95 protein-coding genes and 1 pseudogene (1 of these 96 running past the window's edge) are annotated in these 94,068 nt (G+C 75.8%); 35 read left to right on the top strand and 61 right to left on the bottom strand.

Translation table 11 applies throughout. The features are described from left to right. Window positions 1–182: 182 nt before the first annotated feature. From ACI8AB_RS11775 to ACI8AB_RS11760, 4 genes are all read right to left on the bottom strand, one after another. On the bottom strand, window positions 183–485 hold the full coding sequence (locus ACI8AB_RS11775) for a hypothetical protein (protein ID WP_387992366.1): 303 nt from the start codon (window positions 483–485) through the stop codon (window positions 183–185). 438 nt (window positions 486–923) lie between these two features. Continuing rightward, window positions 924–2,312 (bottom strand): metallopeptidase TldD-related protein, encoded by a 1,389-nt coding sequence (locus tag ACI8AB_RS11770; RefSeq protein WP_456950284.1) that lies wholly within the window; start codon window positions 2,310–2,312, stop codon window positions 924–926. After that, complete coding sequence (locus ACI8AB_RS11765; RefSeq protein ID WP_456950283.1) at window positions 2,309–3,820, bottom strand: TldD/PmbA family protein; 1,512 nt, start codon at window positions 3,818–3,820, stop codon at window positions 2,309–2,311. Before ACI8AB_RS11765 ends, ACI8AB_RS11770 begins: the two co-directional genes overlap by 4 nt. A 38-nt stretch (window positions 3,821–3,858) precedes the next feature. Continuing rightward, entirely contained in the window at window positions 3,859–4,197 is a 339-nt protein-coding gene (locus ACI8AB_RS11760) for a UBP-type zinc finger domain-containing protein (protein WP_456950282.1), read from the bottom strand. 208 nt (window positions 4,198–4,405) lie between these two features. Between ACI8AB_RS11760 and ACI8AB_RS11755 the strand changes: the two genes are divergently transcribed. Continuing rightward, a complete protein-coding gene (locus ACI8AB_RS11755; RefSeq protein WP_387992378.1) occupies window positions 4,406–5,251 on the top strand; it encodes an MBL fold metallo-hydrolase in 846 nt (281 codons plus the stop codon). A 92-nt stretch (window positions 5,252–5,343) separates the two neighbouring features. On the opposite strand, the gene ACI8AB_RS11750 is transcribed toward ACI8AB_RS11755, so the two are convergent. The 4 genes from ACI8AB_RS11750 to ACI8AB_RS11735 all read right to left on the bottom strand — a co-directional run bounded on the left by ACI8AB_RS11750 (window position 5,344) and on the right by ACI8AB_RS11735 (window position 7,487). After that, entirely contained in the window at window positions 5,344–5,751 is a 408-nt protein-coding gene (locus ACI8AB_RS11750; RefSeq protein WP_456950281.1) for a VOC family protein, read from the bottom strand. Beyond that, window positions 5,744–6,226 carry an SRPBCC family protein gene (locus tag ACI8AB_RS11745; protein ID WP_387992384.1) on the bottom strand — a complete coding sequence of 161 codons (483 nt, stop codon included), beginning with the start codon at window positions 6,224–6,226 and terminating at the stop codon, window positions 5,744–5,746. Before ACI8AB_RS11745 ends, ACI8AB_RS11750 begins: the two co-directional genes overlap by 8 nt. Further along, window positions 6,223–6,585: an ArsR/SmtB family transcription factor gene (locus tag ACI8AB_RS11740; protein ID WP_387992387.1), complete on the bottom strand. Its 363-nt coding sequence runs from the start codon at window positions 6,583–6,585 to the stop codon at window positions 6,223–6,225. The genes ACI8AB_RS11745 and ACI8AB_RS11740 overlap by 4 nt, the downstream gene beginning before the upstream one ends. Before the next feature lie 62 nt (window positions 6,586–6,647). After that, window positions 6,648–7,487, bottom strand: coding sequence for an endonuclease/exonuclease/phosphatase family protein (locus tag ACI8AB_RS11735; RefSeq protein WP_456950280.1), 840 nt, complete (start codon window positions 7,485–7,487; stop codon window positions 6,648–6,650). Between the two features lie 175 nt (window positions 7,488–7,662). Here ACI8AB_RS11735 and ACI8AB_RS11730 point away from each other — a divergent pair, with 175 nt between their 5' ends. Further along, window positions 7,663–8,136: a hypothetical protein gene (locus ACI8AB_RS11730; protein WP_456950279.1), complete on the top strand. Its 474-nt coding sequence runs from the start codon at window positions 7,663–7,665 to the stop codon at window positions 8,134–8,136. Here the strand turns inward: ACI8AB_RS11730 and ACI8AB_RS11725 are convergent. Then, entirely contained in the window at window positions 8,133–9,428 is a 1,296-nt protein-coding gene (locus ACI8AB_RS11725; protein WP_456950278.1) for an amidohydrolase family protein, read from the bottom strand. The two genes, ACI8AB_RS11730 and ACI8AB_RS11725, sit on opposite strands and share 4 nt — an antisense overlap. A 90-nt stretch (window positions 9,429–9,518) precedes the next feature. Here ACI8AB_RS11725 and ACI8AB_RS11720 point away from each other — a divergent pair, with 90 nt between their 5' ends. The 3 genes from ACI8AB_RS11720 to ACI8AB_RS11710 are packed head-to-tail and all read left to right on the top strand — an operon-like array spanning window position 9,519 to window position 11,499. Next, window positions 9,519–10,202, top strand: a complete 684-nt coding sequence (locus tag ACI8AB_RS11720; RefSeq protein WP_387992397.1) for a DedA family protein — start codon at window positions 9,519–9,521, stop codon at window positions 10,200–10,202. Continuing rightward, window positions 10,199–10,864, top strand: a complete 666-nt coding sequence (locus ACI8AB_RS11715; RefSeq protein WP_456950277.1) for an HAD family hydrolase — start codon at window positions 10,199–10,201, stop codon at window positions 10,862–10,864. The genes ACI8AB_RS11720 and ACI8AB_RS11715 overlap by 4 nt, the downstream gene beginning before the upstream one ends. After that, window positions 10,861–11,499, top strand: coding sequence for an alpha/beta hydrolase family protein (locus ACI8AB_RS11710; RefSeq protein ID WP_456950276.1), 639 nt, complete (start codon window positions 10,861–10,863; stop codon window positions 11,497–11,499). Before ACI8AB_RS11715 ends, ACI8AB_RS11710 begins: the two co-directional genes overlap by 4 nt. Before the next feature lie 77 nt (window positions 11,500–11,576). On the opposite strand, the gene ACI8AB_RS11705 is transcribed toward ACI8AB_RS11710, so the two are convergent. The 8 genes from ACI8AB_RS11705 to ACI8AB_RS11670 all read right to left on the bottom strand — a co-directional run bounded on the left by ACI8AB_RS11705 (window position 11,577) and on the right by ACI8AB_RS11670 (window position 21,586). Beyond that, on the bottom strand, window positions 11,577–12,665 hold the full coding sequence (locus ACI8AB_RS11705; RefSeq protein ID WP_456950275.1) for an SRPBCC domain-containing protein: 1,089 nt from the start codon (window positions 12,663–12,665) through the stop codon (window positions 11,577–11,579). Between the two features lie 145 nt (window positions 12,666–12,810). Continuing rightward, window positions 12,811–13,668, bottom strand: a complete 858-nt coding sequence (locus tag ACI8AB_RS11700; RefSeq protein WP_456950274.1) for an FAD binding domain-containing protein — start codon at window positions 13,666–13,668, stop codon at window positions 12,811–12,813. Between the two features lie 28 nt (window positions 13,669–13,696). Next, window positions 13,697–16,198 (bottom strand): xanthine dehydrogenase family protein molybdopterin-binding subunit, encoded by a 2,502-nt coding sequence (locus tag ACI8AB_RS11695; protein WP_456950273.1) that lies wholly within the window; start codon window positions 16,196–16,198, stop codon window positions 13,697–13,699. After that, window positions 16,195–16,689, bottom strand: coding sequence for a (2Fe-2S)-binding protein (locus ACI8AB_RS11690; RefSeq protein WP_456950272.1), 495 nt, complete (start codon window positions 16,687–16,689; stop codon window positions 16,195–16,197). Before ACI8AB_RS11690 ends, ACI8AB_RS11695 begins: the two co-directional genes overlap by 4 nt. 219 nt (window positions 16,690–16,908) lie before the next feature. After that, window positions 16,909–18,132, bottom strand: coding sequence for an MFS transporter (locus ACI8AB_RS11685; RefSeq protein ID WP_456950271.1), 1,224 nt, complete (start codon window positions 18,130–18,132; stop codon window positions 16,909–16,911). 81 nt (window positions 18,133–18,213) lie between these two features. Continuing rightward, window positions 18,214–19,536 (bottom strand): GAF domain-containing protein, encoded by a 1,323-nt coding sequence (locus ACI8AB_RS11680; RefSeq protein ID WP_456950270.1) that lies wholly within the window; start codon window positions 19,534–19,536, stop codon window positions 18,214–18,216. Between the two features lie 80 nt (window positions 19,537–19,616). Further along, on the bottom strand, window positions 19,617–21,050 hold the full coding sequence (gene mftF, locus ACI8AB_RS11675) for a mycofactocin biosynthesis glycosyltransferase MftF (protein ID WP_456950269.1): 1,434 nt from the start codon (window positions 21,048–21,050) through the stop codon (window positions 19,617–19,619). Then, a complete protein-coding gene (locus tag ACI8AB_RS11670; protein WP_387991624.1) occupies window positions 21,047–21,586 on the bottom strand; it encodes a cysteine hydrolase family protein in 540 nt (179 codons plus the stop codon). The genes mftF and ACI8AB_RS11670 overlap by 4 nt, the downstream gene beginning before the upstream one ends. Window positions 21,587–21,667: 81 nt before the next feature. On the opposite strand from ACI8AB_RS11670, the gene ACI8AB_RS11665 reads away from it, so the two are divergent. Continuing rightward, the gene (locus tag ACI8AB_RS11665) at window positions 21,668–22,681 is read left to right on the top strand and encodes an iron-siderophore ABC transporter substrate-binding protein (RefSeq protein ID WP_456950268.1); all 1,014 of its coding nucleotides are present in this window, start codon (window positions 21,668–21,670) and stop codon (window positions 22,679–22,681) included. Window positions 22,682–22,686: 5 nt separating this feature from the next. Here the strand turns inward: ACI8AB_RS11665 and ACI8AB_RS11660 are convergent, their stop codons facing one another. The 3 genes from ACI8AB_RS11660 to ACI8AB_RS11650 form a co-directional block, all read right to left on the bottom strand. Further along, on the bottom strand, window positions 22,687–24,189 hold the full coding sequence (locus tag ACI8AB_RS11660) for a purine-cytosine permease family protein (RefSeq protein ID WP_456950267.1): 1,503 nt from the start codon (window positions 24,187–24,189) through the stop codon (window positions 22,687–22,689). Between the two features lie 66 nt (window positions 24,190–24,255). Then, a complete protein-coding gene (mftE, locus tag ACI8AB_RS11655; protein ID WP_456950266.1) occupies window positions 24,256–24,939 on the bottom strand; it encodes a mycofactocin biosynthesis peptidyl-dipeptidase MftE in 684 nt (227 codons plus the stop codon). A 38-nt stretch (window positions 24,940–24,977) separates the two neighbouring features. Continuing rightward, the gene (locus ACI8AB_RS11650; RefSeq protein WP_456950265.1) at window positions 24,978–26,234 is read right to left on the bottom strand and encodes a multidrug effflux MFS transporter; all 1,257 of its coding nucleotides are present in this window, start codon (window positions 26,232–26,234) and stop codon (window positions 24,978–24,980) included. A 90-nt stretch (window positions 26,235–26,324) separates the two neighbouring features. Here ACI8AB_RS11650 and ACI8AB_RS11645 point away from each other — a divergent pair, with 90 nt between their 5' ends. Further along, a complete protein-coding gene (locus ACI8AB_RS11645) occupies window positions 26,325–26,816 on the top strand; it encodes a pyridoxamine 5'-phosphate oxidase family protein (protein ID WP_456950264.1) in 492 nt (163 codons plus the stop codon). Window positions 26,817–27,080: 264 nt separating this feature from the next. On the opposite strand, the gene mftC is transcribed toward ACI8AB_RS11645, so the two are convergent. Genes mftC through mftA form a run of 3 tightly spaced genes read right to left on the bottom strand, consistent with a single transcriptional unit; the run spans window position 27,081 to window position 28,757 of the window. Further along, window positions 27,081–28,316, bottom strand: a complete 1,236-nt coding sequence (gene mftC, locus ACI8AB_RS11640; protein ID WP_456950263.1) for a mycofactocin radical SAM maturase — start codon at window positions 28,314–28,316, stop codon at window positions 27,081–27,083. Then, window positions 28,313–28,606 (bottom strand): mycofactocin biosynthesis chaperone MftB, encoded by a 294-nt coding sequence (gene mftB, locus ACI8AB_RS11635; RefSeq protein WP_456950262.1) that lies wholly within the window; start codon window positions 28,604–28,606, stop codon window positions 28,313–28,315. The genes mftC and mftB overlap by 4 nt, the downstream gene beginning before the upstream one ends. Window positions 28,607–28,619: 13 nt before the next feature. Next, a complete protein-coding gene (gene mftA, locus ACI8AB_RS11630) occupies window positions 28,620–28,757 on the bottom strand; it encodes a mycofactocin precursor MftA (RefSeq protein WP_456950261.1) in 138 nt (45 codons plus the stop codon). A gap of 133 nt (window positions 28,758–28,890) precedes the next feature. On the opposite strand from mftA, the gene mftR reads away from it, so the two are divergent. Next, complete coding sequence (mftR, locus tag ACI8AB_RS11625) at window positions 28,891–29,502, top strand: mycofactocin system transcriptional regulator (protein ID WP_456950260.1); 612 nt, start codon at window positions 28,891–28,893, stop codon at window positions 29,500–29,502. A gap of 8 nt (window positions 29,503–29,510) precedes the next feature. Here mftR and ACI8AB_RS11620 read toward each other — a convergent pair whose 3' ends face one another. Together ACI8AB_RS11620 and ACI8AB_RS11615 are read right to left on the bottom strand one after the other, a co-directional pair. Further along, a complete protein-coding gene (locus ACI8AB_RS11620; protein ID WP_456950259.1) occupies window positions 29,511–30,725 on the bottom strand; it encodes a cysteine desulfurase-like protein in 1,215 nt (404 codons plus the stop codon). Window positions 30,726–30,783: 58 nt separating this feature from the next. Beyond that, a complete protein-coding gene (locus ACI8AB_RS11615; RefSeq protein WP_456950258.1) occupies window positions 30,784–31,749 on the bottom strand; it encodes an oxidoreductase in 966 nt (321 codons plus the stop codon). A gap of 195 nt (window positions 31,750–31,944) precedes the next feature. Between ACI8AB_RS11615 and ACI8AB_RS11610 the strand changes: the two genes are divergently transcribed. Next, a complete protein-coding gene (locus ACI8AB_RS11610; protein WP_456902898.1) occupies window positions 31,945–32,412 on the top strand; it encodes an SRPBCC family protein in 468 nt (155 codons plus the stop codon). A gap of 39 nt (window positions 32,413–32,451) precedes the next feature. On the opposite strand, the gene ACI8AB_RS11605 is transcribed toward ACI8AB_RS11610, so the two are convergent. The 3 genes from ACI8AB_RS11605 to ACI8AB_RS11595 all read right to left on the bottom strand — a co-directional run bounded on the left by ACI8AB_RS11605 (window position 32,452) and on the right by ACI8AB_RS11595 (window position 36,607). After that, a complete protein-coding gene (locus ACI8AB_RS11605) occupies window positions 32,452–34,614 on the bottom strand; it encodes a glycoside hydrolase family 15 protein (RefSeq protein ID WP_456950257.1) in 2,163 nt (720 codons plus the stop codon). Between the two features lie 287 nt (window positions 34,615–34,901). Further along, window positions 34,902–35,129, bottom strand: coding sequence for a hypothetical protein (locus ACI8AB_RS11600; protein WP_387991665.1), 228 nt, complete (start codon window positions 35,127–35,129; stop codon window positions 34,902–34,904). Between the two features lie 17 nt (window positions 35,130–35,146). Further along, entirely contained in the window at window positions 35,147–36,607 is a 1,461-nt protein-coding gene (locus ACI8AB_RS11595) for a bifunctional 3-(3-hydroxy-phenyl)propionate/3-hydroxycinnamic acid hydroxylase (RefSeq protein ID WP_456950256.1), read from the bottom strand. A gap of 53 nt (window positions 36,608–36,660) precedes the next feature. Here ACI8AB_RS11595 and ACI8AB_RS11590 point away from each other — a divergent pair, with 53 nt between their 5' ends. From ACI8AB_RS11590 to ACI8AB_RS11580, 3 genes are all read left to right on the top strand, one after another. Continuing rightward, window positions 36,661–37,455 carry a class E sortase gene (locus tag ACI8AB_RS11590; RefSeq protein WP_456950255.1) on the top strand — a complete coding sequence of 265 codons (795 nt, stop codon included), beginning with the start codon at window positions 36,661–36,663 and terminating at the stop codon, window positions 37,453–37,455. A gap of 11 nt (window positions 37,456–37,466) precedes the next feature. Beyond that, a complete protein-coding gene (locus ACI8AB_RS11585) occupies window positions 37,467–37,631 on the top strand; it encodes a hypothetical protein (RefSeq protein WP_456950254.1) in 165 nt (54 codons plus the stop codon). Between the two features lie 137 nt (window positions 37,632–37,768). Next, on the top strand, window positions 37,769–38,896 hold the full coding sequence (locus tag ACI8AB_RS11580; protein WP_456950253.1) for an NDMA-dependent alcohol dehydrogenase: 1,128 nt from the start codon (window positions 37,769–37,771) through the stop codon (window positions 38,894–38,896). A gap of 210 nt (window positions 38,897–39,106) precedes the next feature. On the opposite strand, the gene ACI8AB_RS11575 is transcribed toward ACI8AB_RS11580, so the two are convergent. The 8 genes from ACI8AB_RS11575 to ACI8AB_RS11540 all read right to left on the bottom strand — a co-directional run bounded on the left by ACI8AB_RS11575 (window position 39,107) and on the right by ACI8AB_RS11540 (window position 46,952). After that, the gene (locus ACI8AB_RS11575) at window positions 39,107–40,975 is read right to left on the bottom strand and encodes an AAA family ATPase (protein ID WP_456950252.1); all 1,869 of its coding nucleotides are present in this window, start codon (window positions 40,973–40,975) and stop codon (window positions 39,107–39,109) included. Window positions 40,976–41,014: 39 nt separating this feature from the next. After that, on the bottom strand, window positions 41,015–41,557 hold the full coding sequence (locus ACI8AB_RS11570) for an MOSC domain-containing protein (RefSeq protein ID WP_456950251.1): 543 nt from the start codon (window positions 41,555–41,557) through the stop codon (window positions 41,015–41,017). 47 nt (window positions 41,558–41,604) lie between these two features. Further along, on the bottom strand, window positions 41,605–42,270 hold the full coding sequence (locus ACI8AB_RS11565) for an ATP-dependent Clp protease proteolytic subunit (RefSeq protein WP_456950250.1): 666 nt from the start codon (window positions 42,268–42,270) through the stop codon (window positions 41,605–41,607). After that, the gene (locus ACI8AB_RS11560) at window positions 42,267–42,533 is read right to left on the bottom strand and encodes a helix-turn-helix domain-containing protein (RefSeq protein WP_456950249.1); all 267 of its coding nucleotides are present in this window, start codon (window positions 42,531–42,533) and stop codon (window positions 42,267–42,269) included. Before ACI8AB_RS11560 ends, ACI8AB_RS11565 begins: the two co-directional genes overlap by 4 nt. A gap of 39 nt (window positions 42,534–42,572) precedes the next feature. Further along, complete coding sequence (locus ACI8AB_RS11555; protein WP_387991691.1) at window positions 42,573–43,694, bottom strand: XdhC family protein; 1,122 nt, start codon at window positions 43,692–43,694, stop codon at window positions 42,573–42,575. Continuing rightward, window positions 43,687–44,778 carry a vWA domain-containing protein gene (locus tag ACI8AB_RS11550; protein ID WP_387991694.1) on the bottom strand — a complete coding sequence of 364 codons (1,092 nt, stop codon included), beginning with the start codon at window positions 44,776–44,778 and terminating at the stop codon, window positions 43,687–43,689. Before ACI8AB_RS11550 ends, ACI8AB_RS11555 begins: the two co-directional genes overlap by 8 nt. A gap of 76 nt (window positions 44,779–44,854) precedes the next feature. Next, window positions 44,855–45,769, bottom strand: a complete 915-nt coding sequence (locus ACI8AB_RS11545; RefSeq protein WP_456950248.1) for an AAA family ATPase — start codon at window positions 45,767–45,769, stop codon at window positions 44,855–44,857. Window positions 45,770–45,929: 160 nt separating this feature from the next. After that, complete coding sequence (locus tag ACI8AB_RS11540) at window positions 45,930–46,952, bottom strand: PRC and DUF2382 domain-containing protein (protein ID WP_456950247.1); 1,023 nt, start codon at window positions 46,950–46,952, stop codon at window positions 45,930–45,932. A gap of 323 nt (window positions 46,953–47,275) precedes the next feature. Here ACI8AB_RS11540 and ACI8AB_RS11535 point away from each other — a divergent pair, with 323 nt between their 5' ends. Beyond that, the gene (locus ACI8AB_RS11535; protein ID WP_456950246.1) at window positions 47,276–48,085 is read left to right on the top strand and encodes a DUF3097 domain-containing protein; all 810 of its coding nucleotides are present in this window, start codon (window positions 47,276–47,278) and stop codon (window positions 48,083–48,085) included. Window positions 48,086–48,170: 85 nt separating this feature from the next. On the opposite strand, the gene ACI8AB_RS11530 is transcribed toward ACI8AB_RS11535, so the two are convergent. The 3 genes from ACI8AB_RS11530 to ACI8AB_RS11520 form a co-directional block, all read right to left on the bottom strand. After that, complete coding sequence (locus tag ACI8AB_RS11530; protein ID WP_387991706.1) at window positions 48,171–49,010, bottom strand: aldo/keto reductase; 840 nt, start codon at window positions 49,008–49,010, stop codon at window positions 48,171–48,173. Between the two features lie 99 nt (window positions 49,011–49,109). After that, window positions 49,110–50,291 carry a GNAT family N-acetyltransferase gene (locus ACI8AB_RS11525; RefSeq protein ID WP_456950245.1) on the bottom strand — a complete coding sequence of 394 codons (1,182 nt, stop codon included), beginning with the start codon at window positions 50,289–50,291 and terminating at the stop codon, window positions 49,110–49,112. Then, window positions 50,288–51,511, bottom strand: a complete 1,224-nt coding sequence (locus ACI8AB_RS11520; protein WP_456950244.1) for an MFS transporter — start codon at window positions 51,509–51,511, stop codon at window positions 50,288–50,290. Before ACI8AB_RS11520 ends, ACI8AB_RS11525 begins: the two co-directional genes overlap by 4 nt. A gap of 193 nt (window positions 51,512–51,704) precedes the next feature. Between ACI8AB_RS11520 and ACI8AB_RS11515 the strand changes: the two genes are divergently transcribed. The 7 genes from ACI8AB_RS11515 (at window position 51,705) to ACI8AB_RS11485 (ending at window position 58,245) form a co-directional block, all read left to right on the top strand. Continuing rightward, a complete protein-coding gene (locus tag ACI8AB_RS11515; RefSeq protein ID WP_456950243.1) occupies window positions 51,705–52,565 on the top strand; it encodes a hypothetical protein in 861 nt (286 codons plus the stop codon). Window positions 52,566–52,712: 147 nt separating this feature from the next. Next, window positions 52,713–53,777 (top strand): GTP 3',8-cyclase MoaA, encoded by a 1,065-nt coding sequence (gene moaA / locus ACI8AB_RS11510; protein ID WP_456950242.1) that lies wholly within the window; start codon window positions 52,713–52,715, stop codon window positions 53,775–53,777. A gap of 1 nt (window position 53,778) precedes the next feature. After that, window positions 53,779–54,018, top strand: coding sequence for a MoaD/ThiS family protein (locus ACI8AB_RS11505; RefSeq protein ID WP_387991718.1), 240 nt, complete (start codon window positions 53,779–53,781; stop codon window positions 54,016–54,018). Window positions 54,019–54,087: 69 nt separating this feature from the next. Beyond that, a complete protein-coding gene (locus ACI8AB_RS11500; protein ID WP_456950241.1) occupies window positions 54,088–55,476 on the top strand; it encodes a hemolysin family protein in 1,389 nt (462 codons plus the stop codon). After that, on the top strand, window positions 55,469–56,533 hold the full coding sequence (locus ACI8AB_RS11495; RefSeq protein ID WP_456950240.1) for a hemolysin family protein: 1,065 nt from the start codon (window positions 55,469–55,471) through the stop codon (window positions 56,531–56,533). Before ACI8AB_RS11500 ends, ACI8AB_RS11495 begins: the two co-directional genes overlap by 8 nt. Next, window positions 56,530–56,742, top strand: coding sequence for a hypothetical protein (locus ACI8AB_RS11490; RefSeq protein WP_387991726.1), 213 nt, complete (start codon window positions 56,530–56,532; stop codon window positions 56,740–56,742). The genes ACI8AB_RS11495 and ACI8AB_RS11490 overlap by 4 nt, the downstream gene beginning before the upstream one ends. Before the next feature lie 108 nt (window positions 56,743–56,850). Beyond that, entirely contained in the window at window positions 56,851–58,245 is a 1,395-nt protein-coding gene (locus tag ACI8AB_RS11485; RefSeq protein WP_456950239.1) for an FAD-binding oxidoreductase, read from the top strand. 63 nt (window positions 58,246–58,308) lie between these two features. Here ACI8AB_RS11485 and ACI8AB_RS11480 read toward each other — a convergent pair whose 3' ends face one another. The 8 genes and pseudogenes from ACI8AB_RS11480 to ACI8AB_RS11445 all read right to left on the bottom strand — a co-directional run bounded on the left by ACI8AB_RS11480 (window position 58,309) and on the right by ACI8AB_RS11445 (window position 64,112). Next, complete coding sequence (locus ACI8AB_RS11480) at window positions 58,309–59,892, bottom strand: SpoIIE family protein phosphatase (RefSeq protein WP_456950238.1); 1,584 nt, start codon at window positions 59,890–59,892, stop codon at window positions 58,309–58,311. A gap of 142 nt (window positions 59,893–60,034) precedes the next feature. Next, window positions 60,035–60,445 carry a molybdenum cofactor biosynthesis protein MoaE gene (locus ACI8AB_RS11475; protein WP_387991735.1) on the bottom strand — a complete coding sequence of 137 codons (411 nt, stop codon included), beginning with the start codon at window positions 60,443–60,445 and terminating at the stop codon, window positions 60,035–60,037. Then, window positions 60,442–61,023, bottom strand: a complete 582-nt coding sequence (locus ACI8AB_RS11470; protein ID WP_456950237.1) for a nucleotidyltransferase family protein — start codon at window positions 61,021–61,023, stop codon at window positions 60,442–60,444. The genes ACI8AB_RS11475 and ACI8AB_RS11470 overlap by 4 nt, the downstream gene beginning before the upstream one ends. Before the next feature lie 27 nt (window positions 61,024–61,050). Next, window positions 61,051–61,506 (bottom strand): TOBE domain-containing protein, encoded by a 456-nt coding sequence (locus ACI8AB_RS11465; protein WP_417398479.1) that lies wholly within the window; start codon window positions 61,504–61,506, stop codon window positions 61,051–61,053. A 120-nt stretch (window positions 61,507–61,626) separates the two neighbouring features. Beyond that, window positions 61,627–62,109 (bottom strand): annotated as a pseudogene (locus tag ACI8AB_RS11460) (ATP-binding cassette domain-containing protein); the annotation flags it as partial. Then, complete coding sequence (locus ACI8AB_RS11455) at window positions 62,100–62,897, bottom strand: ABC transporter permease (RefSeq protein ID WP_387991744.1); 798 nt, start codon at window positions 62,895–62,897, stop codon at window positions 62,100–62,102. The pseudogene ACI8AB_RS11460 and the gene ACI8AB_RS11455, both read right to left, overlap by 10 nt. Continuing rightward, window positions 62,894–63,673 (bottom strand): molybdate ABC transporter substrate-binding protein, encoded by a 780-nt coding sequence (gene modA, locus ACI8AB_RS11450; RefSeq protein WP_456950236.1) that lies wholly within the window; start codon window positions 63,671–63,673, stop codon window positions 62,894–62,896. Before modA ends, ACI8AB_RS11455 begins: the two co-directional genes overlap by 4 nt. 43 nt (window positions 63,674–63,716) lie before the next feature. Beyond that, complete coding sequence (locus ACI8AB_RS11445) at window positions 63,717–64,112, bottom strand: TOBE domain-containing protein (protein WP_387991750.1); 396 nt, start codon at window positions 64,110–64,112, stop codon at window positions 63,717–63,719. Window positions 64,113–64,258: 146 nt separating this feature from the next. On the opposite strand from ACI8AB_RS11445, the gene ACI8AB_RS11440 reads away from it, so the two are divergent. From ACI8AB_RS11440 to ACI8AB_RS11425, 4 genes are all read left to right on the top strand, one after another. Then, window positions 64,259–65,977, top strand: a complete 1,719-nt coding sequence (locus ACI8AB_RS11440; protein WP_456950235.1) for a RecQ family ATP-dependent DNA helicase — start codon at window positions 64,259–64,261, stop codon at window positions 65,975–65,977. Between the two features lie 102 nt (window positions 65,978–66,079). Continuing rightward, window positions 66,080–67,726 carry a carbamoyltransferase family protein gene (locus ACI8AB_RS11435; RefSeq protein WP_456950234.1) on the top strand — a complete coding sequence of 549 codons (1,647 nt, stop codon included), beginning with the start codon at window positions 66,080–66,082 and terminating at the stop codon, window positions 67,724–67,726. Between the two features lie 250 nt (window positions 67,727–67,976). Beyond that, a complete protein-coding gene (locus ACI8AB_RS11430; protein WP_456950233.1) occupies window positions 67,977–68,423 on the top strand; it encodes a DUF4383 domain-containing protein in 447 nt (148 codons plus the stop codon). Window positions 68,424–68,569: 146 nt separating this feature from the next. Further along, the gene (locus ACI8AB_RS11425) at window positions 68,570–69,781 is read left to right on the top strand and encodes an acyl-CoA dehydrogenase family protein (RefSeq protein WP_456950232.1); all 1,212 of its coding nucleotides are present in this window, start codon (window positions 68,570–68,572) and stop codon (window positions 69,779–69,781) included. A gap of 68 nt (window positions 69,782–69,849) precedes the next feature. Here the strand turns inward: ACI8AB_RS11425 and ACI8AB_RS11420 are convergent, their stop codons facing one another. Together ACI8AB_RS11420 and ACI8AB_RS11415 are read right to left on the bottom strand one after the other, a co-directional pair. Further along, window positions 69,850–70,050: a hypothetical protein gene (locus tag ACI8AB_RS11420; protein WP_387991763.1), complete on the bottom strand. Its 201-nt coding sequence runs from the start codon at window positions 70,048–70,050 to the stop codon at window positions 69,850–69,852. Between the two features lie 68 nt (window positions 70,051–70,118). After that, entirely contained in the window at window positions 70,119–70,340 is a 222-nt protein-coding gene (locus ACI8AB_RS11415; protein ID WP_387991766.1) for a hypothetical protein, read from the bottom strand. A gap of 101 nt (window positions 70,341–70,441) precedes the next feature. Between ACI8AB_RS11415 and ACI8AB_RS11410 the strand changes: the two genes are divergently transcribed. Further along, on the top strand, window positions 70,442–70,738 hold the full coding sequence (locus ACI8AB_RS11410; RefSeq protein WP_456902916.1) for an ArsR/SmtB family transcription factor: 297 nt from the start codon (window positions 70,442–70,444) through the stop codon (window positions 70,736–70,738). Continuing rightward, complete coding sequence (locus tag ACI8AB_RS11405) at window positions 70,723–71,115, top strand: VOC family protein (RefSeq protein WP_456950231.1); 393 nt, start codon at window positions 70,723–70,725, stop codon at window positions 71,113–71,115. The genes ACI8AB_RS11410 and ACI8AB_RS11405 overlap by 16 nt, the downstream gene beginning before the upstream one ends. 64 nt (window positions 71,116–71,179) lie before the next feature. Here ACI8AB_RS11405 and ACI8AB_RS11400 read toward each other — a convergent pair whose 3' ends face one another. Then, window positions 71,180–72,766 carry an LCP family protein gene (locus ACI8AB_RS11400; protein ID WP_456950230.1) on the bottom strand — a complete coding sequence of 529 codons (1,587 nt, stop codon included), beginning with the start codon at window positions 72,764–72,766 and terminating at the stop codon, window positions 71,180–71,182. A gap of 215 nt (window positions 72,767–72,981) precedes the next feature. On the opposite strand from ACI8AB_RS11400, the gene ACI8AB_RS11395 reads away from it, so the two are divergent. Further along, window positions 72,982–73,785 carry an exodeoxyribonuclease III gene (locus ACI8AB_RS11395; RefSeq protein ID WP_456950229.1) on the top strand — a complete coding sequence of 268 codons (804 nt, stop codon included), beginning with the start codon at window positions 72,982–72,984 and terminating at the stop codon, window positions 73,783–73,785. Between the two features lie 21 nt (window positions 73,786–73,806). Here ACI8AB_RS11395 and ACI8AB_RS11390 read toward each other — a convergent pair whose 3' ends face one another. From ACI8AB_RS11390 to ACI8AB_RS11375, 4 genes are all read right to left on the bottom strand, one after another. Further along, complete coding sequence (locus tag ACI8AB_RS11390) at window positions 73,807–74,742, bottom strand: ABC transporter permease (protein ID WP_456950228.1); 936 nt, start codon at window positions 74,740–74,742, stop codon at window positions 73,807–73,809. Next, window positions 74,739–75,947, bottom strand: coding sequence for a quaternary amine ABC transporter ATP-binding protein (locus ACI8AB_RS11385; protein WP_456950227.1), 1,209 nt, complete (start codon window positions 75,945–75,947; stop codon window positions 74,739–74,741). The genes ACI8AB_RS11390 and ACI8AB_RS11385 overlap by 4 nt, the downstream gene beginning before the upstream one ends. A 1-nt stretch (window position 75,948) precedes the next feature. Further along, window positions 75,949–76,926 carry a glycine betaine ABC transporter substrate-binding protein gene (locus tag ACI8AB_RS11380; RefSeq protein ID WP_456950226.1) on the bottom strand — a complete coding sequence of 326 codons (978 nt, stop codon included), beginning with the start codon at window positions 76,924–76,926 and terminating at the stop codon, window positions 75,949–75,951. A 127-nt stretch (window positions 76,927–77,053) separates the two neighbouring features. Further along, the gene (locus tag ACI8AB_RS11375; protein WP_456950225.1) at window positions 77,054–77,947 is read right to left on the bottom strand and encodes a TauD/TfdA dioxygenase family protein; all 894 of its coding nucleotides are present in this window, start codon (window positions 77,945–77,947) and stop codon (window positions 77,054–77,056) included. 200 nt (window positions 77,948–78,147) lie between these two features. Here ACI8AB_RS11375 and ACI8AB_RS11370 point away from each other — a divergent pair, with 200 nt between their 5' ends. Then, on the top strand, window positions 78,148–79,617 hold the full coding sequence (locus ACI8AB_RS11370) for an aldehyde dehydrogenase family protein (RefSeq protein ID WP_456950224.1): 1,470 nt from the start codon (window positions 78,148–78,150) through the stop codon (window positions 79,615–79,617). Between the two features lie 24 nt (window positions 79,618–79,641). On the opposite strand, the gene ACI8AB_RS11365 is transcribed toward ACI8AB_RS11370, so the two are convergent. Both ACI8AB_RS11365 and arsM read right to left on the bottom strand, forming a co-directional pair. Continuing rightward, window positions 79,642–80,049 carry an arsenate reductase ArsC gene (locus ACI8AB_RS11365; protein ID WP_387991796.1) on the bottom strand — a complete coding sequence of 136 codons (408 nt, stop codon included), beginning with the start codon at window positions 80,047–80,049 and terminating at the stop codon, window positions 79,642–79,644. Then, window positions 80,046–80,798: an arsenite methyltransferase gene (gene arsM, locus ACI8AB_RS11360; RefSeq protein ID WP_456950223.1), complete on the bottom strand. Its 753-nt coding sequence runs from the start codon at window positions 80,796–80,798 to the stop codon at window positions 80,046–80,048. The genes ACI8AB_RS11365 and arsM overlap by 4 nt, the downstream gene beginning before the upstream one ends. A gap of 102 nt (window positions 80,799–80,900) precedes the next feature. On the opposite strand from arsM, the gene ACI8AB_RS11355 reads away from it, so the two are divergent. From ACI8AB_RS11355 to ACI8AB_RS11345, 3 genes are all read left to right on the top strand, one after another. Continuing rightward, window positions 80,901–81,254, top strand: coding sequence for an ArsR/SmtB family transcription factor (locus ACI8AB_RS11355; RefSeq protein ID WP_456950222.1), 354 nt, complete (start codon window positions 80,901–80,903; stop codon window positions 81,252–81,254). A 54-nt stretch (window positions 81,255–81,308) separates the two neighbouring features. Further along, the gene (locus tag ACI8AB_RS11350; RefSeq protein WP_456950221.1) at window positions 81,309–81,689 is read left to right on the top strand and encodes a nuclear transport factor 2 family protein; all 381 of its coding nucleotides are present in this window, start codon (window positions 81,309–81,311) and stop codon (window positions 81,687–81,689) included. An 87-nt stretch (window positions 81,690–81,776) separates the two neighbouring features. Next, the gene (locus ACI8AB_RS11345; protein WP_456950220.1) at window positions 81,777–82,874 is read left to right on the top strand and encodes a spore photoproduct lyase family protein; all 1,098 of its coding nucleotides are present in this window, start codon (window positions 81,777–81,779) and stop codon (window positions 82,872–82,874) included. Window positions 82,875–82,940: 66 nt separating this feature from the next. On the opposite strand, the gene fdhA is transcribed toward ACI8AB_RS11345, so the two are convergent. Further along, on the bottom strand, window positions 82,941–84,158 hold the full coding sequence (fdhA, locus tag ACI8AB_RS11340) for a formaldehyde dehydrogenase, glutathione-independent (protein ID WP_387991811.1): 1,218 nt from the start codon (window positions 84,156–84,158) through the stop codon (window positions 82,941–82,943). A gap of 220 nt (window positions 84,159–84,378) precedes the next feature. Here fdhA and yaaA point away from each other — a divergent pair, with 220 nt between their 5' ends. From yaaA to ACI8AB_RS11325, 3 genes are all read left to right on the top strand, one after another. Beyond that, window positions 84,379–85,128: a peroxide stress protein YaaA gene (gene yaaA / locus ACI8AB_RS11335; protein WP_456950219.1), complete on the top strand. Its 750-nt coding sequence runs from the start codon at window positions 84,379–84,381 to the stop codon at window positions 85,126–85,128. 157 nt (window positions 85,129–85,285) lie between these two features. Beyond that, window positions 85,286–87,898: a SpoIIE family protein phosphatase gene (locus ACI8AB_RS11330; protein WP_456950218.1), complete on the top strand. Its 2,613-nt coding sequence runs from the start codon at window positions 85,286–85,288 to the stop codon at window positions 87,896–87,898. Between the two features lie 197 nt (window positions 87,899–88,095). Then, window positions 88,096–88,545: an iron chaperone gene (locus ACI8AB_RS11325; protein ID WP_387991820.1), complete on the top strand. Its 450-nt coding sequence runs from the start codon at window positions 88,096–88,098 to the stop codon at window positions 88,543–88,545. Window positions 88,546–88,554: 9 nt separating this feature from the next. Here ACI8AB_RS11325 and ACI8AB_RS11320 read toward each other — a convergent pair whose 3' ends face one another. Beyond that, window positions 88,555–90,264, bottom strand: a complete 1,710-nt coding sequence (locus ACI8AB_RS11320) for a DEAD/DEAH box helicase (protein WP_387991823.1) — start codon at window positions 90,262–90,264, stop codon at window positions 88,555–88,557. A 64-nt stretch (window positions 90,265–90,328) separates the two neighbouring features. Between ACI8AB_RS11320 and ACI8AB_RS11315 the strand changes: the two genes are divergently transcribed. Beyond that, entirely contained in the window at window positions 90,329–91,756 is a 1,428-nt protein-coding gene (locus tag ACI8AB_RS11315; protein ID WP_456950217.1) for an amidase, read from the top strand. A 60-nt stretch (window positions 91,757–91,816) separates the two neighbouring features. Here the strand turns inward: ACI8AB_RS11315 and ppk2 are convergent, their stop codons facing one another. The 3 genes from ppk2 to ACI8AB_RS11300 all read right to left on the bottom strand — a co-directional run. Beyond that, window positions 91,817–92,869 (bottom strand): polyphosphate kinase 2, encoded by a 1,053-nt coding sequence (gene ppk2 / locus ACI8AB_RS11310; RefSeq protein WP_456950216.1) that lies wholly within the window; start codon window positions 92,867–92,869, stop codon window positions 91,817–91,819. 21 nt (window positions 92,870–92,890) lie between these two features. Next, window positions 92,891–93,589 carry a hypothetical protein gene (locus ACI8AB_RS11305; protein WP_456950215.1) on the bottom strand — a complete coding sequence of 233 codons (699 nt, stop codon included), beginning with the start codon at window positions 93,587–93,589 and terminating at the stop codon, window positions 92,891–92,893. 164 nt (window positions 93,590–93,753) lie between these two features. After that, window positions 93,754–94,068: the end of an alkaline phosphatase gene (locus tag ACI8AB_RS11300; RefSeq protein WP_456950214.1), read on the bottom strand. It continues 1,029 nt past the right edge of the window; 315 of the gene's 1,344 nt are visible here — the last part of the coding sequence; its start codon lies beyond the right edge, outside the window; its stop codon occupies window positions 93,754–93,756.

The following is a 94,068-nucleotide window of genomic DNA, read 5'->3' as shown; positions in this document are numbered from 1 at the left end:
CGTGTGCGGCCAGCAAGGCGCCTCACAAAACAACCCCAGCCCACCAGCGCAGAGCCGGCGCCCCCCCCCGCCCCCCCCCCCCCCCCCCCCCCCCCCCCCCCCCCCCCGGACCGGTGTCCGTGCGCCCCCTCCGCAGGACCCCGCCGCGAGCCTGCGAGCGGCGGGGGGAAGGGGGTCCGCCATCAGCCGGCGAGCGGCTCCTCGGCGTCGAGCCCGGCCACGCGCTGCAGGTCGCGCAGGACGGCGGACAGCTCGTCGGCGGTCCACGGCTCGCAGCAGTCGCAACCGTCCTCGTCGAAGCACCGCAGCCCCAGCGTGCCGCCGGCCTGGTCCTCGTCGATGGCCAGGTGCCCGCCCATCGGCGAGCGGTGGCAGGCGCAGGCGGAGGCGCACAGCCCGATGCCCCACCCGGAGACGACGATCGTGCGGCCGTCGTCCCAGATCTTGCCCACCTGGAACACGGAGGGCTTCTGGTTGCGGGTCATGGCGTGCTCCCCTCGCGCCCCCGGGGACCCGGGGGCTCTCTGCTGTCCGCCGGAAAAATATCCGGGATCCGTGTTTGGGGGGAGCAGCTGCGCGGTATGGGCGCCCCTCGTCACTCCTGCGTCACAGCCGCCCCACGAGCCCCCGTCGGGACGCGCCGCCCGTGCGCGAGGACCCCGCACCGGGCGGCCACGGGGGTCGTTCCCGCGGTCCCGGGATGCTGCAGGACCGCGGGGAGCACGGGCTCGACCCGACGAGCCGGCCCTGTCGCGGCGTTCGCGGTGCTCCTGCGGTGTCGCGGCACCGCAGGAGCACGCAGGACACCGCACGAGCCGACGTCGAGGCGCAGTGCCGGCGTTCCTGGCGCAGTGCGGGTCCGGCAGCGCCGTCAACGCGGGAGGAACGCCGGCGGTGCGGCGGCCGGCGGGAGCCGACGGCGCCTAGCTGGCCGGGGACACCGAGCTCATGTTGAAGTCCGGCACCCGCACCGGCGGCATCGCGGCGCGGGTGAACCAGTCGTTCCACTCGCGCGGCAGCGTGCGCTCGGTGCGCCCGACCTCGCCGATCCGCGCCAGCAGGTCCACCGGCGACTCGTTCCACCGGAAGTTGTTCACCGCGCCGGTCACCTCGCCGCCCTCGACGAGGAACACGCCGTCGCGGGTCAGGCCGGTGAGCAGCAGCGTCTGCGGGTCGACCTCGCGGATGTACCAGAGCGTGGTCAGCAGCAGCCCGCGGTCGGTGGCGGCGACCATGTCCGCCAGCGGCGCCGTCGCGCCGGGCTGCTCGAGGATCAGGTTGTCGACGGCGGCCACCGCGGGCGCCGTCGTCTTCAGCGCCCAGGCCCGCGGGCGGATCAGGTTGGTGAGGACGCCGTCGCGGATCCAGTCGACGGCGGGCGTCGCCATCCCGTTGTCGAACACGCTGGCCGAGCCGGACGAGGTGCTCACCACCTGGAACGGCGCCGTCTCCAGCCCGGGGGCGTGCGGGTCGCTGCGCAGGGTCAGCGGGAGCTGGGCCAGCCGGTCGCCGATCCGGTTGCCGCCGCCGGCCTTGGCGTAGACGTTGCGGCCCTCGTCGGCGTCGCGGGCCTCCATCGTCCAGTAGGCGTAGATCATCAGGTCGCTCACGGCCGACGGCGGCAGCAGCGTCTCGTACCGCCCGGCCGGCAGCTCGACCCGCCGCTGCGACCAGCCGAGCTTGCGCTCCACGTCGGCGGCGAGGTCGGCCACCGACACGTCGCGGAAGTCGCGGGTGCCGACGCCGGACCACACCGACCGCGAGAAGTCGGCGCTCTTGCCGTTGAGCTCCACGCGGCCGCTGGGCTGGTCGGTGCGCAGCCGCAGGCCGGTGGAGGTGCCCACGTACGTCGTCGTCAGGGCGTGCTCGGCGTAGCCGAAGAGCAGGTCGCCGCGGCCGCGCGCGGCCCCGAACGCCTCCCCCAGCGCCGGCGCGAACTCGGCGAACACCTCGATCGAGGTCTCGGCCGGCTCGGCGTCCCAGTCCCCCGCGTCCGGCGGGGCCTCGCCGATCAGCGGCACGGCGTCCTCGGCCGGGCCGGCGTCGCGGGCGGCCTGCTCGCTGGCGGCGACCAGCTCGGCGACGTCGGGCGTGCCGGTCCGCGCGACCGTGCCGGTGGCCATCCCGGCGCCGCCGTCGACGAACGACACGACGACGACCTGGCGCGAGCGCATCGCCCCGTTCGTCGTCAGGCTGTTCGACGCCCACCGCAGGTTGGCCTCAGTGCTCTCGACGACGTAGGCGACGCAGCCGTCGGCGGTCGAGGCGGCCAGCGCCTTCTCGACCAGCTGCTGCGCGGTCAGCTGGCTCATCGCCCGCCCTCCTGGACCGTGTTGAGGATGGTGACGCCCTCGAAGAGCGCGGCCGGGCAGCCGTGGCTGACCGGCGCGACCTGCCCGGGCTGGGCCTTGCCGCAGTTGAACGCGCCGCCGAGGCGGTAGGTGGAGGGCCCGCCGACGGCGCGCATCGAGCCCCAGAAGTCCGTCGTCGTGGCCTGGTAGGCGACGTCGCGCAGCTGCCCGGCCAGTCGCCCGCCCTCGATGCGGTAGAAGCGCTGGCCGGTGAACTGGAAGTTGTAGCGCTGCATGTCGATCGACCAGCTCTTGTCGCCGACGACGTAGATGCCGCGCTCGACCCCGCCGATCAGCCCCGCGAGGTCCGGCCCGTCGGCGGCCGGCTGCAGCGACACGTTGGCCATCCGCTGCACCGGCACGTGCCGCGGCGAGTCGGCGAACGAGCAGCCGTTGGAGCGGGCCATCCCGCCGAGCCGGGCGGTGTTGCGGTCGACCTGGTAGCCGACCAGCACGCCGTCGCGGACGATGTCCCACTGCTGGGCCTCGACGCCCTCGTCGTCCCAGCCGATGCTCGACAGCCCGTGCTCGACCGTCCGGTCGCCGGTGACGTGCATGAGCTCCGACCCGTAGCGCAGGCTCCCCAGCCCGTCGACGGTGGCGAACGACGTGCCGGCGTAGGCGGCCTCGTAGCCCAGCGCCCGGTCCAGCTCGGTGGCGTGGCCGACGGACTCGTGGATCGTCAGCCACAGGTTGGAGGGGTCGACGACGAGGTCGTAGCGGCCCGGCTCCACCGACGGCGCCTTGGTCTTCTCCCGCAGCAGCTCGGGGATCTGCGCCAGCTCGGCGTCCCAGTCGAAGTGCCCGCCGGTCAGGTACTCCCAGCCGCGGCCGGCCGGGGGGGCGAGGGTCCGCATGCTCTCGAAGGCGCCGGTGGCCCGGTCGACGGTGAGCGCGGTGAACTCCGGCGTGATGCGCACCCGCTGCTGGCGGGTGCGGGTGCCGTTGGTGTCGGCGTAGTACTTCTGCTCCTTGACGTGCATGCAGCCCGACTGCACGTGCTCGACGCCGTCGGCGGCCAGCAGCCGCTCGGACAGCTCGGTGAGCAGCGCGGTCTTCTCGGCGTCGGGCACCTCGAACGGGTCGACGTCGTAGGACGACACCCAGGAGCCCTCGTGCCGGGGCTCCGGCGCGAGCTCGACCCGGTCGGTTGCCAGCGCCGCCGACACCTGCGCGACGGCGACCGCCTGCTCGGCCAGCCGCACCGCCTCGGCGGCGGTGAGGACGACGCCCGCCGCGAACCCCCAGGTGCCCTCGTGCACCACGCGCACGGCCAGGCCCAGGTCCTCGCCGTCGGCCAGCGCCTCCAGCCGCGCGTCGCGCAGGCTGATCGACTGGGTGCGGATGCGCTCCACCCGGATGTCGGCGTGCTCGCAGCCGAGGTCGACCGCTCGGGTCAGTGCCGCCTCGGTGAGCGCGGACAGGGGCAGGGCGAGGAAGGACTCGTCGACGTCCCGGGACGACACCACCGCCCCTGTCTACCAGCCGGGCCCGCCCCGGCCCGCCCTCAGTGCAGGTGGCGCTGCCAGTCCGCCGGCACCCGGCCGGCGGGCCCGGGCGCCGGCTGGGTCACCGGGTGCGAGGTCGGCGGCGCGAGCCGGAGGTCCCCACCGAACTCCCCGGCGGCGTAGTCCCAGGTCCAGTCCTCACCCGGCTCGAAGCTCTGCGCGACCCGGTGCCCGGTGGCCGCGGCGTGCGCCGAGGCGTGCTGCGACGGCGAGGAGTCGCAGCAGCCCACGTGGCCGCAGGCGGCGCAACGGCGCAGGTGGAACCACCAGCCGCCGGTGGCGTCGCAGTCGGCGCAGCCGGTGCCGCTCGGCGGGACGGACGGGTCGACCTGGTTCATCGCGGCTCCTCGGGTCCTGCGGGGTGCGGCCCGGACCGGTCCCGGCCGCCGTCGGGCACCGGCTCGGTGCCGGTCGTGACGCTGCTCCGGTCGGGGGCGGGGGACAAGGCCCGCGGCGGTCTCCTGCAGCGGACGGGCGGCCACGACCCGGCCGCCGACACCGCCGGCCGGGGTTGCAGGACGACGGCCGGCGGGTAGCCGCCCGGGCATGACCGCCGACCCGGGCAGCGCCGACCGCAGCACCGCGCCCACCGACGAGAGCGCCGCCGACGTCACCCTCACCTTCGGCGGCAACGCGACGACGCTGCTGCGGCTGGGCGGGTTCACCCTGCTCACCGACCCGAACTTCGTCCGGCGCGGGGAGCGCGTCTACCTGGGCAAGGGCCTGTTCGCCCGGCGGCTGACCGACCCGGCGCTGCTGCCCGAGGACCTCCCCGACCTCGACGCCGTCCTGCTGTCCCACCTGCACGGCGACCACTGGGACCGGGTCGCCTACGCGACCATCGACAAGGCCACGCCGGTCGTCACCACCCCCGCGGCCGCGCGGACGCTGTCCTCGCGCGGCTTCTCGGCGACCGCGGACCTGCGGCCGTGGCAGGTGCACGAGATCGGCCGCGGCGACGAGACGCTGCGGATCACCTCGGTGCCCGGCGTCCACGGCCCCGGCCCGCTGGCGCGGGTGCTGCCGCCGGTGATGGGCAGCGTGCTGGAGCTGCTCCGCGACGGGGAGGTGTCCTGGCGCGGCTACGTCACCGGCGACACGCTGTTCCGGCCGTGGCTGGGCGAGGTGCTGCAGCGCTGCGGGCCGCTCGACGTCGTGATCCCGCACCTGGGCGGGACCAGGGCGCTGGGCGTCACCGTGACCATGGACGGCCGGCAGGGCGCCGACCTGGTGGAGCTGCTGAAGCCGCCGGTGACCGTGCCGGTGCACTACGACGACTACGACCGGTTCGCCTCGCCGCTGGGCGACTTCGTGCGGGAGGTCGCCGAGCGGCGGGCGCCCGGGCAGCTGCGGACCGTCGTGCGCGGGGAGACGATCTCGCTGCGCGCCTAGGAGGCTGCGCGCCCAGGAGGCTGCGCGCCCAGGAGGCTGCGCGCCCAGGAGGCTGCGCGCCCAGGAGGCTGCGCGCCCAGGAGGCTGCGCGCCTAGAAGGCGTCGCCCGTCCGCCAGGCCATCTCCTGCAGGGTCAGGGTGTTGCCGTCCGGGTCGGTGATCGCCGCGTACTTCACCCCGCCCCCGACGTCCACCACGGGCCCGACGTCGGCACCGCGGCCCACCAGGTCCGCCCGGGCGTGCTCGATGTCCGCGACGACGAGGTGCAGCGCCCGGACCGAGCCGGGAGTGCCCTCGTAGGCCGCCAGGCCGGTGCCGAAGCCGACGGAGCAGGCCGAACCCGGCGGGGTCAGCTGGACGACCCGCACGCCGTCGGCGGGCCGCACGTCGACGTCGACGGTGAAGCCCAGCCGGTCGGCGTAGAAGGCCTTCGCCCGGTCGACGTCGGCGACCGGGATCGGTACGAGCTCGAGCTTCATCTCCACGGCGCGCTCAGCCACGGGCGAGCACCTCGTCGAGCCGCTCGTAGCCCTCGACGACGCCGACCTCCATGCCGCCGGCGATCATCGCGTCCCGGTCGGCGAACGAGTCGCACAGCGAGGTGACGGTGAGCCGGGTGCGGCCGTCGCCGAGGTCCTCGAGCACCAGCTTCTCCAGGGCGACGCCGTCGGGCTGCCCCTCGAAGGTGAACGTCTGCACGATGAGCTCGTCGGGCCGGACCTCGTGGAAGCAGCCGCGGAAGGCGTACTCGCCGTCGGCGTCGCTGTGCACGTAGCGGTAGGAGCCGCCGGTGCGGCAGTCGTAGTGGTCGATGCGCATCTCCAGCCCGCGCGGGCCCAGCCACCGCACGAGCAGCTCGGGGTCGGTGTGCGCGCGGAACACCTTGCCGCGCGGGGCGTCGAACTCGCGGGTGATGCGGACGAGCGGGACCTCGGGGTCGGCGACGATCTGCGTCTCACGGGTGGCGGTGCTCATGACCGGTTCTCCTCCTGCGCGGTGGGCGGTGTCGCGTCGTCCGGCATGGACCGGAGGACGTCGTCGAGGCGGCGGTAGCGCTCCTCCGCCTGACGGCGGTAGCGCTCGATCCACTTCGTCATCAGGTCGAACACCTCCGCCTCGAGGTGCACCGGGCGGCGCTGGGCCTCCCGGCTGCGGCTGACCAGGCCGGCGTCCTCGAGCACCTTCAGGTGCTTGGAGACCGCCTGGACGGTCACGTCGTAGGGGGCGGCGAGCTCGCCCACCGTCGCGTCGCCGACCGCCAGCCGCGCGACCATGTCGCGCCGCGTCGGGTCGGCCAGCGCCGCGAACACCCGGGAGAGCGGATCCGCTGCCACCTGCGACCTCCTTCATCAACCTCTCGGTTGAACACGACGATAGGACCCGTCGGGGACGTTTGTCAACCGATCGGTTGAGGAGCCCACGAGCCCGGCGGGTGGCCGGGCAGGTCGAGGTCGGCGACGACGCCGTGGTGGTCGCTGGCCCAGACGCCGGCGACCGGCTCGTCCAGCACCCGGGCGCAGGAGCGGACCTGCAGCGTCGGCCCGTGCACGCCGCTGCGCACCAGCACCCAGTCGATGCGCCGGCTGACCGCGGTGGCCACCTCCCCCGCCCGCACCAGCGGGTTCCGGGCGTCGAAGGTGAACCCGGGATCGGCCGGGTGCAGGGTCTCCCAGGCGTCCTGGAAGCAGACGCTCGTCCCGTCCAGCGACCGGCGTCCGCGCAGGAACTGCGTGCTCGCCGCGTCCGGGGTCGCGTCGAGGTCGCCGAGGACGACGGCGTGGTCCACCCCGCCGGCCCGGCGCTCGACCGCCCGCGCGGCGGCGAGCGCCTGCTGCTCGCGCTCGTACTCGTACCCGAACTGCCAGCTGGGCTTGTGGTGGGCGACCAGCACGCGGCCGACCGCGGTGTCCACCTCGGTCAGCAGCGTCGCGCACCACGGGAAGTCCCGTGCCCGCGGCGTGCAGCGCTGGTCGACCTCCTCGACCACGCGGTGCGGGGCCCGGGTGGCCAGCACGCCGCCCACCCCGTCCTCGGCGGCCCGGGAGAACGGCGTCACCGAGTACCCCGGCCCGAGCAGCTCCTCGGCGGTGCCGTCCGCGACGGGCACCTCCTGCAGCGCGACGACGTCGGCGTCGAGCCGGCGCAGCGTCTCCCCGATCAGCGCGCTGCGGCGGGCCCAGTCCGGGTTGGCCGGGCCGAGCACGTTCATGGTCAGGACCCGCAGGGACGCCGCCATGCGGCGCAGTCAACCGCCGCGCGGCCCGGTCCTCCAGCCCACGTCGCACCCGGTGTCCTCCCCCGGGTGGACGACCGGCCCCGGCGCGATCGGCCCGGGCTCCGACGCCCGCGGACGGCCTCCGGACCGAGGCCCGTCCCGCCACCGGCCGGTGGCCCGACGAGAGGAGGCCGCGGTGCCCGGCACGGCGGTGACGGTGGTCCTGGGCACGCTGGTGGGGACGGTCGCGCTCGGCGCGGCCGCGGGAGCCGGCGTCCTGGTGACGATGCCCGCCGGCGTGCACGGGTTCGGCGCGGTGGTGGCCGAGCTGCAGGGGCACACCGACACCCGCGACGTCGCCGAGGCCGCCGGGGCGCCGCGCGGCGCGGTGCCGTGGTGGACCCGCGGGGTGGGATCCGGCGTCACCGTCGTCCGGCCGGGCGGGGCGTACGGGCCCGCCGACGGCAGCGTCCGGGCCGACATGGCCCTCGCGCCCGGCGCCGTCCCGCCCGCGGACTGCACGCCGCTGCCGCGGCCGGGCATGCCGTGGGACGGCGGCGGCACCTGGCCCGACCTCACCGGCGAGCCCGCGCTGCTGTGCGAGGGCTGGGTCACCGTCGTGGTCGACGGCCACCTCTACACCTGGACCGGTCCCGCTCCGCAGGCCTAGCGGGCGAGCCGCGCCGCCCGCTCGGCGACCTCGGCGCGCAGCGCATCCACGTCCACGGTGGTCACCGCGCCGTCGGCGACCACCTGCCGGCCGCCGACCCACACGTCGCGGACCAGCCGCGAGGCGCCCGACCAGACCAGGTGGGTGAGCAGGTCGGTCTGGTCACCGACCGGCTCGAAGCCGAGGTCGCGGGTGTCCACGTGCACGAGGTCCGCGCGCCGGCCCGCCTCGACCTGGCCGAGGTCGGGGCGGCCGATCGCCTCGGCGGCGCCGCCGGTGGCCAGCCAGAACGCCTCCGCGGCGGGAAGCGCCGTGGCCGAGGACTCCCGCAGCCGGGCGAGCCCCGCGGCCAGGCGGACGTCGGCGAGCAGGTCCAGCCCGTCGTTGGACGCCGGCCCGTCGGTGCCCAGACCGACCCGGATCCGGCGGTCGAGCATCGCCCGCACCGGCGCGATGCCGCTGGCGAGCTTGGCGTTGCTGGCGGGGCAGTGCGCCACGGCGACGTCGTACTCGGCCCACAGCTCCAGGTCGGCGTCGTCGAGGTGCACGCAGTGCGCGGCCAGCACCCGCCCGCCCAGGACGTCGTGCGCGGCCAGCAGCGCGGGCACCGACAGCCCGTGCGCTTCGAGCAGGCCGTCGCCCTCGGTGGCGGTCTCGGCCACGTGGAGGTGCAGCAGCATCCCGTGCTCGCGGGTGATCTCGGCGGCGCGGCGCAGCAGGGGCAGCGGGACGGTGTAGGCCGCGTGCGGGCCCAGGCCGTACTCCACCAGGCCGTCCGCGTCGGCGCGCCCGGCCAGGTCCACCGCGGCGGCCATCTGCTCCTCCAGCGGCGGCATGCCCGGCAGCGGCACCATCGGCGCCGCGACCACCACCCGGGCGCCCGTGGCCCCGGCCGCCGCGGCGATCCGCTCCGGTGAGAAGTACATCTCCACGCTGGCGGTGACCCCGCCGCGCAGCATCTCCGCCGACGCGGCGGTCATCGCCACCTCGACGTCGTCCCCGGTCAGCCGCGCCTCCCGCGGCCACATCACCTCGCGCAGCCAGCGGTCCAGCGGCAGCCCCTCGCCCTGGCCGCGGAACAGCACCATCGGCGCGTGCGAGTGGGCGTTCACCAGCCCCGGCACGAGCAGTCCGGGCAGCGCCACGACCTCGGCGTCCCCGGCCGGCGGGGCGTCGGCGGCCGGACCGGCCCACGCGATGCGCCCGTCCTCGACGTCGACGACGGCGTCCGGCACGACGGTGCCCGCCCGGTCCCCCACGACGACGGCCCGGGCGGTGAGTCGCTGACGCATGGCGGCACGCTAGCCCCATCCGTCCCGGCCGTCCGGGCAGCGCCCCGCAGGTCCGGGCGACGTCCGGACACCGCCCGTACCGTGGGAGCCATGTCCTTCCTGGCCGCTGCGGCATCCTCCGACCAGGGTGGGCTCACCGCCTGGCTGCTCTCCCTCGTGGACTCGCTGGGCCCGATCGGCGTCGGCTTCAGCATCCTGCTGGAGACGGTCATCCCGCCGATCCCCAGCGAGGCCGTCCTCGGGGCGGCCGGTGTGCTCATCGACAGCCCGTTCGCGTTCGTGGCCGTCGTCGGCTGCGCCACCATCGGCTCGATCCTCGGGGCGATCTTCTTCTACTACGTCGGCCGGGCGCTGGGCCCGCGACGGTCGCACGCCTTCCTCGACCGGCTGCCGCTGGTCGAGACCGCCGACGTCGACAAGACCTTCGCCTGGTTCGAGCGGCACGGCCGCTCCGCGGTGTTCTTCGGCCGCATGGTGCCGATCGTGCGCAGCTTCATCTCCGTGCCCGCGGGCGTGGTGCGGATGCCGTTCGGCCAGTTCCTCCTCTACTCCGCGGCCGGCAGCCTGATCTGGAACACCGTCCTGGTGACGCTGGGCTGGCTGGCCCGCGACTTCATCGAGGCGAACCTGCACTACCTGGACTACGTCGTCGTCGCCGTCGTCGTCCTGGCGGTGGGCTACCTGGTCTACAAGCGGGTGAAGGACATCCGCTCCCACCGGCGGCGGCAGACCACCGCGGGCCGCGCCGAGGACGCCCGCAGCGCCGACGCGTGACACACCCCTCGCGCCCCGAGGTCGTCGCGTTCGACGTCAACGAGACGCTGCTGGACCTCGCCCCCGTCGCCGCCGCGCTCGTCGAGCACGGGCAGCCCGCGGAGCTGCTGCCCACCGTGTTCGGCCGCACCCTGCACACCGGGACGGCGGCCACGGTGGCCGGCGTCTGGCTGCCCTTCCGCGCCGCCTTCGACTCGGCGCTGGCCCAGCTCACCGACCTGCCCGACGGCGCCCGCGCGGAGGTCGCCGGCGCCTTCCTCGAGCTGTCGCCGCACCCCGACGTCGAGCCCGCGCTGCGCCGCCTCCACGACGCCGGCGTGCGGGTGGTGACCCTGTCGCACGGCTCCCCCGGCGTGGCCGAGGCGGGGCTGGAGCGCGGCGGCGTCACGCCGCTGGTCGAGCGGACGCTGACCAGCGAGACCGTGCGCACCTGGAAGCCCTCCCGCGCGGCCTACCTGTGGGCCGCGGGCGCCTGCGGGGTCGAGCCGTCGCGGATGGCGCTGGTCGCCGCCCACGGCTGGGACGTGCTCGGCGCCGAGCGGGCCGGCCTCATCGGGGCGTGGTTCCCGCGCAGCGAGCGCGTGTACCCGCCGGGCTACCCGGCGCCGGCCGTCGTCGCCCCGGACCTCGCGGGGGCGGTCGACGCGCTGCTGGCGCCGTGAGCTCCTCCGCGCCCGTCGGCACCCCGCTCGGCCCGGCCGCGGTGCACGCCGACGGCCCGGCCGACGGTGCCCGCGGCACGCTCGTGCTCGGGCACGGCGCCGGCGGTGGCGCCGGGTCGGCCGACCTGGTCGCCGTCACGGCCTCGGCCGCCGCGGCGGGCTGGCGGGTGCTGCGGGTGGAGCAGCCGTGGCGGGTGGCCGGCAGGCGGATCGCGCCCGCGCCGCCGCGCCTCGACGTCGCCTGGACCGCCGTCGTCGAGGCGCTGCGGGCCGGCGGTGCGCTGACCGGGCCGCTGGTGTTCGGCGGCCGCAGCGCCGGGGCGCGGGTGGCCTGCCGGACGGCGACGGCGCTCGGGGCGGACGGCGTGCTGGCGCTGGCGTTCCCGCTGCACCCGCCGGGCCGTCCCGAGCGCAGCCGCGCGGGCGAGCTCACCGGCGCCGGCGTGCCGCTGGTCGTGGTGCAGGGGGAGACCGACGCGTTCGGCCGGCCCGCGGAGCTGGACGTGGCGCTGGACGGGGTGCCGTCGGCGTCGGTGTGCGCGGTGCCGGGCGACCACTCGCTGGGGAGGGCACCGGGGGCCGTGGCCGCCGCGGCGCTGGCCTGGCTGGAGGAGCTCGCCGCCGTCAGGAGTTGACCACCGGATGCGTGCACGAGGGCCCGGCGTGTCCCGCGTGTCGCGTGCACGCACCCGGTGATCGACGGAGCGGGCGGTCAGCGGCGGCGGCGGGCCGCGAACAGGATGAGCAGCAGCACCGCGAGGACGGCGGCGCCGGGGCCGGCGTAGCGGGCGAGCGCGGCGCCGCCGGCCACCTCGAGCAGGTCGATCGGCTCGGGCTCCTCGGCCGGCTGGGGGCGCGCCGGAGCCGCGGCGGGCGTGCTGCGCGGCGGGGCGCCGGTGCCCGGCCGGCTCGGCGGGGCGGTGTTGCGCGACGGTGGCGTGCTCGGCACCGGCCCGCCGACCGCCGCGGCCGGCGCGGTGTCCGAGGCCGACGGGGCGAGGTCCGCCGCGGCCGGCGCGGTGTCCGACACCGCGGGGATCGAGACGGTGTCGGTGGCGCCGGTGACCGGGGCGGTGATCGGCGCGGTCTCCGTGGGCGACGGGGACGACGCCGCGGCGGCCTTCTTCGCCGGGGCCTTCTTCGCGGGCTTGCGCGCGGCGTCGCCGGCGGACGCCGCGGCCTCCCGCGCCGCGGTGCCGGCCTCGCGCACCGTCTCCGCGACCGCGTTGTCGCCGGGCACCTGCTCGACCGACTGGGCGACCTCCTCGGCGACCCCGGCCGCGGTGGCGGTGACCTTGCCGGCGACGGTCGGCTCCTGCTGCTCCGCGGCGGCCGCCCGGTCGACGGTCACGTCGTCGCCGCTGGCCAGCTGGGCGGCGAGCTTGTCGGCGAACTGGCCGAGCAGCTTGTTGCCGACGTCGGTCATGACGCCGCGGCCGAACTGGGCCGGGCGGCCGGTGATGTTGAGGTCGGTGAGGACGTCGACCCGCGTCGTCGTCCCCTCGCCCTGGAGCCGGGCGGTGATGGTGGCCGCCGCCGTCCCGTTGCCCCGCTGGTCCTTGCCGCGCGCGTCGATGACGGCGCGGTGCGCGGCCTCGTCCTTCTCCACGAACGACGCCTTGCCCTGGTAGGTCAGGTTGATCGGACCGAGCTTGACCTTGACCCGGCCGGTGAAGTCGTCACCGGAGACCGAGTCGAGCGCGGCGCCGGGCATGCACGGGGCGATCCGCTCGATGTCGAGCAGGACCCGCCAGGCCTCGTCGACGGGCACGGGGACGGTAAACGAGTTCTCCAGCTGCACGGTGCGACCTCCGGGTGGGGAACGGACCTCGGCCGGTCCGCCCGGGAGGGCGGGCCGGCCGAGGGAACGGGCGGGAGCCGGGGGCGGCCCCGTCCAGAGCACCGCCCCGAGCCTGCGAGGGGTGGGGAGGACGGGGTCCCTCAAGTTACAGCCCGGCCGCGGCGGTGACCGCGCGGCGGGTGAGCACCTGCGCGAGGTGCACGCGGTAGTCGGCCTGGGCGTTGAGGTCGCTGCTCGGGCTGGTGCCCTCGGCCGCCGACCGCGCCGCGGAGGCCACCGCGTCGGGGGACGCGGCGGCGCCGGACAGCGCGGCCTCGGTGGCCGACGCCCGCAGCGGGGTCGGGCCCATGTTGGTCAGCCCGATCCGCGCCTCGGCGATGTGCCCGTTCTCGCGCCGCACCGCCGCGGCGACCGCGACGATCGACCACGCCTGCGCCACGCGGTTGAACTTCTCGTAGCGCACGCCCCAGTCGCCGGTCAGCTTCGGCACCCGGATCTCGACCAGGACCTCCCCCTCGTCGAGGGCGGTGGTCAGGTAGTCGACGAAGAACTCCCGGGCGGGCACCGTGCGGCGCCCGTCCGGCCCGGCGATCACCATCTCGGCGTCCAGCGCGAGCGCCACCGCCGGCAGGTCACCGGCCGGGTCGGCGTGCGCCAGGGCGCCGCCGAAGGTGCCGCGCCGGCGGGTCTGCCGGTCGGCCACCGTCTCGGTCGCCTCCGCGACCAGCTTCGCGTGCCGGGCGATCAGCGGGTCGGTGAGGACGTCGGCGTGCGTGGTCATGGCGCCGATGACCAGGGAGTCGCCCTCCTCGCGGACGCCGCGCATCTCCGCCACCCGGCCGAGGTCGACGATCGTCTCCGGCGCGGCCAGGCGCAGCCGCATGACCGGGATGAGCGACTGCCCGCCCGCCATCACCTTGACGTCCTCGCCGCCCTCGGCGACCGCCTGAACGGCCTCCTCGACCGTCGTCGGCCGGACGTACTCGAACGGGGCGGGGATCACGGCTCTACTCCTTCGTCGTATCGGCAGATCACCGGTCACCTCCGAGGGACGACTGCGGGGTCGAGACACCGGCGGTGGTCTCGGTCTGGGCGCCGCCGTAGGCGTTGGACCCGGCCGTGGCCCGGTCGCCGCCGTCGCCGCCCTCGTGGATGGCCCGCCACACCCGCTCGGGGGTCAGCGGCATCCGGATGTCCGCCACACCCAGGTGCCGGACGGCGTCGAGCGCGGCGTTGACCACCGCCGGGGTGCTGGCGATGCAGCCGGCCTCGCCCACGCCCTTGGCGCCGATCGGGTTGCCCGGCGCCTCGTGCACCGTGTTGCCGGTGTCGAAGTGCGGCAGGTCGGCGGCCGACGGGACCAGGTAGTCGACGAAGGTGCCGGTGGTGAGGTTGCCGTCGGCGTCGTAGACGGCCTCCTCGTACAGCGCCTGCGCGATGCCCTGGGCCAGGCCGCCGTGCACCTGCCCCTCGACGATGAGCGGGTTGACGATCGTGCCGACGTCGTCGACGCAGGCGTACTTGCGGATCTTCACGAACCCGGTCTCGGTGTCGACCTCCATGGCGCACACGTGCGTGCCGTGCGGGAAGGAGAAGTTGACCGGGTCGAAGGTGGCGTCCGCGTCGATCGAGGGCTCGATGTCCTCGGGGTAGTCGTGCGCGGCGAAGACGGCGAGCGCGATCTCCTGGATCGACATCCCGGTGCCCGGCGTCCCGCGGACGGTGAACTTCCCGCCGGAGAAGTCCAGGTCGTCCTCGTTGGCCTCGAGCAGGTGCGCGGCCACCCGGCGGGCCTTGGCGATCACCTTGTCGGCGGCCTTGACCACCGCGGTGCCGCCGACGACCAGCGAGCGCGAGCCGTAGGTGTCCATGCCCTTGTGGGCGACGGCGGTGTCGCCGTGCAGCACCTCGACGTCCTCGAACGGCACGCCGAGCTGGTCGGCGACCAGCTGGCTCCACGCCGTCTCGTGGCCCTGGCCGTGCGGCGTCGAGCCGGTGACCACCTCGACCTTGCCGGTGGGCAGCATCCGGATCGACGCCGACTCCCAGCCGCCCGCGCCGTAGGACAGCGAGCCGAGCACCCGGGAGGGCGCCAGGCCGCACATCTCGGTGAAGGTGGAGAAGCCGATGCCCAGCTGCACCGGGTCGTTCGACTCGCGCCGGCGGCGCTGCTCCTCGCGCAGCTCCGTGTAGCCGAGCAGGTCCAGCGCCTGCTGGGTGGCCGAGTCGTAGTCGCCGCTGTCGTACTCGAGGCCGGCGACGGTGGTGAACGGGAACTCCGCGGCGTCGATCCAGTTCCTGCGCCGCAGCTCCAGCGGGTCCATGCCGAGCTCGACGGCGAGCTCGTCCATGATCCGCTCGACGGCGAAGGTGGCCTCGGGCCGGCCCGCGCCGCGGTAGGCGTCGGTGGGGACCTTGTTGGTGAAGACGCCGTCGCACTCGAAGCGGTAGGCCGGGAACTTGTAGATGCCGGGGAACATGAACGCGCCCAGCGCCGGCACGCCCGGGGTGATCAGCCGCAGGTAGGCGCCCATGTCGGCGAGGATCCGCACGCGCAGGCCCTTGACGTCGCCCTCCCGGGTGGCGGCGACGTCGACGTACTGGATCTGGTCGCGGCCGTGGTGGGCGGTCATGAGCGACTCGCTGCGGGTCTCGGTCCACTTGACCGGCTTGCCGAGGCGGCGCGCGATCAGCAGCGCGAGGACCTCCTCGGGGTTGACCTGCAGCTTGCCGCCGAAGCCGCCGCCGACGTCGGGGGCGACGACGCGCAGCTTGTGCTCCGGGATGCCGGTGACCATCGCCAGCATCACCCGCAGCACGTGCGGGATCTGGGTGGCCGACCACAGCGTGAAGTTCTCGCCCTGGGGCTGGACGACGACCGAGCGCGGCTCCATGAACGCCGGGATCAGCCGCTGGTTGACGAAGCGTCGGCTGACGACGACCTCGGCGTCGGCGAAGGCCTGCTCGGTGTCCACGCCCGTGCCGGCCTCGCCGGCGTCGAAGACGAAGTGGTAGCTGGTGTTGGTGCCGAGCTCGTCGTGCACCAGCTCGGCGCCGTCGCGGACGGCCTCCTCCATGTCGAGGACCGGCGGCAGCGTCTCGTAGTCGACGTCGACCAGCTCGACGGCGTCGGCGGCCGCGGTGCGCGAGCGGGCGACGATGACCGCCACCGCCTCGCCGACGTGGTTCACGCCGTCGACGGCGATCGAGGGGTGGCCGGGGTTCTTCATGTCCGGGGTGACCGGCCAGGCGCAGGGGATGGAGCCCTGCTCGTCGGCGAGGTCGCGGCCGGTGAACACCGCGACGACGCCGGGGGCCTCCTTCGCCGCGGAGACGTCGATCGAGGTGATGCGGGCGTGCGCCACGGGGCTGCGCACGACGCTGAGGTGCAGCATCCCGGGCAGGACCATGTTGTCGGTCCAGGTGGTGCGCCCGGTGATGAGGCGGGCGTCCTCCTTGCGGCGGCGGGCCTTGCCGACCTCCTTGTCCGGGGCCGGGGTCTGGGTGGTGGCCGCGTCCTCGGTGACGGTCATGCCTGCGCCCCCAGGGTCTCGGCGGAGCCGGACATCTCCCCCGCGGCCTGCTGCACGGCGCGGACGATGTTCTGGTAGCCGGTACAGCGGCAGAGGTTGCCCTCGATGCCCTCGCGGACCTCGGTCTCGCTGGGGTTCGGGTTCTCCTCGAGCAGGTCGATCGAGGCCATGATCATCCCGGGCGTGCAGTAGCCGCACTGGAGACCGTGCATCTCGTGGAAGGCCTTCTGCACCGGGTGCAGGGCGCCCTCGCTGCCGATGCCCTCGATGGTGGTGACCTCGGCGCCGTCGGCCTGGACGGCGAGGACGGTGCAGGACTTCACGGCCCGCCCGTCCAGGTGCACGGTGCAGGCCCCGCAGTTGCTGGTGTCGCAGCCGACGACGGTGCCCACCTTGCCGAGGGCCTCGCGCAGGTGGTGGACCAGCAGGGTCCGGGGTTCGACCTCGTCGGTGTAGGTCACGCCGTCGACCCTCATGCTGACCTGGGTCATGGATCCTCCGCTCCGTTGCAGGGGGCGATCGCGCCCGGCTCCGCGGGCGCTCCGCGGCGGAGTCTGTCAACGGCGGAGTGACTTAGGCCACGCTTACCTCTGACCGGGTGACCTGCCGGTCCGCAGGTGCGGAGACTGCTCGCTCATCCCTCCGCGGACGCGGCTGGATGCACGCTCGTGCGCCGCAGCGGAGAGGTTGCAGGGCCGTTGCAGCGCGCCTCAGGCGGCGACGGCGCGCAGCTCCCGCCGCCGCAGCGCCGCGCTGCCGGCCAGCGCGACCAGGCCCAGGACCGCCAGCATGACGCCGACCAGGCTCGGCGCGGTGTAGCCGTACCCGGCGGCGATGACCACGCCCCCCAGCCACGCGCCCAGGGCGTTGGCCGCGTTGAGCGCCGAGTGGTTGAGCGCGGCGCCGAGCATCTGCGCCTCCCCGGCGACCTCCATCAGCCGCAGCTGCAGGCAGACGACCAGCGTCGACGCGGCGACCGCCAGCAGGAAGATCCCGGCCAGCAGGGTGGGGCCGGTGGCGGCGGCGGGGCCGACCAGGGCCAGCAGGACGGCGAGCGCGACGAGGGTGGCGACCAGCGAGCGGAACAGCGCGATGTCGGCCAGCCGCCCGCCGAGCGCGGTCCCCACGACGCCGCCGATGCCGAAGGCGAGCAGCACCCACGGGACGACGCCGCGCGAGAGGCCGGTGACCTCGGTTGTCAGCGGCGCGACGTAGCTGTAGACGGCGAACATGCCGCCGAACCCGACGGTGGCCACGGCCAGCGTGAGCAGGACCTGCGGGCGGCGCAGCGCGCCGAGCTCGGCCCGCACGCTGGCCTCGCGGGCCCCGGGCGTGGAGGGGACGACGGCGAGCACGGCCGCGACGGTGAGCGCGGCGAGGACCACCACGGCCCAGTAGGCCGAGCGCCAGCCCAGCGTCTGCCCGAGCCAGGTGGCCGCGGGGACGCCGGCGACGTTGGCCACGGCCAGCCCGAGCATCACCGTGCTCACCGCGCGGCCGCGCAGCGACGGCGGCACCAGCGACGCGGCGACCAGTGAGGCGACGCCGAAGTAGGCGCCGTGCGGCAGGCCGCTGACGAACCGGGCCAGCAGCAGCGACGCCGACCCGGGGGCGAGCGCGCTCAGCGCGTTGCCGGCCAGGAAGGCGGCCATGAGCCCGACGAGCAGGGCGCGGCGGGGCAGCCGGGCGCCCAGCGCGGCGATGACCGGCGCGCCGACGACGACGCCGAGCGCGTAGGCGGAGATGACGTGGCCCGCCGTCGGGATGTCCACGCCGACGCCGTCGGCGATGTCGGGCAGCAGCCCCATCGTGACGAACTCGGTCGTGCCGATCGCGAACCCGCCGAGCGCGAGCGCGACCAGCGCGACGGCCACGCGCGGCGTGGCCAGGGACGGGGTCGCGGGAGCGGGCGGGGCGGCGGTGCTGGCACTCACGTGACCCTGCCAAGTGGACGTCGCCGGTCCGTATTCCCCGGGGTGGCGGAGACGACCGTTCCCGCCCCACGCGCCCCGGGGTCAGGCGCGGGAGGTCCGCCGCAGGGCGAGCAGGTGGGCGGCGACCGCGCCGCGGCGTGGGGACCCGGCCGGCAGCGCCTCCAGGCAGGCCTGCCAGGCGGCGGCGTCGTCGCGGGCCTCGGGCAGGGCGGTCCAGCGCAGCAGCAGCTCGGGCCGGCGGCTGGCGACCACGGCGCCCCGCAGGGCGGTGACGAGGCGGCGCCGGGCGAGGGCGACGCCGGGCGCGGTCGAGCGGGGCAGGACGGGGCCGGGGTAGCGGTCCAGCGCCGCGGCGACGGCGCCCCGGTCGAGCAGCCGGCGCACCGCCTCCAGGTCGGTCTCCAGCGGGCGCAGCAGCCGGTAGGGGCGCGAGCCGACCAGGTCGTCGCCGACCAGCCGGCGCAGCCGGGACAGCTCGGCGCGCACGGTGACCGCCGCGGTGTCGCCGGCGTGGCACTCGGCGGCCAGCTGGTCGGTGCTGCGGCCCTCCCCCGCGGCGGCCGCCTCGGCGAGCAGGAGCAGCAGCTCGGAGTGGCGCAGCGAGAGCTCCACCGGGCCGCCGGGCAGGGTCAGCCGGGCGCGCTCGCGGCCGAGCACGTCCAGCCGGGGCGCGGCGGGCCGCACCGGCGGCGCTGGCCGGGGGCCGCGGGCGGCGTCGCGCTGCTCCTCGCGGTGCAGCCAGCGCAGCTCGGACTCGACGGCGGCCACGGTCGCGCGGACGAGGGTGAGCACGTGCGGGCTGGCCACGTGGTCGCCGCCGGTGACGTCGATGGCGCCGAGCAGCGCCCCGGTGACCGGGTGGTGCACCGGCGCGGCCGAGCAGCTCCACGGCTGCACCGGGCGGCGGTAGTGCTCGCTGCCGTAGATCTGCACCGGGTGGTCGAGGGCGAGCGCGGTGCCGGGGGCGTTGGTGCCGGCGACCTCCTCGGACCACCGGGCGCCGGCGACGAAGTTCATGGTCTCGGCCAGCGAGCGCAGGCGGCGGTCGCCCTCCACCCACAGCATCCGGCCGTCGGCGTCGGTGACCGCGACGATCATCCGGTCGGCCTCGGCGTCCTCGACCAGCAGCCGGCGGATCACCGGCAGCACCGGGGCGAGCGGGTGGGCGGCGCGGTAGGCGGCCAGGTCGTCGTCGAGCAGGTCGACCGGCGGGCCCTGCCCGTCCGGGTCGACGCCGCTGCCCAGGCTGCGCCGCCAGGAGTCCCAGACCACCGACCGCACGTCCGGCAGGGGCGGCGGGGCGCCGCGCGTCACCAGCGTCTCGTGGGCCGCGCGGAGGCGGCGGGTCAACCCGGGCGTGGGACGCCCCTCGGGCAGCGCGAGCCACGGGCTGGCGCCGGTCACGGCGTTCTCCCCTGGCTGAGAGTCATGGCCCGCCCATGGTGACCCGGATCGCACGATTGCACCAGGCAACGGTCCGCAGCTCAGACACGGGGCGGCGCCGCCGGGAGCAGCGCGGCCGGGTCGCGGCGGCGCAGCGCGCCCGCCCACAACCCCGCGCCGTAGGCCAGGTCCTCCAGCCGGCGGGCGGCGGCGAAGCGCACCGGGTCCACCTCCGCCCGGTGCGGCCACCAGGCGAGGACGGCGTCGGCGGCGGCGACGGCCAGCGCGGTCCGCCGCGCGCGGCGGGAGACCAGCGCCGCGGCGGCGGTCAGCGGCCAGTGGTGCCGGGTGGCCGAGCGGGCCAGCGTGCGGCCGGCCGCGGCCGTGCCGCGCAGCACCAGCGCCGCGGCCAGGCCGTACGGCGGCCGGCGGCCCGGGCCGGCGACGCGGTGCGCCAGGCGCACCGTCGCGTCGCCGAGGACGGCGGCCGCCAGCACCCGGCCCCCGCGCCCGCCGGCCAGCGCCAGGACCAGCGCGGCGGCCGACCACGGGCTCACGACCACCGGCGCGACGGCGCGGCCGTGCCGGGCTGCCAGCGGCGCCGCCCCGGTGCCGTAGACCGCCCGCCGGCGCAGCCACGCCCCGGTGGCCGAGGGGTGCTCGTGGTCCACGCGGGCGGCCGGCTCGTAGCGCACCCGCCAGCCGGCCGCGGCCAGCCGCCACACCAGGTCGACGTCCTCGGCCACCCGCATGCCGGCGTCGAAGCCCTCCCCCAGCGCCGCCCGCCGGACCAGCAGCGCCGCGCTGGGCAGGTAGGACAGGCCCGACAGCGGCGCGACCGGCCCCGGGTCCGGGCCCATGTCCAGGGCGCTGACCGCCGTCTCGTAGGCGGTCACCCACCCGGGGTCGGCGGCCGGCAGGGCGGTGATCCGCGGGGCGACGACGGCCAGCCGCGGGTCGGCGAGGTGGGGGAGCAGCGTCGCCAGCCAGCCGGGCCGGGGCACGCAGTCGGAGTCGAGGAAGGCGACGGCGTCGGTCGTCGCGGCGCGCAGCCCGGTGTTCCGCGCGGCGGCGGGCCCGAGCGAGCGGTCGTGCCGCAGCACCTCGGCCCCGCCCGCGGCGGCCGCCGCCGTCGTCGCGGCGGTGTCGGCCGAGCCGTCGTCGACGACGAGCACGCGCACGGCGGCGGTGTCCGGGTCGGCGCGCAGGGCGGCCAGGAGGCGGGCGACGCCGGCGGCGCGGTCGCGCACCGGGACGACGACGGTGACGCCGTCCGGGCCGGGCGCGGGGCCGGCGGGCTCGGGGACGGCGACCCCGGCGTCCTGCAGGCGCGCCGCGAGCGCCGCCGACGCCGGGCCGGTGACGACGAGGCGGTCGCCGGCGAGCAGGTCGCGCGCCCGCGGCGCCAGGCGCAGCAGCCGCAGCGGCGAGCCGCCCAGCAGCGCCGCGCCGTCCTCCAGGCGGCGGGCGCGCGGGTCCAGCCGCACCGCCCAGCCGTCGGGCAGCCGGGCGTCCGGTGGCGGCGGGAGGCTCACCCGGCCAGCACGTCGTCGGTGGTGGTGACCTCGACCAGCGGCGCGTAGAGGCCCATGAGGTCCAGCGCCTTCCGGTGGTCGTCGTCGGTGCTGCCGGCGCAGGCGTCGGCGACCACGCGCACCGGCACGCCGGCGTCGGCGGCGGGCAGCACCGTGGAGACGACGCAGCAGTCGGTGGCCACACCGGCCACGGTCAGCGGCCCGGCGCCGACCACCTCCGCCAGCTCCGGGCCCCACTTGCCGAAGGTGGTCGCGGTGAGCACCCGGGCCGGGCCGGGGTCCTCGACCAGGTCCCACAGCGGGGCGTCGGGCGGCTGCAGCGCGAACGGGAACCGCTCGTAGTAGTCGACCCAGGCGCCGGCGGGCTCCCGCGGCGCCACGAACCGGGTGAGGACGACGCGGTCGCCGAAGGCGGCCACCAGGCGCCGGATGCGGGGGCGCACCTCCTCGTAGCGGGGCGCCGCCCACGGGGAGCCGGGGTCGGCGAACACCCGCTGCGGGTCGACGACGACCAGCCAGCCGGAGGGGTGCGTCACGGCCGGACCCTAACCGCCCGCGGTGCTGCGGCCAGGTTTGGTCAGGCTAGCCTTACCCGGACCGACCGAAGGAGACCGTCCATGTCCCGTCCCCTGACCCGGCGTGCCGCCCTGGCCGCGGCCGCCCTCACCACCGCCGCGGCGCTGGCCGCCTGCGGCTCCGACGACGGGGGCTCGACGGCGGACTCCTCGGCGTCCTCCCCCGCGGCCGGCGGCGACGGCGCCTTCCCCGTCACCGTCAGCACCGCGTTCGGCGACGTCGAGATCGAGGAGGAGCCGCAGCGCGTGGTGGCCCTCGGCTGGTCCGACGCGGAGACGGCGCTGGCGCTGGGCGTGCAGCCGGTCGGCGCGAGCGACTGGCTCGGCTTCGGCGGCGAGGGCGTCGGCCCGTGGGCCGAGGGGCTCTACGACGAGGCGCCGGAGGTCATCGAGACGCTCGAGCCCAGCCTCGAGGCGATCGCCGCGCTGGAGCCCGACCTCATCCTCGACACCCGCTCCGACGGCACCCAGGAGCGCTACGACTCCCTCAGCGCGATCGCGCCGACCGTCGGGATCCCCGAGGGCGCCGAGCAGTACGTGACCACCTGGCAGCAGCAGCTCGAGCTGGTCGGGCAGGCGCTCGGGAGGAGCGACGAGGCCGCGCAGCTGCAGAGCGACCTCGAGCAGCGCTTCGCCGACGCCGCCGCGGCCAACCCGGCGTTCGACGGCACCGAGGTCGCCGTCGGCGCGTACACCTCCGAGGGTTTCGGCGCCTACGTCCGCGGCGACACCCGCGTCGACTTCATGGAGGCGCTGGGCTTCGCCAACAAGCCGGCGATCCAGGACCTCGCCACGGAGAGCTTCTTCGTCCCGGTCTCCGACGAGCAGGTCTCGCTGCTCGACGCGCCGCTGACCGTCGTCTTCCCGATCTTCGTCGACCCGGCGCAGATCACCTCGAACCCGCTGTGGCAGACGCTGCCGTCGGTGCAGCAGGGCAACGCCGTCGTGCTCGAGGACGAGACGCTGGTGAGCGCCTTCTCCAGCGGCTCGGTCCTCGGCACCCGGTACGCCCTCGAGAACGCGGTGCCGCTGTTCGCGCAGACGCTGCAGGGCTGACCGGCTCAGTACGCAGGAGGCCGTCCCGGCACCGCCGGGGCGGCCTCCTGCGTCCGCACCGCACCCCGGCGCAGCGCGAGCGTGCCGAGCAGCCCGACGAGGAAGGCGGCCAGCACGCCGAGGTTGGCGAAGGCCCAGTCGCCCTCGCGGCCGCCGAGGCCGAGCGGGCCGAGCAGGTAGCCCTGCCAGTCCAGCCAGCCGGCGTAGGTGTTGGTGACCAGCCCCCAGCCGAGCACGGTGCCCACCCCGAGCAGCACCAGCGGCACCGGCGGGACGGCGCCGTAGCGGCCGCGCGCGTCGTAGAGGTCGGGCTCGGCGTAGTGGCGGCGGCGCGGCGCGAGGTCGCCGAGGAAGATCCCGCACCAGGCGGCGATCGGCACGCCGAGGGTGATGAGGAAGCCCTGGAACTGGACCGAGAAGCTTGCGTCGGCCAGGAACACGACCCAGATCGCGCCGAGCACCATGAGCGTGCCGTCGATGCCGGCGGCGACCGGGCGGGGCACCCGCACGCCGGCGGCCAGCAGCGACAGCCCCGACGAGTAGATGTCCAGCAGCGCGCCGCCGACCAGGCCGAGCACCGCGACGACGACGAACGGCACGAGGAACCAGGTCGGCAGGATCGCGCCGAGCGCGCCGATCGGGTCGGCGCCGATCGCGCCCGACAGCTCCGGGTCCGAGGCGGCCAGCAGCAGGCCGGTGCCCAGCAGGACCACGGGGGCCAGCGCGCCGCCGAACGTCGTCCAGCCCACGACGCCGCCGGTCGACGCCGTCCGCGGCAGGTAGCGCGAGTAGTCGGCGGCGGCGTTCACCCAGCCGAAGCCGTAGCCGGTCATCGCCAGCACGAGCGCGCCGACGACGGCCGCCGTCGAGCCGCCCGGCACCGCGGTCACCGCCGACCAGTCGACGTCGTCGGCCACGAGCACCACGTAGACGACGGTCAGCACGCCGCTGACGACCGTGATGACGGCCTGCATGCGCATGATCGCGTCGAAGCCGAGCACGCCGCCGGCCACGACCAGCGCGGCGACGACGAGCAGCGCGACGACCTGGGTCGCCGTCCCGCCGCTCCACCCCAGCTGCCCGAACACCGTCGCCGTCGCGAGGGTGGCCAGGCTGACCAGCACGGTCTCCCAGCCGACGGTGAGGACCCAGGACAGCGCGGCCGGGACCCGGTTGCCGTGCACGCCGAACGCGGCGCGGCTGAGCACGAGGGTGGGCGCCGAGCCGCGCTTGCCGGCGATCGCGACGAGCCCGCAGAGCAGGAACGAGACGACGATGCCGACGGTCCCGGCGACCAGCGCCTGCCCGGCGGAGATGCCGAAGCCGAGCAGGAACGAGCCGTAGGCCAGGCCCAGGACGCTGACGTTGGCGCCGAACCACGGCCAGAACAGCTGGCGCGGCCGGCCGCGGCGCTCCTCCTCGGCGATGACGTTGATGCCGTTGGTCTCGACGGCGCCGCGCCCCGCGGTCACCTCCGCGCCCCGGTCGACGGCCGGCTGCTGGGTCATCGGCGGCTCCTCCCCGTGTCGTGTCCCCGCCATCCTGGCGCGCCGGGGGGACGGCGGCCCGCGGGACTAGTGCAGCCGCCCGTCGTCGCCCACGTCCCAGCGGGCCACCGCCGCCGCGAGGCGGACCGCCAGGCCGGCCAGCAGGCGGGAACCCTCCTCCGCCGAGGCGCCGGCCGGGTCACCGAGCACGCCGGTGGGGCTCACCCCGCGCATGCCCTCGGCACGCAGCCGGGGCAGCAGCTCGCCGATCGGGGCCGTCACGCCGGCGACCAGGGCACCGGACCGCACCGACGCCGGTTCCACGTGCAACAGCAGCGAGGTCTCGGTGCGCCCGGCGTGCGCGTCGCCACCCGGGACGCCGCAGGGGAACCAGGCGGCGTCGCGCCCCTCGGCGCGCAGCAGCGGCACGGCCCGGCGCAGCGCGTCGAGGTTGCCGCCGTGCCCGTTGACGACGAGCAGCCGGCCGGCCCAGCGGCAGGCCGAGCGGCCGTACTCGACCAGCAGGGTGGTCAGCGCCTCCGTGCCGATCGAGACGGTGCCGGGGAAGCCCTCGTGCTCGCCGCTGGCTCCGTAGGGCAGGGCGGGGGCCAGCACGCCGTCGAGGTCCGCGGCGCGCGCCACCGCCCCGGCCACGACCGTGTCCGTGGCGAACGGCAGGGCGGGCCCGTGCTGCTCGACCGAGCCGAGCGGGACGACCAGCAGCGGGCGCTCGGGCAGCTCCGGCCACGCGGCGCCGGCCAGGTCGGGCACCGGGTCAGCCTAGGCAGCTCCCCCCGCGGCCGGGCGGGTCAGGCGGGGACGGCCTCGGTGTCCACGGGCAACTGCCACGGCCGGACGACGAGCAGCAGCACCGCGATCGCCACGACCAGCGCGGCCAGGACGACGACGCCCATGGCGACCGCGTCGTTGCCGAGCACGCCGACCAGCGGCGCCACCGCCGCGCCGACGCCGAACTGCACCGCGCCGAGCAGCGCCGCCGCGGTGCCGGCCGCCTCGCCGTGGCGGGCCAGCGCGAGCGCCGGGGCGTTGGGCAGCGCCAGGCCGGAGGCGAACAGCACCGCCCACAGCGGCAGCGCGATCCCCCACATGCCGCCGGTGCCGGTGCCCGCGAGCACGAGCAGCACCGCTCCCGCGAGCGCGCCGACGACGACGCCGGCCACGAGCACCTGCGCCGGGGAGAACCAGCGCAGCACCACCGGGTTGAGCTGGGTGGCGGCGATCAGCCAGACCGCGCCGGCGCCGAAGAGCAGGCCGAACTGCTGCTCGTCCAGGCCGAACTGGTCCTGGAAGACGAACGAGGAGCCCGACACGTAGCTGAACAGCCCGGCCATCGTCAGGCCGGCGACCAGCACCAGGCCGACGTAGGCCCGGTCGCGCAGCAGTTCGCGGTAGCCACGCAGCGTCCCGGCGACGCCGCTGCTGCGCCGCCGCTCGGCCGGCAGCGTCTCGCGCACGGCGAACCAGCCGACGGCCAGCAGCGCCAGGCCGTAGACGGCGAGCAGCAGGAACACGCCGCGCCACGAGGTGACCCGGAGGACCTCCCCGCCGACCGTCGGCGCGAGCACCGGCGCCGCGCCGAGGACGAGGAACAGCCGGGAGAGCATGGTGGCCGCGGCCCGTCCCTCGAACAGGTCCCGCACGACCGCGAGCGCGATGACCGCGCCGGCCGCCGTCCCCACGCCCTGCAGGAAGCGCAGCGCGCCGAGCACCGCGATGGACGGCGCGACGAGCACCAGCAGCGAGGCGACGACGTGCAGCGCCGTCCCGGCCAGCAGCGGACGGCGGCGGCCCAGGGCGTCCGACAGCGGCCCGAGCACCAGCTGGCCCAGCGCGAGGCCCACCAGCGTGCCGGTGAGGGTCAGCTGCACCGTGGCCGAGCTGGTCCGCAGGTCGTCGGCGATGGTGGGCAGCGCCGGGAGGTACATGTCCACGGTGAGCGGCCCGAGGGCCACGAAGGCGCCGAGGGTGAGCGCGGTGCGGGCGGTCCCGGGCCGGTCGGGGGTGGTGGCCGGCATGGTCGCCGGCCGGTCCTGGATCGTCGTCACGACGTTGCCCAAGGCAACCGGCTGCCGGTCCATTCCGGGACGCCGGGGTGTCGCCCGTGTCGCGCGCCCGATCCGGGGAAGGGCAGGGGCATGACCACCGACTCGCAGGACGCCATCGCCAAGGTCGCCGGGCTCATCAAGGGGCAGAGGTTCGGCTTCCTCACCACGACCATGCCCGACGGCCGGCTGACCAGCCGGCCCATGGCGCTGCAGGAGGTCGAGTTCGACGGCGACCTCTGGTTCTTCGCCGAGCACGACGCCCCCTGGCTCGGCCACGTCCAGGCCTCGCCGCAGGTCAACGTCGGCGTCGGCTCGGGCGGCACCTGGGTGTCGCTGACCGGGACCGCGCGCGTCGTCGACGACGTCGCGAAGAAGAAGGAGCTGTGGAACAGCGGCGTCGAGGCGTGGCTGCCGCAGGGGCCCGAGGACCCCTCCGTCGTCCTGGTGAAGGTCGACGGCGACACCGCCGAGTACTGGGACAACCCCGGCAACCGGCTGGCGACGGCGCTGAGCTTCGTCAAGGCCAAGGCCACCGGCTCCCGGCCCGACACCGGCGAGAAGGACGTCGTCGACCTGCCCTGATGGAGGACCCCCTCGTCCCCGGCCCACGCTCCACGCGGGCCGGGACCCTGCGGGGGGGCCAGGGGTACCCAGCGGAGTCCCAGGCAGGTCACCGGGCCCGGTCAGGGACGGCGGTCAGCCTGGGGCACGTCACCCGGAGGTGCCCCGTGCTCACACTCGCCCTGCTCGTCGCCCTGTTCCTGACCATGACCCTGGCCGACCTCGCGCCCGGCCTGCTCCCCGACGGGCCCGGACCCGCCGGGGTCGCCCCGATCCGCTGAGACCTCAGCCCAGTTGCAGCCCGGCCAGCGGGGACTCGTCGCAGGCCTTGGCCGGGACGGCGGGCATGCCCAGCAGCGTGGGCTGGCCGCGGACCGGGCCGGTGTGCGAGTGGTCGAGGTGGCTCCTGGGCGTGACCAGGTCGAGGTCGCGGGCGGCCAGCGCGGTCTCGCCGTACCCCTGCACGCACTCGGGGTCCGGGCCGTCCAGCGGCAGGCCGGTGAAGAACTTGGCCGCCATGCAGCCGCCGCGGCAGGCGTCGAAGTGCGCGCACCTGGTGCAGGCGCCGCCGGTCTGCGGGCTGCGCAGCTCGGCGAACAGCTCGGACTGCTGCCAGACCCGCCGGAAGCCGCCCTCGCCCCGGACGTTGCCGGCGAGGAACTGCTCGTGGATGGCGAACGGGCAGGCGTAGACGTCGCCGACCGGGTCGATCAGGCACACCACCCGCCCGGCGCCGCACAGGTTCAGCCCCGGCAGGGCCTCGCCGTAGGCGGACAGGTGGAAGAACGAGTCGCCGGTGAGCACCCGGTCGCCGTTGGCCAGCAACCAGGCGTAGAGCTCGCGCTGCTGGGCCTGGGTGGGGTGCAGCTGGTCCCAGACGTCGGCGCCGCGGCCCGACGGGCGCAGCCGGGTGATCCGCAGCTGGGCGCCGTAGCGGTCGGTGAGCGCCCTGAACTCGTCGAGCTGGGAGACGTTCTCCCGCGTCACGACGACGGAGACCTTGAAGTCCTCCATCCCGGCCTCGGCCAGGTTCTCCAACGCGCGCACGGCGGTGGCGAACGAGCCGGTGCCGCGGACCCGGTCGTTGACCTCCGCGGTGGCGCCGTCGAGGGAGATCTGCACGTCGACGTAGTCGGTGGCCGCCAGCTGCTCGGCGCGTGCCCTGTCCAGCTTCACGCCGTTGGTGGAGAACTTGACCCCGACGTCGTGGCCGATGGCGTAGTCCAGCAGGTGCCAGAAGTCCGGCCGCACGGTCGGCTCGCCGCCGCCGACGTTGACGTAGAAGACCTGCATCCGCTGCAGCTCGTCGATCACCGCCTCGGCCTCGGCGGTGGACAGCTCGCGGGGGTCGCGCCGGCCCGAGGAGGACAGGCAGTGCACGCACGCCAGGTTGCAGGCGTAGGTGAGCTCCCAGGTCAGGCAGATCGGGGCGTCCAGGCCGTACTCGAACTGGTCGACCAGGCGCCCACCGGTGGGGCGGGTGGCCGGCGCTGCGGGCCGCTGGGGGACGACGGCGGTCATGCGCGCACCTCGATCATCTGGGAACGGGCGAGGTCGGCCAGCGCCTTCACGTAGGCGGGTCGCTGGGCCTCGGGGACGCCGCACGCCACGAGGGCGGCGTCGGCGCTGGGGTGGTCGGCCAGGGTCTCCACCACGCTGACCAGCGTCTTCGACTTGAGGAAGGACAGCTTGCGGTTGCCGAAGTGGTACACCAGCGCCCCGAACGGCTCCGGCCGCAGCGCCACCGACCGGGCGCGCCGCCAGGGTCGGGCCGGGTCGAAGGCGTCCGCGGCCGGAACGGCGGGGGTCACGGGACCGGTCGGCTCAGTAGACGCCGCACATGCCGTCGATGGAGACCTCCTCGACGAGGGACTCCTCGACCAGCGCCTCCTCGGCTCCCGCCTCGGGAGTGGCCGCCTGGGCCACGTCCTGGGTCTCGGTCTGGGCGGTCGTCTCGGGCATGCGGGGCCTCCGGAGGACGGCGGGACGGGATGCGGGGGACGTTAGAGACACCGGGTGCCACCGGCAAGCGAGGGTATGGGCCGCCGGCCGGCGAGGGGCTGACCGCCGCGGCCGGGTGGGACAGGATGGGCGCGTGAGCCCGCCGACGATCACCGCCGTCCCGCCGGCCGTGGGCGACGGCCTCGGCAGCACCCGCGCCCGGATCGAGCGTGCGGCCCTGGAGCTGTTCACCGCCGAGGGCTTCGAGCAGGTGACCATCGAGGAGATCGCCGCCGCCGCGGGCACCAGCCGGCGCACCTTCTTCCGGCACGTGGGCGGCAAGGCCGACGCCGTGTGGGGCGACTTCGCCGGCCACGTGTCCCGGCTGGCCGCCCTGCTGGACGCCGCCGGCGACGACGTCCCGGTGCTGCCCGCCGTGTTCGGCGCCTACGTCGAGGTCAACGACTACGCCGAGGCCGACCTCCCGGTGCTGCGCCAGCGGATGCGGCTGATCCTCACCGAGCCGGCGCTGCTGGCGCACTCGCAGCTGCGCTACGCCGAGGTCGACGAGGCGGTGGCGCGCTACGTCGCCCGCCGCCGCGGCCAGGACCCCGCCGACCTGCTCCCCCGCCTGGTCGCCACCGCGACCCGCGCGGCGGCCACCACCGCGTTCGAGGTGTGGCTGACCGGCGGCGACGGCTCCCTCGCCGAGGCGCTGCGGACGGCGTTCGCCCAGCTGGCGGAGGGCTTCCCCGACCTGCGCTGAGGGGGGCGTCAGAGCGCGGCGCGCAGACCCTCGAGCAGGCGGTCGACGTCGTCGTCGTCGCTGTAGGGCGCCAGCCCGACCCGCAGGCCACCGGCGTCGCCGAGCCCCAGCCGCCGGGACGCCTCGATCGCGTAGAAGTTCCCCGCCGGGGCGTTCACCCGCCGCTCGGCCAGCGCGCGGGAGACCTCGGCGGCCGGCCGGTCGGCGAAGGTGAGCAGCAGGGTCGGCGTCCGGTGCCGGGCGCGGGACCACAGTGTGACGCCGGGCAGCTCCGCGATCCCCTCCTCGATCCGCTCGCGCAGCCGGTCCTCGTGCGCCTCGACGGCGGCCATCCCGGCGGCCAGCCGGGCGCGCCGGTCGCCCTCGGGGCCGCCCAGGGCGGCGAGGTAGTCGACGGCCGCGGTGGTCCCGGCCAGCAGCTCGTAGGGCAGCGTGCCGAGCTCGAACCGCTCCGGGACGGCGTCGGTCGAGGGGAGGAGCTTGTCCGGGTGCAGCGTCTCCAGCAGCGCCGGCGCGGCGGTGACGCAGCCCAGGTGCGGGCCGAGGAACTTGTACGGCGAGCAGGCGTAGAGGTCGGCGCCCAGCGCGGCGACGTCGACCGGCGCGTGCGCGGTGAGGTGCACGCCGTCGACGTAGGTGAGCGCCCCGGCGTCGTGGGCCAGCGCGGTGAGCGCCGCGACGTCGGGCCGGGTGCCGATGAGGTTCGAGGCGCCGGTGACCGCCACCAGGCGGGTGCGGTCCGACAGCACCGCGCGCAGCGCCCCGGCGGTCAGCTCGCCGGTGTCCGGGTCCAGGTCGGCCCAGCGGACGGTGGCCCCGCGGGCGCCGGCGGCCTGCACCCACGGCCGGACGTTGGCGTCGTGGTCCAGGCGGGTGACGACGACCTCGTCGCCGGGGCTCCAGGAGGCGGCCAGCGTGCGGGAGAGGTCGTAGGTCAGCTGGGTCATCGAGCGGCCGAAGACGACGCCGCCCGGGTCCCCGCCCACCAGGTCCGCGACGGCGGCGCGGGCGGCCAGGACGACGTCGTCGGCGTTGCGCTCGGCCTCGGTCAGCCGGCCGCGGTTGGCGATCGGGGAGCCGAGGGTGGCCGCCACGGCGTGCGCGACCTGGCGCGGCACCTGCGAGCCGCCCGGCCCGTCGAAGTGGGCGGCCCCGGCACGCAGGGCCGGGAAGTGCGCGCGGACGGCGGCGACGTCGTAGGCGGTGCTCGCGGCTGAGGTCACCCCCGCAGCATGCCCGCCACGGCCGCCGTTCCCGCGACGGGACCGGCGATCCCGTCGCTCACGGGCTCGTGGCGCGGCCCCGCACAGGGCGGCTCGCGCCGCCCACCGGCGGGCCGGCGGGGGGCGGTCCACCCGACGCCGCGATGCGGTCCAGCTCCTCGACGTCCGCGGGGCCGAGTGCCACGTCGCCCGCCGCGAGGAGGTCCTCCAGCTCGTCGACCGAGGTGGCGCCCGGGACGACCAGCACGTTCGGGGAGCGGGCCAGCAGCCACGCGATGGCCGCCTGCACGGGGGCCACCCCGAACCGCCGGGCGACGGCGTCCAGGGCCGCCGCCTGCGCCGGGCCCATCTCCCCCACCGGGAAGAACGACGTGTAGGAGACCCCCTCCAGCGCGGTGTAGGCGATCCCGTCCCGGGCCAGGTCGTCGACCAGGGCGTCGTCGGTGCGGTGGATCAGGTTGTAGTGGTTCTGCACGCAGGCCAGCGGCGCGATGCCGCGGGCCTCGGCGACCTGCCGGGTGGTGACGTGGCTGATGCCGAGCTCACGGACCAGCCCCTCCTGCCGCAGCCGGTCCAGCGCCTCGAGCGGCTCCCCGAGCGGGCGCTCCGCGGGTTCGCCGAGGCCCGGCATCCGCAGGTTGGCGACGTGCAGCGCGTCGAGCCCGAGGTGCTCGAGGTCCTCCTCCACCGACCGGCGCAGTTCACCCGGCGTCAGCGCCTCGGCCCAGCCGCCGTCCGGCGTCCGGCGGGCACCGACCCTGGTGGCGATGACCAGGTCCTCGGGGTAGGGGTGCAACGCCTCGCGGATCAGGTCGTTCACCACGTGCGGCCCATAGAGGCCGCTGGTGTCGACGTGGTCGACACCCAGTTCGACGGCCCGGCGCAGGACGGCGAGCGCCCTGCCCCGATCGGCCGGGGGGCCGGTGACCCGTGGCCCGGTGAGCTTCATGCCGCCGAACCCCACGCGGTGCACCGCCCGGCCTCCGAGGAGGACCCGTCCGGCCCTCGTCGTGGTGGTCCTCATGCCCCGCGAAGCTAGGGTCGGCCGGACGCCGGCCGACACGGCCCGAGGGCGCCGCCCGGCGCGTCCGTCACGGGTCGTGGAACGGGATCGGGCGTGTCGTGGACCGCTCCCCACGTGTCACTGGCGTGTCGCCGGCGTGTCACCGCGAGGCCGGCGCACGGGACCGCCGCGTCGGGGCGGTGCGAGACTCCCCGGGTGACCACCTCGCTGACGCACTCGGACTCGGTCGTCGTCGCCGCCTCCCCGGAGGAGGTCTACGACCTGGTCAGCGACGTGACCCGCACCGGCGAGTGGAGCCCGGTCTGCGCCGCCTGCTGGTGGGACGAGGGCGCGACGGGCGCGGTGGGCGACTGGTTCACCGGCCGCAACGTCACCCCCGAGCGCACCTGGGAGAGCCGCAGCCAGGTGGTGGCGGCCGACCGCGGCCGGGAGTTCGCCTGGCTCGTCGGCGGCCGGTTGGTCCGCTGGGGCTACCTCATGGAGCCGGTCGACGGCGGCACCCGGCTGACCGAGACGTGGGAGTTCCTGCCCGCCGGTCAGGAGTTCTTCGCGGAGCGCTACGGCGAGGACGCGCAGCGCCAGATCGAGCAGCGCACCCGCGCCGCGCACGAGGGCATCCCCGCGACGCTGGCCGCCGTCAAGCGGATCGCGGAGCACGCCTGATCCGGTGCACTCCCGCGGGAGTGCACCGGACCGAGCGCGTCAGTCGGGGCAGAGCGACGTCCCGTACCGGCAGGCCACGACGTCGGGCGTGTCCACGGGACGTCCGGCGTCGACGGCGTGCGCCAGCCGGATGAACCCCGCGTGGCTCCAGGACAGCGGCGTCGCGGAGAACGTCGGCTCCCCCGGCACGAACTCCGTCCCCTCCGCCGACGGCGGCTGGTCGTCCCAGACCTGCTCGGCGAGGAAGTAGGAGGCGTCGTCGGCCGAGCGGGCCATCGTGTCCAGCCGCTCCTGGGCACTCGCGGCGGCGTCGCCACCGAGAGCCAGCTCGTACTCCCCCCGCTCACCGGTGAGCAGCGGCCAACCACGGCCGATCGTCTCGCGCGAACCCGGATCCACCGGCTCCCACTGGGTGCCGTCGGCCTTCTCCCCGTACCCGTCGAAGCTCGACCGGTGCCAGAACCGGCCGTTGGCCGTGTCGTAGGCCAGCTGCTCGTCGATCAGCCGCAGGGTGTTCGCCACGACCGGGTCGTCGGCCGGCACGATGCCCAGCCGGACCAGGTCGAGGAAGCTCGGGTCGAGCACCTCCCGCTGGTCGACCAGCGGGCCGCCGTCGGCGATCTGGATCTGCGTGCCGGCGTCGGCGTCCCCGTCGGCGGTGATGCGGAGGTAGTACGGCTCGGGCGACAGCGGGCCGGTGGTCGTCACCGTCCACTCCGCCAGACCGGCCCGCCACTCGTCGGCCGTGGCCAGGTAGGTGTCGGCGCGGGCGTCGTCGCCGTTGGCGCGGGCGATCTCGGCCGCGGTCACCAGGCCGGCGATCTCGGCCGCGATGGTGTTCGGCGACCACCCGGCCAGGTTCTCCCACCGCTCCTGCTCGGTGGCCGGCCCCTCGGCCACCAGGAAGTCCGCCGAGAGCCGCACCCGCTCCCAGTCCTCCGGGCCCGTCCGGCCGAGCTGCCAGGCGAGCACGATCGGCAGGGCGACCTCGTCCATCTGCAGCCCGCCGAAGACCGCCTCGCCGTCGAGGCGCGCGTTCTGCGGGAACGACCCGTCGGGACGCTGCTGCACCGTCCACAGGTGGTCCAGCGCGCGCTCGGCGGCCGCCTCGTCGCCCATCGCGATCAGGGCGGTCGCGTGCTGGTACAGGTCGCGGGACCAGACCTCGTGGTAGACGGGGAAGTGCTGCAGCTCGTTCGCCCAGGCCCACGGCTTGCCCGGGGAGGCGATGAACCCGCCGCGGAAGGTCTTGTCCTCGCTGGCCGCGACGACCATGGCGGACACGTCGTACTCCGTGCGCCACCGCTCGGCGCTGGCCGGCACGGGCGCCAGGCCGTCGAGGTAGTCGTGCCAGCCTGCGGTGTAGGCGGCCAGGGCGTCGTCGAAGCCGCGGTCCAGCGCCCGGTCGGCGGCCTGCGCGGCGTCGTCCTCCGTCGTCCCGAAGCCGAGCGACAGGGTGAGCTGCTGCCCGCCGCCGGTCCCGGTGAGGCCGGTGCGGCCGATCTGCACCACGTTGCCGGGGGTCGGCGCGTCCCACCTGTCGTCGAGGACGAAGTCGTCGCGCAGGTCCGACCAGCCGTCACTGCGCTCGAGGTAGCCGCTGGAGGTGTCGGTGAGGCCGCCCGAGACGGTGACGGCGCTGCTCAGCGCGCCGTCGGTCGCCAGCAGCCGCCCGTCGGCGGAGCGGCCGGTGTCGTCGTTGGCGTTCAGGCCCAGGCCCACGTCGTGGAGCAGGTACACCTGGTACGGCTGACCGTCCAGGGACTCGAAGCGCACGTCGACGAGCACCGCGGACCGGTCGGGGTCGGTGGTGTAGGTCTTGGTGATCCGGTAGCGGCCGCTCTGCGCGGTGTTGACCTGGCGGTAGACCAGGGCCCGCGGGTCGACCAGCTCGACGACGGAGTCGGTGGCCTCGTCCTCCCGCTCGGCGAAGGTGGCGCCGTCGGTGACGACGAACTGGGTGTCCCGGGAGCTCGGCGTGTCGATCCGCGGGGCGTAGACCTCGCTGAGCGTGCCGTCGTTCAGCGTGTACCAGACCGTGCTGTCGAGGGCGCCGATCGCCGTCCCGAAGCCGTCCTTGTCCCCCGGCGACCAGGTCGCCGCCTCCCCGGGGTACCCGGGCGCCGCATCCGCCGCCTGCGCCGACGCGGGGACGACCACACCCAGCGCCAGGACGCCGGCGACCACTGCGCCGCTGACCACCGGCCGCCTCCCGGACCCCCTCGGCCGTGTCGCTCCGCGGGGGCGCCTGCGGCGCGGCGGGGTGTGGGGCAGGTCGTACGGGCTCACGGGCTGTCCTCCGTCCCGGACCCGGCCGGTGGAGCGCCGCCTGCGTGGTGCCGCGGCCGGCCGGGCACGACCGGCCCCCGTCCGGCCGTCGTCGTGTGTGCACCACACCGTAGGAGAGCCGGGTGGCCACGACCACCGGCCGGACCGCGTGCACTCCCGCGGAGACGCCCGGGGCGTCTCCGCGGGAGTGCACGGCCGGCTCAGCGGCCGAGGATCCCGCCGATCGCGCCGCCGAGGCCGCCGCCCTGGCCGCCACCGCCGCTGATCATCTTGATCAGGTCGCCCGGGTCCAGCCCGAGCTTCTGCAGGATCCCGGCGTGCTGGTCGGTGTCGACCTGGCCGGGCAGGTCCTGGTCGGCCTGCTGCGCCTTGGCGTCGTCGCCCTGGGAGCGCAGCAGCTGGAGGATCTGGTCCTTGTCGATCTGCATGACGCCCCGCTACCCACTCAGCCCGCGGCTCGCACCACCCGGTCGGGCCGGACGACGGCGAAGCGGGCCCGTCCCGCCCGCAGCCACGCGGTGAGCACGCCGTCGACGTCGTCGAGCTCGGCACGCCGGCCGGCCGCGGTGACCGCCACGCGCCCCGGCGCCGCCAGCGCCACGACCGCGGTGCCGGCGCCCAGGACGTCGTCGAGCCGGCACTCCCGCCCGCCGGCGCGGACGCGCGCCCGCGGCACGAGGGTCCCGGCCAGCCGCCGACCGGCCGGGCCGCGCCGCTCGACCAGCGGCCCGGCGCGCAGCGCGGGCGTGCGGCTGTCGGTGGCGTAGGCGGCCAGCGCCGGCACGCCCGCGACCGCGGCGAGCACCGCCCGCCGCACCGGCACCGCGCCCGCTCCCCCGCCCGTCATCAGCCGCCCGACCACCGCCGCGAGCCGGACCAGCGCCCGGGCGTGCGGCTCCCGCTCGGCGCGGTGGGTGTCGAGCAGCTCCTCGCCCGCGGCGCCGGTGACGACGGCGGCCGCCTTCCAGGACAGCTGGTGCACGTCGCGCAGGCCGAGCCCCAGGCCCTGGCCGACGAACGGCGGGGTGAGGTGGGCGGCGTCCCCGGCCAGCAGCACGCGGCCGCGCCGCCAGCGGTCGGCCACCTGCGCCCGGTAGACGTACTCGGCCGCGCGGACAACCTCGGCGTCCTGCGCCCCGAACGGCGCGAGCAGGGCGGGCAGCGCGGCGCCGGTGAGGTCCGCGGCCGTCTCGCCGGGCCGCAGCCGCGCCTCGAAGCGGTAGCGGTCCCCGCTGACCGGCATGAACGTCGCCGCGCGGTCCGGGTCGCACACCTGGTGCACGCCCGGCCACACCGGCAGCGGCACCCGCGCGCGCAGGTCCACGACCAGCCAACGGTCGGGCCGGCCGAGGTCGACCATCCGCGCGCCCACCAGGCCCCGGACGGTGCTGTTCGCCCCGTCGCACCCGAGCACGGCCGAGGCGACGACGTCGCGACGCCGCCCCGTGGCCCGCTCCAGCACGGCCACTGTGACGGAGCGGTCCGCCTCCGCGAGCCCGACGACCTCCTCGCCGCCGCGCAGCTCGATGCCCGGGGTGTCGCGCACCGCGGCGCGCAACAGCCGCTCCAGGTCGGGCTGGTGGAACATCGACGCCTGGGGCCAGCCGTGCCGCCCGGCGTCCCCGGCGCGGCGGAACTCGGCGAGCGTGCGGTGCCGCGCGTCGAGCAGCCGCAGCCCCGCCATCGGCCGGCTGACCTCCAGGAACGCCTCGACGACGCCGGCGTCGGCCAGCACCCGCAGCGCCTCGTCGTCGAGGTGCACCGCGCGCGGCAGCCCGTACGGGCGGGGCTGGCGGTCGAGCAGCAGGACGGGCAGGCCGCGCCGGGCGAGCAGCAGCGCGGCGGTCGTGCCCACCGGCCCGGCGCCGACCACCACGACAGGCGGGATGACCGGCTGCGACGACACGCCGCCCAGTGTCGCCGACCGCGCCGGGTCTGGGCTGGCACAGTGGCCCGGCGATGGCCCCGACAGACGCCCCCGCGCCGCCGGCCGCGCGGCGCCGGTCCGGCCGGACGCGCGGGGACCGCCGGCGCACCCTGGTCGGCGGGCTGGGGCAGACGCTGGTCACCGCCGGCGTCGTGCTGCTGCTGTTCGTGGTCTACGAGCTGTGGGTGACCGACCTGTTCTCCGCGCGCGACCAGGACCGGCTCTCCGACCGGCTGCGGACGGAGTGGTCCGCCGAGCCGCCCGCCTCCGGGGTGCCCACCGTCCCCGCGCAGGTCCCGGTGGGCGAGCCGTTCGCGGTGCTGCACGTCCCCCGGCTGGGCGCGGACTGGTCGCGCGTCGTCCTCGAGGGGACCAGCGAGGACCAGCTGGCCCAGGGGCCCGGCCACTACGCCGGGACGGCGATGCCCGGGGCGCCCGGCAACGTCGCGCTCGCCGGGCACCGGGTGGGCCGGGGCTCGCCGTTCCTCGACCTGGACCGGCTGCGGCCGGGCGACCCGGTCGTCGTCGAGGTGGCCGACGGGTGGTTCACCTACCGCGTGCTCGGCGACGCCTCCGGGGACCTGACGGCGCAGGACCCCAACGGCGTCCCCGGACAGCGGATCGTGACGCCGGCCGACGTCGACGTCATCGCCCCGGTCCCCGGGGGCGCCGCCGACGCCGCGCCCGCCGGGTCCTACCTGACGATCACCACCTGCCACCCGCGGTACTCGGCGCGGCAGCGGCTGGTCGTGCACGCCGTCCTCGACGGCCCGGGCGTGACCCGGGCGGACGCACCCGACGGGCCGCCGGCCCTGACCGAGGGCTGAGGAGGACCCGCGTGTACCGCTGGATCTGGCGGCACCTGCCCGGGGGGACGGCGACCCGATCCGGGCTGTCCCTGCTGCTCACGCTCGCCGCGGCGGCGCTGCTGCTGTTCGTCGTCTTCCCCTGGGTGGAGCCGCACCTGCCGTTCACCGCGGTGACCGTCGACCCGGGCCGCTGAGCGGGACGTTGCAGTCCGTTGCGGCCCCTTGACGGCACCCGGTGCCGCGGTGAGTCTGTGGCCCGGCGCACACTCCAGCGGGGTGCGCCCACCAGGCTGCCCGCCGACGACGGCGGGCCGGACCGAGAGGACACCGGGTGAAGACCAAGGGCGCGATCCTGTGGGGCGTCGGCGAGGAGTGGTCGATCGAGGAGATCGAGCTGGGTGACCCGAAGGAGGGCGAGGTCCAGGTCCAGCTGGCCGCCTCCGGGCTGTGCCACAGCGACGAGCACCTCGTCACCGGCGGCACCCCGGTCGCGTTCTACCCGGTCATCGGCGGGCACGAGGGCTCCGGCGTCGTCACCAAGGTCGGCCCCGGTGTGACGGGCCTGCAGGAGGGCGACCACGTCGTCACGGCCTTCATCCCCGCCTGCGGCCAGTGCCCGCCGTGTTCCAAGGGCATGCAGAACCTCTGCGACCTCGGCGCCAACCTGCTGGCCGGCACCTCGATCTCCGACGGCAGCTACCGCATCCAGGCGCGCGGCCAGGACGTCATCCCGATGTGCCTGCTCGGCACGTTCTCGCCGTACATCACCGTGCACCAGGCGTCGGTCGTGAAGATCGAGCCCGACATCCCGCTGGAGATCGCCGCGCTGGTCGGCTGCGGTGTCACCACCGGCTGGGGCTCGGCCACCAGGGTCGCGGACGTGCGGCCGGGCGAGAACGTCGTCGTCATGGGCGCCGGCGGCGTCGGCATGAACGCCGTCCAGGGCGCGGCGGCGGCCGGCGCGAAGCGGGTCATGGTCATCGAGCCGGTGGCGAAGAAGCGCGAGTGGGCGATGGACCTCGGCGCCACGCACGTGTTCGAGTCGGCCGAGGAGGCCACCGAGAAGGTCAACGAGCTGACCTGGGGCCGGATGGCGGACAAGACGATCATCACGGTCGGCGACATCCAGGGCGAGGACATCCAGACCGCGCTCAGCCTCACCGGCAAGGGCGGCCGCGCCGTCGTCACCGGCATGGGCAACGCCGCGAATACCGACGTCAAGCTCAGCCTGTTCGAGCTCACCCTGCTGCAGAAGGACCTGCAGGGCGCCATCTTCGGCGGCCTGGCCCCGCGGGCGGCGATCCCCGAGCTGCTCAGCCTCTACCAGGAGGGCCAGCTCAAGCTCGACGAGCTGGCCACCACGAAGTACAAGCTCGAGGACATCAACCAGGGCTACCAGGACATGCGCGATGGCAAGAACATCCGCGGGATGGTCGTCTACGGCGACTCCGACCGCTGATCCGGTCCCCGTGCCCGCCGGCGTCCGCGGCGGGCACGGGGAGCGCCGCCGCGGCCCGGCCCGCACACCCGTCTGGTGGCCGTCGTCCGCGCTCGGGGGCCGGGCCCCGTCCCGCAGGTCCCGGTGGTCGTCGTCTGCGGGCACGCGACACGGGCGGACACGCCGGGCGACCGTGCGCGCATCCGGTGGTCGACCGGCGCGCGGCCGCGCTCAGCCCAGCAGGCGGGTGAGGGCGGGGCCGAGGTCGCGGACGGTGCGCACCATCTGCGCCGTCCCCGCACCCCGCGCGGCCAGCGAGCGCGCCGCCGTCTCCGCCTCGGGGGTGGGCAGCGGGCAGAGCACGTGCAGCCGGTCGATGCCCGCGAGCGCGGTCTCGGGCGGGTCGCCGGTGGTGTGCAGGCAGTCCGACAGCAGCACGACCACGCGCTCGTCGGCGACCTCGGCAGCCAGCTGCAGCCGGGCCGCCCGCAGCGCGCCGGCGACGTCGGTCATCCCGTGCCCGCGCAGGCCCAGCAGGTGGGTGACGACGTCCTCCGCCGCCCGCCGCTGCCCCTGGCGCTGCACGACGTCGACGTCCCGGCCGAAGGTGATGAGGCTGGTCCGCAGCCGCTCGTCGCCGGTCAGCACGACGCCGGCCGCCGCCACCGCCGCGATCGCCACGCCGAGCCCGGTCATCGAGCCGGACGTGTCGACGGCGAGGCACACCGCGCGCCGGTGCCCGGTCCACCGCCGCGTGACCAGGTCGCCGGGCTGCAGCGGCGTCCCGACGTCCCAGCGGTCGAGCGTGCGGTCGAGGTCCAGGTCGCCGTCGCCGTGCCGGTCGGGCACCAGCCGCCGGGTGCCGGGCGCGCGGGAGCGCCCCACCCGGCCGACCTGCACGAACACGCGGCCGGCCAGGCGCCGGGCGGCGGCGCGCAGCTCGCGGTCGGTGGCCGCGGCCAGGTCGGTGAGCAGCGCGGCCGCGGCGTCGGCGTCCTGGGCCATCAGCTCGGCGAAGGCCTCCTCGTCGAGCTCGCCGACCTCCGGGCTGACCTCCTCGAACGCGTCGTGGCGGGCGGCCATCTCGCGGCGGCTGGTCTGCCGGCGGGCGCCCCCGCCGCGGCGGTCGCGGCGCGGGGAGGACGAGGGGTCAGCGCCCGCCGGGGACTCCGGCGGGCCTCCGGCTTTTCCCTCGCCACCCCCCTCGGCGGGAGCGGAGGGCTCCTCCTCGTCCGGCGGTGGGGGCCCGTCCGGCGGCCAGACTCCGTCGAGGATCTCGTCGACGACCGCCTCGGGGGTGCGCTCGACGCCCTCGGCGACCCGGATGCGGCCCGACAGGGCGGCGTGCGCGGCGTCGCGGGTGGTCTCGCGAGCGCCGTCGGCCCCCAGCCCGGACTGCCCGCGCACGTCCAGCAGCCCGCCGAGTAGCAGCACCAGGTCCGTGGCGCCGCGCACCGACGAGCCCATCCGGACGTCGCGGTGCACCCGCGAGGCCCGTACCAGCCGGACGGCGAGCCCGATCAGCGACGGCGGCGCGCCCGTCACCGCGGCGACGATGGCCCGCTCCGCGGCGGCGTCCTGGTAGCCGAGGACGACGCGGCACATGCGGTCGGCGATCGCCTGCCCGACGCGGGCGGTGCCGATGGCGTCGAACGGGTTCATCGCCGCGATCAGCCGGAAGCCGGCGGCCGCCCGCACGTGGCCGAGCCGCGGCACGGTGATCTCGCCCTCGGTGAGCACCGTGATGAGGACGTTGAGCGTCTCCTCGGGGATCCGGTTGAGCTCCTCGAGGTACAGCAGCCCCGAGCCGCGCATGGCCGTCAGCAGCGGCCCGTCGGTGAAGCTGCCGGGCACGTACCCCTCGGCCAGGACGGCGGCCGGGTCGTACTGGCCGATCAGCCGGGCCGGCGTCAGCTCGGCGTTGCCCTCGACGAACACGACCTCCTGGCCGGCCTCGGCGGCGACGGCCCGCAGCAGCGTCGACTTGCCGGTGCCCGGCGGGCCCTCGAGGACGACGTGCCGGTTGGTGCGCAGCGCGACGGTGAGCACCTCGCGCTCGCGGCGCAGCCCGATGACCGGGTGCGGCACGGTCGGCGTCACGCGGCTCCCCTCTGAGCACGGCGGTGGCTGTGAGGCAGGTTACGGACGGGGCCGCGGCAGCACGCGGCGGGCCTCCCCGGCGCGGGCCGGGTCGAGCGGGACGGCGCTGGTGAGGACGGCGGGACCGAGCCGCAGGACGCCGTCGGTCAGCGGGGCGCAGCGGACCCCGCCGCGGCCGCGCATCCCCCGGTGCGCGCCGGGCGCGAGCACGGTGTCCAGCCAGGCGCACGGGTTGGCCGGCCGCCCGCCGCGCAGGACGACGACACCCTCCCCGCAGTCGAGGGCGAACACCGCGCCGCGCAGGGCCTCCACCTCGGCGCCGCGCAGGACGACGTTGCGCCGGGCGAGCAGCGGGTCCAGCGGGCCGGCGCCGAGCTCGGCGGCCAGCGCCTCGACCGACTCGGCGGCGAGCACGGTGACGGCGGCGTCGCGGTGCGCGGGCCGGCCGGCGTAGCGGTCGCCGACGATGCCGTGCCCGGCGCGCACCTCCACCCGCTCGACCCGGTCGCCGTCCTGCGGCGGGACGACGCCGCCGGGCCGCCCGTCGTACCGGTGCACCGGCGAGAGGAGCAGCCCCACCACCTCGACGTCGTAGGCGTACGGGCGGTCGGCGTCCAGCGGGTCGACGTTCAGCGGTCGACCAGCCCGTACTCCCGGGCCTCCTCCGCCGACAGCAGCCGGCCGGCGCGCATGTCGGCGGCGACCTGCTCGACGTCGCGACCGGTGGCCCCGGCCAGCCGCTCCTGCAGCCGGCGCAGCCGCCGGGCGTGCTCGGCGGCGAGGGCCTCGACGTCCCGGCCGAGGCCGCTGCCCGGCGCCCGCGGCCCGGTCAGCTGGAACAGGGCGTGGGTCCCGGCGGTGCGCCGGTCGGCCACCGCGAGCACGGCGACCGCGGCGCCGGTGATCGTGCCGAGGCAGGTGACGTGCACCGGCGCGCCCATGAGGTCGATCGCGTCGACGAGGACCAGGGCGGCGTCCAGGTCGGCGCTCACACCCGACAGCCGCAGCTGCACCGGGCCGTCGCCGTCGGCGTCGAGCAGCGCCAGCTCGGCGACCGCCCGGTTGACCGCGTCGGCGTCGAGCTCGCCGGACAGCGTCACCATGCGGTGCTCGACCAGCCGCTCGGCCAGCCAGTCGGGCGAGCCGACGACGACGGACATCGTCGTCGCGCCCTGCCCGGGGACGGCGGGCGGCCGGGGCGGCGGCTGCCACGGACTGCGCGGGGAGTCGGGCGGCGGCAGCGGGAACGGGGGCTCCGGCGGGAGGGGTGGCCAGGGGCCTGGGGGACGGGTCACGGGAACTCCTCGGACGTGCGGACCTGCCAGTCGACGGTGCGGCCCAGGGCGGCCGCGTAGCGCTCCAGCGTCGACAGCCGCGCGTCCAGCTCCCCGCTCTCCAGGCGGGCGACGGCGGACTGCGACGTCCCCATGCGCGCCGCGACCTGCGTCTGGCTCAGCTCGCTCTCCCGGCGCAGCCGGACCAGCTCCTCGATCAGCCCGCGCCGGCGCTCACCCCGGTCCGCCAGGCCGGGGAAGCGGCTGCGGCGCGGCGGCGGCATACCAGGAACGGTATACCTCTTCCGCTATGTCCACGACCCTCAGCGCTCGGCGGTGTGGTGGATCGGCCCCGCGGTGCCGCTCAGCCGCTCGCCCGTGCCGCCCCAGCGCCCGGCGATGATCTCCGCGGCGATCGAGACGGCGGTCTCCTCGGGCGTGCGCGCCCCCAGGTCTAGGCCGATCGGCGAGGACAGCCGGGCCAGCTCGGCCTCGGACAGCCCCGCCTCGCGCAGCCGCTCGAGCCGCTCGTCGTGCGTGCGCCGCGAGCCCATCGCGCCGACGTAGGCCACCGGCAGCCGCAGCGCCACCTCCAGCAGCGGGACGTCGAACTTCGGGTCGTGGGTGAGCACGCACAGCACGGTGCGCTCGTCGATGCGCCCGGCGTCGACCTCGGCCTGCAGGTAGCGGTGCGGCCACTCGACGACGACCTCGTGCGCGTCGGGGAAGCGGCGGGCGGTGGCGAACACCGGCCGGGCGTCGCACACGGTCACCCGGTAGCCGAGGAACGCCCCGACGCGGGCGACGGCGGCCGCGAAGTCGATCGCGCCGAACACGACCATCCGCGCCGGCGGGGCGAAGGAGGAGACGAACAGCGTCAGCTCGTCGCCGCGCCGCTCGCCGTCGTGGCCGTAGGTCAGCGTGCCGGTGCGGCCGGCGGCGAGCATGCCGCGGGCGTCGTCGGCGACGGCGTCGTCGAGGCGCTGCAGGCCGAGCGTGCCGGAGGACCGGTCCGGCCAGAGCACCAGCCGCCGGCCGATGCGGTCCTCGGGCCCGCGCACGCAGGTGACGACGGCGACCGGCTCGTGCCGGCCCACCGACTCGGCGATCTCCCCCAGCTCGGGGAACGACTCGCGCGAGACCGGCTCGACGAACACGTCGAGGATCCCGCCGCAGGTCAGCCCGACGGCGAACGCGTCGTCGTCGCTGACGCCGTAGCGCTCCAGCGTCGGGACGCCGGACTCGACGACGTCCCGCGCCTCCTCGTACACCGCCCCCTCGACGCAGCCGCCGGACACGCTGCCGACCGCCGTCCCGTCGGGACCGACCAGCATGGCCGCCCCGGCCGGCCGCGGCGCGGACCGCCAGGTGGCGACCACCGTCCCCATCCCGACCGTCTCGCCGGCCTGCCACCAGCCGACCAGGTCGTCCAGCACCTCACGCACGCGAGATCACCCCTGAAAGCTCCTCGAAGGCGGCCAGGCTGTGGCCGGACACGAACGCGTCGACCGACGGCAGCGCCGCCTGCATCCCACCGGTCAGCGGCTCGTAGCCGGCCCGGCCCTTGTGCGGGTTCACCCAGACGACGGCGTGCGCGAGCCGGCGCAGCCGCGCCATCTGCTCGCGCAGCAGGTCGGGGCTGCCCCGCTCCCACCCGTCGCTGCACACCACGACGACGGCGCCGCGGGCGGTCCCGCGCTGCCCCCACCGGTCCAGGAACGCCTTGAGCACCTCGCCCAGCCGCGTGCCGCCGGACCAGTCGGGGATCGCGCCGCCGCTGGCCGCCAGCGCCCGGTCGGGGTCGCGCAGCCGCATCTCGCGGGTCACCCGGGTCAGCCGGGTGCCGATGGTGAACACCTCGGTCGAGGCCGGCCGGGCGCGCACCGCGGCGTGGGCGAAGCGCAGCAGCGCGTCGGCGTAGGGGCTCATCGAGCCGGAGACGTCGACCAGCAGCACCACCCGCCGCGGCCGCGGCCGGGCCCGCCGGTGCAGCAGCCGGGTGACCTCGCCGCCGTCGCGCAGCGCCCGCCGCACCGTGCGCGCCGGGTGCACCGCGCCGTGCGGGGCAGGCCGGCGGCGGCGGGCCGGGCGCATGGGCGCCGCAGGGCGGACCAGCGCGAACAGCCGCCGCAGGTGCTCGCGCTCGGCCGGCGTCAGGTCGGCGACGTCGCGGTGCCGCAGCACCTCCTCGGCCGAGGCGGCGACGGCGAGGTCCGAGGGCGCCTCGCCCTCCTCACCGGGACCGCCGCCCTGCTCCAGGGGCGCGGTGGCGGCGGTCCTGGGCGGCGCGCTCGTCGCCGGCGTCGACCGGCGGGGGACCTCGCCGCCGAAGTACGCGGCGAAGGCGGCGTCGTAGCGGTCGAGGTCGTCCGGACCCGAGCACAGCGTCAGCCGCCCGGCCCAGTAGACGGCGGTGGCGTCGAGGACGTCGAGCACCGCCACCGCCGACAGCATCGCCTCGACCCGGTCCGGGGAGGCGGCCACCCCGGCGGCGCGCAGCGTCCGGGCGAACCCCAGGACGGTGGCCACGACATGGTGACGTGCTGGGACGGCCCCGTCCGGAGGCTCGCGCCGAGCGTGCGAGGCGTGAGGGGGACGGGGTCCTTCACCCGCCACCGAACAGCGCTCCGCGGGCCAGCGCGTGCACCCGGTCGGTGTCCTCGCGGTACTTGAGCACCGCGCCGAGGGTGCGGGCGGCGAGGTCGGGATCCAGGTCGCGGGCGCCGAGGGCGTGCAGCGCGGTGGCCCAGTCCATCGCCTCGGCGACGCCCGGCGGCTTGAGCAGGTCCAGCGTCCGCAGCTTCCCGGTCGCCCGGGCCACCTCGCGGGCCAGCTGCTCGGTGACCTCGGGCAGCCGGGCGCGCAGGATGGCGACCTCGCGGTCGAAGTCGGGGTGCTGCAGCCAGTGGTAGAGGCAGCGGCGCTTGAGCGCGTCGTGCACCTCGCGGGTGCGGTTGGAGGTCAGCACCACCAGCGGCGGCACCTCGGCGCGCACGGTGCCGAGCTCCGGGATGGAGATGGTGAAGTCCGACAGCACCTCGAGCAGGAAGGCCTCGAACTCGTCGTCGGCGCGGTCGACCTCGTCGACCAGCAGCACGCTCGGGGCGTCCTCCAGCGCCTGCAGCAGGGGGCGGGCGAGCAGGAACCGGCGGTCGTAGAGCGAGGCCTCGAGCGCCTCGGTGTCGCCGGTGGCGTGCGCGGCCTCGGCGGCGCGCAGGTGCAGCAGCTGGCGGCCGAAGTCCCAGTCGTAGAGCGCCTGGCTGGCCTCCAGGCCCTCGTAGCACTGCAGGCGGTACAGCGGGCGGCCGGTGACCTCGGCCAGCGCCCGGGCCAGGGCGGTCTTGCCGACGCCGGCCTCGCCCTCGAGGAACAGGGGGCGGCGCATGACCAGCGCCAGGTAGGCGGCGGTGGCCAGGCCCTCGTCGGGGAGGTAGCCGGTCGAGCGGAGCGCCGCGGCCAGCTCCCCGGGTCCGCCGGGCAGGGCGTCGGTCCCGGGGAGCTCGGTCGTGGTCTCGGTCACGCCGCCGAGCATCCCACCTGCGCAGGCGGGCGACACGCCGCGGCCCCGGTGCCCGCAACCGTTGCAGACGCCACGGTGGCCGGCCGGGAGTCGTCGTCTCCGGCCGGCCACCGCCGTCTGGTGCGCCCGGTCAGGACCGGGCCGTGGTGCTGTTACCGGTTCAGCGACCGATCTTGCCGTCGTTGTCGCGGTCCAGGGCGTCCTTGGCCTTCTGCACGAGGCTGCGGTCGTCCCCGGTGGTGCCGGTGGTCGTCCCGGTCGTGGTGCCGGCGACGCCCGTGGTGCCGCCGTCGACCTCGATCTCCTCGCGGCGCACCTGGTCGGAGACGGTCTCCTGCTCGGTCACCGTCTGGGTGTCGAGGCGGACGCGCTCGACCGGCGTGGCCTCCTTGGACACGACGGGGCGCTCGGCGTGCAGGACGACCTCGTGCTCCTCCTCGGAGATGGCCGGCCCGTCCATCGCGTTGCCGATGTTGGCGTCGGTGATGGGCTCGCGCTCGACCCGCACCTCCTCGTGGGAGACGGGGACGGTCTGGCTCACGTTCTCCGTGACGACGTACTTCCGCAGCCGCGCCCGGCCGGCCTCGACCCGCTGGGTGCCCACCTCGAGGTGCTCCTCGGAGCGGGTCATGGCGTTGTCGGTCGTCGGGCCGGAGACGTCGTGACCCACGGTGCCGCGGGTCTCGAGGTCGTCGCGGACGCCGTCGCGGTCACGGTCCGTCGCCATCCCGACGGTGCCGGTGCCGGCCGTCGTCAGGTCCTGCTGCGACCGGTCCTGGTCCAGCGAGTAGGTGCCGGCGGTGCCGACGTCCGTCGTGGTCTGCGAGGTGGTCTGCGAGGTGGTCTGCGCCGTGGTCTGCGTGCCCGAGCCGAAGCCGAGGCCGTAGTACCGGTACAGCTCCTGCTCCTCCTGCGGGGACAGGTGCCCGTCGGTGTCGATCTTCGGGGCGTCCTTGACCTGGGCCTTGCTGACGCGTACGCGCAGGCCGTCGTTGGTCAGGTCGGCGTCCCGCAGCGGGACGAAGGACTCCTTGGTGCCGAACAGCCCGGTGCGCACCGTGGCCCACTCCGGCTGACCGGTCTCGTCGTCGAGGTAGACCTCGGAGGCCGAGCCGATCTTCTCGCCGGCCTCGTCGTAGACGTCCTGTCCGATCACGCGGCTGATGGTGTCGGTGCTGATCATCGTCGCTCTCGCTCCCATCTGAGCTGTGGTGTGACGGTCGGGTAGATGGGTGACCGGGCTCGGCGCGGCGAAACGACGGAGATCGAGTTCGACGCTTCGGTGGCTGAGCGTGCACCGCGCCGCCCCGAGCGGGCCCGGCGGCGGGACGGCCGTTTCCGCTGGTCACCGCGGTGTTCCGGCGAGCTGGCGCGTCGTCGACCGATCGCGACGTCCCGTGACGTTCCGCGATCGGCACGTCCTCGGGCGTGTCGCGGCCTTCCTCACACACGGCCCGCTCGGCGCGTCTGCGGGCCTCATCCGCGGTCATCGGCTCTCCTGGGACCGTGCCGCCGCGTTCCCCCTACGACAACCTGGTGCACCCCCGCACGGTCAAGAAGCCGCCGCCACAGGTGGCCGCCGAACGCGACCTCGTCGTCGAGGACCCCAGCTCGGGGTTCGTCGGCGCCGTCGTGCGCTGCGAGAAGGACGTCGTCCACCTCGAGGACCGGTTCGGGAAGGTCCGCGCCTACCCGCTCGGCCCCGGCTTCTGGGTCGACGGCCGTCCGGTGGTGCTCGTGCGCCCGACCCCGAGGGGCCCGGCGACGCCTGCCCGCAGCGCCTCGGGTTCGACCTACGTGGCCGGTGCGCGCGCCCGCGTCGCCCGCGAGGGCCGCATCTACGTCGAGGGCAAGCACGACGCCGAGCTGGTCGAGAAGGTCTGGGGCCACGACCTGCGCATCGAGGGCGTCGTCGTGGAGCCGCTGCACGGCGTCGACGACCTGCCCGGCATCGTCCGCGACTTCCGCCCCGGGCAGGGCCGGCGGCTCGGGGTGCTGGTCGACCACCTGGTGCGCGGGTCGAAGGAGTCGCGGATCGCCGAGCAGGTGACCGGGCAGCACGCGCTCGTCGTCGGGCACCCGTTCGTCGACGTCTGGCAGGCGGTCAAGCCCTCCGTGGTCGGCATCCGCGCCTGGCCGGAGGTCCCGAGGGGCGAGGACTGGAAGACCGGCGTCTGCCGCCGCCTGGGCTGGGAGGACGACACCGGCTACGTGTGGGCCCAGCGCATCCTGGCCCGCGTGCGGACCTGGACCGACCTCGAGCCCGCGCTCATCGGCCGTGTCGAGGAGCTCATCGACTTCGTCACGACGGACTGAGGAAGGACCCTCCTGCCCCCCACCGCTCGCAGGCTCGCGGCGGGCCCCTGCAGGAGGGCCGCGAGCGGTGGGGGCAGGCGAGGGATCAGCCGGGCACGTAGTCGAACGTGTCCGGGTCGGGGCCGGTGCGCTCGCCGCGGTCGAGGCCGGTGACGGTGGCCATCTGGCCCTCGTCGAGCTCGAAGTCGAACAGCGCGAAGTTCTCCTCGACCCGCGCGCGGGTCACCGACTTCGGGAAGACGACGTCGCCGCGCTGCACGTGCCACCGCAGCACGACCTGGGCGGGCGTGCGGTCCAGCTTCTCCGCGATCGCGACGATCGCCGGGTCGTCGAGGACCTTGCCCTGCGCGATCGGCGACCAGGCCTCGGTGACGATCTCGTGCTCGGCGTCGAAGGCGCGCACCTCGTCGTTGGTGAGGTAGGGGTGCACCTCGATCTGGTTGACCGCCGGGCGCACCTCGGTCTCGCCGAACAGCCGGCGCAGGTGGTGCGGGTTGAAGTTGGAGACGCCGACCGCGCGGCACTTCCCCCCGGCGTAGATCTCCTCCATGGCCTTCCACGTCTCGACGTAGTCGACGTCGATGGTCGGCAGCGGCCAGTGGATCAGGAACAGGTCCAGGTAGTCGAATCCGAGGTCGTCGAGCGTCTGGTCGAAGGCCTTCAGGGCGTCCCCGCGGCGGTGGAAGCCGTTATTGAGCTTGCTGGTGACGAAGACCTCGGACCGGTCGATGCCCGACTCGCGGACGGCCTGGCCGACCTCCTTCTCGTTGCCGTACATCTCGGCGGTGTCGATGTGCCGGTAGCCGACCTCGAGTGCGGTGCGGACCGCCTCGACGGTCCGGTCCGGCGGGACCTGGTAGACGCCGAACCCCAACTGGGGGATCTCGACGCCGTTGTTGAGTCGGATCGCGGGCACGGTGGCCACGGGGGCTCCTCTCGCTGATGACGGTTGCGGCGCCGCGCGCTCGCGTGGGCACGGAACACCGGCCCCCCGCCTACCCGGCAGCCCGGCGCTCAACCCGTGTCAGAAGTAGTCGAGCAGGCCGACCGGCGGCCCGGAGGCGAGCAGGTCCAGCGCGGACGGGTCGTCCGGGCCGGTCACGAGCCCGGCCAGCGCCGCGGCCCGGCCGCTGGTGACGCCGCAGTACAGCTGGGCGAACCCGCGCACCGCCAGGACGAGCCCCGGCTCGCGGTCCGCGCGGCGCAGCTCCCCGGCGCCGTCGGCGACCTGGAGCTCCCAGGGACCGTCGTTGCCGGGCACGAGGGGGTCGAGCAGCGTGAACGCCACCCGTCCGCGGACGTGCCCGGGCCAGCCGCGGTCGGCGACCGCGCGGACCACGTCGACCGGTCGGTGCATGAACGCCACCCCGGGACCGGCCGGCGAGCGCTCCAGCGGCAGCGCTCCGGCGATCGCGTCGCCGGCGAGCAGGGGCAGGCGGACGGTGCGGGTCACGGTCCGCCACCCGGCCAGCACCCCGACCAGCGCCCGCGCGGCCTCGGCGGTGACCGCCACCGCGTCGTGGACGGTGAGCAGCGCCTCGGGGCCGTAGCCGCGCCCGCGCCCGTACGCGAGGGCCCCGGTCGGGACGCCGTCCTGCTCGACCACCGTGAGCCCGTCCACCCCGTCGGGCCAGGGGCCCTCGCGCGGCAGGTCGAAGACGCCCCCGCGCCGGGTGAGCAGCCCGGTGCGCGGGCGGGCGAGGGTCTCGTACAGCGCGTCGACGACGGGCAGGTCGGCCGGCCCGCCGGGCCGCACCTGCACGCCCGGCACGGGCGCGGACGGCAGCGAGGCGGTGTCCAGGTCCACCCGCTGCAGGGCGCCCACGACCTCCCACCCGAGGTTCCGGTACACCGCCGACACGGTCGGGAACAGCGCGCTGACCCCGGCACCGCGCTCGTGACCGCGGGCGAGCAGGTCGGTGAGCAGCGCGCGGGCCACCCCCGCGCCCCGGTACTCGGGCAGGACGGCGACGCCGCCGACGTCCACGGTGGCCACCTCCCGGCCGCCCCACCACTGCCGGTGACCGGTGTCGGTGGCCTTGCCGACCAGCCGGCCGCGGGCGTCGAACGCGCCCAGCCGCACCAGCCCCTCGACCGGCCGCAGCGCCCACTCCGGCGCCGCGGCCGGCCCGCCGAAGGCCAGGCGGCCCAGCTCCCAGGCGGCGGGGAGCTCGTCGTCGGCCAGCGGCCGCACGGTGACGCTCACGCCGCCACCGGCTCGAGCGCCGGGCGGCGCAGCAGCGGCGCGCCGAGCAGCGCGAGCCCGGCCGCGCCGGCCGCGGCCAGCGCGGGGACGGCGAACGCCGCCCGGGCGCCCCACGCGTCCACCGCCGCGCCGGCCAGCGCCGACCCGGCGGTGACGCCCAGCGTCAGGCCGGTGTTGGTCCAGGCCAGCGCCTCGGTGAGGGCCGCCCGCGGCACGCGCGACTCGGCCAGCGACGTCCCGGACACCAGCACCGGCGCGACGGCGAGCCCGGCGAGGAACCCGGCGCCGACCAGCAGCGGCAGCGAGGTCACCGCCCACAGCCCCTGCGCGGCCAGCCCGAAGAAGACCGCCGTCGCGAGGAACCGGGTGGCCAGCGTGCCGCGCAGCCGCGCCACGCCGTAGGCGAGCCCGGCGACCAGGCTGCCGCCGGCGTAGAGCGCGAGCGCCAGCCCGGCCAGCGCGGGCGCGCCCTGCTCCTCCGCGAAGCCCACGACCACGACGTCCATCGCGCCGAACACGGTGCCCACGCCCAGGTAGGTCGCGCAGACCAGCAGCACCGCCGAGTTGAGCGCGGCCGGCCGGCGGTGTCCGCCGCCGGCGGAGGTGGGCACCGCCACGGGCTCGGTGGCCCGCTGCCGGGCCAGCCACAGCCCGCCGACGGTGCCCAGCACGATGCCGGTGGTGAAGCCGGCGGCCGGGGCGACCATCGTGCCGAGCACGGTCACCAGCGGCGGGCCGACGACGAAGACGACCTCGTCGACGACGGACTCGAAGGCGAACGCGGTCTGCCGGCGCTCGGCGTCCTCCAGCGCGGCCGCCCACCGGGCGCGGACCAGCGCGCCGATGTTGGGCAGGCTCGCCCCGGTCAGGCCGGCGAGGGCGAACCACGCCCAGCGCGGCCCGTCGGCGACGACGACGCCGACGAACGCCAGCCCGGTGACGAGGTAGGCGGCCATCGCCGCCTGCAGGACCCGCCCCTGGCCACGCCGGTCCATGGCGCGGGCCCACTGCGGGCCACCGACCGAGGCCGCGAGGGCGAGGGTGCCGGAGACGGCACCGGCCAGGCCGTAGCTGCCGGACTCGCCCTCGACCAGCAGCACCGCGCCGAGGCCGAGCATCGGCAGCGGGAGCCGGGCGACCCACCCGGCGAGGGAGAACCAGACGGCTCCGGGGACGGCGAACAGGCGGCCGTAGGGGCCGAACAGCGTGCGGGGTGACACCGGCTCTTCTCGCGCTTCCTGGCCACAGGCGAGTGCGGGACTGCCCGCCGGACTCTCGGGTGGCGCCCCGACCGTAACAACGGGCCACGACGGCGTCGTCCCGTTTTGCCCGCGGTCCTGCGTGTCACCGGCGGCGGTACATGAAAGTTCATGCACCCTGGGCGGCGCCCGACACACCGACCAGAGGATCCCCGTGGCCACGACCCGCCCGCTGCGTCTCCGCCTCCTGATCGTCCCGCTCCTCGCGCTCGCCGCCCTGCTCGCGCCCGGCACCGCCGCGGCCTCAGGGGGCGACGACGGCGGCTCCGTCGAGGGGGCGGTCACCGGCGACTTCGCCGTCACCGTCAACGGCCGCACGTCGAACCCGGCGGCGGGCCGCGAGACCCGCCTGCGGGACGTGACCCCGACCGGCCCGGTCGCCGTCCGCGGCCGGCACGTCACCTTCACGATCGACCCCGCGACGCTCGGTGTGTACGACTACACGCTCACCGGCGCACCCGACCCGCAGCGCATGGTCACCGCGCCGACCGTCGTCTTCGCCTCCAAGGTCCCGGCGCTCACCGCCGCCCAGCTGCGGGGCGTGCGGATCACCGAGCTGCGGCTGCGCGACGACGTCCTGGTCGCCGAGTTCGCCACCGCGGCGGGCAAGCTCAAGGTGCAGGCGAAGGACGCCCCGCAGGGCGGCATCTTCCAGATGGAGCAGGAGTTCGGCACCGCCGTCGAGTACGTGCACACCCTCGGCGCCGGCCTCTACTACTTCGTCAACGAGTACACGGGGAAGGTCAACTTCGGCGACGGCGTCGCCGGCGACGCGACCCACCAGATGCTGCTCGGCAAGGACAGCCCGCAGGTGGCCACGCGGCTGGAGCAGACCGCGACGACGTCGCGCTGGTCGGTCGCCTCGGGCGGCCGGATGGGAGGCGTGCTCGGTGAGGACGCGGTCGAGCTGTCGGCCGGCGCCACCAGCTGCACCTCCGACTGCCAGGCCCGCAACCGCATCCAGGGCTCGGTCCCCGTGCCGCCGGACCCGACCGACCCCACCCCGATCGGCTGACCGCCGCCGGCGTTGCAGCGCCGGCGCAACCCCCGCATCCGCGGGCGCGGCCCGTACCCCCGGGTCGCGTCCGCGGATGCGGCGCGTTCCGGAGGCCTTCCCGCGGGACGGGGGACGCCGTCCGCGTTCCGCACTACATTCGCGACCGTGAGCGCCACCCCGCTGCCCGACCCCTGGACCCGTCCCGCCGACGGCGTCCCGGGCAGTGGCGTCCCGGGGAGTGGCGGGCTCGTCGACCGGCACGGCCGGGTCGCCACCGACCTGCGGGTCTCGCTCACCGACCGCTGCAACCTGCGCTGCTCCTACTGCATGCCGCCCGAGGGGCTGCAGTGGCTGCCCAAGGTCGAGCAGCTCACCGACGACGAGGTCGTCCGGCTGGTCCGCATCGGCGTCGAGCAGCTCGGCGTCCGCGAGGTCCGCTTCACCGGCGGCGAGCCGCTGCTGCGCCCGGGCCTGGTCGGCATCGTCGAGGCGACGACGGCGCTGCGCCCGCGGCCGGAGGTCAGCCTCACCACCAACGCCATCGGGCTGGCCCGCGTCGCCCCGGCACTCGCCGCGGCGGGGCTGGACCGGATCAACGTCAGCCTCGACACCCTCGACCGCGAGCGGTTCAAGGCCCTCACCCACCGCGACCGGCTCGACGACGTCCTGGCCGGGCTGCAGGCCGCCCAGGACGCCGGGCTCACGCCGGTGAAGGTCAACGCGGTCCTGCTGCGCGGCATGAACGAGGCCGACGCCGTCCCGCTGCTCGACTTCTGCCTCGAGCGGGGCTACCAGCTGCGGTTCATCGAGCAGATGCCGCTCGACGCGCACCACGCCTGGACCCGCGGCGAGATGGTCACCGCCGAGGACATCCTGGAGCGGCTCTCGACCGCACACGACCTCACGCCCGACACCGAGGAGCGCGGCTCGGCGCCCGCCGAGCGGTGGCTGGTCGACGGAGGCCCGGCCACCGTCGGCGTGATCGCCTCGGTCACCCGATCGTTCTGCGGCACGTGCGACCGCACCCGGCTCACCGCCGACGGCCAGGTCCGCAACTGCCTGTTCGCCCGCGAGGAGTCCGACCTGCGGACGGCGATGCGCGAGGGCGCCACCGACGCCGAGCTCGCCGACCGCTGGCGGATCGCCACCCTGGCCAAGCTGCCCGGCCACGGCATCGACGACCCGAGCTTCCTGCAGCCGTCCCGGCCGATGTCGGCCATCGGCGGCTGAGATGGTGACCGTCCGCTACTTCGCCGGCGCCCGCGCCGCGGCCGGCGTGGACACCGAGACCTGCGAGGCCGGCACGCTGCAGGAGCTGGTCGGCCGGATCGTGGACGCCCACGGCGAGCGCCTCGAACGGGTGCTCACCGCCTGCTCGTTCCTGGTCGACGGAACGCAGACCCGCGACCGCGCGTTGGAGCTGTCGCCCGGGGCGGTCGTGGACGTGCTGCCCCCCTTCGCCGGAGGATGACCGCCCCCTCGTGAGCCAGCCTCACCATACGAGCCGTCCCCTGCCCTCCCCCGCCACCGAGGTCGCTCCGTGATCGAGTGGCTGCTGGTCCTCGTCGGCGTCCTGCTGGTCCTCGCCTGCGCCGGCTTCGTGGCCTTCGAGTTCGCCCTAGTGACCGTCGACCGGGCCACCGTCGAGCGCGAGACCGAGGCCGGTGTCCGCGGGTCGGCCGGCGTCCTCGCCGCGCTGCGGACGCTGTCGACCCAGCTCTCCGGCGCCCAGCTCGGCATCACCGTCACCAACCTCGCCATCGGCTTCGTCGCCGAGCCCTCCATCGCCGCGCTGCTGCGCGGGCCGCTGGAGTCGGCCGGCCTGTCCGGCGCCGCGGCCCGGTCGGTGTCGATCACCCTCGCCCTGGTCCTGGCCACCGTGCTGACCATGGTGTTCGGCGAGCTGGTGCCCAAGAACGTGGCGATCAGCCAGCCACTGCGCACCGCCCGCGCCGTCGCCGGCTTCCAGCGCGGCTTCACGAAGGCGACGTCGCTGGTCATCCGGTTCCTCAACGGCTGGGCCAACGCGATGCTGCGCCGGCTGTTCGGCGTGGAGCCACAGGAGGAGCTGGCCTCGGCCCGCTCGCCGGAGGAGCTGACCTCGCTGGTCCGCCGCTCGGGCCGGCAGGGCACCCTGCCCGCCGAGACCGCGGTGATGCTCGAGCGCGGGCTGGCCTTCGGCGAGCTGCGCGCCAGCGACGCGGCCACCCCGCGCACCCGCATGACCACCGTCCCCGCCGACGCCCCCGTGGCCGAGGTGCTCACCGCCGCGCGCGACTCGGGGCACTCCCGGTTCCCGGTGGTCGCCGACGGCGGCGTCGACGACGTCGTCGGGATGGTCCACGTGAAACACGCCCTCGCCGTCGCCCGCGACCGGAGGGCCGACACCCCGGTCTCGGCGGTCATGCTGCCGCCGCTGTTCGTCCCCACCTCCCGGCGGCTGGACGACCTGCTCGGCGACCTGCGCCGCGGCGGGCTGCAGATGGCCGTCGTCGTCGACGAGTACGGCGGCACCGACGGCGTGGTGACCGTCGAGGACCTCGTGGAGGAGATCGTCGGCGACCTCACCGACGAGCACGACCAGGAGACCGGCGACGACGTCGTCGACCGCGGCGACGGCACCTGGTCGGTGTCCGGGCTGCTGCGGCCCGACGAGGTGGCCGCCGCGACCGGCCTGGCCGTGCCCGCCGACCGGCACTGGGAGACCCTCGGCGGCCTGGTGCTGCACGTGCTCGGCCGGATCCCCGAGGTCGGGGACCGGATCGAGGCGCGGCCCGCCCTGCCGCCGGAGCTGGCCGCCGAGGCCGAGGGGCTCCCGGCCGGCGTGTGGGTGCAGGTCGAGCGGGTCGACGGCACCCGCGTCGAGCGGGCCGTCGTCGGCGGCCTGCCGGCCACCACCGGCGACGGCGAGGAGGACGACCGTGGGTGACTGGGTCGGCGTGCTGGTCGCCGTCGTGCTGCTGCTCGCCAACGCGTTCTTCGTCGGCGCGGAGTTCGCGCTCATCTCCGCGCGCCGCTCCTCGATCGAGCCGCTGGCCGAGGCCGGCTCCCGCCGCGCCCGCACCACGCTGGCCGCGATGGAGCGCGTGTCGCTGATGATGGCCGGCGCGCAGCTGGGCATCACCGTCTGCTCGCTGGGGCTGGGCGCCATCGGCGAGCCCGCGGTGGCGCACCTGCTGGAGCCGGTGTTCGAGGCGCTGTCGGTGCCCGAGGCGCTGGTGCACCCGATCTCGTTCGTGATCGCGTTGACCGTCGTCGTCGCGCTGCACGTGGTGATCGGCGAGATGGTGCCGAAGAACCTGGCGCTGGCCGGCCCCGACCGGGCCGCGCTGGTCCTCGCCCCGCTGCTGTCCGGCGTGGTCACGGTGCTCAAGCCGGTGATCGTCTCGCTCAACGCGCTGGCCAACGGGGTGCTGCGGCTGCTGCGCGTGCAGCCCAAGGACGAGGTGACCAGCGCCTTCACCCGCGACGAGGTCGCCGGCCTGATCGACGAGTCCCGCGCCGGCGGGCTGCTCGACGAGCGCGGCCACGAGCTGCTCACCGGCGCGCTGCAGCTGGAGGAGCGCGACACCCGCTCGGTGCTCATCCCGCGGGCCGCGCTGACCGTCGTCGCGCCGGACGACGACGTCGCCGCCGTGGAGCGCGCCGCGGCCGCCACCGGCTTCTCCCGCTTCCCGGTGGCCGTCGGCGACCGGCTGCTCGGCTACGTCCACGTCAAGGACGTGCTGGCCGCCGACGGCGCGCCGGAGCCGCGGGTCCGGGACATCACCCGGCCGCTGCCCCGGGTGGCCGCCGAGGACGACCTGCGCCGCACGCTGGGCGTCATGCAGGCCGGCCGCGCCCAGTTCGCCGCGGTCACCGAGGGCGGCCGCGTCGTGGGCGTCGTCGCGCTCGAGGACATCCTGGAGGAGCTCGTCGGCGAGATCCGGGATGCTGCACACCGGGACTCCGCACACCGGAACGCCGAGAGGACGGGAGCGCGATGAGCTTCATCGAGAAGGCGAAGGCCAAGGCCGAGGAGCTGCTCGGGCGGGCCGAGGAGGTCTACGGCCAGTCGCACGGCGACGCCGCCGCGCAGGTGGCCGGCGAGGCCCACCGGCTGGAGGGCGAGGCGGAGCTGGAGGAGGAGCGCGCCGAGGAGGCCGCGCACAGGCGCACCCGCCCGACCGACGAGGGCGGCTCCACCGCCGGCTGAGCGGAGCACCGTCCGGCGCCCCGTCCGCCGGCCCGTGCGTCTTGACCGGTGTCCGGCCCCGGGCGAAGCATGGCGGCCAGCGGGGGCGGACCCGGATGGGGGCTACCCATGACGACGACACGGCTGCGCCCCGAGCTGGACGACCTCCGTGCCCGCGTGTCGGGCACCGTGGTCGGGGAGCACGACCCCGGCTACGACGAGGCCCGCGCGGTGTGGAACGGCATGATCGACCGTCGTCCCTGGGCCGTGGTGCGGGCCGCCGGCGTGGAGGACGTCGCGCCCACCATCGGCTACGCCCGGGAGCACGCCCTCGACCTGGCCGTGCGCGGAGGGGGGCACAACGTCGCCGGCACCAGCAGCGTCGACGGCGGGGTCGTGCTCGACCTCGGCGGCCTGCACGCCGTGTCGGTCGACCCGGCGGCGGGGACCGTGCGCGTCGAGGCGGGCGCCACGCTGGCCCACGTCGACGCGGCCACGGAGCCGCACGGGCTCGTCGTGCCGGTCGGCGTCGTGTCCGGTACCGGCATCGCGGGGCTCACCCTCGGCGGAGGGGTGGGCTGGCTGACCCGGCCGTACGGGCTGGCCGCCGACAACCTGGTGTCCGTCGAGCTGGTCACCGCCGACGGGCAGCGGATCACGGCCGGCGACACCGAGCACCCCGACCTCTTCTGGGCGCTCCACGGCGGTGGCGGCAACTTCGGCGTGGTCACCTCCTTCACCTTCCGGGCCCGGCCGCTCGGACCGCGGGTGTTCGCCGGCAACTTCCTCTACCGGCAGGACCGCTGGCCCCGGGCGTGGGCCGCGGTGGAGAGGTGGACGCGCGACCTGCCGGACGAGATGACGACGATCTCGACGTCGTTGACCCCGCCGCCCGTCGCGGGACTGGGCGACGAGCCGCTCCTGCTGGTCGGGTTCGCGTGGGCCTCGGCCGACCACGCGGCCGGGGAGGCCCACGCCGAGCGGCTGCGCGCGCTCGCCCCGCCGGACGAGGAGGAGCTCGGCGCGGTGCGGTGGGTCGAGTGGCAGTCCGCGTTCGACGCCCTGTTCCCCGACGGCGTCCGGGCCTACTGGCGCAACACCTCGTTCGACCGGCTCGACGGCGCGGTGGCCGACGTGCTGGTCCGCCGCGCGTCGGAGCAGACCTGGACCGGCACCGCCTTCGACGTCCACCACCTCGGCGGTGCGTTCGGACGCGTGCCCGAGGAGGCGACGCCGTTCCCCAACCGGGCCGCCCGGTTCTGGCTCAACGTCTACGGGTTCTGGAGCGACCCGGCCGACGACGACGCCCGGACCGCGTTCGTCCGGGGCCTGGCCACGGACATGGAGCCGTTCGCCACCGGGGGCCAGTACGTCAACTTCCAGGGCGCCGAGCCGGCGGGGCACCGCGGGTTCGACCCGCGCAGGGTCTTCGGTGCGACCAAGTACCGGCGACTCGTCGACGTGAAGCGGCGCTACGACCCCGGGAACCTCTTCCACGTCAACCACAACATCCCGCCGGGCTGAGCCCCGGCCCGGGCACTCGGCCGTCCGGCACGGCGCCGTCCGGCAGCGGGGTGGCGGGGGTCCTCAGCTCCCGAGCCGCAGGGCGACCAGGGCGACGTCGTCCTCGGGCCGGCCGTGCACGAGCCGCTCGATCACCTCGTCGCACAGCTCGTCGAGCGGCCGCCCGGCGAGCTCGGTGACGGCCCCGGACAGCCGGGCCAGCCCGGCGTCGAGGTCGAGGCCGCGCCGCTCGACCAGCCCGTCGGTGAACAGCAGCACCGTGGAGCCGGGCTCGAGGACCACGGCGCTCTCGCCGCGGGCGCCGGCCGGGTCGACGCCGAGCAGCAGGTCGCCGGGGGGTGGGGGCAGCTCGACCGGCCGGCCCGACGGGTCGAGCACCAGCGGCGGCAGGTGGCCGGCGCTGGACCAGCACATCCGCGTCGCCGCGCCCTCCCCCGGCAGCCGCTCGAAACGGGCGACGGCGGCGGTGGCGTAGGTGTCCACGCCGAGGGTGGCCATCGCCTCGTCCAGCCCGCGCAGCACCTCGGCGGGGCCGGCGTCGCTGTAGGCGGCGATGCCGCGCAGCAGCGAGCGCAGCTGCCCCATCGCGGCCGCCGCGGCGGTGTCGTGCCCGACGACGTCGCCGATGACCAGCGTCGTCGCCCCGCCGGGCTGGACGAAGGCGTCGTACCAGTCGCCGCCGACCCGCGCCGCCTCCGCCGCCGGGGTGTACCGCACCTCGACCGCCCCGAGCCCGGACCCGCGCGGGTCGGTGAGCAGGCTGCGCTGCAGCGCCTCGGCGAGCTGGTGCTGGCGGGCGAACAGCCGGACGTTGTCCAGCGCCAGGCCCACCCGGCCCGCGACCTCGCGGGCGGTGAGCGGGTCCACCCGGGCGGCGCTGCGGCTCTCGGCGGCGAGGAAGGTCAGCGCGCCGATCACCCGGTCCCGGCCGGGCAGCGGGACGGCGAGCACGGCGGGCGCGCCCAGCCCGCGGTAGAGCCGGGCGGCCTCGTCGTCCTCGATCGCGGCGAGCACCGCGGCGCCGTCGGCGGCCACCGTCTCCCCCGCCAGCGCGCGGACCACCGGGGCGGCGGCGGGCATCCCGGGCAGCCGGACGGCGGCGTAGCGGGCCAGCAGCTCACGGCGGGCGGGGTCGCCGTGCCAGGACCCGAGGTCGCGGGGGCGGCCGTCGTCGTCGAGGACGGTGAGCAGGCAGGCCTCGCCCAGCTCCGGCACGACCAGCCGCGGGATCCGGCGGACCGCCTCGGCGAGCTCCAGCGTGCCGGTCAGCTCGGAGCCGACGCGGGCCAGCAGCGCGAGCCGGTCCTGCGCGGTCCGGCGGGCGGTGACCTCGGAGAAGTACAGCGCCAGGCCGGTCGGCAGCGGGACCGCGCGCACCTCGAACCAGCCGTCGAGCGGCTCGGGGTGGTAGGCCTCGACGCTCCGCGGGGTGCCGGTGGCCATCGCCTCGCGGTAGACCCGGCCGAACTCGTCGTCCCGGTGGGCGGGGAAGGACGCCCAGAAGCAGCTGCCCACGAGCTGGTCCCGCGTCCGGCCGACCACGGCCTCGCCGTGGACGTTGACGTAGGTGACCCGCCAGTCGGCGTCGACGGCGATGTACCCCAGGGGCATCGCCTCGAGGACGGGGTCGCGCTCCGGCGCGGGCACGGGCACCTCGCTGTCGTCCGGCCGCTGTGCGCGGGCACACCGGGGCAAGCCCCACCCCACCCTTGGAGTGGGCATCGTTGTGCCACGCGCGTCCCGGCCGGTCAAGCAGCCGGGCCGCACCGGTACCGGGACGCGACCTGCCTCAGGGGCAGGCGACCCACTCCTCGTCACCGTCGGTGAAGACCTGGCGCTTCCAGATGGGCAGCCGCTTCTTCACCTCGTCGACGAGCTCGGCGCAGGCGGTGAAGGCCTCCCCGCGGTGGGCCGAGCTGACCGCGCAGGCCAGCGCGACGTCGCCGATGCCCAGCAGGCCGACCCGGTGGGAGACGGCGACCGCGCGGATCCCCGGGCGGGCGGCGAACTCCTCGGCGAGCTCGGTGATGACCTGCGCGGCGGTGGGGTGGCCGACGTACTCCAGCTCGGTCACCGACCGGCCGCCGTCGGTGTCCCGGACGACGCCGGAGAAGGAGACGACGGCGCCGGCACCCGCGTCGGCCACGGCCTGCTCGTGCTCGGCGACCGACAGCGGCTCGTCGACGACCCGGGCGATCACGGCGCCGAAGCTACCCCGCCCGGCGGCACGTCGAGGTCCCCCGGGTCCGCCAGCCCCGTGCAGTCGACCTCGGTGACCGGGTGCGCGGCCAGGTAGCGGCGGGCGCCCTCGTCACCGGTCGCCGTCGCCGCCACCCCGGCCCAGTGGTCGCGCCCGAGCAGCACCGGGTGCCCGCGGACGCCGTCGTAGGCGGCGACCGCCAGCGCGCCGGGGTGCGCGTGCGCGGCGACGGCGCGCAGCGCCTCCGGCGTCATCCCCGGCACGTCCACCAGCGTGACCAGGGCGGCGTCGACCCTCCCTGGCCAGCCGCGCAGCCCGTCGAGGCCGGTGCGCAGGCTCGAGGCCATGCCGGTCTCCCAGTCGCGGTTGGCCAGCACGGTCGCGCCGGTGAGGTCGGCGGTCCGCCACACGTCGACCGCGCGGGCACCCAGGACGACGAGCACCGGGTCGCACACCACGCGGGCCGTGCGCACCGCCCGCTCGACCAGCAGGCTGCCGCCGTACTCGACCAGCGCCTTGGGCATGCCGTAGCGCCGCCCCGCGCCCGCAGCGAGGACCAGCCCGGCGACCGTCGTCATGACCCCAGCCTGTCAGCGCGTCCGGTCTCAGCGCGCGTAGACGGCGACCTCGGAGGCCTTGACCACCGCCCACACCGGCGACCCCGGCGCCAGCCCGAGCTCGGCGAAGGCGGTCGCGGTGACGTCGGCGACCAGCGGCACCTCGCCGTCGAGCTCGCAGCGCACCGTGGCGCCGTGCGGCGTGGCCCCGGCCACCCGCGCCGGCCAGACGTTGCGGGGGCTGCCCTCGGGCCGGACCGGGTAGAGCGCCACCGACTCCGGGCGGACGGCGACGAACACCGGCCCCGCGGTCTCCTCGGCCACCGCCACCACGCCACCGCCGTCGAGGCGCACCGCCGTCCCCTCCCCCGTGCCCGGCAGCAGGGACAGGCCGACCAGCCGCGCGACGTAGTCGGTGCGGGGGTGCCGGCTGACGTCGGAGGGCGTCCCGGCCTGCACCACCCGGCCGTCCTCGACCACCACGACCCGGTCGGCCAGCGCCATGGCGTCCACCGGGTCGTGGGTGACCAGGACGGTGCTGCCCGCGTAGTCGGCCAGGTGCCGGCGCAGCTCCGCGCGGACGGCGAGCCGGGTGCGGGCGTCCAGCGCCGACAGCGGCTCGTCGAGCAGCAGCAGCGCCGGGTCGCCGACCAGCGCGCGGGCCAGGGCCGCCCGCTGCGCCTGCCCGCCGGACAGCTGCGCGGGCCGCCGGTCGGCGAGGCCGGCCAGGCCCACCCGCTCGGTCCACGCGGCCGCGGCGCGGCGCGCGTCGGCCTTCGACGCCCCGCGGGTGCGCGGCCCGAAGGCCACGTTGTCCAGGACGGAGAGGTGCGGGAAGAGCAGGTGGTCCTGGAACACCATCCCGAGCGGGCGCCGGTGCGCGGGCAGCTGCACGCCGGCGTCGACGTCGTCCCACACGGTCCCGTCGACGGCGACCCGCCCGCCGTCGGGCGGCAGCAGGCCGGCCAGCACCCGCAGGAGCGTGGACTTGCCCGCGCCGTTGGGCCCGAGGACGGCGAGCACCTCGCCGTCGGGCACGTCGAGGGCGACGTCGACGGTCACCGGGCCGCGGCGGACGCGCACCTGCGCCTCCAGGGTCACGGGGCCACCCCCGTGCGCCCCAGCCAGCGGTCGCGCAGGAGCAACAGGGTGGCCACCGAGACGGCCAGCAGCACCAGGGACAGCACGATCGCCGCGTCCGGGTCGCGCTGCAGGGCGAGGTAGACCGCGAGCGGCATCGTCTGCGTCGTCCCGGGGAAGTTGCCGGCGAAGGTGATCGTGGCGCCGAACTCGCCCAGCGCCCGCGCCCAGCACAGCACCGCGCCGGCGGCGACGCCCGGCGCCACCAGCGGCAGGGTGACCCGGCGGAAGGTGGTCCAGCGGTCGGCCCCGAGGGTGGCCGCGGCGTCCTCGAACCGGGCGTCGGCGGCCCGCAGCGCCCCCTCGACGCTCACCACGAGGAACGGCATCGCCACGAACGTCTCGGCGACGACCACCGCGGTGGTGGTGAACGGGACGGTGATCCCGGTGGTCTCGGCGAGCCAGCGCCCGACCAGCCCCTGGCGGCCCAGCACGAGGAACAGCGCGACGCCGCCGACCACCGGCGGGAGCACCAGCGGCACGGTCACCAGCGCGCGCAGCACCGCCCGGCCGCGGGCGCGGGAGCGGGCCAGCACCCAGGCCAGCGGCACGCCGAGGACGACGGAGACCAGCGTGGCCAGCGTCGCGGAGACCAGCGACAGCCGCAGCGCCTGCCCGACGCCCGGCTCGGTGAGCAGCGCGGGCACCTGCGGCCACGGCGCGCGGACGACCAGCGCGACCAGGGGCAGGACGAGGAAGGCGACGGCGAGCGCGGCGGGGACGAGCAGGGGCGCCGGCGTGCGGGCGCGCCTCACGGCGCCCGGAATCCCGCGTCCCCGAGCGCGCGCTGTCCCTCCTCGGACAGGACCAGGTCGACGAAGGCCCGCGCCGCCTCCGGGTTGGGGGCGCCGGTCAGCGTGCACAGCGGGTAGTCGTTGACCGCGTCCTCCGCCTCGGGGAAGGGAACGCCCTCGACGGCGTCCCCGGCGGCGACGACGTCGGTGGCGTAGACCAGCGCGGCGTCGACCTCGCCGAGCTCCACCTTGGTCAGCGCGGCGCGGACGTCCTCCTCCTGCGTGTCCGGGCTGGGCGTCACGCCCGCGGCGGCGAAGACGTCTTCCGACGCCGCGCCGCAGGGCACCTCGGGTGCGCAGACGGCGAGCGTGAGCTCCTCGCGGGCGAAGTCGGCCAGGCCGGTGACGCCGGCCGGGTTTCCCGCGGGGACGGCGATCTGCAGGACGTTGGCGGTGAACACGGTGGGGTCGCCGTCGGCGAGGCCGGCGTCGGTGACCACCGACATCTGGGTGCCGTTGGCCGAGGCGAAGACGTCGGCCGGGGCGCCCTGGGTCAGCTGGGTGGCCAGCGCCGAGCTGCCGGCGAAGTTGAACTGCACGGTCAGGCCGTCGCTCCGCTCCTCCAGCCGCTGCCCGAGGTCGGTGAAGACGTCGGTGAGCGAGGCGGCGGCGAAGACGGTGAGCGTGCCGGTGGGGCCGTCGCCGTCCCCGGCCGCGCTCGCGCCGGCCCCTCCCCCGCACCCGGCGGCGCCGAGCGCCACCGCGACCAGCGCCGCACCGATCCCACCTCCCCGCATGCGCGGGACACTAACCCCTCCGGGTCCGCAGGCACGGACCTCCTTACGGGACGTCGACGCTCACCTGCGTGGCCTTGACCGTGGCGACGGCGCGGACGCCGACCTCGAGGCCCAGCTCGTCGGCCGCCTCGCGGGACATGAGCGAGACCAGCCGGAACGGCCCGGCCTGGATCTCCACCTGCGCCATCACCGTGTCGCGCAGGACCCGGGTGACGATGCCGGCCAGCCGGTTGCGCGCCGAGGAGCCGCGGGTGGTGCCCGGCTCGGGCGCCTCGTGCAGCTCGGTGGCCAGGCGGGCGAGGTCGGCGCCGTCGACGTGCGCGGGGCCGCCGCCCTCGCGCGACGCCGGCAGCCGGCCGCCGTCGATCCACCGGCGCACGGTGTCGTCGCTGACCCCGAGCAGCGCCGCGGCCTCGGCGATCCGGTAGCTCGCGCTCACGCCGGGGACCCTACGTGCGCGGCGTGTGCACGCACCGCCGTCCACGGCCCCCGGCCACGGCGATCCGTGCACACGCCGCGTCCCCCGGGAGACGCCGACACCCCGGCCTCCGTTTGCCGATCGCGGCGCCCGGGCAGCGGCAGCCGGTGTCACGCACCCCCAGCGACAACCCCGCCGGCGGCTCGGCCTCGGTCCGCACCCGCCGGCTGCGCGAGGTCTCCCGCGACGTCCTCGGCTTCGAGGAGTTCCGTCCCGGCCAGGAGCGGGCCATGCAGGCCGTGCTGTCCGGCCGGGACACGCTGGCGGTGCTCCCGTCCGGCGCCGGCAAGAGCGCGGTGTACCAGGTCGCCGGGCAGCTGCTCGACGGCCCGGTCGTCATCGTCTCGCCGCTGATCGCCCTGCAGCGCGACCAGGTGGAGCGGCTGCAGGAGCTCGGCGACGACGCCGGCCGCGCCGCCCAGCTCAACTCCAGCCTGTCCGCCGGCGACCAGCGCGCCGCCCTCGAGGGCCTGGCCGACGGGACGGTCCGCTTCCTCTTCCTCGCTCCCGAGCAGCTGACCAAGCCCGAGGTGGTCGACGCGATCCGCGGGGCCGGCGTGGCGCTGTTCGTCGTCGACGAGGCGCACTGCGTCTCGGCCTGGGGGCACGACTTCCGCCCCGACTACCTGCGGCTGGGGCAGGTGGTCGAGCAGCTGGACCACCCCACGGTGCTCGCCATGACCGCCACCGCGGCCCCGCCGGTGCGCGCCGAGATCGTCGAGCGGCTGGCGATGCGCGACCCCGAGGTCGTCGTCGCCGGGTTCGACCGGCCGGAGATCCGGCTCGAGGTCGACCACCACGCCGACGCCACCGCCAAGCGGAACGCGGTCCTCGACCGCACGACCGCCGAGGTCGGGGCCGGCCGCGGCCCCGGCATCGTCTACAGCGCCACCCGCAAGGGCACCCTCGAGGTCGCGGAGGCGCTCACCGAGCGCGGGCTGCGGGCGCGGCCGTACCACGCGGGCCTCAGGAAGAGCGAGCGCGAGGACACCCAGCGCGCGTGGATGGAGGACGAGCTCGACGTCGTCGTCGCCACCACGGCGTTCGGGATGGGCATCGACAAGCCCGGCACCCGGTTCGTCGTCCACGCCGAGCCCGCCGACTCGATCGACAGCTACTACCAGGAGATCGGCCGGGCCGGCCGCGACGGCGAGCCCGCGCTCGCGGTGCTGGTCTACCGGCAGGAGGACCTCGGCCTGCGCCGCTTCTTCGCCGCCGGCGCCCCCGCCGAGGAGGAGCTGCAGCAGGTCGCCGGGCTGGTCGCCGCCGCGCCCGCCGCCGGCGTCGAGGACGGCGTCGACGTCAGGCAGCTGCGCGAGGAGACCGGCCGCGGCGCCACACCGCTGGCCCGCGACCTCAACCTGCTGGAGCAGGTGTCCGCCGTCGTCCTCGACGAGGAGGGCGCCGCGCACCCCGCCGAGGGCGCGCCGGCCCCCGGCGAGGCGGCCGCCGCCGCGCGCGAGCTCGCCGAGCACCACGAGCGGGTCGACCAGAGCCGCGTCGAGATGATGCGCGGCTACGCCGAGACCACCGAGTGCCGCCGGCAGTACCTGCTCGGCTACTTCGGCGAGCAGCTCGAGGAGCCCTGCGGCAACTGCGACAACTGCTCGGCCGGCACCTCCCGCGAGCAGCCGTCCGGCGGTGACGCCGACACCCCGTTCGCCCCCGAGACCCCCGTGACGCACACCGAGTGGGGCCCCGGCGTGGTCATGCGGGTGGAGGACGACCGCGTCGTCGTCCTGTTCGAGGAGGTCGGCTACAAGACCCTGGCGCTCAAGGCCGTCGAGGCGAACGACCTGCTGCAGGTGCGGGGGGCCGGCGGCTGACCGGACACCTCATCGGGTGCTCACCCTGCGGGAGCGCCCGGGGAAGTCGATGATCAAGGCCGGATCGCCGGGCGCGTCGCCCGGTGCGGGAGGAGAGCGCACGTGAAGGTCCTCGGCATCAACGCCATCTACCACGACCCGGCGGCGGCGCTCGTCGTCGACGGGAAGGTCGTGGCCGCGGCCGAGGAGGAACGCTTCAGCCGGCGCAAGCACGGCAAGCGCCCGCTGCCGTGGAGCGCCTGGGAGCTGCCCGAGCTGTCGGCCGCGTGGTGCCTGGAGCACGCGGGCATCCGCCCCGGGGAGCTCGACGCCGTCGCCTACTCCTTCGACCCCGCCCTCATGGGCACGCCGGAGGACTCCGGCCTGTTCGACGACGGCGACACCATGCGCAAGAGGTACGCCGAGATGGCGCCGGACTTCCTCGCGCACGCCCTCCCCGGCCTGGACCCCGCGAAGGTCCGCTTCGTCAAGCACCACGTCGCGCACGCGGCGTCGGCCGGCAAGGCCGCGCCGCAGCGCGACAACGCCGTCCTGGTGCTCGACGGCCGCGGCGAGGCGCACAGCCACCTCGCCGGCCGCTACGTCGACGGGCAGCTGGAGATCCTGGCCGGGCAGTCGCTCCCCCACTCCCTGGGACTGGTGTACGAGGAGCTCACCGACCACCTGGGCTTCCTGCGCAGCTCCGACGAGTTCAAGGTCATGGCGATGGCCTCCTACGGCAAGCCGCGCTTCCTCGGCGAGCTGTCCGAGCTCATCCGCGCCACCGGCGACGGCGGCTTCCGCACCGAGAGGATCGACTTCTCCGAGTTCGCGCCGCGCCTGGGCAAGGACGAGCGGTGGACCGAGGACCACGCCGACCTCGCCGCCAGCATGCAGACGCGGCTGGAGGAGGTGCTGGTCGACCTCGCCCGCTGGGTGCACGAGCAGACCGGCGAGAAGACGCTCACGATGGCCGGCGGCACCGCGCTCAACTGCGTGGCCAACACCCGCATCCTCGCCGAGAGCCCGTTCGAGCAGGTGTGGGTGCAGCCGGCCGCCGGTGACGCCGGCACGGCCCTCGGCGCCGCCCTGCACGTCGCCGCCGAGCTCGGCGAGCGCACCGAGCCGATGCCGGGTGCGGCGCTGGGCCGTGGCTGGAGCGACGACGAGATCGAGCGCCGGCTGCAGACCGCCGCCGTCGACTACGAGCGTCCCGACGACGTCGCCGAGGCCGTCGCCGAGGTGCTCGCCGACAACGGGATCGTGGCCTGGTTCCAGGGCCGCAGCGAGTACGGCCCGCGGGCGCTCGGCCACCGCTCCCTGCTCGCCCACCCCGGCTTCGAGGCCAACCTCGAGCGGATGAACGACGTCAAGGGCCGCGAGCAGTTCCGCCCCGTGGCGCCGATGGTGCTGCTGGAGAAGGCGCCGGAGATCTTCAGCCGCGGGCCGATCCCCTCCCCGTACATGCTCTTCGTGCACGACGTCGCCCCCGAGTGGAAGGACCGCATCCCCACGGTCACCCACGTCGACGGCACCGCCCGCATCCAGACCATCGACCCGGAGACCGAGCCGCTGGTGCACCGGATGATCTCGGCGTTCGAGCGGCGCACCGGGCTGCCGGTGGTGGTGAACACCAGCCTGAACACCGCCGGGCGGCCGATGGTCGACGACCCGCGCGACGCCCTGGAGTGCTTCGGCTCGGCCCCGGTCGACCTGCTGGCCATCGGCCCGTTCGTCGTCCGCCGGCCGAGGCGCACGCCCCGCCCCTGACCCCTCCTCCCGCAGGGCCCCGCGCCGCCGGCGCGGGGCCCTGCGCGTTCCCCCGCCCCTCCACCGGGTGACCGGTGAACCGGGTCGGCCGCGGCGTCCGAAGACCGGTACACCGCCTGCCGCGACGGTGACGATCCGGCAACGGCCCTCCGCTGGACGGGGGGCTCCCGTTACCGACCGTCACGCCGGGGTAGGCGACACCCCGAGCCCGCCAGGACGGCGGCGACCTCGTCCACACACGGAGGAACCAATGGCCACCACGGGGAACACCGGCGCTCGGCCGGGCATGGCCTGGCCCCAGACACTCGCCCTCGCCTTCGGCGTCGTCTACCTGCTCGTCGGCATCGTCGGCTTCTTCATCACCGGCTTCGACGGCTTCGCCAGCAACCGCACCGACGGCAACACGGACACGCTGCTCGGGTTCATGATCAACCCGCTGCACAACGTCGTGCACGTCGTGATCGGCCTGGCCGGCGTCCTGCTGTCCCGCACGCTGGCCGGCGCCCGAACCTACGGGTGGCTGCTCGCCGTCGGCTACGGCGCGGCGTTCGTCTACGGCCTGATCGCGATCGACCAGGACTGGGACTTCCTCAACGTCAACGCCGCGGACAACGTCCTGCACGTCGCCACCGCCGTGGTGGGACTGGTGATCGCGCTCGGCCCGGTCAACACGCTCGCCCGCTCCTCGCGCCCCTAGGCGACGGGCCCCGTCCTCCCGGGACGGGGACCACCGGGAGCCGGGCACCCGCCACGCGGCGGGTGCCCGGCTCCCGCCGTCCCCGGCTCCGGACGGCGCGCGACCCCGGTGCGACGCCGGTCACGCGGCGGGCTACCTTCCGACGCATGGACTTCGCCCTCTCCGCCCGAGCCGAGGACGTCTGCGGCCGGATGTGGGACTTCATGCGTGAGCAGGTCTTCCCCGCCGAGCCCGTGTACGAGGCGTGGCGCGCCGAGCGCGGCCACGACAACCACGAGCACCCGCCGGTGCTCGAGGACCTCAAGAAGGAGGCCCGCGCCCGCGGCCTCTGGAACCTCTTCCACCACGAGCTCGGGGGGCTGACCAACCTCGAGTACGCGTCGGTCGCCGAGATCATGGGCTGGTCGCCCACGATCGCCCCCGAGGTGACCAACTGCGGTGCCCCGGACACCGGCAACATGGAGACGCTGATGATGTTCGGGACGCCCGAGCAGAAGCAGCGCTGGCTCGAGCCGCTGCTCGAGGGCGAGATCCGCTCGGCCTTCGCGATGACCGAGCCCGACGTCGCCTCCTCCGACGCCCGCAACATCCAGACGTCGATCGTCCGCGACGGCGACGAGTACGTGATCAACGGCCGCAAGTGGTGGACCAGCGGCGCCGCCGACGAGCGCTGCCAGATCTTCATCCTCATGGGCAAGACCGACCCCGAGGGCGCCCCGCACCGGCAGCAGTCGATGGTCCTCGTGCCGCGCGACACCCCGGGCCTGGAGATCATCCGGCACCTGCCGGTGTTCGGGTACCAGGACCAGCACGGCCACTCCGAGATGCGGCTGACCGACGTCCGGGTCCCGGTGAGCAACATCCTCGCCGGCGAGGGCGACGGCTTCATGATCGCCCAGGCGCGGCTGGGCCCCGGCCGCATCCACCACTGCATGCGCGCCCTGGGCATGGCCGAGCGGGCGCTGGCGCTCATGGTCGACCGCGCGCAGAAGCGGGTCGCCTTCGGCCGCCCGCTGGCCGAGCAGGGCACCGTCCGCGAGACCATCGCCCGCTCGCGCATGGAGATCGACCAGGCCCGGCTGCTGGTGCTGCGCACCGCCGACCTGATCGACAGGTACGGCGCCAAGGGCGCCCGCACCGAGATCGCCGCCATCAAGGTGATCGCGCCGAACGTCGCCTGCGACGTCATCGACCGGGCCATCCAGGTGCACGGCGGCGCCGGCGTCAGCAACGACACCGTGCTCGCGCGCTTCTACGCCTCGGCCCGCACGCTGCGCATCGCCGACGGCCCGGACGCGGTGCACCTGCGGTCGGTGGCCAAGGAGGAGCTCGCCCGCGAGCGTCCGTACGTGGGCTGAGGACAGCGGAACGCCGGACGGGCCGGCACCCCGGTGGGGTGCCGGCCCGTCGCACGTCCGGGCTCAGCTCACGGGGACAGCGTCGTCCCGAAGCCCCCGGCGGCCAGCTTCGCGAGCAACTGGGTGCGGTCCAGGCCGACGCCGGACAGCGCGTCGGCGTCGCGGTCAGTGTCGATCTCGTCGGGCAACCGGCTCTCCACCGCGTCCGCGGTGGAGTGGTCGCCCTCGGTGCGCAGGATCTCGAGCAGGTGCCGCTTCTCCAGTTTCACGTGCGTCCTCCGTCCTGGGGCCCGCTGGGTCCCCCGGAGTGTGGTGCCGGTCACCCGGCGCCGCAACGTCAGCGGACCGAGCGGGACCGCCGCAGGAGGAAGCCGCCGACGGCGAGCAGGACGACGCCCACGAACAGCTGGGCGACGCCGACGCCGCCCCGGTCGCTGGCGAACCACGTCGGCGAGGAGAGCAGCAGCACCACCCCGATGCCGAGGACGAGCAGCGCCACCAGCCGCTCCCGCCGCGCCGTCGTCCCGCCGTCCCCGGGCCGTGCCGGTCCGCCGCCCATGTCGCCTCCGTTCCCGCCGGTCCCCGGACCGGCTCCCCGCCCGAGCCAACCAGACGCCGCGGCACTGGACAGGCAAGCGTGCACTTGCGTATCGTCCGGCCGTGGGCGACGTGTTCAGGGCCCTCGCCGATCCGACCCGGCGCGCACTGCTCGACGAGCTGCAGGACCGGGACGGCCAGACGCTGTTCGAGCTGTGCACCCGGCTGATCCAGCGGCACGGGGTGGGCTCGTCGCGCCAGGCCGTCTCCCAGCACCTCGAGGTCCTCGAGCAGGCGGGCCTGGTCCGGACCCGGCGGGAGGGTCGCTACAAGTTCCACCACCTGGACACCGCACCGCTGCGCGCCATCGTCGAGAGGTGGCGGCTGGACACGGAGGAGGGCCCGTGCGGATCACCCTGACCAGCGTGCTGGTCGACGACCAGGAGAAGGCGCTGCGCTTCTACACCGAGGTGCTCGGCTTCGTGAAGAAGACCGAGGTGCCGCTCGGCGAGCACCGCTGGCTGACCGTCGTCTCGCCCGAGGCGCCCGACGGCGTGGAGCTGGTCCTCGAGCCCGACGCCCACCCGGCGGCGCAGTCGTGGAAGAAGGCGCTCATGGCCGACGGCATCCCCTACAACTCCTTCACCGTGGCCGACGTGCACGCCGAGACCGAGCGGCTCAAGGCCCTGGGCGTGCGGTTCACCCAGGAGCCGCTGCAGATGGGCCCGGTGACCACCGCCGTCCTCGACGACACCTGCGGCAACCTCCTCCAGATCGCCAGCGCCCCGGCGACCTGACGGCGGCCCCGCTGCAGGGTCCCGCCGCGAGCCTGCGAGCGGTGGGGGGCAGCGGGGTCCTTCCTCAGCCGTTGCGGCTGGGCGGCTCGCCGGCGGCCAGGGCGGCCTGCGCCTGCGCCGGGTTGAAGGCGCACGCGTCGTCGACCTCGGTGGCCGGGGGGGCACCCTCGACCGGGGCGGGCGGCGTCCCGTTGGGCACCTCGGCGCCGGAGGCGCTGGTGCCCGGGGCCGGCGCGGGAGCGGACGTGCCGGCGGCGCCGGAGAGGGTGTCCTCCACGATCTGGCGCATCCGGTCGTAGTCGGGGTAGGCGGGGTCGATCAGGCTGGTGTCGAAGACGACGCTGCGGATCTCGGCGTCCTTGACCAGGAACGCCAGGTCGACGAAGTCGTCGAGCGCCGACCGCGGGATGTCGGTGCTGACGATGTCCTGCGTCGTCGCGGCCAGCTCCTGGTACTGCTCCAGCAGGGTGATCGGGTCGGCCTCGTCGACGATCGCCTTGATGGTGCAGCGCTGCCGGTCCATGCGGTCGTAGTCGGTGAGCCCGTACCGCCCGCGGGCGAACTGCAGGGCGAGGTACCCGTCGAGGTGCTGGTCCGGCCCCGGCGCGATGTAGTCGTCGGGCAGTTCCTCACCGGTGATGCCGTTGATCGGCACGTAGTAGTTGACGTTGACCGTGATGCCGCCGAGGGCGTCGACGAGCCGGCTGAACCCGTCGAGGTTGACCAGCACGAAGTAGTCGATGTGGAGGCCGAGCGCCTCGCCGACGCCGAGCTTGAGGAAGTCCGCGCCGGGGTCGTCGGTGGGGCCGAGGACGTCCGGGTGGTCGGCCGGCCCGTTGCGGTAGACGGAGTTGAGCAGGCTCTCGCTCTCGCTGCCGGACTCGAAGCCCTCGGGGTAGATCTCCGCCAGCGGGCTGTCGGCCGGGAAGGGCAGGTCCTCCAGGTTCCGCGGCAGGCTGAACAGCGTCGTCTCACCGGTCTCGGTCTCGACACTGGCGACGATGACGGTGTCGGTGCGCACGCCCTCGCGGCCCTCACCCCCGTCGCCGCCCAGGAGCAGGACGTTCACCCGCTCCTTGCTGCCGAACGGGTCCGGCGTGTCCTCGACGGTGGCCGACTCGCGGTCGTCGGCGAACAGGCCGTCGAGCAGGCCCCGCTGCGCCACCGCCACCTCCCCGACCCGGTAGGCCGGGTAGGCGATCCCCGCGACCAGGAGGGCCACCAGGACGGCACCGACGGCGTGCCGCGGGGCGGAGCTGTGCCGCGGCAGCAGCGAGCGGTAGCCGGTGACGACGACGGCGACCCACGCGACCGCGAGCACGACCAGCGCGGCGACGATCCAGTTCAGCGACGAGGAGTCGACGGCCAGCCGCACCGCGGTGCGCCGGCCGGCGGTGGCCAGCCAGACACCGGCGCCGACGAGCAGCACGAACAGGACCAGGACGACCGCGCCCAGGCGGCGCCGTCCGGAGGCCAGGAACGCGGTCCCGGGGACGACGGCGTTGACGGCGGTCAGGCCGAGCACCGCCGCGAGGGACCGCGACTCGCGCCGTTGCCGGCGGGTGCGCCCCTGGCGGGCCGCGCCCTTCCCCGAGGGCACCGGCGGGAGGGACGGGGCGTCGCCGATCGGCCGGGTGACGTCCTCGTTCACGGACGCACCCGGGCTGCACCGGGTCGGCTCATCTCGCTCCCACGGGTCCTGGTCATCCGGCCATGATCCCACTCGCGGCTGGCGGTCACGGGCGTCTCCGTACCCAGCACCGCCCCCGGGCACCCGAACGGGCGTGAGGTGCGTCTCCCCTGGTCACGGGCGGTGCCCGGACGGGCCCCGGCGGTCACCCCCGGTGCCCCATAGGCTCGGGGACCGTGCGCCTCGCCACCTGGAACGTCAACTCCATCCGGACCCGGGTCGACCGGGTGACGGCCTGGCTGCAGCGCCGCGACGTCGACGTCCTGGCGCTGCAGGAGACCAAGTGCCGCGACGACCAGTTCCCCGAGGAGCGGTTCACCGAGCTCGGCTACGAGGTGGCGCACGTCGGCCACTCGCAGTGGAACGGCGTCGCCGTCGTCTCCCGGGTCGGCTTGGCCGACGTCGAGGTGGGGTTCCCCGGCATGCCGACGTGGGCGGCCAAGGAGGGCGTCGAGCCCGCCGCCGAGGCCCGCGCGCTCGGCGCCACCTGCGGCGGGGTGCGGGTGTGGAGCCTGTACGTGCCCAACGGCCGGCAGCTCGGCGACCCGCACTACGACTACAAGCTCGAGTGGCTGGCCGCGCTGCGCACCGCGGCCGGCGGCTGGCTGGCCGCGGACCCTGCCGCGCAGGTCGCGCTGGTCGGCGACTGGAACATCGCCCCCCAGGACGAGGACGTGTGGGACATGAGCTTCTTCGCCCACTCGACGCACGTCTCGGTGCCCGAGCGGGAGGCGTTCCGCGCCGTCGTCGACGCGGGGTACGCCGACGTCGTCCGGCCGCTGGCCCCCGGGCCCGGCGTCTACACGTACTGGGACTACACGCAGCTGCGCTTCCCCCGCCGCGAGGGCATGCGGATCGACTTCGTGCTCGGCACCCCGTCGCTGGCGGCCCGGGTGAGCGGGGCGCTCATCGACCGCGAGGAGCGCAAGGGCAAGGGCGCCAGCGACCACGCCCCCGTGGTGGTCGAGCTGGCGGACTGAGGGTCCGGCGGGCGGCCGCCGTCAGGTGGTCACGCGCGCACCGGCGGGCGACGACGCGACCTCGGGCTCCGTGGCCCGGGCCGCCGGGGCCCGCTCGGCGGGCCGCCGGCGCAGGCGCAGCACCCGCGACAGGGCGGTCTGCTGCCCGAAGGACGCGGTCAGCCGGTCGAGGAAGATGGCCAGCAGGACCACGGCCAGGCCGCCCTCGAAGCCGCTGGCGACGTCGAGCTGGGTGACCGCCCGCACCACCACCGCGCCCAGGCCGGCCGCGCCGAGCAGGCCGGCCGTGACCACCATGGACAGCGCGAGCATGATCACCTGGTTGACGCCGGCCATGATCGACGGCAGCGCCAGCGGCAGCTGGACCTCGCGCAGCACCTGCCCGGGGCGGGCGCCGAAGGCCTGCGCCGCCTCCACCACCTCGCGGTCGACCTGCCGGATGCCCAGCTCGGTCAGCCGCACGCCCGGCGGGATGGCGAACAGGATGGTCGCCACGACGCCCGGCACGACGCCCACGCCGAAGAAGAAGACGGCGGGGATGAGGTAGACGAACACCGGCAGCGTCTGCATGAAGTCGAGCACCGGCCGGACCGTCATGCTCACCGCCCGGGAGCGGGCCGCCAGGATCCCGAGGGGGATCCCGATCGCCGCGGCGATGACCGCGGCCACGAGCACCAGCGCGAGGGTCTGCATGGTCTCGACCCACAGCTCCAGCGAGACTACCAGCAGGAACGCCAGGACGGTGTAGAGCGCCAGCCACGGGCCGCGCAGCACCAGGGCGAGCACCGTGAAGACCACGATCCACACCACCGGCGGCGGGGAGACCAGCACGTCGGTGAGCCCGTCCACGAGGACCTGCATGACGTTCGAGATGGCGTCGAACAGCCACGGGACGGTGGCGAGCAGCCAGTCGATGAGGTCGGCGACCCACTGGCCGAGCGGGATGTGCGGGATCACGGGCGCCTCCCCCGGACCGGGACGGCCGACAGCGCGTCGAGCACCGCGGCCCGCGGGACGACGCCGAGCAGCCGCCCGTCGTCGTCGACGACGCCGAGCGGCACGGGGTGCCGCCCGACCAGGTGCACGAACTCGACGACCGGGCGGTCGGCCGCGATGGTCGCGTGGTCGGGGACCAGCTCGCGCGGGCCGAGGGCGGACCGGCCCTCCTGCACCGCGCGGGCGAGCAGGTCGTCGCGGGCGACGCCGGCGATCCGCCCGCCGTCGTCGAGGACGTAGACGCCGTTGGCCTCGGCCGCACCCAGCGCCTTGAGCACGTCGCCGGGCGCGTCGCCGAGCCGGGCGGTCAGCCGGGGCTCGCGGAGCAGGTCGCCCGCGGTGAGCACCCGGGTCCGGTCGACGTCGGAGGTGAAGTCGGCGACGTAGTCGTCGGCGGGCGCGGAGATGATCTCCGGCCCGGTGCCGAGCTGCACCGTCCGCCCGTCCTTGAGCATGAGGATCCGGTCGCCCAGCCGCATGGCCTCGTTGAGGTCGTGGGTGATGAACACGATGGTCTTCGCCAGCTCCGCCTGCAGCTGCTCCAGCAGGTCCTGCATGTCGCGGCGGATCAGCGGGTCCAGCGCGGAGAACGGCTCGTCCATGAGCAGCACCTCCGAGTCCGCGGCCAGCGCGCGGGCCAGGCCCACGCGCTGGCGCATGCCGCCGGACAGCTCGTCGGGCCGGGCGTCGGCCCGTTCCAGCAACCCCACCGTCCCCAGCGCCCAGTCCGCCCGCTCGCGCTGCTCGGCCGCGCTCGCGCCGCGGACCTTGAGCGCGTAGGCGGCGTTCTCGCGGACCGTGCGGTGCGGCATCAGCGCGAAGTGCTGGAAGACCATGCTGATCTTCTCGTTGCGGACCGCGCGCAGCTGCGCGTCGTCGAGCGCCCGCAGGTCCCGGCCCTCGACCTCGACGGTGCCGGCGCTGGGCTCGATGAGCCGGTTGAGCAGGCGGACCAGCGTGGACTTGCCCGAGCCCGACAACCCCATGACGACGAAGAGCTCCCCGCGCTCGACGGCGAAGCTGACGTCGTGGACGGCGAGCGTCGCCCCGGTGCGGCGTTGGATCTCGTCGCGCCCGAGCCCCTCCCCGGCCAGCCGCAGGGCCTCCTGCTCCCGCGCCCCGAAGACCTTGGTCAGGCCCGAGACGCGCAGCACCGGCGCGGTCACGTCAGCCGATCCACTCGTCGATCTGGTCGCCGTGGGCGTCGACCCACTCGCGCGCCACCGTGGCCACGTCCTCACCGTCGACGTCGACCTGCTTCTGCATCTCCTCCATCTCCTCGACCGAGATGCGGAAGTTCGTCAGCAGCTCGACGAAGCCCGGGGCCTGGTCCCGCAGCTCGTCGCTGGCGGCGATGTTGGCGCTGTAGGAGGGCATCGCGCAGGCGCCGTTCCCCTCGGTGAGGCAGCCCTCGGTGTAGGGCGTGGGCTCCTCGAGCTGCACCATGTCGTACTGCGCGAAGACCGCGTGCGGGTGGTACAGGTACAGCACGATCGGCTCCTCGCGGCTGTAGCTGTTCTCCAGCTGGGCGAGCTCGGCCGCCTCGCTGGAGACGACGTGCTCCAGCTCGATGCCGTAGCCCTGGAGCCGCTTGGCGTTCTGCTCGGTGGTGATGTAGCCGGGGTCGGCGTCGTAGAACTTGCCGCCGAGCTCCTCGGCGTAGTCGTTGAGCTGGGTGACGCTGGTCAGCCCCTCCAGCGGCCCGCCCGGCTCGACGGCGTAGGCCGGCACGAACCAGCCCTGCGCGGCGTCGCCGTAGGTCTCCGAGACGATCTCGACCCGGTCGGCGGCCGAGTCGGCCAGCTCCTGCTGGTTGGGCAGGGCCACCTCGGTGAGCAGGTCGATGTCACCGCGCGCGGCGCCGGCCCAGGCGGCGGCCGGGTCGAGCTGGGTGGTCGCCAGCGAGGCGACGCCGAGGTCGGGGTTGTCGGCGGCGATCTCGCCCAGGATGCCGTTGGTCAGGCCGGCGGCGGTCCAGCTGAACTGGGCGGTCTGGACGGTGATGCCGTCGCCACCGCCGCTGCCAGTGCCACTGCCACTGCCGCCCGAGCCCGCCTCCTCGCTCGTGCACCCGGCGAGGGCTGCGGTCAGCAGGGCGGTGAGCACCACGGCGGAGGTGCGGGGGCGGAGGGGAGTGTGCTGCATGGGGTCCTCTTCCTGGGGACGTGGGCCCTGACGGGCCGCAGCAGGTGTGGGCACAGTACGAGGCGCAGGCCCCCTGGAGGAGCCTGCGCCTCGTACCGCGGTCGGTCGGGGAGGGCGGCGGCCGGGGTCAGACGGCGGCGGGCCCGACCGGGGCGTCGCCCCGGAGGGTGATGCGGTGCATGACACGGCGCTGGTCGCCGTAGTCGCGGTTGGCGTAGTGCACCGTCGACCGGTTGTCCCACATCACGACGTCACCGACGGACCAGCGGTGCCGCACGACGTGCTCCGGCTTGGTGATGTGCGCGTAGAACAGGTCGAGCAGGTACCGGCTCTCGGCGTCGGACACGCCCTCGATGTGCGAGACGAAGCCGGGGTTGACGAACAGCCCCTTGCGGCCGGTCTCGGGGTGCACGCGCACGACCGGGTGCGCGACGGGGACGAGGGCGCGGTACTCCTCGCCCTCCCACTTCGTGCGCTCCTCGCGCTGGGCGATGTAGTAGCCGAACTCGCGGGTGCCGTCGTGCACGGCGACGAGCTGGTCGGCCAGGAGCTGCAGCGGCTCGGACAGCGAGCGGTAGGCCAGCTCCAGGTCGGCCCACTGGGTGTCGCCGCCGGTCGGCGGGAGGACGACGGCCCGCAGGACCGATCCCAGCGGCGGCCGGCGCACGAAGGTGACGTCGGTGTGCCAGACGTCGGCGAAGCCGCCGGTCGCGCTGTCGAGCGCGTAGATCTCCGGGTGCTCCTCGTCGACGCCCGGGACGACCGGGTGCGACTCGGTGACCTCGCCGAGGCGGCGGCCGAGGGCGATCTGGCCGTTGGGGTGCAGGTCGTGCTGGCCGGCGAAGAACAGCACCTTGTACTCGGCGAGCGCGGCCCGGATCGCCCGGACCTGCTCGTCGGTGGCACGGGCGAGGTCGACGCCGTGGACCCGGGCGCCGATGGTCGGCTCCAGGCGCTCGAGGTCGAGGACGCCGCCGTCGAGGTCGGCGGGCGTGGTCGGGGCAGCAGCGAGCAGGGTCATGCGAGGTCTCCAGGGATGGGTGCGGACGAGCGGACGGGGCCGAGGACCGGGGACGGGACTCAGGCCCGACAGAGCGCGCTCGCGCACCGCAGCAGGTCGACGTGCCGGCGCTCGACGAGCGCAATCCGCACAATCCCGACCGACTGCATGGGGATTACCGTAGCGGGTGTTCCCGCCTCCTGACGACGAGGGGTCCCGCCGTGTCCGTGCCCGGCTCGCTGTTCATCGACGGGACGTGGCAGGACGCCCGCTCCGGCCGCGTCCTGCGGGTCCTCGACCCGTTCGACGGGTCGCTCGTGGTGGCGCACGACGCCGCCGCGCCCGGCGACGTCGACCGCGCGGTCGCGGCGGCGCGGGCGGCGTTCGAGTCCGGGAAGTGGTCCGGCCTGCCCGCGGCCGAGCGCGCGGACCTGCTGCACCGCACCGCGGACCTGCTGGTCCGCGACCGCGAGCACGTCGCGCTGCTGGAGACGCGCGACACCGGCAAGACCCTGCGCGAGAGCCGGGCCGACGTCGACGACGTGGTCGCGGTGCTGCGGTACTACGCCGGGCTGGCGGTCGTCGACGTCTCGCGGGTGGTCGACGCGGGCCCGGGCGTCGACAGCCGGGTCGTCGCCGAGCCCGCCGGCGTGTGCGCGCTGGTCACGCCGTGGAACTACCCGCTGCTCGAGATCTCCTGGAAGCTCGCCCCCGCGCTCGCGGCCGGCTGCACGGCGGTGGTCAAGCCCAGCGAGCTCACGCCGCTGACCACCGCGCACCTGCTGTCCCTGCTGGCCGAGGCGGGTCTCCCCTCGGGGGTGGCCAACCTGGTGCTCGGCGACGGGCAGGTCGGGGCGGCGCTGGTCGCGCACCCCGGCGTCGACCTGGTCAGCTTCACCGGCGGCACCGCCACCGGCCGCGCCGTCCTGCGCGCCGCCGCGGACACCGTGAAGCGGGTGCACTGCGAGCTCGGCGGCAAGAACCCGAACGTCGTCTTCCCCGACGTCGACGTGGACGTCGCGGTCGACAACGCCCTGTACGCGGCGTTCCTGCACGCGGGGCAGGTCTGCTCGGCCGGCTCGCGGCTGATCGTGCACGCCGACGTGCACGACGCCGTCGTGGCCGGCCTGGTCGCCGGCGCGGAGGCGATCCGGCTCGGCGACGGGCGGGACGAGCGCACCCAGTCGGGCCCGTTGATCTCGGCGGCGCAGCGGGCGAGGACCGAGGAGATGGTCGCCGCGGCCCTGGCCGACGGCGCGGTCCTGGCTGCCGGCGGACGCCGTCCGGAGGACCCCGCGCTGCGGGACGGCTACTTCTACCGGCCGACGGTGCTGACCGGGTGCCGGCGGGACACGGCCGTCGTCCGCGAGGAGGTCTTCGGCCCGGTCCTCACCGTGGAGACCTTCACCGACGAGCAGGAGGCGGTCGCGCTGGCCAACGACACCGTGTACGGCCTGGCCGGTGCGGTGTGGACCGGCGACGACGAGCGCGCCGAGCGGGTGGCCGCCGCCCTGCGCTGCGGCACGGTGTGGATCAACGACTACCACCCGTACGTCCCCGGGGCGGAGTGGGGCGGGCGCGGGCAGTCCGGCGTCGGGCGGGAGCTCGGGCCCACCGGGCTGGCCGAGTACCGCGAGCTCAAGCACGTGTGGCGGCGGCCGTCGCCGGGCCGCAGCGGCTGGCTCGACTGAGCTCCGCCCGTCGGGCCGGGCGGGTCAGCGGGCGGGCACCAGCTCGGCGACCAGCGCGCGGACCCGCCGCTCGATCTCGTCGCGGATGGGCCGCACGGCCTCGACGCCCCTGCCGGCCGGGTCCTCGAGCTCCCAGTCGAGGTAGCGCTTGCCGGGGAAGACCGGGCAGGCGTCGCCGCAGCCCATGGTGACGACGACGTCGGAGGCCTCGACCGCCTCGGTGGTGAGCACCCTCGGCCGCTGGGCGGTGACGTCGATGCCGACCTCGGCCATGGCCTCGACGGCCGCGGGGTTGACCCGGTCGGCGGGCAGGGAGCCGGCCGAGCGCACCTCGACGGCGTCCCCGGCGAGGTGGCGCAGCCAGCCGGCGGCCATCTGGGAGCGGCCGGCGTTGTGCACGCAGACGAACAGGACGCTGGGGCGGGCGGTCACGGGACCACCGTCGCAGACGGGGGCTTGACCGCCCGCACGATCGCGCCGTGCAGGCCGGGCGCGACCTCGTGCGTGAAGGTGACCGAGGCGTCGGCGAAGCCGGCCGCGGCCAGTCCGTCGAGGTACTCGGACCGGGACAGGGCGCCGGCGATGCAGCCGACGTGGGAGCCGCGCTCGGCGCGCTCGGCCGGGGTCACGGAGTCCTCGGCGACGACGTCGGAGATGCCGATGCGCCCGCCGGGGGCGAGCACGCGGAAGGTCTCGGCGAGCACCGCGGGCTTGTCGGTCGACAGGTTCACGACGCAGTTGGAGATGACGACGTCGACGCTCGCGTCCGCGAGCGGGAGGTCCTCGATCGTGCCCTCGCGGAACTCCACGTTCGTCGCGCCGGCCTCCGCCGCGTTGGCGCGGGCGAGGTCGAGCATCTCGTCGGTCATGTCGACGCCGTACGCGAAACCCGTGGGGCCGACGCGGCGGGCCGAGAGCAGCACGTCGATGCCCCCGCCGGAGCCCAGGTCGAGCACCCGCTCCCCCTCGTGCAGGTCGGCGACGGCGACCGGGTTGCCGCAGCCGAGCGACGCCAGCACGGCCTCGTCGGGGAGCCCCGCGGTGGCCGCGGCGTCGTACAGGCCGGCGCCGAAGCGCCCGTCGTCCCCGGCCGCCGGACCGCAACAGCCGCCGACCTCCTGGGCGGCCGCGGCGTAGCGCGCCCGGACCTGCTCCCGCAGGTCCGCCTCGGTCCCGGTCATGACCCCTCCATGCATCGATGGACGTCGATGGCAGGACGGTGCCACAGACATCGACGCTTGTCGATATCGACGTCCGTGGATGTCCGGTGCGACACTGGCGCCGTGACGACGTCGCTGCCGCTCGCCCAGGGGACCGACGCGTGCTGCGCGCCGCTGGTCCGCGCCCCCCTGAGCGCCGCCGACGCCGCCACGCTGGCCGGCACGCTCAAGGCGATCGCCGACCCGGCGCGGCTCCGGCTGCTGTCGCTGGTGGCCGCCCACGCCGGCGGGGAGGCCTGTGTCTGCGACCTCGTCGAGCCCCTCGGCCTGTCCCAGCCGACGGTGTCGCACCACCTCCGGGTCCTCGTCGACGCCGGCCTGCTCACCCGCGAGAAGCGCGGCGTCTGGGCCTACTACGCGCTCGTGCCCGGGGCCCTGGACTCCCTCGCCGCGGTCCTCACCACCGCCGCGTCCTGAGTCCGCGCCCCGGCAGTCATCGACGTCCGGGGATCCGGCGGGCAGCATCGGGTCATGGACGAGCAGTCGGTCCGGGCCGCGCTGGAGCACTACGTCCGCCACAGCGCGGCGGGCGACGAGGACCGCGCCAGCGAGATCTACCACGAGGACGCCGTCCTCGAGTTCCCGCAGTCCGGTGAGCGGTTCGAGGGCGTGGCGAACTTCCGGGAGTGGCGCCGGGAGTACCCGGCACGGGTCGACCTCGAGATCGTCCGTGTGCGGGGGCGGGACGACTTCTGGGTGGTGGAGGTGCGCGCCCGGTACGACGGTGGCCCCTGGATGTACGGACCGGCCGTCTACGAGTTCCGGGGAGACCGGGTGGCCCGCGAGACGATCTACGTCGGCGAGGCCTGGGAGGCGCCCGGGTGGCGGGCGCGGTGGCGGGCGGCACCCTGATCCGGGAGTGGCCCGACTCACGGGCTGACCTGCGGGGACGTCTCGCGCAGGGGCATCGGCGGGGGCGCCGCGGTGTTGTACCCGTCGATGACCGCGCCTGCCCTGCTCGAGGCCCCCTCCCCCACCCGCCTGTGGACGCCGAGGCGCGTCCTCGTCACCCGCTCGGCCGCCGAGCGCCCGCACGGGCAGCGCGTCCTGCGCCGCCTCGAAGCCGCCGGCGTCGGCGCGATCGACCTGCTGCCCGGCGACCGGCTGCCCTCGCTGCGCGGTGACGACGACCGCGCGGCGTTCATGGCCGCCAAGGACACGATGGCGCTGGTCGTGCCGCCGCCGTCCAAGCGCCGGCTGCAGCCCATCCCACCGTCGGCGGACTTCCGGCTCGACCTGGCCGAGGGCTGCCCCGCGCACTGCCAGTACTGCTACCTCGCCGGGTCGCTGTCCGGCCCGGCGATCACCCGCGTCTGGGCCGACCTCGACGAGGTGCTCGAGGGCCTCGACGAGTACGTCGGCCGGGGCCGGATCACCTCCGGCACGCTCGAGCGCGGCGGCGAGGGGACGACGTTCGAGGCGTCCTGCTACACCGACCCGCTCGCGATCGAGCACCTCACCGGCGGCCTGGCCCGCATGGTCGAGCACTTCGGCACCCACGCGTGGCCGGGTCCCGTGCAGCTGCGGGCGACCACCAAGTTCGACGACGTCGCCGGGCTGCTGGACCTGCCGCACGGCGGGCGCACCCGGCTCCGGTTCAGCCTCAACGCCGCCTCCGTCGCCCGCCGGTTCGAGGGCGCCACGGCCCGGGTCGGGGCGCGCATCGCCGCTCTGGCCGCCGTCGCCCGCGCCGGCTACCCGGTCGGCCTGACCATCGCGCCGATCATGCCGGTGGACGGCTGGCGCGAGGAGTACGGCGCCCTGCTCGACGCCGTCGCCGCGGCCCTGCCGGCGGACGCCGACCTCACCGTCGAGTGCATCACCCACCGGTTCACGCCGGGCAGCAAGGAGACGCTGCTCGACTGGTACCCGCGGACGAAGCTCGAGATGGACGAGTCGACGCGCACGCTCAAGCGCGGGAGGTTCGGCTCGGTCAAGCACGTCTACCCGAGGGAGACGATGGCCGAGCTGCGCCCCTGGTTCGAGGCCGCCGTCGCCGACCGGTTCCCCCGGGCCCGCTTCCTCTACTGGACCTGAGCCCCGGCGGAGGGAGCTGTCCGCACGTCCCTGACGCCAGGACCTGCGGACAGCTCCCGGTGCGCGTCAGGCGGCCGGGATGAGGCCGTTCGGGTCGAGCACGTACTTCTTCGCCGCGCCCTGGTCGAACTCCTGGTAGCCGCGCGGCGCCTCCTCGAGCGGGATCACCGTCGCGTTGACCGCCTTCGCGATCTGCACCCTGTCGTGCAGGATCGCCATCATCAGCTGGCGGTGGTAGCGCATGACCGGGCACTGGCCGGTGGTGAACGCGTGCGACTTCGCCCAGCCCAGGCCCAGCCGGATCGACAGCGACCCCTCCTTGGCCGCGTCGTCGACCGCCCCCGGGTCGCCGGTCACGTACAGGCCCGGGATGCCCAGCGCGCCGCCGGCCCGCGTGATGTCCATCAGCGAGTTGAGGACCGTGGCCGGCGCCTCGCGGGAGGCGTCCGAGCCGTGCCCGCGCGCCTCGAAGCCGACGGCGTCGACGCCGCAGTCCACCTCGGGCGTGCCGAGGATCTGGTCGATCTGGTCCTTCGGGTCGCCCTGGGAGACGTCGACGGTCTCGCAGCCGAAGCTGCGGGCCTGGGCCAGCCGGTCGGCGTTGAGGTCGCCGACGATGACGACGGCGGCACCGAGCAGCTGCGCCGAGGCGGCCGCCGCGAGCCCCACCGGGCCGGCGCCCGCGATGTAGACCGTCGAGCCGGTGCCCACGCCGGCGGTGACGCAGCCGTGGTAGCCGGTCGGGAAGATGTCCGACAGCATCGTCAGGTCGCGGATCTTCGCCAGCGCCTGGTCCCGGTCGGGGAACTTCAGGCAGTTCCAGTCCGCGTAGGGGACCATCACGTACTCGGCCTGCCCGCCGGTCCAGCCGCCCATGTCCACGTAGCCGTAGGCGGAGCCGGGGCGGTCGGGGTTGACGTTCAGGCAGATGCCGGTCTTGCCCTCCTTGCAGTTGCGACAGCGGCCGCAGGCGATGTTGAAGGGCACGCTGACGATGTCGCCGACCTCGAGGAACTCGACGTCGGGCCCCTTCTCCACGATCTCGCCGGTGATCTCGTGGCCGAGGACGAGCCGCTCGGGCGCCGTCGTCCGGCCGCGGACCATGTGCTGGTCGCTGCCGCAGATGTTGGTGGCGACCGTCCGCAGGATGACCCCGTGCGGCGTCTTGCGGCCGACGTTGGCCGGGTTGACCCCGGGTCCCTCCTTGAGCTCGAGCCCCGGGTAGTCCAGGTCCGCGACCTCGACCTTGCCCGGACCCATGTACATGACCGCCTTGTTCGCCACGGACGTGCCTCCTCTCGGCAGCCGGCACGGCGCTGTGCCGGACACCGTCTCCGTCGCCGCGCCGGCCGGCGCAGCCCTGGTGCCGCTCCCCTCGCCAGGACGGGACTCCTGGTCTCGGGGTCCGGCGGGGACAGAGTGTGGCCCGGGTCACGGGACGGTCTCGGCGGCGACACCGACCCCTGCCCGGGCCACGGCACGTTGCGACGTACCGTCGCCGGTCGTGCTCGTACTGCTCCCGCCCTCGGAGACCAAGTCCCCGGACGGCGACGGCGCCCCGCTCGACCTGACCGCCCTCTCCACGCCGGAGCTCACCCCGCTGCGCGCGCGGCTGGTCGAGGCGCTGGTCCGGCTGGCCGCCGACCCGCCCGCCGCCCGCGCCGCGCTGGGCCTGTCCCCCGGCCAGGACGCCGAACTGGCCCGCAACGCCGCGCTGTGCACCAGTCCCACCAGGCCCGCGCTCGAGCGCTACACCGGCGTCCTCTACGACGCCCTCGCCGTCCGCACCCTGACGCGCGGGCAGCGGGCCCGGGCCGACCGCCGGCTCGCCGTCGGGTCGGCGCTGTTCGGCCTGGTCCGCGCCACCGACGCCATCCCGGCCTACCGGCTGTCCGCCGGCTCCGCGCTCCCCGGGCTGCCCACCCTGCGCACCCTGTGGCGCCCGGTCCTCGGCCCGGTGCTCGCGGACTCCGGTGAGCTCGTCGTCGACCTGCGCAGCGGGGCCTACCAGGCGCTGGCCCCCGTCCCGGGCGCGGTCACCGTCGACGTCCTGAGCGAGCGGGCCGACGGCAGCCGGACCGTGGTCAGCCACGCCAACAAGGCCCACAAGGGCCGGGTGGCCCGCCTGCTGGCCACGACGGCGGCGGAGCCGGACGACGCCGGACGGGTGCGGACGCTGTTGCGGCGGGCCGGGTTGCACGTGGAACACGACGGCGCCGACGCGCTCACCCTGGTCCTGCCCGCGGCGGCATGACTCGCGCGCCGTCACGCCCTGTCACGGCGGAGGACTTGTCCCGTGATCCCTGTTGGCCGCATCGGGCGTCGCTTACGATGTACGCGGCGTGCGGACCCAGAACCGGCCGGACCGCCGGTGTACGAGGAGTCGGCCGCGAGCCGGGCGAAGGGTTTCGGTGGACGACACGTCTGGGCTCCTCGGGGAGCCGCACGTCCCGGGTCTGCGCGACGCCGCCGAACTGCTCAAGGCCGACCGCCCACGCACCGAGGCCGCGCGCCGGTTGCGGCTGCATGACGCCAGCGTCGTCCTCGACCGCCTCGCCGAGCTCGCCGCCCGGCTGGTCGGCGCCCCGGTCGCCCAGCTGTCCCTCCTCGACGACGTCCAGGTGGTCGTCAGCGGCGCCGGGCTGCCGCCGGGCACGGTCGGCAGCGAGGTCCCGCTCGAGACGACCGCCTGCGCCGTCGCCGCCGCCGACCGCGCGCCCCTCGTCGTGCCCGACGCCCACGCCGAGCCCCGCGCGGCCGAGCTGCCGCAGGTGGTCGCCGGGGCCGTGGGCGCCTACCTCGGCGTCCCGCTGGTCGACTCCGCCGGCCACACGGTCGGCGTCCTGTGCGTCGTCGCCCCCGCCCCGCGGTCGTGGTCGGACACCGACGTCGCCACCCTGCGCCAGCTCGCCGCGGCCGCCGTCACGGAGCTGGAGCTCGCGGCGCTGCGCACCGAGTACGAGAGCGACCGGCTGCGCTGGGGCCTGGCCATCGACGCCGCCGGGATCGGCACGTTCGACTGGGACCTGGTCACCGGGGAGCTGACCTGGGACGCGCGGCTGGTCGAGATGTTCGGGTACGCGCCCGAGGAGTTCGGCGGCACCATCGAGGACTTCAACGCGCGGGTCCACCCCGACGACCTGCCGCGGGTCACGGACGCGTTGCAGGCCAGCATCGACAGCCGCGGCGACTACGAGGCCGAGTACCGCGTGGTCTGGCCGGGCGGCGAGACCCGCTGGGTGCAGGCCCGCGGTCGCACGCTGGCCGACGAGCGCGGCGCGGCGACCCGCGTGCTCGGCGCCGCCTACGACACCACCGCCGAGCGGGCCGCGGGCATGCGGGTCACCCGCGTGCTCGAGGCCATGCCGGCCGGCTTCTACTCCCTGGACCGCGAGTGGCGGTTCACGCACGTCAACGCCGAGGCCGAGCGGTTGCTGGGCCGCAGCCGCGAGGAGCTGATCGGCCAGGAGCTGTGGACGGCGTTCCCGGCCGCGGTCGCCAGCGCGTTCGAGGAGAACTACCGCGCCGCCGTGCGCACCGGGACGCCGGTGCAGTTCGACGCGCACTACCCGGCGCCGCTCAACGGCTGGTACGAGCTGCGCGCCTGGCCCAGCCCCGAGGGACTGTCGGTCTACTTCCTCGAGGTCACCGAGCGCCGCCGCGTGCAGGACCGCGCCGAGCGCGCCGCCCAGCGGCTGGCCCTGCTGGCCCAGGTCAGCGCCGAGCTCGCCGGCGCGCTCGACGCCCAGACCGCGACCGGGCACCTGCCGCGGCTGGTGGTCCCGGCGCTGGCCGACTGGTGCATCGTCACCGTCGTCGACCCCGACGGCCGCCCGCGCGACGTCGGGCACTGGCACGCCGTCCCCTCGCAGCGCGCCCTGGTGGAGCGCTACGCCGCGGTCCGGCTCGACGCGATGCCGGCGACCGCGCCGCTGATGCGCGCCCTGCTCACCGGCGAGCCGGTGATGGAGCGCGGCGAGGCCGTGCGCGACCTGCTCACCGAGGGCGACGCCCGCGACCTGCTGACCGCGCTGGCCCCCGAGTCGGCGATCGCGATCCCGCTGCGCGGCCGCGACCGCACGCTCGGCGTCATGACGCTGTACTGGCGGGCGGGCTGGACGCCGCGCGACGAGGACCTGGCCACCGCCCAGGACGTCGCCGACCGGGCCGGCCTGGCGCTGGACAACGCCCGCCTCTACGGCCAGCAGCGGGCGCTCGCCGAGGGGCTGCAGCGCAGCCTGCTCACCGAGCCGCCCGAGCCCGACCACGCCCAGATCGCCGTCCGCTACCTGCCGGCCGCCGAGGCCGCGCGGGTCGGCGGGGACTGGTACGACGCGTTCCTGCAGCCCGGCGGCGCGACGATGCTGGTCATCGGCGACGTCGTCGGCCACGACACCGAGGCCGCGGCCGCGATGGGGCAGCTGCGGGCCCTGCTGCGGGGCATCGCCACCTACAGCGACGCCGGCCCCGGCGAGGTGCTGCGCGGCCTGGACGCCTCGATGGCCGTGCTGCAGACCCGCGTCCTCGCCACCGCCACCGTGGCCCGCTTCGAGCAGACCCAGGACGAGCGGGAGCGTGGCGTCACCCGGATGCGCTGGGCCAACGCCGGGCACCTGCCGCCGCTGGTCATCAACCCCGACGGCAGCGTGGCCGAGCTGGCCACCTGGCGCGGCGACCTGCTGCTCGGCGTCGACCCGGACGCCCGCCGCGAGGAGTCGGTGGTCACCCTCGACCGTGGCGCCACCGTGCTGCTGTTCACCGACGGGCTCATCGAACGCCGCGACGCCGACCTCGACGCCGGCATGGCCCGGCTGCGCGAGGCGCTGCGGGAGCTCGCCGGGCAGCGGCTGGACGACCTGCTCGACGAGGTGCTGTACCGGCTGGTGGACGGCCGGCCCGAGGACGACGTCGCGCTCGTCGCGGTCCGGCTGCACCCGCAGGACCGGCCGCGCCCACCCGACGCCGGCCCCAACCGGGTGCCCGACGTCGTCCCCGAGGACCCGGCGAGCCCGACGCTGCGCTGAGCACTCCGGCGAGGCCGAGCACTCCGGCGAGGCTGTGCACTCCGGCGGGCCCTCGGCGGTCCGGAGGGCCCGCCGGCCCCGCGCTCGTCCCGCGCAGGCCCGGCGCCGGATCCGGTCAGGAATCGAGAAGCCCCCGGCACCCGCCCCTCCCTAGCGTCGGTGGCACACGACCCCGCAGAGCACCGAGGGAGCTGGAGATGCCCACGGAGGACGTCGAGCAGGAGTCCACCGGCTTCACCGCCGAGGAGCGCGCCGCGATGAAGGAGCGCGCCGCCGAGCTGCGCGCCGAGGGGAGGAGGGGCGCGAAGCGGGCCGACGGCCTGCAGGCCGTCCTGGACCGGATCGCGGCCATGGACCCCGGGGACCGGGCGCTCGCCGAGCGGGTGCACGTGGTGGTCACCACGCACGCCCCTCACCTGGCCCCCAGGACCTGGTACGGCATGCCCGCCTACGCCGACGCGGACGGCAAGGTCGTCGTCTTCTTCCAGGACGCCGGCAAGTTCGGCTCCCGCTACGCGACCCTCGGCTTCAACGACCCCGCGAGGCTCGACGACGGCGACCTCTGGCCGGTGTCGTTCGCGCTGACGGGCTGGAGTCCCGAGGTGGAGGAGCGGGTCACCGCGCTGGTGCGGACCGCCACCGCCTGACCGGGTCCGTCACTCCCGCTGCCTGTCCCGGCGGACGGTCACCTTCCGGCCCTTGACCGTGCTGGCGCGCAGCGCGGTGACGACCTCCTCGGCGGCGGCGGCGGGCACCTCGACCAGGCTGAACCGCTCGGCGATCTCGATCGCGCCGACGTCGCGGCCGCGCAGCCCGGTCTCCCCCGCGATCGCGCCGACCAGGTCGCCCGGGCGGACGCCGGCGCTGCGGCCGGCGCCGATGAACACCCGCTCGGTGTCCCCGCCGCCCGACCGGGAGCGCGGCGGGCGGCCCTGGCCCCGGTCACCGCGGTCGCCGTCCCGCCGCGGGCGCTCCGGGCGCAGGGTGACCTCGGGGATCTCCTCGTCGTCGTCCGGGCCGGTGGTGGCCTCGTGGGCGAGCTTGACCGCCGCCAGGGCCACCTCCACGACGTCGAACTCGTCGGTGAGGGTCTCGACGACGGCGCGGAACCGCTCGAGGTCGTCGCCAAGCAGGCTCTCCCGCAGCGCGGCGCGGGTCAGCTCCAGCCGGCGGGCCCGCAGGTCGGCGACCGTGGGGACGCGTTCCACGTGGATCGGCGCGCCGGTGACCCGCTCGATCGTCTTGAGCATCCGGTGGGCCCGCGGCTCGACCAGCGTGATCGCCACGCCCTCGCGGCCGGCGCGGCCGACCCGGCCGATGCGGTGCACGTAGGTCTCCGCCGCGGCCGGGACGTCGTAGTTGACGACGTGGGTGAGCTGCTCGACGTCCAGCCCGCGGGCGGCGACGTCGGTGGCCACCAGCAGCTCCGCGGTGCCCGACCGCAGCCGGCCCATCACCCGGTCCCGCTGCTCCTGGCTCATCCCGCCGTGCAGCGCCTCGGCGCGGTAGCCGCGGCCGTTGAGCGTCTCGGTGAGGTCGTCGACCTCGTCGCGGGTGCGGCAGAAGACGATGGCCGCCGTCGGGCTCTCGACGTCGAGGACCCGGCCCAGCGCCGCCGGCTTGGCCGCCCGGGCGACGACGAACGCCGTCTGCCGGACCCGCGGCGCCTCACCCGCCACCGGCACCTCGCGGGCGACCTGGATGCGCAGGGGGTCGCGCAGGTGGCGGCGGGCCATGCTGTCGAGCCGGCGCGGCATCGTGGCGCTGAAGAGCACCGTCTGCCGCTCCTCGGGCACCTCGTCCAGCAGCGCCTCGAGGTCCTCGGCGAAGCCCATGTCGAGCATCTCGTCGGCCTCGTCGAGCACCACGGTGGCGACGCCGCCCAGGTGCAGGCTGCCCCGCTGCAGCAGGTCCAGCGCCCGCCCGGGGGTGGCGACGACGACGTCCACCCCGGCCTCCAGCGCCCGCAGCTGCCGCGGGATCGGCTGGCCGCCGTAGACCGGCACCACCCGGGCGCCGAGGTCGCGGCCGTAGCGGTGCAGCGCCTCCGACACCTGGATGGCCAGCTCGCGGGTGGGCACCAGGACCAGGGCCAGCGGGTCGCCGCCGGGGCGGTCGTCGGGCAGCCGCTGGAGCACCGGCAGCGCGTAGGCGGCGGTCTTGCCGGTGCCGGTGGCGGCCTGGCCGAGCAGGTCGCGGCCGGCGACCATCGGCGGCACCGCCTCGCGCTGGATCGGGGTCGGCTCCTCGTAGCCGAGGCGCGACAGCGCCGCCAGGAGCTCCGGCCGCAGGCCGAGGTCGGCGAAGGTCCCGCCGTCGGGGGCAACCGTCTCGTCGGCCTGCTGCTGGGTGTCCTCGCCGTCCACCCGCCCAGTGTCCGGCACGGTGGCCCACCCCCGGCACGGCACCCCGGCGTGGCACCCTCCCCCGGTGACCCCCGCACCCGCCGTCGACGACGACCTCTGCCTGCTCCCGGCCACCGAGCTGGCCGCGCTCGTGCGCGGGAAGGAGGTCTCGGCGCGCGAGCTGCTGGAGGCGCACCTGGCGCGCATCGAGCGGATCGACCCGCAGGTCAACGCGATCGTCACCCTGGACGCCGAGGGCGCCCGGGCCGCGGCCGACGCCGCCGACGCCGCGCTGGCGGCCGGGGAGGAGGTCGGCCCGCTGCACGGCCTGCCGGTGGCGCACAAGGACACCCACGCCACCAGCGGCATGCGGACCACCTGGGGCTCGCCGCTGCACGCGGACACCGTCCCGGCGCGCGACGAGCTCGTCGTCGAGCGGCTGCGCCGGGCCGGCGCGGTCCGGGTGGGCAAGACCAACGTGCCGGAGTTCGCGGCCGGCTCGCACACGTTCAACCCGCTCTTCGGCGCCACGCACAACCCGTGGCGGCGCGGGCTGTCGGCCGGCGGGTCCAGCGGCGGCGCGGCGGCCGCGCTCGCCGCGGGGCTGGTGCCGGTGGCCGAGGGCAGCGACATGGGCGGCTCGCTGCGCAACCCGGCGGCGCTCTGCGGCGTCGTCGGGCTGCGGCCCACGCCCGGGCGGGTGCCGACCTGGCCCGCCGGGCTGGGCTGGGCGACGCTGTCGGTGCAGGGGCCGATGGGCCGCACGGTCGGTGACGTCGCGCTGACGCTGTCGGCGATCGCCGGGCCCGACCCGCGGGTGCCGATCGCGCTGTCCGAGGACGGCGCGTCGTTCGCCGCGCCGCGCCCGGCGGAGCTGCCCGGCCTGCGGGTGGCCTGGACGCCGGACCTCGGCGGGCTGGTGCCGGTCGAGCCGGAGGTCACGGGCGCGCTGGCGGGGGTGCCGCGGCTGCTCGAGGCGCAGGGCGCCGTCGTCGAGGAGGCCTGCCCCGACCTGCGCGAGGCCGACGAGGTGTTCGGCACCCTGCGGGCCTGGCTGTTCGAGGCCACCTACGGCGAGGTGGTGCGCCGCTCGCCGGAGCAGGTGAAGGAGGCCATCCGGCGCAACGCCGCGCGCGGGGCGGCGCTCAGCGGGGCCGACGTCGCCCGGGCCGAGCTCGCGCACACCCGGCTGCACGAGCAGGTGGTCGGCTTCTTCGACCGCTTCGACGTGCTGCTGGCGCCGACCACCCAGGTGCTGCCGTTCCCGGTGGAGCAGGAGTACCCCACCGAGGTCGCGGGCGTGCCGCAGGCGGACTACCTGGGCTGGATGCGCTCCTGCACGCTGGTCTCGGCCACCGGGTGCCCGGCGCTGTCGCTGCCCGGCGGGTACACCGGCGACGGCCTGCCGGTGGGCCTGCAGGTGGTCGCCGCGCCGCGGGCCGACCTGCGCCTGCTGGAGGTGGCCGCCGCGCTCGAGCAGGTGCTCGGGACGCCCCGCCTGCCCGCGCTCTGACGCCGTCTGCGGCTCTCTGGCCCCGGCGCTAGAGAGCCATAGACGAGGGCAGCGACGGCCTCAGCGACGGACCGCCCGGGGTGGCGGCGGGGCGATGGGGGTGTCGGAGGACTCCTCCAGCACGTCGGCGGCCGAGCCGACGATCAGCGGGTCGGGGTCCCCGACGACGTCGCAGTCCTTGTCGTCGTAGTCCAGCCGGCACAGCACGTGCCGCATCGCCTCGAGCCGGGCGCGCTTCTTGTCGTTGCTCTTGATGACCGTCCACGGCGCGTGCTGCGTGTCGGTGTGGAGGAACATCGCCTCCTTCGCCTCGGTGTAGGCGTCCCACTTGCCGAGGCTGGCGAGGTCGGTGGGCGAGAGCTTCCACTGCCGCACCGGGTCGATCTGCCGCACGACGAAGCGGCTGCGCTGCTCCCCGCGGGACACCGAGAACCAGAGCTTGAACAGCAGGATGCCGCTGTCGACGAGCATCCGCTCGAACTCCGGCGCGTCCTGCAGGAACTGCCGGTACTGCTCGTCGGTGCAGTAGCCCATCACCCGCTCGACGCCGGCGCGGTTGTACCAGGACCGGTCGAACATCACGATCTCGCCGGCCGCGGGCAGGTGCTGCACGTAGCGCTGGAAGTACCACTGCGTCTGCTCGCGCTCGGAGGGCTTGTCCAGCGCCACGACGCGCGCCCCGCGCGGGTTGAGGTGCTCGGTGAACCGCTTGATCGTGCCGCCCTTGCCCGCGGCGTCCCGCCCCTCGAAGACGATGACCAGCTTCTGCCCGGTCTCCTTCACCCAGCTCTGCATGTGCAGCAGCTCGATCTGCAGGCGGCGCTTCTCGATCTCGTACTCCCGGCGCTCCATGCGCTCGGTGTAGGGGTAGCCCTCGCGCCAGGTCTCGACCCGCCGCCCCTCGGGGTCGAACAGCTCGCGGTCGTCGTCCCAGTCCTCGTCGCTGTCCTCGTCGGGCAGGGCGTTGAGCCGCCAGCGGCTCAGGTCGAGGACCTCGGCCTCCTTCGGCGCCTCGGTGGTGCCGGGAGGGTCCCCTCCCCGGTCCTGCACGGCCTCGTCCTGCACGGCCTCTTCCTGCGCGGCATCGCGGTCGACGGCGGTGTCGGGCTGCACGGGGTCCCCCTCCCGGGTCGGTCACGTCCGGGACCGGCCGTACCCCACCCTGGACCGGGCACGCCCGGGGCGCGACAGGGCGGGCGCCCCGCTCTCGAGCACGTGCGCGACGGCGTACTCGGCGAGCGCGGCCAGCGCCCGCGCGTCGCGGCCGGGCGCGAGGGCGGGCAGCAGGTGGACCTCGACGACGCCGCCGTCCACCTCGCGGACGGCGACCGGGCAGACGGCGGCCTGCGCGTCGACGGCGGGGGCGAGCGCGAGGGCGCGGAACCGGCCGGGGTCGTCCCCCTCCGCCGGGCCGCCGGGGTGCGCGGTGACCGTGCCCCCGGCGCGCAGCAGGGCCGTGACCCCGGCGCGGACGGCGCCGCTGCCGTCGTCGACCAGCAGCCCGCCGCGGCGGGCGAGCGCGCGCAGCAGCGGGGTGCCGGCCAGCGCGGCGTCGACCACCGGGGTGCCGGGGACGACGGTGGCCAGCGCGAGGACGTCGGTCCAGCCGGCGGCGTTGGCGACGACGAGCCGGGGGCCGCGCGGCCAGGCGAGCGCCGGGTTGACCACCCGCACGCGCAGGCCCCGCGCCAGGAGCAGGTCGGCGGCGGTGCACACCCGCAGCCGCTGCTGCCGGCGCGCGCCGCCCCAGGTCGCGGTGGCGGCGCGGACGGCGGTGCGGGCGAGCACCGGGGTCAACGCGGTGCGGGCGGGGGACGGGGTGCCGTGGTCCACGGGGCCCTCCAGGTTCCGGGACGGGGATCCGCGCGCCAGGGTCGGTGCCCCGGGTGTCCGCCGGGTGACGCCGGTGCGGAGATCCCGCGACGGCCCGGGGAACCCCGCCACGGCCGGGGCCCGGGACCGGCGGTGCGCCGGCCCCGGGCCCCGGGGTGGTGCGCTCAGTCGAACAGCACCGACGTCACGACGTCGTACAGGTGGGTGTTCGGGTAGTAGCCGGTCAGGTCCTCGCTGCCCGGGCCCTCCGCGGTGACGACGGTCGGGACGCCGGTGTGCGCGGTCGTCGTCCAGTCGAGGGCGAAGTCGTGGGCGCCCCCGGTGCCGGCGACGGCGAACGGGCCGTCCTCGCCGGACTCCGTGTCGCCCGCGATCGACGGGTCGAGGGTCCCGCCCGGGCCGCTCTCGTCCTCGGGGTCGACGTCCTCGACGGCGAGCCCACCGGTCTCGTGGTCGCCGGTCACGACCAGCAGCGTGTC

Source organism: Geodermatophilus sp. SYSU D00698 (assembly GCF_054050335.1).
Note: the sequence above shows the minus strand (reverse complement) of the source record. Positions and strands in the feature narration are given on the sequence as shown.

Excerpts from the sequence above, each read along its gene's own strand:
- ACI8AB_RS11775 (WP_387992366.1), bottom strand. The coding sequence starts at position 485 with ATGACCCGCAACCAGAAGCCCTCCGTGTTCCAGGTGGGCAAGATCTGG.
- ACI8AB_RS11770 (WP_456950284.1), bottom strand. The coding sequence starts at position 2,312 with ATGAGCCAGCTGACCGCGCAGCAGCTGGTCGAGAAGGCGCTGGCCGCC.
- ACI8AB_RS11760 (WP_456950282.1), bottom strand. The coding sequence starts at position 4,197 with ATGAACCAGGTCGACCCGTCCGTCCCGCCGAGCGGCACCGGCTGCGCC.
- ACI8AB_RS11755 (WP_387992378.1), top strand. The coding sequence starts at position 4,406 with ATGACCGCCGACCCGGGCAGCGCCGACCGCAGCACCGCGCCCACCGAC.
- ACI8AB_RS11745 (WP_387992384.1), bottom strand. The coding sequence starts at position 6,226 with ATGAGCACCGCCACCCGTGAGACGCAGATCGTCGCCGACCCCGAGGTC.
- ACI8AB_RS11735 (WP_456950280.1), bottom strand. The coding sequence starts at position 7,487 with ATGGCGGCGTCCCTGCGGGTCCTGACCATGAACGTGCTCGGCCCGGCC.
- ACI8AB_RS11725 (WP_456950278.1), bottom strand. The coding sequence starts at position 9,428 with ATGCGTCAGCGACTCACCGCCCGGGCCGTCGTCGTGGGGGACCGGGCG.
- ACI8AB_RS11720 (WP_387992397.1), top strand. The coding sequence starts at position 9,519 with ATGTCCTTCCTGGCCGCTGCGGCATCCTCCGACCAGGGTGGGCTCACC.
- ACI8AB_RS11695 (WP_456950273.1), bottom strand. The coding sequence starts at position 16,198 with ATGACCGTCACCGAGGACGCGGCCACCACCCAGACCCCGGCCCCGGAC.
- ACI8AB_RS11690 (WP_456950272.1), bottom strand. The coding sequence starts at position 16,689 with ATGACCCAGGTCAGCATGAGGGTCGACGGCGTGACCTACACCGACGAG.
- ACI8AB_RS11665 (WP_456950268.1), top strand. The coding sequence starts at position 21,668 with ATGTCCCGTCCCCTGACCCGGCGTGCCGCCCTGGCCGCGGCCGCCCTC.
- ACI8AB_RS11660 (WP_456950267.1), bottom strand. The coding sequence starts at position 24,189 with ATGACCCAGCAGCCGGCCGTCGACCGGGGCGCGGAGGTGACCGCGGGG.
- ACI8AB_RS11645 (WP_456950264.1), top strand. The coding sequence starts at position 26,325 with ATGACCACCGACTCGCAGGACGCCATCGCCAAGGTCGCCGGGCTCATC.
- mftC (WP_456950263.1), bottom strand. The coding sequence starts at position 28,316 with ATGACCGCCGTCGTCCCCCAGCGGCCCGCAGCGCCGGCCACCCGCCCC.
- mftA (WP_456950261.1), bottom strand. The coding sequence starts at position 28,757 with ATGCCCGAGACGACCGCCCAGACCGAGACCCAGGACGTGGCCCAGGCG.
- ACI8AB_RS11615 (WP_456950258.1), bottom strand. The coding sequence starts at position 31,749 with ATGAGGACCACCACGACGAGGGCCGGACGGGTCCTCCTCGGAGGCCGG.
- ACI8AB_RS11600 (WP_387991665.1), bottom strand. The coding sequence starts at position 35,129 with ATGCAGATCGACAAGGACCAGATCCTCCAGCTGCTGCGCTCCCAGGGC.
- ACI8AB_RS11590 (WP_456950255.1), top strand. The coding sequence starts at position 36,661 with ATGGCCCCGACAGACGCCCCCGCGCCGCCGGCCGCGCGGCGCCGGTCC.
- ACI8AB_RS11560 (WP_456950249.1), bottom strand. The coding sequence starts at position 42,533 with ATGCCGCCGCCGCGCCGCAGCCGCTTCCCCGGCCTGGCGGACCGGGGT.
- ACI8AB_RS11540 (WP_456950247.1), bottom strand. The coding sequence starts at position 46,952 with ATGATCAGCACCGACACCATCAGCCGCGTGATCGGACAGGACGTCTAC.
- ACI8AB_RS11505 (WP_387991718.1), top strand. The coding sequence starts at position 53,779 with ATGGTGACCGTCCGCTACTTCGCCGGCGCCCGCGCCGCGGCCGGCGTG.
- ACI8AB_RS11490 (WP_387991726.1), top strand. The coding sequence starts at position 56,530 with ATGAGCTTCATCGAGAAGGCGAAGGCCAAGGCCGAGGAGCTGCTCGGG.
- ACI8AB_RS11485 (WP_456950239.1), top strand. The coding sequence starts at position 56,851 with ATGACGACGACACGGCTGCGCCCCGAGCTGGACGACCTCCGTGCCCGC.
- ACI8AB_RS11470 (WP_456950237.1), bottom strand. The coding sequence starts at position 61,023 with ATGACGACGGTCGCCGGGCTGGTCCTCGCTGCGGGCGCGGGGCGGCGC.
- ACI8AB_RS11465 (WP_417398479.1), bottom strand. The coding sequence starts at position 61,506 with ATGGCGCTGGCCGACCGGGTCGTGGTGGTCGAGGACGGCCGGGTGGTG.
- modA (WP_456950236.1), bottom strand. The coding sequence starts at position 63,673 with ATGCGGGGAGGTGGGATCGGTGCGGCGCTGGTCGCGGTGGCGCTCGGC.
- ACI8AB_RS11430 (WP_456950233.1), top strand. The coding sequence starts at position 67,977 with ATGGCCACCACGGGGAACACCGGCGCTCGGCCGGGCATGGCCTGGCCC.
- ACI8AB_RS11425 (WP_456950232.1), top strand. The coding sequence starts at position 68,570 with ATGGACTTCGCCCTCTCCGCCCGAGCCGAGGACGTCTGCGGCCGGATG.
- ACI8AB_RS11415 (WP_387991766.1), bottom strand. The coding sequence starts at position 70,340 with ATGGGCGGCGGACCGGCACGGCCCGGGGACGGCGGGACGACGGCGCGG.
- ACI8AB_RS11380 (WP_456950226.1), bottom strand. The coding sequence starts at position 76,926 with ATGCAGCACACTCCCCTCCGCCCCCGCACCTCCGCCGTGGTGCTCACC.
- ACI8AB_RS11375 (WP_456950225.1), bottom strand. The coding sequence starts at position 77,947 with ATGACCCTGCTCGCTGCTGCCCCGACCACGCCCGCCGACCTCGACGGC.
- arsM (WP_456950223.1), bottom strand. The coding sequence starts at position 80,798 with ATGACCGGGACCGAGGCGGACCTGCGGGAGCAGGTCCGGGCGCGCTAC.
- ACI8AB_RS11350 (WP_456950221.1), top strand. The coding sequence starts at position 81,309 with ATGGACGAGCAGTCGGTCCGGGCCGCGCTGGAGCACTACGTCCGCCAC.
- ACI8AB_RS11345 (WP_456950220.1), top strand. The coding sequence starts at position 81,777 with ATGACCGCGCCTGCCCTGCTCGAGGCCCCCTCCCCCACCCGCCTGTGG.
- ACI8AB_RS11325 (WP_387991820.1), top strand. The coding sequence starts at position 88,096 with ATGCCCACGGAGGACGTCGAGCAGGAGTCCACCGGCTTCACCGCCGAG.